Here is a 111002-nt window from a genome sequence, read left to right on the forward strand (position 1 = left end):
CGGTGCGCACCCCCTTTTAGCCCGGAAACAAAAAATTCGGGTGGGGGGGGGCGCCACCCCCCCCCCCCCCCCCCCCCCGCCCCCGCGGCCCCCCCCCCGGGGGGGGGGCCCCCCCCCCCCACGTCCGGACCGGGCGGCCCGACGCCTAGCGGCTGCGGGCCGAGGTCACGCGGTAGACGTCGTAGACGCCCTCGACTCCCCGTACGGCCTTCAGGACGTGCCCCAGGTGCTTGGGGTCGCCCATCTCGAAGGTGAACCGCGAGGTGGCCACGCGGTCGCGGGAGGTCTGCACGGCGGCCGAGAGGATGTTCACGTGCTGGTCCGACAGGACCCGGGTGACGTCCGAGAGCAGCCGGGACCGGTCCAACGCCTCGACCTGTATGGCGACCAGGAAGACGGAGGACTGGGTGGGCGCCCACTCGACCTCCAGCATCCGCTCGGGCTGCTGGGAGAGGGAGTCGATGTTGACGCAGTCCGCACGGTGGACCGATACGCCCGAGCCCCGGGTGACGAAGCCGATGATCGGGTCACCGGGCACCGGGGTGCAGCAGCGGGCCAGCTTCACCCACACGTCGTCGACGCCCTTGACGACCACGCCCGGGTCGGCGTTCCCGCGCCGCTTGGCGCGACCGCGGGCCGGCGGGATCGAGTCCTCGATGTCCTCGTTGGCCGCCTCCTCGCCGCCGAGGGCCTGCACCAGCTTCTGCACGACGCTCTGCGCGGTCACGTGGCCCTCGCCGATGGCCGCGTAGAGGGAGGAGATGTCGGGGTAGCGCATCTCGTGCGCGAGGGTGACGAGGGAGTCGCCCGTCAGGATCCGCTGGATCGGCAGGTTCTGCTTGCGCATGGCCCGCGCGATGGCGTCCTTGCCGTGCTCGATGGCCTCGTCGCGGCGCTCCTTGGAGAACCAGCCGCGGATCTTGTTGCGGGCCCGCGGGGACTTGACGAAGCCGAGCCAGTCGCGGGACGGGCCCGCGCCCTCGGCCTTGGAGGTGAACACCTCGACGAGGTCGCCGTTGTCGAGGGTGGATTCGAGCGGTACGAGGCGCCCGTTGACCCGGGCCCCTATGGTGCGGTGGCCGACCTCGGTGTGGACCGCGTACGCGAAGTCCACGGAAGTGGCTCCGGCGGGCAGGGCGATGACGTCGCCCTTGGGCGTGAAGACGAAGACCTCGTTGCGCGAGAGGTCGAAGCGCAGCGAGTCCAGGAACTCGCCCGGGTCCTCCGTCTCCTTCTGCCAGTCGAGCAGTTGGCGCAGCCAGGCCATGTCGTTGACGGTGTCGTGGCCGGCGCTGCCCTTGGCGGCCTGCGGGACGTCGGTGCGGACCTTGGAGGTGCCGGCGACGGTCTGCTGCTTGTACTTCCAGTGCGCGGCGATGCCGTACTCGGCGCGGCGGTGCATGTCGAAGGTGCGGATCTGGAGTTCGACCGGCTTGCCGCTGGGCCCGATGACCGTCGTGTGCAGCGACTGGTACATGTTGAACTTGGGCATCGCGATGTAGTCCTTGAACCGGCCGGGGACCGGGTTCCAGCGCGCGTGCACGGTGCCGAGGGCCGCGTAGCAGTCCCGGACGGTGTCGACGAGGACGCGGATGCCCACCAGGTCGTAGATCTCCGCGAAGTCACGGCCGCGGACGATCATCTTCTGGTAGACGCTGTAGTAGTGCTTCGGGCGGCCGGTGACGGTGGCCTTGATCCGGGCGGCTCTGAGGTCGGTCTGCACCTCGTCGGTGACGACGGTCAGGTACTCGTCGCGCTTGGGGGCGCGCTCGGCGACGAGGCGCACGATCTCGTCGTACATCTTGGGGTAGAGGATCGCGAAGGCGAGGTCCTCCAGCTCCCACTTGATGGTGTTCATGCCCAGGCGGTGGGCCAGCGGAGCGTAGATCTCCAGCGTTTCGCGGGCCTTCTTCTCCTGCTTCTCCCGCTTGAGGTAACGCATCGTGCGCATGTTGTGCAGGCGGTCGGCGAGCTTGATGACGAGGACCCGGGGGTCCTTGGCCATCGCGACGACCATCTTGCGGACGGTCTCGGCCTGCGCGGCCTCGCCGAACTTGACCCGGTCGAGCTTGGTGACCCCGTCGACCAGCAGGGCCACGGCGTCGCCGAAGTCGCGGCGCAGCTGTTCGAGGCCGTACTCGGTGTCCTCGACGGTGTCGTGCAGCAGGCCCGCCATCAGGGTGGCGGGGTCCATGCCCAGCTCGGCGAGGATGGTGGTCACCGCGAGCGGGTGGGTGATGTACGGGTCGCCGCTCTTGCGCTTCTGGCCGCGGTGCCAGCGTTCGGCGACCTGGTAGGCCTGCTCGATCTGGCGCAGGGTCTCCGTCGAGATCTTCGGGTCGTTGCTGCGGACTATCCGGAGCAGGGGTTCCAGTACCGGGTTGTACGGATTGGAACGCTGCACGCCGAGACGGGCCAGGCGGGCGCGCACGCGGTTGGAGGACCCGGCCGACTTCGCGGGAGCGGGCTTGACCGGCGGGGGCGCGGCGGCGGGAGCCGCGGCCGGCGGCGGCGTGGCGGCGGCAGCCGCGGCCGGCTCGGCCGGCTCGGCCTGCGGGTCGGGCTGCGCGGCGGAGAGTGGCTGGACCTCGTCTGGCAAGAGCGCTCCTCACGGGGGTCCCCCCGGACGGGGTCTGGGGGAGGATCCGGGTCCCCGGTCAGGTCCGGATAACCCATGGTAGCGAGGGTTGCCCCGCCCCGTTCTCCGCGGTCGCCCCCCGGGACGCGGCTCGGGCCCACCCCGGGGGCCGCCCCGGCGGGTCGCGGCGTACGCGAAAGCGGCGGGCCTCCGGGGCTTCCCGGGGGCCCGCCGCTTCGGCGGACGTGTCGCGGACGGTGCTCAGACCACGATGAGGGCGTCCAGCGGGGCGCCCGCGAGGGCGTCGGCCAGCCTGGCCCGGCCCGGCAGGAACGACAGCTCCATCAGGACCGCCACACCGGCGACCTCGGCCCCGGCCCGCCGGATCAGCTCCAGCGAGGCCCCGGCGGTGCCGCCGGTGGCCAGGACGTCGTCGATGACCATGACCTTGTCACCGGCGTTCAGGTCCTCGGCGTGGACCTCGATCTCCGCGGTGCCGTACTCCAGCTCGTAGGACTGCGCGAGCGTGGCGCCCGGCAGCTTGCCGGCCTTGCGTACGGGGACGAAGCCGATGCCCGCCTGGACGGCGACCGGGGCGGCCAGGATGAACCCGCGCGCCTCCAGGCCGACGATCTTCGTGGCCCCGTACCGGCCGGCCAGGTCCACCAGGGCCTGCGTGAGGGCAGCGAAGGCCTTCGGGTCGGCCAGCAGCGGGGTGATGTCCTTGAACATCACGCCCGGCTTCGGGTAGTCGGCGACGTCCTTGATCCGGGCGAGCAGCTGCTCGCGGACCTCGGGGGAACAGGGCGCGGTCACCGGCGCCGCCTTCCCTGGCCGCCGTGGGAGACGACCTCGCCGTCGTCGCCGGACTGCTCGTCGGCGTCGATGGGCTCGCCCTTGGCCGCGGCGGCCGCGCGCTTGGCGAGGACCCGCTTCTTGAGGGCCTGCATCGCGGGCTCGCGCTCCTTGAGGTCCACGACCAGCGGGGTCGCGATGAAGATCGAGGAGTACGCGCCGGCCGCGAGGCCGACGAACAGCGACAGCGAGATGTCGTTCAGCATGCCCGCGCCCAGGAAGCCGCCACCGATGAACAGCAGGGCCGCCACCGGGAGCAGCGCCACGACCGTGGTGTTGATCGAGCGGACCAGGGTGCCGTTGATGCTGCGGTTGGCGATCTCGCTGTACGTGTAGCGGGTCTGCTTGGTGATGTCCTTCGAGCCCTCCTTGAGACCGTCGAAGACGACGACGGTGTCGTAGAGGGAGTAACCGAGGATGGTCAGCAGACCGATCACGGTGCCCGGGGTGACCTCGAAGCCGACGAGCGCGTAGACGCCGACGGTGATCGTGAGGTCGTGGATCAGCGCGATCAGCGCGGCGACCGCCATCCGCCACTCGAAGGCGATGGCCAGGTAGATCACCACGAGGACCATGAAGATGGCCAGGCCCGTCCAGGCCTTGTTGGCGATCTGCTCGCCCCAGCTCGGGCCGACCAGGTCGGCGTTGATCTGGGCCTCGGTCACCTTGAGTTCGGTGGCCAGCTGCTTCTTGACGGGGGCGGCGGAGTTGGTGTCCAGACCGGAGATCTGGATGCGCAGGGTGCCGTTGCCGAGCTCCTGCACGATCGCGTCGTGACCGGAGGCCTTCTCGGCGAGTTCCGTGGCCTTGGCGACGGAGACGGCCGTCTTCGGGGTGGTGAAGACGGCACCGCCCTTGAACTCGATGCCCATGTTGAGGCCCTGTACGGCCAGGGCCACGATCGCCGTGATGGTGATCAGGATGGAAACGCCGTACCAGAGGAAGCGCTTGCCGATGAAGTCGTAACCGACCTCACCGCGGTACAGCCTGGCGCCGAGATCTCCCAGCTTCGACATCTCTCACGCCTCCTTTGCGTCGACGGGGGCGGGGACGGGACCCGTACGGCGGGACCGGCGCAGCGGGGGCTTGGCCCCGAGCCGCTTGGGGTCCAGCCCGGACCACGGGTGGCCGCTGGAGAAGAACTTCGTACGCGCCAACAGGGTCATGACGGGCTTGGTGAAGAGGAACACCACGACCACGTCGAGCAGGGTGGTCAGACCCAGTGTGAAGGCGAAGCCCTGGACCTTGCCGACCGTGACGATGAAGAGCACGGCGGCGGCGAGGAAGGACACGAAGTCGGAGACCAGGATCGTGCGGCGGGCACGCGGCCAGGCGCGCTCGACGGCGGGGCGCAGGGTGCGGCCCTCGCGGATCTCGTCCCTGATGCGTTCGAAGTACACGATGAACGAGTCCGCCGTGATGCCGATCGCGACGATCGCGCCACAGACGGCCGGCAGGTTCAGCGCGAACCCGATGCCCTTTCCGAGCAGCGCCATGATCGTGTAGGTGAGGATCGCGGACACCAGGAGGCTGATGATCGCGATGAAGGCCAGTCCGCGGTAGTAGACCAGCAGGTAGATCACCACGAGGGCGAGGCCGATGGCGCCGGCGATGAGGCCGGCCTTCAGCTGCTCGCCGCCGAGGGCGGCGGTGACGGTGGTGACGCTGTCCTCCTGGAAGGACAGCGGCAGGGCGCCGTAGGAGAGCATGTTGCCCAGGTCCTGGGCGCTCTGCTGGGTGAAGCCGCCGGTGATCTGGGCGTTGCCGCCGGTCAGGGCCTGGCTGACGGAGGGGTCGGAGATGACCTTGCCGTCGAGGACGATCGCGAACTGGTTCATCGGGGACTGCTGCGTCGCGAGCTCACCGGTGATCTTCGCGAACTTGTCCGCGCCCTTGTCGGTGAACTGCATCGTGACGATCCACTCGCCGGTCTGCGGTTCGATGGCGCCCTTGGCGTCCTTGACGTCCTGACCGTTGACCTGGGCCGGGCCGAGGACCCACTTGCCCCAGGTCGTACCGCGCTGACCACAGGCCAGCATCGGCTCCTCGGGCTTGACGCCCTGGCCGGCGGCGGCGCGCTGGGCCTCGTTGGTGCAGTCGAGGGCCGCGAACCGGGTCTGGAGGTCGGCGATCGCGGGGTCCACCGGCGGCGTGCTCGCGGCGGGGGTCCCGGACGGGCTCGCGGCGGGGGTGGCCTTGTCGTCTGCCTTCTTCGACTCGCTCGCCGAAGGCGAGGGAGTGGGGGTGCCCGGGGCCTTGAGGGCCTCGCTGAGCACACGGCCCTGGGAAGTGGCGCTGGACGACGGGGTGGCACCGGTGGAGGGCTTCGAGCTGCCCTCGGCCTTCGGGGCGCCGGAACCGCTCGCGGACGGGGCCGGCGATGCGCTCGGCTTCGTCTGGGGGGTGACCGGGGCGCCGTCGGCGAAGGCCAGGACCGGGCGGAAGTAGAGCTGGGCGGTGGTGCCGACCTGCTCGCGGGCCTGCTGCTCGTTCATCCCCTTGGGGATGTTCACGATGATGTGGTCGGTGCCCTGGATCTGGACCTCGGCCTCCGACACACCGAGACCGTTGACACGGCGCTCGATGATGCCGACCGCGGTGTCCATGTTGGTCTTGTTGACCGCGTTCGGCTTGCCGGGCTCGCTCTTGGCCTTGAGCGTGATGCTCGTACCGCCCGCGAGGTCGATGCCCAGGCGGGGGGTCGTCTGCTTCGTGAGGAACATCCCCGCGGTGAGCGCCACCATCGCGATCAGGATGAGGGCCAGAGCGCGCTCCGGCCTCCCCTGAGCCCCCGTGGGCCGCCGGCCCTTCTTCGGTGCTGCCACCTTGTCGTTTCTCCCTGTCCAACCGTCCCGCGCCGGGTCAGCGCGCGGACGGCCACGAAATGTGTGGTGGGGACCCCTGCCCCCCGCAGAAGTTCACTGCGGGCACCGCGGCGGCCGCCGGTCCGGCACCGCCGCGATCCCCTGCCCGGGCGCTACTTCGCGCCGGGCTCGCCGTCCGTCTTGCCGTCCTTGGGCTCGTCGCCCTTGGGCTCCTCTTCCTTGCCCAGGTCGATCTTGGGGGCCTCGCCTGCGGACGTGTCCTTGGACAGGTCCGCCTTCGGGGCTTCGCCCTCGGTGAGGGAGGAGGCGTCGTCCGGGACGACCGGCGTGTCGTGGGTCGGCTCCTCGGTGACGCCGTGGACGATGCGGTTGTACTCCTCGTCGTCCAGGACGGCACCGATGGAGTTCTTCGCGAAGATCGCGTGGACGCCGGGAGCCACCTCCAGGGTGACCGTGTCGTCACCGATCTCCTTCACCGTGGCGTACATGCCGCCAATGGTGCGGACCCCGGTGCCGGGCGTCATGTCGTTGCGCATCTGCGCGGCCGCCGACTGCTTCTTCTTGGCGGAGCGGGTCATCAGGAACATCGCCCCGATGAGCACGATGAACGGGAGGAATGTCACGAGATTCACGGGACGGAGATCCTTCGCACGACCGTACGGGAGACGGCCTTTTTCTACGGGGGTGGGCACACCGACCCGAAGGGTCGGCATCGGCGGAGTCTAGGCGAGTCCGCACCGATGGAACAACGCCCAGCATGGCACCGCAGTTCCTGACCGGGGAAACGCCCGCGCCGTCAGGACCCGAACAAGCCCGGTTGTCCGCTTGATCCGTTCCTGGCCTGCGCCGGCGGAACGAGCCCCAGGTGAGCCCATGCGGCGGGGGTCGCGACCCGGCCGCGCGGAGTGCGCGCCAGGAGGCCCTCGCGGACCAGGAAGGGCTCCGCCACCTCCTCCACGGTCTCCCGTTCCTCGCCGACGGCCACGGCCAGGGTGGACAACCCGACCGGACCACCCCCGAAGAGCTTGATCAGGGCTTCCAGCACGCCCCGGTCCAACCGGTCGAGGCCGCGCGCGTCCACCTCGTAGACCTGGAGGGCGGTTCCGGCCACTTCCCGGGTGATCACCCCGTCGGCCCGCACCTGGGCGTAGTCGCGGACGCGGCGCAGGAGCCGGTTGGCGATGCGCGGGGTGCCGCGGGAGCGGCCGGCGATCTCGGCGGCGCCGGCGGTGTCGATCTCCACGTCGAGGAGGCGGGCGGAGCGGTGGACGACCCGTTCCAGCTCCTCGGGGGTGTAGAACTCCATGTGCCCGGTGAAGCCGAAGCGGTCGCGCAGGGGCGGGGGCAGCAGGCCGGCCCGGGTGGTGGCGCCGACCAGGGTGAAGGGCGGCAGTTCGAGGGGGATCGCGGTGGCGCCGGGGCCCTTGCCGACGATCACGTCGACGCGGAAGTCCTCCATGGCCATGTAGAGCATCTCCTCGGCGGGCCGGGACATGCGGTGGATCTCGTCGAGGAAGAGCACCTCGCCCTCCTGGAGGGAGGAGAGGATCGCGGCGAGGTCGCCGGCGTGCTGGATGGCGGGACCGGAGGTGATCCGGATGGGGGCGCCCATCTCGGCCGCGATGATCATCGAGAGGGTGGTCTTGCCGAGGCCGGGCGCTCCGGACAGCAGGACGTGGTCCGCGGTGGCGCCGCGCTGACGGGCCGCTTTGAGGACGAGGTCCAACTGTTGGCGGACCTTCTCCTGGCCGACGAACTCGCCGAGGTCCTTGGGGCGCAGGGCCGCCTCGACGGCGGTGTCCTCGCCGTCCGCGGCCTGCGCGACGAGCCGGTCCGGCTCGGAGGTCTCGGTCTCGTCGTCCCAGTTCACGGTGTCAGTCTGCCTTCTCGGTCGGTGCGGTCTTCGCGTCGGGGCCCGGGTACGGGGGCGCGGGCGCGCGACCCTGGGGGCCCGGGGCCGGCCGCGCGGGGCGGCCGGGGGCCCGGGTGGGTCAGCGGGCCCGGTTGAGGGACTGCAGTGCGGCGCGCAGCAGCTGCGGGACCGGGGCCGATCCGCCGGCGGCGATGGCCTCCTCTGCCTGCGGGGTCACCGAGGCGACGGCTTCCTCCGCGTCCCGGGAGGCGTAGCCGAGACCGATCAGGGCGGCGGCGAGCTGTTCCGTCCAGGGGGCGGGTCCCGCGGCGGCGGCCCGCTGGGCGCCGACCAGGGCGCCGGTGCCGAGCGGTTGGCCCAGCTTGTCCTTCAGGTCCAGGAGCAGCTTCTGGGCGCCCTTCTTGCCGATGCCGGGCACCGCCGTCAGGGCCTTCTCGTCGCCCGTGGAGACGGCCAGGCGGAGCGCGTCGGGACTGTGCACGCCGAGCATGGCCTGGGCGAGGCGGGGGCCGACCCCGCTGGCGGTCTGGAGCAGCTCGAAGACCTGGCGTTCGTCGTCGTCGGCGAAGCCGTAGAGGGTGAGCGAGTCCTCGCGCACGACGAGGGAGGTCGCGAGCTTGGCCTCCTGGCCGAGGCGCAGGCCGGCGAGGGTGTTCGGGCCGCACTGCACGGCCATGCCCACTCCCCCGACCTCGATCACGGCGACGGTGGGGGCGAGCGCGGCGACCGGGCCGCTGACGAAGGCGATCATCGGGTACGGCCTTTCGAGGCGTGCGGGAGCCGGTTGCTCCGGAGCGGGTCGTTCCGGAGCCGGTTCTTCTGGAGCTCGTGTTGGGCGACCGCCTGCTGGAGGCGGTTCTGTGCGGGGGCCCGCCAGATGTGGCAGATGGCGAGGGCCAGGGCGTCGGCGGCGTCGGCCGGCTTCGGGGGCGCGTCGAGCCGCAGCAGACGGGTCACCATGGCGCCGACCTGCGCCTTGTCGGCCCGGCCGCTGCCGGTGACGGCGGCCTTGACCTCGGAGGGCGTGTGCAGGGCGACCGGTAGGCCGCGACGCGCGGCGCAGAGCATGGCGACGGCGCTGGCCTGGGCGGTCCCCATGACCGTACTGACGTTGTGCTGGCTGAACACCCGCTCCACGGCGACCACTTCGGGCCGGTGCTCGTCGAGCCACCACTCGATGCCCTGCTCGATGGCGACGAGCCGGTCCCCCAACTCGGCGTCCGCCGGGGTCCGTACGACGCCCACACCGACCATGGTCAGCGGCCGGCCGGCGATCCCCTCGACCACGCCGACACCGCACCGCGTCAGCCCGGGGTCCACACCGAGAACTCGCACCACGGCGCCCCTCCCTCTTCACGGCCGAACCGCCGCCGCTCTTTCACGGCCGAACCGCCGCCGCTCTCCCGCGGAGGTGGTCGCTCGCCGTCGTGGCTGCTCGATCGACGGTCGCGCTCGCCAGACTAACCGCTGCCACTGACAGAGCCACGGGCCGACGGGGTGTGTCCCCGTCGGCCCGTGGCCACGCTCTGAAGGAAGGCTCGGCGGCCTCAGGCGTCGATCTTCTCCATGACCTCGTCCGAGACGTCGAAGTTGGCGAAGACGTTCTGCACGTCGTCGCTGTCCTCCAGCGCGTCGATCAGCTTGAAGATCTTGCGCGCGCCCTCTTCGTCCAGCTCGACCTGCATGGTCGGCAGGAAGTTGGAGTCGGCCGAGTCGTAGTCGATGCCGGCCTCCTGGAGCGCCGTGCGGACGGCGACCATGTCGGTGGCCTCGCTGACGATCTCGAAGCTCTCGCCGAGGTCGTTGACCTCTTCGGCGCCCGCCTCCAGCACCGTCTCCAGGACGTCGTCCTCGGAGAGTTCGGCCTTGGGCAGGAGCACGACGCCCTTGCGGTTGAACAGGTACGAGACCGAGCCCGGGTCGGCCATGGATCCGCCGTTGCGGGTCATGGCGACGCGGACGTCGGATGCGGCGCGGTTGCGGTTGTCGGTGAGGCACTCGATGAGCACCGCGACACCGTTGGGACCGTAGCCCTCGTACATGATCGTCTCGTAGTCGGCGCCGCCGGCCTCCAGGCCGCCGCCGCGCTTGACCGCGGAGTCGATGTTCTTGTTCGGGACCGAGCTCTTCTTCGCCTTCTGGATGGCGTCGAAGAGGGTCGGGTTGCCATCGATGTCGGCGCCGCCCATACGGGCCGCGACCTCGATGTTCTTGATCAGCTTCGCGAAGAGCTTGCCGCGCTTGGCGTCAACCACGGCCTTCTTGTGCTTCGTCGTAGCCCATTTAGAGTGGCCGGACATCTGCCTGTCTCCTTCGCGTCACCAACAATGTTCGCCTCGGATCCTACCGGGACCCGGTCACAGCCCCGCGCGCACCATGTCGACGAAGTACGCGTGAACGCGGTCGTCGCCGGTCAGCTCGGGGTGGAACGAGGTCGCCAGCACGTTGCCCTGGCGCACGGCGACGGTGTGGCCGTCGTACGTGGCGAGGACCTCGGCGGACGCTCCGACGGACTCGACCCACGGGGCGCGGATGAAGACGCCCTCCACGGGGCCGCCCTCGATGCCGGTGAAGTCGACCTTCGCCTCGAAGGACTCGTTCTGCCGACCGAAGGCGTTGCGGCGCACGATCATGTCGACGCCGCCCAGGGTCTCCTGGTCCTCGCGGCCGTCGAGCAGCTTGTCGGCGAGCATGATCATGCCGGCGCAGGTGCCGTACACGGGCATGCCGGCCCGGACGCGCTCGCGCAGCGGCTCCAGCATGCCGAACAGCACGGCGAGCTTCGACATGGTCGTGGACTCGCCGCCGGGGATCACCAGGGCGTCGACCTCGGCGAGCTCCTCGGGGCGCCGGACCGGCCTGGCCACGGCGTCCGCCGCGGCCAGGGCGATCAGGTGCTCCCGTACGTCGCCCTGGAGGGCCAGGACACCAATGACGGGGGTGGTCATGTCAGGGACTACCAGCCGCGGTTGGCGTAGCGCTCGGCCTCGGGCAGGGTGTCGCAGTTGATGCCGACCATGGCCTCGCCCAGGTTGCGGGAGGCGTCCGCGATGATCTTCGGGTCGTCGTAGAAGGTGGTGGCCTTCACGATGGCGGCGGCGCGCTTGGCCGGGTCGCCGGACTTGAAGATGCCGGAGCCGACGAAGACGCCCTCGGCACCGAGCTGGCGCATCAGCGCGGCGTCGGCCGGGGTGGCGACGCCGCCGGCGGAGAACAGCACGACCGGGAGCTTGCCGAGCTCGGCAACCTCCTTGACCAGCTCGTACGGGGCGCGCAGGTCCTTGGCGGCGGCGTACAGCTCGTTGTTGTCGTAGCCGCGCAGCCGGGCGATCTCGTTCTTGATCTGGCGCAGGTGACGGACGGCCTCGACGACGTTGCCGGTGCCGGCCTCGCCCTTCGAGCGGATCATGGCCGCGCCCTCGGCGATGCGGCGCAGGGCCTCGCCCAGGTTGGTGGCGCCACACACGAACGGGGTGGTGAAGGCGAACTTGTCGCTGTGGTTGACCTCGTCGGCCGGGGTCAGGACCTCGGACTCGTCGATGTAGTCGACGCCGAGGGACTGGAGGACCTGGGCCTCGACGAAGTGGCCGATGCGGGACTTGGCCATGACCGGGATGGAGACGGCCTCGATGATCTCTTCGATCATGTTCGGGTCGGACATCCGGGCCACGCCGCCGTCCTTGCGGATGTCGGCGGGGACCCGTTCCAGGGCCATGACGGCCACGGCGCCGGCGTCTTCGGCGATCTTCGCCTGCTCGGCGTTGACCACGTCCATGATCACGCCGCCCTTGAGCTGCTCGGCCATGCCGCGCTTGACGCGGGACGTGCCGATGGCCGACTCAGCGGACTGGGAAGAGGTGGAAAGCGTGCTCACGGGCTGACCTCACTCGAACGGAACTCGAAAGGAAGACGTCTCTACCTGGCTGAGGAAACCGCACCGACCAGTCCACTACAAGGGCCAATGTGGAGCCGGTGGCCCCTCGACTTGTCCGCTGCGGCCCTGGGCAGGACCAGGCCGGATCTTGCCGGGCCCGCCAAGATCCGAAAGGGACGCCTTAGGTGGGACGGTCGGCAAGATCCACCGGAGGCTCGTCGTCCATTTCGAAGGCGAGCGGGAACGGCGCGTGCCCGGCCAGTCTGAACCAGCGGACCTTGCGGTGCCTGCGCAGCGCGCGGGCGGCCCGTACCGCGTCGTTGAGGAAGCGCCGCGCCATCGGCACCCGGCGTACGGCCGCCGCCAGCTCCTCCGCCGCGTCCACGCCGCCGGGGGCCTCCTTGAGCACCTCCACCTGGTCGGCGTCGGCGAAGACCGCGCGCAGCGCCTGGCTCAGCTCGCTCTCGGCGACCTCGCGGTGCTCCTCCTCGGCCTGCCGGGCGCCGTGGGCGGCCTCGTACAGCACGAGGGAGGAGGCGGGGTCGAGCACCCCGGAGGTGGCCACCTCCAGCACCACGGAGGCCCGCCGCACGAGTTGGGCGTCGAGCGCGGCCCGGGCGGCGTCCATCCGCGTGTGCAGCCGGTCGAGACGCCCGGCGGTCCAACTGAGGTAGACCCCGATGACGCCGAGCGCCACCGCGATCCAGACAAGGTTTTCGATCACGGGCGGCGACACTACCCGCTACGGCGAGCCGGCCGCTCAGCCCTCGCGCGAGAAGCCGAGGCGGCTGCGCAGGGAGACGCGCTCGTCGGTGGCCACGGCGGTGGCGCCGTCCGTGACGGTCTCGTAGACGGCCAGGATGTCCGCGCCCACCGTCGACCAGTCGAAGCGGCGCACGTGCGCCGAGCCCCGGGCGCTCAGCGCCTCGCGGCGGGCCGGGTCGCGCAGCAGGGCCACGGCCGCGGCGGCCAGGGAGTCGGCGTCCTCGTTGGCGAACAGCTCCCCCGCCGCGCCCTGGTCGAGGACCTGGGCGAAGGCGTCGAGGTCCGAGGCGAGGACGGCCGCGCCCGCGGAGAGCGCCTCGACCAGGATGATGCCGAAGCTCTCGCCGCCCGTGTTGGGGGCGACGTAGAGGTCCACGCTGCGCAGCAGGCGGGCCTTGTCCTCGTCGGAGACCATGCCGAGGAACTCCACCCGGGAGCGCAGCTCCGCCGGCAGGGAGGCCACGGCCTCCTCCTCGTCGCCCCGGCCCGCCACCAGCAGGCGGACGTCCGGGCAGGCCTCGACGATCTTCGGGAAGGCCGCCATCAGCACCGGGAGCCCCTTGCGCGGCTCGTCGATGCGGCCGATGAAGCCGAGGGTCTGTCCGCCCCACTCGGGCTTGGGTTCGGCCTTGGCGAAGAAGTCCACGTCCACGCCGTTGGGGATGACCACGGCGTCCCCGCCGAGGTGTTCCACCAGCGTGCGCCGGGCGTACTCGCTCACCGCGATCCGGGCGCTGATTTTCTCCAGCGCCGGCTGCAGGATCGGGTAGGCGGCGATCATGGCCCGCGAACGCGGGTTCGAGGTGTGGAAGGTCGCCACGATCGGGCCCTGGGCGGCCCAGCAGGACAGCAGCCCCAGCGAGGGCGAGGCCGGCTCGTGGATGTGGATCACGTCGAAGACCCCGTCGTGCAGCCAGCGGCGCACGCGGGCGGCGGAGAGGAAGCCGAAGTTCAGGCGGGCGACCGACCCGTTGTACGGCACCGGCACGGCCCGTCCCGCCGAGACCACGTAGGGCGGCAGGGGGGTCTCGTCGTCGGCCGGGGCCAGGACCGACACCTCGTGGCCGAGGCGGATCAGGTGTTCCGCCAGGTCACGGATGTGGAACTGGACGCCGCCCGGCACGTCCCACGAGTACGGGCACACGATGCCGATCTTCACTACGGGCGCTCCCCCTGGTCGGTCAGATCGTCGAGCCACAGCCGCTGCAACATGTGCCAGTCCTCAGGGTGTTCGGCGATCCCCCACGCGAAGGCGTCCGCCACCGCCTGGGTCATCACCGAGGTCTTCTCCACCCGTGTGCCCGCGCCGGGCACTTCCACCTCGGGGTGGATCCGGCCGTACATCACCGGGGTCTCCCCGTAGTGCAGGGTGGCCGGGAGCAGCACGGCGCCGGTCTGCTGGGCCAGCAGCGCCGGCCCGGCCGGCATCCGCGCGGTGGCGCCGAAGAAGTCCACCTCGACCCCGGAGGACGAGAGGTCCCGGTCCGCGACCAGGCAGACCAGGCCGCCGGAGCGCAGCCGGCGGGCCAGGGTGCCGAAGGCGGCGCCGCCGTTGTGCGGCAGGACCTCCATGCCCAGGCTCTCGCGGTAGGCGACGAAGCGGTCGTAGAGCGTCTCGGGCTTGAGCCGCTCGGCGACGGTGGTGAAGGGGACTCCGATGTGGCCGATGGCCCAGGCCCCGGCGAGGTCCCAGTTGGCCAGGTGCGGCAGGGCCACGATCACCCCGCGGCCGGTGGCGAGGGCCTCGCGCAGGAGGTGCTCGTCCTGGAAGCGGACCTCGGTGCCGAAGCGCTCCGGGGCCATGGTCGGCAGCCGGAAGGACTCCATCCAGTAGCGCATGTACGAGCGCATGCCCGCGTGGGACAGCTCCCGCAGCCGCTCGGGGCTCGCGTCGGGCACGACCCGGGCCAGATTGGACTCCAGCCGCAGCACGCTCTTGCCGCGCCGCTTCCACACCACGTCGGCGATCTTGCGGCCGAGGGCCACGGCCGCCGGTTCGGGGAGCTTCTTGACTCCCGCCCAGCCGAGTCCGTAGAGGCCGTCGACCAGCTTGTCCTGTGTCCTGCCCATCAGGCGGCGCCCCCCTCGGCGGTCGCGGCGGCGGCGTCGGCCTCGGCGGCCTCACGGCGTACGGTGACCACCCGCTGGACCAGCGTGACGAGGGAGCCCACCGCCACCACCCATAGCGCGATCGGCAGCAGCACGCCGATCCACGAGGGAACCCCGAAGGTCTGGAGGCCGGACAGACCGGCCGCGACCAGCGAGATCACGAGGCGCTCGGCGCGCTCGATGAGCCCGTTCACGGCGACCGGCAGGCCGATCGACTCGCCCCGCGCCTTGGTGTACGAGACCACCTGGCCGCTGGCCAGGCAGAAGATGGCGACCGCGCACAGGGCGTTGTCGTGCCCGGAACCCGCGTACCAGAGCGCGAGGCCGCCGAAGATCGCCGCGTCGGCCACCCGGTCGAGGGTCGAGTCGAGGAACGCTCCCCACCGGCTGGACGTCCCGGCCTGGCGGGCCATGTTGCCGTCCACCAGGTCGGAGAAGACGAACAGGGTGATGGTGATCGTGCCCCAGAAGAACTCGCCCCGGGGGAAGAAGACCAGCGCTCCGGCCACCACTCCGGCGGTGCCGATGAGGGTGACCGCGTCCGGGCTCACCCCCCGACGGAGGAGAAACGCGGCGAACGGCGTGAGGACACGCGTGAAGAATGCACGCGCGTACTTGTTCAGCATGGCCTTCCCGGAGGGTCGCTGGGCCGCGCGGCCCTTGCGGCCACCGGCTGGCCCATCGTAGCCGGCGCCCCGGGTCCGAAGTGCCGCACACCCTCCGGTTCGCCCCGTGCGATCCCCGTACCGGCTCCGCTTCACCCGCCGGGCCCCCGCGCGCACGGTGGCCGGTACGACGTATGGACGCAGTGTGACGGCGGTGCAAAGCTCGAAGGACCCCGATCATCCTCCTCCACCGCGACACCGGGAGGCACGAGCGTCATGGGAGCCACATCACACCAAGCCGGGGCCGCCGGCAGGGCACCGACGGCCGATCGGCCGTCTTCCGTACGGAACGTCGTCCTGGTCGGCCACAGCGGCGCCGGCAAGACCACCCTCGCCGAGGCCCTCGCCCTGACCGCGGGGGCCCTGAACAGGGCCGGCCGGGTCGAGGACGGGGCCACGGTCTCGGACTACGACGAGATCGAGCACCGCCGCCACCGCTCGGTCCAGCTCTCCCTGGTCCCCGTCGAATGGGCCGGGATCAAGGTCAACCTCCTCGACACCCCCGGGTACGCCGACTTCGTCGGAGAACTCCGGGCCGGTCTGCGCGCGGCCGACGCGGCCCTCTTCGTCGTCTCGGCCTCCGACGGGATCGACGGGGCCACCCGCGCGGTCTGGGACGAGTGCCGGGACGTCGGCATGCCCCGGGCGATCGTCGTCACCCATTTGGAGGCGGCCCGCGCCGACTACTCCCAGATGACCTCCATCTGCGGGGAGGCCTTCGGCGCCGACGACCCGGACGCCGTCCTGCCGCTCTACCTGCCCCTCACGGGCCCCGCCGGGCCCGACGGCCACGCCCCGGTCACCGGGCTCCTGGGACTGCTCTCCCGGCGCGTCCACGACTACTCCGGCGGCGAGCGGGCCGAGCGCGACCCGGACCCCGCCGAGCTGGCCCTCATCGACGACGCCCGGTCCCGCCTGATCGAGGGGATCATCGCCGAGAGCGAGGACGAGACCCTCATGGACCGCTACCTCGGCGGGGAGGAGATCGACCTCAAGACCCTGATCGACGACTTGGAGCGGGCCGTCGCGCGCGGCACCTTCCACCCCGTCCTGATGGCCGCGCCCGCCGCCGACGGCGCCCGTCAGGGCCTGGGCACCGTGGAACTCCTCGAACTCGTCACCGGGGCCTTCCCCACGCCCCTGGAGCGGGCCCCCGTCGCCGTCACGACCCCGGACGGCGAGGCCCGCCCCGCCGTCACCTGCGACCCCGAGGGCCCGCTGGTCGCCGAGGTCGTCAAGACCTCGTCCGACCCGTACGTGGGCCGCGTCTCCCTCGTCCGCGTCTTCTCCGGCACCCTGCGGCCCGAGGAGACCGTGCACGTCAGCGGCCACGGGCTGGTCGAACGGAGCCGCGAGGAGCGGGACCTGCACGAGGCGGACGAGCGCGTCGGCGCCCTCACCTCGCCCTTCGGCAAGCAGCAGCGGCCCCTGACCCGGTGCGTCGCGGGCGACCTCGCCTGCGTGGCCAAGCTCACCCGTGCCGAGACCGGCGACACCCTCTCCTCGAAGGACGACCCGCTCCTGATGGAGCCCTGGTCGATGCCCGACCCCCTGCTCCCCCTCGCCGTCGAGGCCCACAGCAAGGCCGACGACGACAAACTGTCCCAGGGCCTGGCCCGGCTCGTCGCCGAGGATCCCACCCTGCGGGTGGAGCAGAACCCGCACACCCACCAGCTCGTCCTGTGGTCCCTCGGCGAGGCCCACCAGGACCTGGCCCTGGAGCGGCTGCGGACCCGCTACGGGGTCCAGGTCGACCCGGTCCCCCACAAGGTCAGCCTGCGCGAGACCTTCGGCTCCCGGGCCACCGGCCGGGGCCGGCACGTCAAACAGTCCGGCGGCCACGGCCAGTTCGCCATCTGCGAGATCGACGTGGAGCCGCTGCCGCCCGGCAGCGGCATCGAGTTCGTGGACAAGGTGGTCGGCGGCGCCGTCCCGCGGTCCTTCATCCCGTCCGTGGAGAAGGGCGTACGGGCCCAGGCCGCCCGGGGCCTCGCGGCCGGCCACCCGCTGGTCGACGTACGGATCACCCTGTGCGACGGCAAGGCGCACTCGGTGGACTCCTCCGACGCCGCCTTCCAGACCGCCGGCGCCCTCGCCCTGCGCGAGGCGGCCGGCCAGGCCCCGATCCACCTCCTCGAACCCGTGGCCGAGCTGGACGTCATGGTCCCCGACGAGTACGTGGGCCCGGTGATGAGCGACCTCGCGGGCCGGCGGGGCCGGGTGATCGGCACCGAGCAGGCCGGACCGGGCCGGACCCGGGTACGGGCGGAGGTCCCGGAGATCGAGATCGGCCGGTACGCCGTCGAACTGCGCTCCGTGACCCACGGCACGGGCCGCTTCACTCGGGCGTACGCCCGGCACGAACCGATGCCGGCCCACCTGGCGGACAAGGTGCGCGAACAGCCCTAGAAGGGAAGTCATCTGACATAACGTCCGCTGCCGCCCACCCAACACGCTTGCGGTGGGCGGTATTTCCCTGTCCCATGACCATGGGGCGGCGTCCGCGGATAGGCTTTTCGGCGCGACGGACCACAGCACGGCGGCACGGCGAAGCGCACGACGGCAGCACAGCAGCACGGTACGACGGCAGCACGGCAGCACGGCAGCACGGCACGACAAAGAGCACAGTGGCACGGCGATGGGGGCAGCGGTGGCGGACGACGGTTTCGACTTCAGGCCCGGGGCACAGATCCCGCTCCAGGGCGGCGGCGGCCAGACGGCCGCCACCAACGCGCTCGCCTCCGCCGCGTACCGCGACGGGGGCGCGGACACGAAGCTGTCCGTGATCCTCGGGGCCAACAGCGAGAACCACCCGGCCTCGGTCAAGGACCCGAAGATCTCCCTCCTCGAACCGAACCTCGGCGAGGCCTTCTGCCGGGCCGTCGAGGCCCGCACCCTCGGCTCCGGCCGCAAGCCCCTGATCCAGTCCTTCGGCGCGGACCCGCAGACCGTCGTGGAGCACTGCCTGGCCGCCAGCCGCATCCGCAAGGAGCGCGACCGCAAGCTCCGCCTCGTCATGCTCGTCTGCGGCCTGCTGTTCCTTCCGGGGCTGCTGCTGTGGCTCGGCCTCTTCCAGCTGCGCAAGACCCTCGGCGGGGACGGCGGCAAGAAGAGCTCCTGGGTCGGCACCACGCTGGTGGTCGCCGTCGTCGCCCTGGCGGGGCTGCTGCTGTACCGGGTGCTCCACCGCGAGTCCGGGGGCGGACTGCTGGAGCTGTACCTCCTCGCGGCGATCGGCGCCCCCGTGCTGGGCTGGTACCTGGCCCGCCGGATCTGCGAGCGGACGGCCGCCGACCTGCGCTCGCGCTGGGACGGCCTGCTCGGCGGCGGCGGGGTCGCCGCCAAGATCCCGGACGCCGTCCCCGGGAACCCCGACGAGAAGGCCCGCGAGGACCTGCGCCACCAGCTGGCCAAGCTCACCGCGGAGGACCGCAGCAACTCGGTCTTCTACGCCGGCCCCAAGGGCATCCTGGGCATGGGCACCCGCTGGGGCAGCTGGCAGATGGCGGAGGAGCTGACCCCGAAGACCGAGGGCCACGAGATCCACCCCTTCCGCAGCTGGGACGTCATACGCGCGGTCGACACCGAGCTGCGCAAGCTGGAGCGCGGTCCCCTGCACACCGGCGGCTTCCCGGCCGCCTCGATCCAGCACTGGATCGTCACCCCGGTCGGCGAGGGCGCCGCGGAGGTGGCCCGGCCCACCGGGGACTCCGTGGACACCTTCCTGGTGAAGTCCCACGAGATCACCCGGATCTGCAACGAACAGCAGTTCAGCGCCGGCAACCGGCACTACCTCGGCATCCAGTACCCGCTCTGGGACGGCCAGTTGGTGATCACCATGCTGGTCACGGTCACCGTGCTGTACAAGACCCTGCGCGTGGACGTCACCGCCCACGCCCTGGGTCCGGTGGCGGGCCTGTTCACCACCAAGTCCAAGGCCCCGGTGGTGGAGGTCCCCAAGTCGATCCGGTTCTGGGAGACCGTCGAGCGGCCACTGCCCCTGGTGGACGCGAGCGAGGTCGTACGCCTGGCCGTGCGCGCGCCCCTCACCTGGTACCCGCCGCTGCTGGAGTACTTCGGCGGCAAGCTGGTGCTGCCCGAGCCCTTCGGCCTGCGGCACGTGTGGGCGGGCTCCATGTGGCGCCACCGCTTCATGGCGGACGACGCCCTGCGCACGGTGGCCCCGGTCCTGCGGGCCGTGCACGCGGCGGCCTTCCGGGTGCTGGAGGAGAACGGCGTCGACACCGACCGCTTCACCAACCGCTCCTCGATCATGAGCGGCCTCATCCAGGAACCGTCCCCGCGCAAGGCGGACGTCTACGACGCCTGATGGGTAGCCTGAAAGGCCAGCCCAGCCGGAGGAGGCACCGACCGTGACCGAGCGCAAGCCACCGGGAGTCAGCTTCGAGACCTTCGTGGACCGGCAGATCAGGGAGGCCGCCGACCGGGGCGATTTCGCGAGCCTGCCCGGCTGGGGCAAGCCCCTGGAGTCCCTGGACGCGCCCTACGACGAGCTGTGGTGGATCAAGGGGAAGATGCACCGCGAGGGCTTCTTCGCCCTGCCCCCGGCGCTCGCGCTGCGCAAGGAGGCCGAGGACGCCCGGGAGGCGGTCCGGGAGGCCCGCACCGAGCGGCGGGCGCGGGCGATCCTCACGGAGGTCAACGAGAAGATCGTGGCGGCCCTGCGGATGCCCCCGCCGGGGCCGCCCCTGGGCATCACCGCGTTCGACGTGGAGGCCGTCCTCGCCGAATGGCGGGCCGACCGCGCCGACCGGGCCTGAGCCCGGTCCGCGACGCGGGTCCGTACGGCCGTCCGGCCCGTCAGTCGACCGGCCAGGCGTCCGCGAGCATCTGACGGGTGTCCGCGAGGAGTTGCGGCAGCACCTTGGTGTGTCCGACGACGGGCATGAAGTTCGTGTCCCCGCCCCAGCGGGGCACGATGTGCTGGTGGAGGTGCGCGGCGATCCCGGCGCCGGCTGCGGCGCCCTGGTTCATGCCGATGTTGAAGCCGTGCGCCCCCGAGGCCTTGCGCAGCGCGGCCATGGCCCGCTTCGTCAGCTCGGCCAGCTCGGCCGTCTCGGGACCGTTCAGCTCGGTGTAGTCGGCGACGTGCCGGTACGGGACGACCATCAGGTGGCCGCCGTTGTACGGGTACAGGTTCAGCACCGCGTAGACGTGTTCGCCGCGCGCGACGATCAGGCCGTCCTGGTCCGACATCTCCGGAATCCCGCAGAAGGGACAGCCGTCCCCGGCCTCCGGGCCGGTCGGCTTGTTCTCCCCCTGGATGTAGGCCATCCGGTGGGGCGTCCACAGACGCTGGAACGCGTCCTGCGTGCCCACACCGATCTGCTGCTCCGGCTCAATCGTCATGGGATGCAGCATATGACCTCGCCCGCACGTACGAGGAAGGCCCCCGGAAAGTGATCACTTCCGGGGGCCCCGCCCCTTGGGGAACGCGGTCGATCAGACCTGGACGCGGTCCGCGACGACCTTGGCCAGCTTGGCCAGCGCCTCGTCCTTGGCGATGCCGTTCTCCTGCGAACCGTCGCGGTAGCGGAAGGAGACGGTGCCCGCGGCCATGTCCTCGTCACCGACGATGACCATGAACGGCACCTTGAGCTTCTGGTGGTTGCGGATCTTCTTCTGCATGCGGTCGGAGGAGGCGTCCACCTCGACCCGCAGGCCCTGCTTCTTCGCCTCGGCGGCGAACTCCTGCAGGTACTCCACGTGCCCCTCGCCGATCGGGATGCCGACGGCCTGGACGGGGGCGAGCCACGGCGGCATGGCGCCCGCGTAGTGCTCCAGCAGGACGGCGAAGAACCGCTCGATGGAACCGAAGAGCGCACGGTGGATCATGACCGGCCGCTGCTTGGTGCCGTCGGGGCCGGTGTACTCCAGGTCGAAGCGCTCCGGCAGGTTGAAGTCGAGCTGGACGGTCGACATCTGCCAGGTGCGGCCGATCGCGTCCCGGCACTGGACCGAGATCTTCGGGCCGTAGAACGCGGCGCCGCCCGGGTCCGGAACCAGGGGCAGGCCCTGCTTCTCGGCGACCTGCTGGAGGGTCGCGGTGGCCTCTTCCCAGATCTCGTCGCTGCCGACGAACTTCTCCGGGTCCTTGGTCGACAGCTCCAGGTAGAAGTCGGTCAGACCGTAGTCGCGGAGCAGGTTCAGCACGAAGGTCAGCGTGCGGTCGAGCTCCTCCGCCATCTGCTCCTTGGTGCAGTAGATGTGCGCGTCGTCCTGGGTGAAACCGCGCGAGCGGGTCAGGCCGTGCACGACGCCGGACTTCTCGTACCGGTACACGGTGCCGAACTCGAAGAGGCGCAGCGGCAGTTCACGGTAGGAGCGGCCGCGCGCGTCGAAGATCAGGTTGTGCATCGGGCAGTTCATGGGCTTGAGGTAGTAGTCGGTACCACCGTCGAGCTGCATGGGGGGGTACATGCCCTCCGCGTACCAGTCCAGGTGGCCGCTCTTCTCGAAGAGGGTGCCCTTGGTGGCGTGCGGGGTGTAGACGAACTCGTAGCCCTCTTCCTCGTGCCGCTTGCGCGAGTAGTCCTCCATGGTGCGGCGGATGACGCCGCCGCGCGGGTGGAAGACGGCGAGGCCGGAGCCGATCTCGTCCTGTACGGAGAACAGGTCCAGCTCGGTGCCGAGCTTGCGGTGGTCGCGCTTCTCGGCCTCGGCGAGGAAGTCGAGGTGGGCCTTCAGCTCCTCCTTCGACGGCCACGCGGTGCCGTAGATGCGCTGGAGCATCGGGTTCTTCTCGCTGCCGCGCCAGTAGGCGGCGGCGTTGCGCATGAGCTTGAAGGCCGGGATGTTGCGGGTGGTGGGCAGGTGGGGGCCTCGGCAGAGGTCCTTCCAGCACAGGTCGCCGGTCTTGGCGTCGAAGTTGTCGTAGATGGTCAGCTCGCCGCCGCCCACCTCGACGTTCGCGCCGTCGTCGGTCGACGCCGCACCCTTGATGCCGATGAGTTCCAGCTTGTACGGCTCGTCCGCGAGCTCCTCGCGGGCCGCCTCGTCGGTGACGACGCGGCGGGCGAAGCGCTGGCCTCGCTTCTGGATCTCCTGCATCTTCTTCTCGATGACCTTGAGGTCCTCGGGGGTGAAGGGCTTGGCGACGTCGAAGTCGTAGTAGAAGCCGTCACGGACCGGCGGGCCGATGCCCAGCTTGGCCTCGGGGAACAGCTCCTGCACGGCCTGGGCCATGACGTGCGCGGTCGAGTGGCGCAGGATGTTCAGGCCGTCCTCGGAGGAGATCTCCACCGGCTCGACGGTCTCGCCGTCCTTCACCTCGTACGCGAGGTCCTTCAGCTCACCGGCGACGCGAGCGGCGACGATGGTGCGCTCGCCGGCGAAGAGCTCCGCCGCCGTAGTGCCCGTGGCCACCACGCGCTCGTCCCGCTCGGAATCGCGTTGGATGAACACACGGACGTCTGACACCGGTCTCTCCTGACTCAGGGGTGCGCGAGCGATCACTGCGCGCCTGAATCGTACCGAGCCGAGGGCCCGCGCCGTTAAACGGTTGTCCGGGGGTGCCCGCCGGGCCCGGGTAGCGTGACGCCCGACCGCCCCGCGCCCCGGAGGGAACCGCCCCGCATGCCCAGCCGCCCGAGCCCGTACGTCCGCCCGCTCGACCTCTGCGACGACGCCGCGGCCGGGGCGGTGCACCGGATCGGTCGGGCCGCCTACGCGGTGGAGGCAGCTCTGATCGGCTTCGACGGCATCCCCGCGCTCGGCGAGAGCCTGGCCGCGATGCGGGCCCGGCCGCTGCGCTGGCTCGGCGCGGTGACGGGGACCGGGGCGGGAAGCGGTGCGGGGACCGGGGCCGGGGCCGGGGCCGGGGCCGGGGCCGGGGCCGGGGCCGGGGCCGGGGCCGGGGAGATCGCCGGGTTCCTCGCCTGGGAGGAGGGACCCGAGGGGGTCGTCAGCCTGGACCGGTTGTGCGTGGACCCGGCCTGGTTCCGCCGGGGCGTTGCCTCCCTGCTGCTGGAGCACGCCCTGACGGAAGTCTTCCCGGACCGGCCCGTCGAGGTCACCACCGGAGCCGCCAATTCCCCCGCCGTGGCCCTGTACGAGCGCCTCGGCTTCGTCCGCGGGGCGGACTTCTCCCCGGTCCCGGGCCTGCGCATGGCCTCCTTCACCCGGGCGGCCACCGGGTCGTAGCGCCGCCCGCCGGGGCCCGTGGGATGGTGGGTGAGGGGACCCCCGGCGGTCGCGAGAGGAGACCCCCATGAGAGCCACGAGGTGCACGAGGTCCACGAAGAAGGCGGCTCTGGCCGTGGCGGCGACCGGTCTGCTGCTGGCCGGAGTGCCCGCGGGCTCCTTCGCCGCGACGGCGCGACCGGCCGTGACACCGGCCTCGACACCGGCCTCGACGCCCGCCGCCGCCCCGGCCGCCGCGTGCAAGGGCTCCCAGCTCACCTCGGCCGGCGCGCAGCGGACGCCCTCCGGTCAGGTGCGGTTCACGGTGGTCAACAAGGGCGGGCCGTGCGAGTTGCGGGGCTTCCCGACGGTCGCCCTCGCGGGCCAGGGCTCACCGGACAGGAACAAGCCGCTGAGTGTCAGCCCCCAGGGTCGGGCCGCCCCGGTCAAGCTGGCCGCGGGAGGCAAGGCCGTGACGGTGCTCTCCTTCACCCCGGTCCTCGGCGAGGCGGACGGCTACTGCGCCTCGGGCGCCGACCCGACCGTGGCCCCGTCCCTCGTGGTGGGTGTCGCCGGCGCGCGCTTCCAGGTCGGCCCGTCCGACGGCGGGGAGTTCGCCCTGTGCGGCGGCTCGGTCCGCGCGAGCGCCTTCCGCTGACCGAGCGGCCCCCGGGCGGGCTCAGTCGTCCGACGGGAGGACGTCCTCCGGGTCGAAGGAGGCGTCCAGGGCCTTCATCAGGCGGTCGCGTTCCACCTCGTCCAGCGGGACCGGGGTCAGGTCGGCCGCGTCGGTGAGCCGGCGGAAGCCGCCCCGGCGCTGGAGCCGGCCGCTGACCCGGACCGGGAGGCCGACGAGGTGGGCGTGGCCCGCGATCCGGTACGCCTCCTCGTCGAGCGCGACCCGTACGTAGGGGACCTCCGCCCCCGCGAGCACGCGGAGCCGGACGGTACCGCCTCCCCCGGCCGCCTTGCGCCGCATCCGCACCACGGCCCCCGCGATGCGGACGGGGACGGCGGGCTCGGCCCGGGTGTAGCGGGCGGCGGCCTCCCGCAGCACCGGCAGGTCGCCGGGCGAGAACTCCACCGGCTCGGGCCGCGCGGCGCAGCCCGCCGGGACCCCGGCGGCGGGGGCCCAGGCCAGGGTGACGCTGGCTCCCTCCGAACCCCGCACCAGGGCGATGAGGGCGTCGGCCAGCTCGCGGCTGACCCCGGCTTCGACCGCCGCGTCGAAGGCCTCCATGCCGCCGGTGGCCCGCCGGTAGTCCACCGCCTCGCGGGCCGCGTGCAGGGCGTGGTGGAGCCGGGTCACGGGCCCGCGTCCGCCGTCCACGGGGACGTAGGCGGACAGCCGGCGCCCGCCCGGGGAGGGCCCCACCAGGACCCCGTCCAGGGTGCGTTCGGCCTGGGCCTGGTGGCGGGCGCCGTGGTAGCCGGCGCGGGCGCGGTCGGCGAGGGCCCCGGCCAGCAGCAACCGCCTCGCGGCGGTGCGCAGTTGCTCCTGTACGGGCCAGGCGGCCTCGCTCTGGAACCCGTAGGCCCCCTGCGGGACCTCCCGCTCCCAGCGCACCTCGTCGCTGGGCACGCTCAACCCGAAGAGGACCTCCCGCGCCGAGGGCAGCCCGCTGAGCGTGAGGGCGGTCAGCGCCTCCTCCAGCAGGTCGGCGCAGTCGGGGAAGGCCCGGCTCTCGGGCACGAGCAGGCTGGTGCCCGAACGCCCCGGCGGGGTCCAGCGCCCGTATCGCCCGGCCGCGCCACCGCGCCGCAGCCAGCCGTGCCGGCGCAGCAGGGCGCCCAGCACCTTGGGGTCGACCTGGGCGGGATCGGGGCCGTCCGGTGGGTACTCGGGGGACGGGAGCGGTTCCAGGTGGGGTGAGTGCCAGTTCATCAGGGTGTCCCTCCCGACCCGACCCGGGTCATGATCTCGCACAGCGCACGGTCGTCGAAGATCCGCGTGGTGGGGATCCGTACGGTGGTGCGGCGCCGGCCGGTCACGGGGTGTCCGGCGAGGTTGGTCCAGTAGCAGCAGTGCCGCAGGTCGAGCCGGTCGTGTCCGGCGCTGAGCCACTGCTCGCGTTCCCTCGGTACGAGCATCACGACGAGGATCTTGTGGACGGCGACCGGCGTGCGGGCCAGCTTCACCAGGTGCTCGTTGTCGAGGGTGAAGCCGAAGGTGGCCCCGGCCGGTCGCGCGGGTATCTGGTAGGTCGCCTTGAGCTGCACCTTGATGGTGACCTCGTCGTCGACGACGTGTTCGGGCGCCCCGTGGGAGACGTGCCAGTCGATGCCGTTGTCGGGAAAGGGCGAGGACAGTGCGCAGCCGGCGGCGGCCGCGACGGCGTGCAGGTAGCCCACCTGGAGGGTCTCCATGCAGGCGGTGGTGGCGAGCGAGCCGCGCAGGGGTCCGGTCCGCGGACCGGTCCCCTCGTGCAGCACCCCGCCCGGTTCGGGCTGTGCGAGTGCCATGGCCGGCTCCCCATGCCTTCCGGGCCCTGCCGTGAGAGGTGTGGGGTGACGACCGGTCATGCGTGCGACCCCCCAGGGAAGTTGTCTCCGCACCCGGGTGCCCGCAAACGGCGTACGGGGCAAACAGCCCGGGTATCACCGTTGCGGCGGGAGTGGCGTGTACAGGAAGCCCCCACCCGCCGCTCGGGGACGAGGAGTTCGCCATGACGCGCTGGTACGAGGGCCCGCTGGCCGCATTCGACACGGAGACCACCGGGGTGGACGTCGAGCAGGACCGGATCGTGTCCGCCGCGCTCGTCGTGCAGGAGTGTGCGGGCGGCCGGGTCCGCACGACCCGGTGGCTGGTCAATCCCGGGGTTCCGGTGCCCCCGGGCGCCACCGAGGTGCACGGCCTGACCGACGACCACCTCCAGCGCAACGGCCGTTGGCCCGCGCCGGTGATGGAGGAGATAGCCCGCGCGCTCGGGGAGCAGCAGGTGGCGGGCCGGCCGGTGGTGGTGATGAACGCGCCGTTCGACCTGACGCTGCTGGACCGGGAGTTGCGCAGGCACCGGGCCTCGACGCTGGCCCGGTACCTGGACAACAGGCCGTTGACGGTGCTGGATCCGCGGGTGCTCGACAAGCACCTGGACCGCTACCGCAAGGGCCGCCGCACGTTGACGGACCTGTGCGCGCACTACGGGATAGAGCTGGAGGGGGCGCACGAGGCCTCGGCGGACGCGCTGGCCTCGCTGGAGGTCGTACGGGCGGTCGGGCGCAGGTTCGCGGCGCGGCTGGAGCGGCTGACGCCGGCGGAGTTGCACACGCTCCAGGCGGTGTGGCACGCGGCCCAGGCGCGGGGCCTGCAGGCGTGGTTCAGTCGGCAGGGCACTCCGGAGTCGGTGGACCCGCACTGGCCGCTGCGTCCGGACCTGTCGGCGGCGGCGTAGGTTCATCGGCTCGCAGCGGGCCCCCGCGGGAGGCCCCTGACATGCGGAAGGCCGGTCCGTCTTTCGACGGACCGGCCTGTCCCGGTGGGCGATACTGGGATCGAACCAGTGACCCCTTCGGTGTGAACGAAGTGCTCTCCCGCTGAGCTAATCGCCCGGGAACGCACTGAACAATACAAGAGCCTCGGGGTCTGTTCAAACCGCTTCCCCGGACACCTCCAGCCGGGCCGCCAGGGCGCGCTGTCCGGCGCGCATCATCAGTGCGTGGTTGAGGCGGAACACGGGCCGTCCGACGAGGGAGAACCGGCGCAGCGGCGCGGTCCTCACCTCCACCTCCTGCTCGTAGAGCGCCCGTGCGCGGACGGCGCGGCCGGGCCCGGTGCGCGGGCGGACGGTCCAGCGCGCCCAGCCGTCGAGGTCCCCGCGCAGGGCCACCTCCAACACGCCCCGCGCGGGATCGCGCACGAGCCGGGTGAGCGTGACGTGTATCCCGTACGGGAGGACGGAGCGGATCAGGGCGGCGCCGCTGTCGCGGCCGGCGGACTCTACGCGACGGACCTGGGGCCACCAGAGGGGATAGTGGCCGGGGTCCTCCAGTACGGAGAAGACGAGCGCGGGCGGGGCGTCGAGGTCCCACACGCTGCGGAAGCGGTAGTGCGTCCAGCGCTGCATGGCCCCAGTCTGGCCCGGTGGGGGTGACGGCGTCCCGGATACCGGAGCACGCCCCCGGTACGGGGAGGTACTCAGCGCCGATCTGAGTACGCACGCCCATGCCCTGAGGGGGTGACGGCCGCCACACTCCGACCATGAACACCCCGCTTCAGCCCGCCGAAGAGCTGGCGCTCATCGACCGCGAGTTGGTCCAACTCGACGCCCGACGGGCCTACTTGCTGGGCCGTCGGGACTGGCTGCTGCACCTGCTCCGGATGCCCGCGCCCGCGCCGCCGGTCGCCGGCGCCGTCCCCGGGACGGCCCCGAAGGCCCCGGCCCCGAGCGCGCAGACCGTCCTGTTGACCCTGGGCGCCGTGCTGTTGGCGGTGGCGGCGCTGGCCTTCACGCTGGTCGGCTGGGGCTCCCTGGGCATCGTCGGACGCTCGGCGGTGCTGGCCCTGCTGACGACGGCCGCGGCGGCCGTGCCCACCCTCCTGCTGCGGCGGGGGCTGCGCTCCACGGCCGAGTCGGTCGTCGCGGTGGCGCTGCTGCTGACCCTGCTCGACGCGTACGCCCTGCACGTGGTGGCCCTCCCGGACACCGATCCGGTGGCGTACGCGGCGTGGGCTGCGGCGGCCCTGGCGGCGCTGTGGGCCGGCTACGCGGTGGCGCCGGGCCGGCTGCGCCTGCCTCCCGTCGCGGCGATCTGCGCGGCGCAGCTGCCGTTGCCGTTGGCGGCGGCCGCCGCCGGGGCGGACGTGGCGGAGGGGGGCTGGGCCCTGCTGGCGACGGCGGCGCTGGACGCGACCCTCGCGGTGCTCGTGGTGCGGCGCGCGGTACGGATCCCGGCGGCGTCGGCGGCCGGGCTGCTCGGCGCCGGAGCGCTGACCGCAGCCCTGGCGGCCGCGGTGGACTCCCCCGGGTCGGTCGGCCCGGCGGCACTCCTGGCGGCGGCCGCCCTGCTCGGCGTCGCGGTGGCCTGGCGGGCACCGAAGGCCTGGGCGGCGGCCGTGGTGGGCGGCCTGGCGGGGGTCTCGGCCGTCGGGGCGCTGCTCCCGGCCGGGACGGGGGCCGGCTGGGCGGTGGCGGCGCGGGTGGCCGTGGCCTGCGCGCTGGCGGCGGCGGTCGTACGGGCGCCCGCGCTCCCGGAGCCGGTGCGGCGCGGTCTGCTGCGGGCCGGGGTGTGGACGGCCGCCCTCGCCGGCCTGTGGGCGGCGCCCGCGGCGGCGGTCCTCCTGGTGTCGCGGCTCGGGGTGCTGACCGAGGTGTGGGCCGCGACGACCCCGCACGCGGAGGGGATCACCCGAGGGGTGGCGCTCCCGGTGATCCTGCTGCTCGTGGCGGCGGCCCTGGCCCGCCCGGCCGGGGCGCTGCCGGCCCGGGAGTCGCGGGTGGCGGCGGTGGTGTGCGGCTGGGCCGCGCTGTTCACGGCCCCGATGCTCACCGCGCTCCCGGTGGCGGGGGTGCTCGGCGCGCAGCTGGCGGTGACGGCGGCGGCCGGGGCGGTGGCCCTGCGGGTTCCCGCGCGGGCCGTCGCGGGGGCCGCCGGGGTGTGCGCGGTGGTGGGCGCCCTGAACCTGTCGGTGGCGGCGCTGGACGGCCGGGCGGCGACCTTCGCGGTGCTCGGACTGCTGGGTGTCGGTGGGGCCTCGGCGGCGGCGTACGGGCCCGCCGCGCGCCCTCTGCGGGCCGGGGGCGCGGTGGCGGCCGTCTCGTACGCGGCGGCGCTGCTCGGGGCTCTGGGCGCGCTCACGGGGCTCTCCCCGGCCTGGATCGGGGTGGGCCTCCTCGCGCTGCCGGCGGTGGTGGCGGCCGTCGGTCCGCGGCTGGGCCCGGTGCGCGGGGCGGCGGAGGCCGCCTCGGTGGGGGTCGGGGTGGCGGCGGTGGCTCTCGGCGCCGGCGACCCCACGCTCCTGGCGTTGGTCCTCGCGCTGGGCGGGGTGATCTGCGCGGGAGCGGCCCTGCGCCCGGAACGGCGTGCGGCGCTCTGGGCCGCGGGAGCGCTGGGTGTCCTGGCCACCTGGGTCCGGCTCGGCGCGTCGGGGGTGACGGTCCCCGAGGCGTACACCCTGCCGGTCACCGTGCTCGCGCTGGCGGTGGGCGTGCTGCGCCGCCGCCGGGAGCCGGCGACCGCGTCCTGGCCGGCGTACGGGCCGGGGCTGGCCGCGACGCTGCTGCCGAGCCTGTGGGCGCTCTGGGCGGACCCGCACTGGCTCCGCCCGCTGCTGCTGGGGCTCGGCGCCCTGGCGGTGACCCTGGTGGGCGCCCGGCGCGGGCTCCGGGCCCCGCTGCTGCTGGGCGGCGCCGCGCTGGCGGCGGTGGCCCTGCACGAGTTGGCCCCGTACGTGGTCCAGGTGGTCGGGGCACTGCCGCGCTGGCTCCCGCCGGCCCTGGTGGGGGCGCTGCTGCTGGCGGTGGGTGCGACGTACGAGAAGCGCCTGCGCGATGCCCGCCGACTGCGCGGGGCGCTGGGCCGGCTCCGCTGATCCGGCGGGAAACGACAGCGGCCCGGAGACTCTTTCGAGTCTCCGGGCCGCTGCTCCGGGTGGGCGATACTGGGTTCGAACCAGTGACCCCTTCGGTGTGAACGAAGTGCTCTCCCACTGAGCTAATCGCCCGGACGCACCGCAAACATTACCGCATGTCAGCGGTGCTCCATGACCAGGTCACACGGCCTGGTCACGCGGTCTACTGGTCCTTGATGTTCCACGGCATCACGATGCCGTACTTCCACAGGTAGAAGCCGATCAGCGCGCCCGCGATCACCAGGCCGACGCTGGTGAGGATGATGTTGCGGCGGCGCACCTTCGGGTCGAGCGCCTTCTGCGCGGCCTCGCTGACCTTGCGCTTGGTCCAGCGCAGGGCGAGGTGGGCCCAGGCGAACTCGGTGGCCCAGATCGCCAGGCCCGCGAAGATCGCGACCCATCCGGGGCCGGGCAGGACGAGCATCGCGATGCCCGCGCCGATGACGGCGAGGCCGACGACGAAGACGCCGACCTGCCAGCTCAGGTGCAGGCTGCGGTTGGCTTTGATGAAGGCGGGCGCCTTCGACACGTGCGGCGCCTCTTCGGCGGACGCCTGGCTGGTTGCGGACTCGTCGGTCCGGCGGTCACTCCCCGTATCCATGCCGACGAATCTACCGGAGCCGGAAGCACACGTGAATGCCGGTTTCGATCCGCCGTTCGAGGGACCCAGAGGTCCGCAAAACGGTCAGAGGGGTTTACAACGGCACCGTAGGTGGCATGTCGATTTCGCCGACGTGCGAATCCCCGAGCGCACACTGAGCGAAAGGCCCTGGCGCTTATGAACACCACGGTCAGCTGCGAGCTGCACCTGCGCCTCGTTGTGTCGAGCGAGTCCTCACTGCCTGTTCCCGCGGGCCTGCGGTATGACACGGCCGACCCCTACGCCGTGCACGCCACCTTCCACACCGGCGCCGAGGAGACGGTCGAATGGGTATTCGCCCGTGACCTCCTCGCGGAGGGCCTCCACCGGCCCACCGGTACCGGCGACGTCCGCGTCTGGCCGTCCCGCAGTCACGGTCAGGGTGTCGTCTGCATCGCCCTGAGCTCACCGGAGGGAGAAGCACTGCTCGAAGCACCAGCACGAGCACTCGAGTCGTTCCTCAAGCGGACGGACGCCGCGGTCCCACCCGGGACCGAACACCGGCACTTCGACCTCGACAAGGAGCTCTCCCACATCCTGGCCGAAAGCTGAGCCGGCTCCGACAAGTGCACGACCGCTCGACACCGTCCGACTCGGGGCGACGGTGCGTGGCGGACAACCACATACGGACGTGCCGGCGCCGTTCCCGCGGAATCCACCCGCGGGAGCGGCGCCGGTGCGCTTGGGCGCCCCGCCGACGGCAGGCGCTAGAGTCGGCCCCCAGCGGCGGCGGCAGTCCGCTGCCGCCAGGCCGGCCCCCAGGGAGCGACTTTCGTGCAGATCCCCCACGACACCCGGCGCGCGCTCGACGTCGTCGTCGCGCTGGTGAACACCGCGGCCGAACCGGACCAGCCCGACGGGCTCTCCGACGTGGGATCGCTGCGCGGTTTCGTGCAGGAGTACGCGATCAGCGACGTCGGCGAACTCGGTGCCCGTGACCTCGCCGGGGTGCGGGCCGTGCGCGGCAAGTTCGCCCAGGTCTTCGCGGCGCCGAACTCCCGCGCCGCCTCCGTACTGATCAACGAGCTGGTCGCGACGGCCGGCACCACCCCGCAGCTGACCGACCACGACGGCTACGACTGGCACGTGCACTACTTCGCGCCGGGCGCCTCGGTGGGCGACCACCTGGCGGCCGACGGCGGCATGGCCCTGGCCTACATCGTGGTCTCCGCCGAACAGGAGCGGCTGCGCCGCTGCGAGGCCCCGGACTGCCGACGGGCCTTCGTGGACCTCTCCCGCAACCGGTCGCGCCGCTACTGCGACAGCCGGACCTGCGGAAACCGGCTGCACGTGGCGGCGTACCGGGCCCGCCGCAAGGAGGCGGACGCGCACCCGGGGGGCTCAGATCAGGTGGAGGTCGTGCACGGCGGCCAGCAGCAGCAGGGTTCCGATCACTCCTAGGAAGATCATCAGGGGCGGTTGGGAGAGGGCGAAGAGACAGCCGCGCCCTTCCGGGGCGAAGGCGACTTCGGCAACGGGAGCGGGAGCCGTCGGCTCACCCGGCGGGGTGTCGAACATGTCGGGGCGATGATCGCGCAGCACATGCCGAATCTGCCCCCAACACGCCTGTGGCGGGGCGGTGGTTCGCCCGGTTCTCGTCAGTTCAGGTGGTTCGCGGGGGCTTCTCCCCCGGCGGGCGTCGACGTCCGGTATGCGCGCGCCTGCTCCCGTGCCGGAGCGGGCCGGAACGCCGGACGTCGGTACGCGCTAGATGCCGTGCTTCTTGAGGATCGCCTCGATGTCGGAGAAGTCGTCCGCCGGAGCCGTAGGGGCGCCCTGTCGGGTCGGGCCGGATCCCTTGCCGAGGGACGGGGCAGAGGCGGTGGGGGCGACGGCGTCCCGGGTCGGGGCTCCCCCGGTCGCCTTCGGGGCCCGCGCCGCCTTCGGCTCCCGGCCCAGGCGCCGGCGCTCCACCGCGCGCGTCGTCACGAGCAGCAGGCAGGCCAGCGCGAGCAGTCCGAACCCGATCCAGACGGTGGGCTCGAAGACGATCCCGGACAGCCACTGCACCACGCCCGTCATCACGAGGGCGACCGGCACCAGCGCGTAGGCGGCGATCCGCGTCGCGGCCAGGAACCGCTTGCGGTAGGCGGTCAGCGCGGCGATGCCCAGGCCGGCCGCGGACACCGCGGAACATATGGTCTCGGCGAGCATGCGGTCCTCCGGGGATGGGCGGCGGGTGGGCGATCTGTCCCCATCCATCCTGCACCGGCCACCCCCGCCGGGGCCACGCCCGCGGCCCCCTCGGCGACGATCTCCGGGTCATCTCGGGGTCGCGCCTCCTCCCCAGGTCCCGGTGGGTGGCGGGGAGCGGGGGCTGGGAGACTGTGCGCATGACCGATTCCGTGATCCTCGACGTCTGGTGCGAACTCCAGTGCCCGGACTGCCACAGCGCTCTGGACGACGTACGCGCCCTGCGGGCCCGCTACGGCGACCGGCTGGACATCCGGCTGCGCCACTTCCCGCTGGAGAAGCACAAGCACGCCTTCGCCGCCGCGCAGGCCGCCGAGGAGGCCGTGGAGCAGGGCCGGGGCTGGCCGTACGTGGAGGCGCTGCTGGAGCGCACGGCCGAGCTCGGGGAGCGCGGCGAGCCGGTCCTGCTGGACGTGGCGCGTGAACTGGGCCTGGACGTCGAGGAGTTCGACACCGCCCTGATCGACGGCCGGCACATCCTGATCGTCGACGCCGACCAGGCCGAGGGCAAGGCCATCGGCGTGAGCGGAACCCCCACCTACGTGATCGACGGCGAGCGTCTCGACGGCGGCAAGAGCCAGGAGGGCCTGCGCGCCCGCATCGAGGAGATCGCGGACCGGCTGCTCGCGGGCTGAACCACCGGCCGGGGCGCGGGCCCGCTCAGAGCAGGTCCTTGGCGTAGTGGAAGCGGGTCGGCCGGTAGCCGAGGGATGCGTAGAGGCCCAGCGCCGGGACGTTGCCGGCGAAGACGTGGAGCCCGAGTCGGCGGTGGCCCGCGGCGAGGGCGGCGTGTTCCGCGAGGAGCATCAGGTCGCGGCCGTAACCGTGGCCCCGGTGTTCCTCGGCGACCGCGACGTCGTAGACGTACGAGCCCTCCTCGTTCGGGGCGACCCAGACCCGGCCGACGGGGACGCCGGCCGCCTCCAGGACGGTGAAGACCACCCCGGGGGTGTCCAGACCGCGCGGGAGCTGCGTGTCGTGGTCGGCCCGCGACTTGGCCCGGGCGGCCTCGGGGTCCATGCCCCGGGCGGTCCAGTCGGCTGCGTAGGAGGCCCGGGCCCGCCCGTCCCATTCCTCGTACTCGACGCCCGTCATGGGGCGGCCCCGCACCCCGGCGGAGAGCGCGGGCGGCTCGGCCGGGAGTTCCTTGACGAGGTTGCGGCCCTGCTCCGTGTAGCCGAGGGCGGCGGCGAGCCGCAGCCCGCCCGGGGAGTCGGCCGGGACCGAGGTCCGCACCCTGCGGCAGTCCCAGCCGCGCAGGACCTCCTCGGCGGCGAGCGCCGCGACGGTGGCCCGGCCCCGGCGGCGGTCGCGTTCGTCGACGACCAGGTCGCGGACCTCCCCGACGGTCGGCCCGAAGGGCGTGTCGGAGGCGATCAGCAGCGACCCGACGCGCCGACTGTTGACGCGGATCTCGTACGGGCGCGAGCGGGCGCCGCCCGCGTTCTGCCGGAGCGGCCCGGACGGCCGCAGGGTGGTGGTCATCCGTCGAGTTCTACCCGCCCCACGGCCGCCTGACTACAGGGTTACGGGGGTTCTCACGGGTCGATGTCGGAGGCGGCGCGCTCGTCGAAGACCCGCATCGCCTTGGCGGTGACGGGCCCGGGGGCGGCGGCGAGCCCGCGTCCGTCGATCCGGTGGGCGGCCTGTACGTCGCGCAGCGTGGAGGTCAGGAAGACCTCCTCGGCCCGCTCCAGCACGTCGAAGGGCAGCTCGGTCTCCTTGGCGCCGGTCCACTCCACGACCAGGGCGCGCGTGATGCCCGCGAGGCAGCCCGAGGCGACGGGCGGGGTGTGCAGTTCCCCGTCGAGGACGACGAAGACGTTGGAACCGGTGCCCTCGCAGAGGTGGCCGACGGTGTTGGCGAAGAGGGCCTCGGAGGCGCCGGCCGCGTGCGCGCGGGCCAGGGCGACCACGTTCTCCGCGTAGGAGGTGGTCTTGAGGCCGGTGAGCGCGGAGCGCTCGTTGCGGACCCAGGGGACGGTGATCGCCGCGGTGGTGTCCGGGCGGCGGGTGGTCCCGCCGAGGGCCACGACCAGGGTGGGCCCGGTCTCGCCGCGGTCGGAGCCGAGCGGGGAGAGGCCTCCCGTGTAGGTGATCCGCAGCCGGCCGAGCGGCACCGGGTTGGCCTCCAGCACGGCGGCGCAGGCGCGGCGGACCTCGTCGAGGTCCGGGTCGGGCAGCCCGAGGCCCCGGGCCGAGCGGGTCAGTCGGTCCAGGTGCCGGGTGAGGGCGAAGAGGGTGCCCTCCCGGGCCTTGAGGGTCTCGAAGACCCCGTCGCCCACCGTCAGCCCGTGGTCGAGCACCGACACCTTCGCGTCGTCGGCGTCCCGCAGCGTTCCGTCGAGCCAGATCCTCAACGTACGGTCCCTCCACTCAGGTCGCGCGCCTCGTACGGGCCCGACTCTTGTTCCCCCGACGCTAGCGCGACCAGCCGCGACGCCTTCAGTTCGGTCTCCGCCCACTCGCGCGCCGGGTCGGAGCCCCAGGTGATCCCGGCTCCGGTGCCGAAGCTCAGGCGGGGGCCGCCCGGGGCCGCGCGGTCGATCCAGAACGTGCGGATGCCCACGGCCAGCGCGGCGGTGCCCCGGTCGGCGTCGACCCAGCCGACGCCCCCGCAGTACGGGCCGCGGGGGGCCGTCTCCAGCTCCTCGATGATCCGCAGGGCGGAGGACTTGGGCGCGCCGGTGACGGAGCCGGGCGGGAAGGTGGCCTCGAACAGCTCGGGCCAGCCGGCGTGCTCGGCGAGTTCCCCGCTGACGGTGGACACGAGGTGGACCAGGCCCGGGTGCTCCTCCAGGGCGCACAGCTCGGGGACGGTGACGGAACCGGTGGCGCAGACCCGGCCCAGGTCGTTGCGTACGAGGTCCACGATCATCACGTTCTCGGCGTGGTCCTTGGGCAGCAGGTCGGCGGCGGTGCGGCCGGTGCCCTTGATGGGGCCGGACTCGATGCGGCGGCCCGCGCGGCCGAGGTAGAGCTCCGGGGAGGCGGTGGCGATCTCCACGCCGTGGGCCGGGAGGCGAATCGTTCCTGCGTAGGGGGCCGGATTGCCGCGCGCGAGCAGGGCGGTCAGGGCGTCCACGTCGGCGGTGTCCGGATCCGGCAGGGGCGCGGACATCACGCGGCAGAGATTGGCCTGATAGACCTCCCCCGCCGCGATGTACGCGCGGATCCGGCGCACGCCCGCGAGGTACGCGGAGCGGTCGAGCGAGGAGGACCACCGGTCGGCGGCCGGTCCGCGCCAGGCTCCGGGAACGGGCGCCGGCACGGGGTCGGTGCGTATGTCCCCGAAGCGGGCGCAGACCAGCCGGCCTTCGAAGTCGGCGGTCACGGCCCAGAACCCGGTGGAGTCGAGGGCGGAGGGGTCGCTGGTGACGTCTCGGAGGTCGGTCGCGAGCAGGCCGCCGAAGCGGGCCAGGGGAGGCAGGTCGTGCACGGCTGCGAGTCTATGACCGGTGACGCGATGGCGCCGGTGAGGTGACGGTGGGGTGACCGGTGGTGATCGGAGCGCAGCACGCTGCGGAAACGCGTTTTTGAGCTGGCCCGGGAATCCGCTAGAGTTCAACTCGTCGCCAGGGAGCGAAGGGGGCAACCCCGGAGCGAACACGGTGACCTGCGGACGTAGCTCAGTTGGTAGAGCACCACCTTGCCAAGGTGGATGTCGCGAGTTCGAGTCTCGTCGTCCGCTCGTAGTGGGGGATTTCTTCCCGAGAACCCCTGCGGCTCCATGGTGGAGTGGCCGAGAGGCGAGGCAACGGCCTGCAAAGCCGTCTACACGGGTTCAAATCCCGTCTCCACCTCCAAGGACGATTAGCTCAGCGGGAGAGCGCTTCCCTGACACGGAAGAGGTCACTGGTTCAATCCCAGTATCGTCCACTGGTCCGCAAGGATCCCCGCGCGATTAGCTCAGCGGGAGAGCGCTTCCCTGACACGGAAGAGGTCACTGGTTCAATCCCAGTATCGCGCACGCAGTACACTCACCACCTACGGTCGATGACCGTGGTCCCGCGCGATTAGCTCAGCGGGAGAGCGCTTCCCTGACACGGAAGAGGTCACTGGTTCAATCCCAGTATCGCGCACCACCCTCCGCAAGCCCCGGCCGATTCGGCCGGGGCTTGCGGCGTTCGGGCCGGTGGGTCAGGACGAGAAGAGCATCCGGCCGAAGCCGCCCTTGTGGTGGCCGTGACCGTGACCGTGGCCGCCGTGGTGCTGGGGGGCTCCCCAGGCGGGGGCGGGTGCCGCGTGCTGGACCGGGTACGGGGCCGGCGGCGCGGCGGGCGGCGGGACCTGGCCGTACTGCTGGGTGTACTGGGACTCCAGGCGGGTCAGCGCCTCCAGCTCGCCGTAGTCCAGGAAGATGCCCCGACAGCCGCTGCACTGCTCTATCTGAACGCCGTTGCGGTTGTAGGTGTGCATCATCGCGTGACACTTCGGACACTGCATGACCGGATCAACTCCTCGCCGTCGCGTCGACACCGGATGTCTGCCCGGTGTCGTGGCGCTCACCCTACGACGCGGGCTCGGACTCCAACTCGGGCGGGAGCGAGACCATTCGGCCACAGGCCTCCACCACGAGCCGCTCCGCCTCGTCGAGCCGGCGACCGGCCCGCGCCGACTTGGCCAGCGCGAGCGCGGCGGTCTGTACGGTCAGCGCCCGCGCGGCGAGGTCGAGTTCCGGCCACGGGTCGCTGCCGGGCGGGCCGGCCGCCGGGCCGCCCGCGGCGCGGTAGGCGTCCAGGAAGCGCAGCCACTGGGGCGCGGGGAGGATCCCGGCCGCGTACCAGGCGGCGGGGCGGGCCAGGTCCCAGGTCGGGGTGCCGAGGCCGAGGTCGTCCACGTCGATCAGCCGCCAGGGGCCGCCCGGAGCGGGGTGGCGTACGAGCTGGCCCAGGTGGAAGTCGCCGTGGCACAGGGTCCCGCCGGGCGGAGGGTCGCCCTGGCCGCGGACCCAGCCCGGCAGGGCGCGGGCCGCCGCGCGCACGGCCCCGGCACCTTCCGGCTCGGGGTGCGGGGTCCGCTCCAGGCGGTCCAGGGCGCGGGCGACCTTGGCCGGGCCGCGCATGGGGGGCACCGGGCCGGGGAGGGCCTCGGGCGGGACGCGGTGCAGGGCCGCCAGCAACCGGGCCGCCGCCTCCCAGGGCGCGCCCTCGGGACGCCCCGGGTCGACGGGGGTCCCGTAGGGCCACAGGGAGACGGGCCGGGCATGGAGGGACCCGGTGCGCAGCGGGCGCAGCAGGATCCCGGCGAGCGGGGCGGACCCGGCGAGGCGCAGGCGGGCGGCGAGGGCCCGCGGGTCGCTGTCCGGGGCGTGCGCCTTGGCCACGGTTTCCCCGCAGCGCACGACGGTCCCGTCCGGGCGGTCGGCGAGGAGGGCGTACGGGGCGGGTTGCCCGTCCGAGCCCCAGTCGGCGAGCACGTCCGGGGTCACCGGTCGGGTGCGCGCCCGTACCCGTACGGGGTCGCCCTCGCCGTCGTCGTCGGTCATCGTGCCTCCCCTGGTGTCCCGGGGCAGGTTACGGGGAGGAGCCCGGACATGAGGAAGGGTGCCGCACGTCCGGCTCCCCAGCCGGACGTGCGGCACCCTTCACCTGCCGTCCGTTCTCGCGCCCCCGTCCCCACGGGGTTCGACGGGCCGATGTCCCGGTCCGGGCCGCTCTCCCGGACCCGGGGCGCCGCTCAGCGCCCCAGCACCACGCCCACGGACGACGCCTGTGCCACCACCTGGTCGAAGCCTCCGAAGAGGAAGAGCAGGAGGGCGGCCAGGGGAAGCACCATGGCCGCGGCCACCAGTGGGTGGCGCGTGCCGGACTCGTGGCCGTTGAACGCGAAAGCCTTGCGTCCTTGCCGTGCGGTGTCCGCCATGGTCCTCTCCCTGTCGTCTGACAGCGGCGGGCTTGTGACCTCGGGGGACGAGTGCTCCACCCGCCGCTTGTCTTCAACACTAGGCCGCGGAAAGGCTCCTGGCCTCATGCCCTCGTACCCTTGGCGGGCCTCCATGAGGATGACGAGGGGACCACGCGCGTACTCCCCTGGGTGGAGATCGCGGTCGCGGTGTGGGGGTCTTCCCGGAGGGGATGACCGGAGCGTGGTGACTTCTCTCACTTCCGTCACTCCCCGCACACGTGTGTCCTCGTACGGGGTACGGCCGCGCTCCCCCGGTCGGGTCGCGCGCTCCGCCGGGCGGCTGACGGCCGTACGGGAGCGCCCGGAGCCCAATCTCCTTGTCCCGCAGGGTGTTTGGGGCAGCCCTGCCGGACGGGGTCACAGGGTCTCCCACCGGCGGCGGAACCCTCAAGTGGCCTGCTGCGTACTGACGATCGAATCCCCTGACGAGGGCGCGGCCTCTGAGCACGCATGCCGGATGGTCCGTAAGCTGTGCCAGGTCAACAGGACGACCGGTCAGCGGGGTGGACATGGCGATGATGCGGCTCCGGCGCGAGGACCCGCGTGTCGTCGGCTCGTTCAGACTGCACCGGCGGCTCGGCGCCGGCGGGATGGGCGTGGTCTACCTGGGATCGGACCGGCGCGGACAGCGCGTGGCGCTCAAGGTGATCCGGCCCGATCTGGCCGAGGACCAGGAGTTCCGTTCGCGGTTCGCCCGTGAGGTGTCCGCCGCGCGGCGGATCCGGGGCGGCTGCACGGCGCGGCTGGTCGCCGCCGACCTCGAAGCCGAGCGGCCCTGGTTCGCGACCCAGTACGTGCCCGGTCCCTCGCTGCACGACAAGGTGGCCGAGGAGGGCGCCCTGACGGCCTCGCAGATCGCGGCCATCGGGGCGGCGCTCTCCGAGGGCCTGGTCGCCGTCCACGAGGCGGGGGTGGTCCACCGGGACCTCAAGCCCTCCAACATCCTGCTCTCCCCCAAGGGCCCGCGGATCATCGACTTCGGGATCGCCTGGGCCACGGGCGCGAGCACCCTCACCCACGTGGGCACCGCGGTGGGCTCCCCCGGTTTCCTCGCGCCCGAACAGGTGCGCGGGGCCGCCGTGACCCCGGCGACGGACGTCTTCGCGCTCGGCGCCACCCTCGCCTACGCGGCCACCGCCGACTCCCCCTTCGGCCACGGCAGTTCCGAGGTCATGCTGTACCGGGTGGTGCACGAGGAACCGCACCTGGTCGGGGTGCCGGACGCGCTCGCGCCGCTGGTGCGGGCCTGCCTGGCCAAGGACCCGGAGGAACGGCCGACCACCCTCCAGCTGTCGATGCGGCTCAAGGAGATCGCGGCGCGCGAGGCGCAGGGGCTCGGCGACGGGCGTCCGCCGGTCCAGCGGGCCCGGGTCGCCGACCGGCCCACGGACCGGCTTCCCGAGGGGGCCTACGCCGACCAGAGCACGCAGCGTCGTACGACGGGCGGTTCTCCCGCTCCCCGGGGGCAGGGGCCGCACAGCGGACCGCACTCGCGACCCTCGTCCTCCCGCAACCCCGGCTCCACGGCCGGCCGTACGGGCGGTCGCCCGGCGCCCCGGACCACCGGGACGGGCCGGCGCCCCGCGCGGCCGGACCCGAGGCTGCTGCGGCAGCGCCTGATCGTGTTCGTGGTGGTCACCCTGCTGGTGGCCCTGGGCATCGCGCTGGCGCAGAAACTCTGAGGGGGGCGTCCCGCCGCCGGCGGAGCACCCCCCTCGATCACGGTCCTCAGTCCTGGTGGGCGCCGGCCACAGCGTAGAAGGCGACGGCGGCGGCCGCGCCCACGTTGAGCGAGTCCACTCCGTGCGCCATCGGGATCCGCACCCATTCGTCGGCGGCCACCAGGGCCTGGGTGGACAGGCCGTCGCCCTCCGCGCCGAGCATCAGGGCGACCCGGTCCTGGGAGCGCGGCACGGCCCGCTCGATCGGCGTGGCCTTCTCGTGCGGGGTGAGGGCGAGGAGCTTGAAGCCCGCCTCGCGCACGGCGTCGAGGCTCTTGGGCCAGGCTTCCAGCCGGGCGTAGGGCACGGAGAAGACCGCGCCCATGGAGACCTTCACCGAACGCCGGTAGAGCGGGTCCGCGCAGTCCGGCGAGAGCAGGACCGCGTCCATGCCGAGGGCCGCCGCGCTGCGGAAGATGGCCCCGATGTTGGTGTGGTCGTTGACGGCTTCCATGACGGCCACCCGGCGGGCCGTGGACAGCAGTTCCTCGGCCGTGGGCAGCGGCTTGCGCTGCATGGAGGCGAGGGCGCCCCGGTGCACGTGGTAACCGGTGACGCGTTCGGCGAGCTCCGGGCTGACGGCGTAGACGGGGGCGGGGAGCTCGTCGATCACGTCGCGCATGACGTCGACCCACTTGGCCGAGAGCAGCATCGAGCGCATCTCGTACCCGGCGTCCTTGGCCCGTCTGATCACCTTCTCGCCCTCGGCGATGAACAGGCCTTCGGCCGGCTCGCGCCTGCGCCGCAGTTCGACGTCGGTCAGGCCCGTGTAGTCGCGCAGGCGGGGATCGTCCGGATCTTCGACGGTGATGAGATCAGCCACAGGGTGATACTGCCTTGTCCTGGGTGTGGTGCCAACGGCCTGTCAGGCGCTGGTGCTGGGGAGGGCGTCGGGGCCGGCGCCGGGGCTGTTCACCCGGACGACCTCGCCGATGACGATGACGGCCGGCGGGCGCACCTCTTCGGCGCGGACCCGCTCGCCGACGGTGGCCAGGGTGGCGTCCACCCGGCGCTGCGCGGCGGTGGTGCCCTCCTGGACGACGGCGACGGGGGTGTCGGAGGGGCGGCCGTGGCGGACCAGGGCCTCGGCGATCAGGCCGATCTTGTCCACGCCCATCAGGACGACCAGGGTCCCGGTCAGCTTGGCGAGGGAGGCCCAGTCCACCAGCGAGCGCGGGTCGTCGGGGCCGACGTGGCCGCTGACCACGGTGAACTCGTGCGCCACTCCGCGGTGGGTGACCGGGATGCCGGCGGCGCCGGGCACCGAGATGGAGCTGGAGATGCCGGGGACGACCGTGCAGGCGATGCCGGCCTCGGCGAGGGCCTGGAGCTCCTCCATGCCGCGGCCGAAGACGTACGGGTCGCCGCCCTTGAGCCGGACGACGTTCTTGCCGGCCTTGGCGTGCTCGATCAGGGCGTTGTTGATGGCCTCCTGGGCCATGAAACGGCCGTACGGGATCTTCGCGGCGTCGATGACCTCGACGTGCGGGGGCAGCTCGTCGAGCAGGTCGCGGGGGCCGAGCCGGTCGGCGATGACCACGTCGGCCTCGGCGAGGAGGCGGCGCCCGCGCACGGTGATCAGGTCCGGGTCGCCGGGGCCGCCGCCGACGAGGGAGACGCCCGGGGCGCCCTTGTGCCGGTGGGCGGGGGCGGTGAGGGTGCCGTCGCGCAGGCCCTCCACCACGGCGTCGCGGACGGCCGCCGAGCGGCGGGGGTCGTTGCCCGTCAGCACGGCGACGGTGACGCCCTCGACGCGGCCGGTGGCGGGGGTCCAGGCGGTGGCGGCGGAGGCGTCGTCGGCGCGGACGCACCAGACGCGCTCGCGCTCGGCCTCGGCGGAGATCCGCTCGTTGTCCTCGCGGTTCTGGGTGGCGATCAGGGCGTACCAGGCACCGGCGAGGTCGCCGTCCCGGTAGCGGCGGCGCTCCCAGCGGATCTCGCCGGTCTCCGCCATCGCGTCCACGGAGGGGGTCGCGGACGGGGAGATCAGCAGGACGTCGGCGCCGGCCGCGATCAGGGCGGGCAGACGGCGCTGGGCGACCTGACCACCGCCGATGACGACGACGCGGCGCCCGGCCAGGCGGAGTCCTACGGGGTAGGCGGGGTATGCCGGGTTTGCCATGACGGTTACGGCTCCTGATGCGGCGGTGGGATCTGCGGGGCCGCTGCTGCGTCGGAGCGGCGTGGTGGCGGGCGTGGTGGGTGCGGGGCCCGTCCGGGACCACGATACGACCCATCCGCTCCGCGGGTGCCTGCGGGGCCGGTGGTCGGCGTGCGCCTGGCCAGGCCTTTCCCCGTGTCGTAGGGCCGTCGGGGCCCTGGTTCGGGCGGTGCTGGGGTCCGGCCCGGGGCCGGGGTGTGCATGTCGGTCGGGATCGGCCGGGTGGGGGCCGCTCGCGCGGGACGCGCCCGGCCCCGGGCGGGGCGCGGGACGCGCCCGGCCCCGGGCGCCGGCCCGTTCCCCGGTCGGACAGTGGCGTCCGACCGCGCCGGGGCCGGGGCCCGGCCCGCCGGCCGGGGCGCCCGGTCGGGGGACGAGGGCGCCGGCCCGGGGCGGGGCGGGCCGCTCTTCGGGGGCTACTTCTCGGTGACGCCGGCCGAGTCGAAGGTGGCCACCTCGTGCATCGCGCGGGCCGCGCTCTGGACCAGCGGGAGGGCCAGGAGGGCGCCCGTGCCCTCGCCGAGGCGGAGGTCCAGGTCGACCAGCGGGCGCAGGCCGAGCTTGTTCAGGGCCGCCACGTGGCCCGGCTCGGCGCTGCGGTGGCCGGCGATGCAGGCCGACAGGGACTCGGGGGCGATGGCGCGGGCCACGAGGGCGGCAGCGCCGGCGCTCACGCCGTCCAGGATGACCGGCGTACGGAGCGAGGCTCCACCGAGGAGGAGTCCGACGATCGCCGCGTGCTCCAGGCCGCCGATGGCCGCCAGGACGCCGATCGGGTCCGCCGGGTCGGGCTGGTGGAGTTCCAGGGCGCGCCGTACGACCTCGACCTTGCGGGCGTGGGTCTCGTCGTTGATGCCGGTGCCCCGGCCGGTGACCTCCGCCGGGTCGACCCCGGTGAAGACCGAGATCAGCGCGGCCGAGACCGTGGTGTTCGCGATCCCCATCTCGCCCGTGAGCAGCGCCTTGTTGCCGGCCGCGACGAGGTCGCGGGCGGTCTCGATGCCGACCTCGATGGCCGCGATGGCTTCCTCGCGGGTCATCGCCGGGCCGGTGGACATGTCCGCCGTGCCCGGGCGGACCTTGCGCGGGAGGAGGCCCGGGGTGGCCGGGAGGTCGCCCGCGACGCCCACGTCGATCACGCAGACCTCGGCGCCGACCTGGTTGGCGAAGGCGTTGCAGACCGCTCCGCCGCCCAGGAAGTTGGCCACCATCTGCATGGTGACCTCCTGGGGCCAGGGGGTGACGCCCTGCGCGTGCACCCCGTGGTCACCGGCGAAGATCGCCACGGCGGCCGGCTCGGGGATCGGCGGCGGGCAGACCCGGGAGAGCCCGGCCAGCTGCGCGGAGATGATCTCCAGCATGCCGAGGGCTCCGGCGGGCTTGGTCATGCGCTTCTGCCGCTCCCAGGCCTCGCCGAGCGCCTTCGCGTCGAGCGGGCGGATGCCGGCGACCGTCTCGGAGAGCAGGTCGTGCGGCGCCTCGCCGGGCAGCGCGCGGCGCCCGTACGTCTCCTCGTGCACGACCCACGCCAGCGGGCGGCGCTGGGACCAGCCGGCCTGGGCCAGCTCGGGCTCGTCGGGGAACTCGTCCACGTAGCCGACGCACAGGTACGCGACGACCTCCAGGTGCTCGGGGAGGCCGAGGGAGCGGACCATCTCGCGCTCGTCGAAGAAGCTGACCCAGCCGACGCCGAGGCCTTCGGCGCGGGCGGCGAGCCAGAGGTTCTCGACCGCCAGCGCGGAGGAGTAGGGGGCCATCTGCGGCTGGGTGTGCCGGCCGAGGGTGTGGCGGCCGCCCCGGGTGGGGTCGGCGGTGACCACGATGTTCACCGGGGTGTCGAGGATGGCCTCGATCTTGAGTTCCTTGAACTGCTTGGCCCGGCCCTTGGGCAGCGACTTCGCGTAGGCCTCGCGCTGGCGCTCGGCGAGCTGGTGCATCGTGCGGCGGGTCTCCGCCGACTTGATGACGACGAAGTCCCAGGGCTGGGAGTGGCCGACGCTGGGCGCCGTGTGGGCCGCCTCCAGGACGCGGAGCAGCACCTCGTGCGGGATGGGGTCGCTGCGGAAGCCCTTGCGGATGTCGCGGCGCTCGCGCATGACGCGCAGGACGGCCTCGCGCTCGGCGTCGGCGTAGCCGGGGGCGGCCTCGCCGGCGGAGACCGGGGCGGGCTCGGGGAGTTCCGCGCTCTCGACGACCTCGGCGGCCGGGGCTTCGGGGGCGACCTCGGGGGCCTCCTCGGGGGCGGCGGCGGGCTCCTGCGCGGCCTCGGGCGCCTCGATGAGGTCCGGCACCAGGACGAGGAGGGGCTCGGGCACGATCACGGGCTCGGGCTGCGGCTCGGGCCGCTCTTCGGGGGCCACCGCCTCGACGGGGGCCTGGACCACCGTTTCTGCGGGGGCCGGGACCACGGCCTGCGGGGCCTCGGGAAGCGGCTCGGGGTCGGACTGCGCCTCGGGCTCGGGCTGCGGCTCGGCCGGGGGCTCCTCGGCGGCCGGGGGCGTCTCGGCGACGGGGACCTGCGGGGCCTCGACCGCGGGGGCCTGCGGGGCCTCTTCCGGGGCGGCGACGGATTCCTGCGCGGCCTCGGGCGCCTCGGGCACGACGGCGGGCACGACGGCGGGCTCGGGCTGCGGCTCGGGTTGCGGCTCCGGCTGCGCTGCGGGGGCCACCGCCTCGACGGGGGCCTGCGGCGTGAAGGCATCGGGGGCGGCCGCGGCGAGCACGACGGCGTCGGGGGCCGACACGGGCTCCGGCACGGCCACCGGCTCCGGCGCCTCGACGGTCCACGGGGCGCCGCCCTGCGGCGGGACCTCGGCGAGCTGCGGGGCGGCCGGGGCCACCGCCTCGGGAGCCACGGCCTGCGGGGCGTCCAGGTATTCGGGGCCGGCGGCGAGCGGGGCGGGCGGGCCGGGGGCCACGGGGGCGGGAGCCTGCTGGGCCTGCTCCGCCTGCGGCTGCTCCGGCGCGGCGACGGCGAGGACCACGACGGGCTCGGGCTGCGGCTGTGCCTCGGGGGCCGCGACCGGGGCGAGCGGCGCGGCGTGGTTCAGGGGCGCGACGGGCGCGACCGGCGCCGTCGGCGCGGCGGCCGGACCCCGGTCGGCGAGGGAACGTACGACTCCGCCGGTGGCGTCGGGCACGGGCGGGCCCATGTGCAGCGGCCGGCGCGAGGGGGTCACGGGCGCGGCGGGGGCCTGCGGGGCGACCGGGGCGGGGGCGGAGAGGAGACCGCCGAGGTCGAGCGCGCCGGTGTCACGGCCGCCGGCCTCGTGGGCGCCGGCGCTGTAGGCGGCGGGTTCGGCGTAGCCGAGGGGGGCTGCGGCGGCCGACGGGTCGGCGTAGGAGCCCTCGGGGTGAACGGCCTCGGGGAAGCCGGGCGCGGCCTGCGCGGGCACGGAGTAACCGGTCTCGGGGTATCCGGCCTCGGGGAAACCTGCCTCGGGGAAGCCGACCCGGCCGGGGGCCGGGTAGCCGACGCCGGGGGCCGGGGCCGCCTGCGAGTAGTCCGTGTAGACCGGTTCTGCGGGGAACTCCGACGCGAAGACGGGGGCCTGCGGGACGACCTGGGGGTCGCTCCAGGAGCCCTGACCGCTCGGCATCAGCAGGAGTTCCTCGTCCTCCGCCTCGACCGGGTCGTCGACGAGGTCCTGGAAGGCGTAGCCCACCGGGGGCTGCGGGGGCATCGGCGGGAGGGGCGGAAGAGGAGCGGGGATGCCCTGCTGATCCACCATGCCCCCGTTGTCCGGGTGACCCTCGCCCGGAACCTGGCCGGTGTCAGTCATGCGTACCCCTCGCCCATCGGTGTTGCCTCTTCGCTCGCCCGGTCGCCCACAGGGCCCGCCGTGCGGCGTTTGCCGTGCGGTGTCGCCGTACGGTGGCGCGTCTCGCGCGCCGCACAACAACTCCTGAGCATTGTCGCGCTCGTCGGTCGTCGTGTCGGCCAGAAACCGGCACGGTCCGCTGTGGACTGCGCCACGTCGCGCGTCCACCGGGCGGTACGACGATCGGCCAGCCTACCCCGGCCCGCTCAGCGGCGGTTCACGGGGCGTTCGGCTGCCAGGAGGAACACGACGGAACGGTCCTGTTCCTCCCAGGTCCGGGTGTCGAGGCCCACGGACTGGAGCAGGGCGCACTCGACGGCGTACCCGTGTTCGGTGAGCGCGCGTCCGATGGCCTCGGCCTCGTCGCGGGTGGAGGCGTGGCTGACGATCCGTTCGGGGCGTCGGTCGGCCACCGCCTCGACCACCTCGGCGCCCCCGCCGCCGACGCGTACGACGTCGGGCTCGGGCAGGCTCTCCAGGACGTGGGGCGCGCGGCCGTGGACGACCTGGAGCCGGACACCGCGTTCGCGGGCGGCGGCGGTCGCGCGGGCGCAGGAGCGCGGGTCGGCGTCCACGGCGATGACGGCGGCGCCGAGGGCGGCGGCGTCCACGGCGAGGGCTCCGGAGCCGGTGCCGATGTCCCAGACGAGGTCTCCGGGACGAGGCCCGAGGCGGGCGAGCTGGGCCGCGCGCAGGTGTACGAACTCCCCTTCACCGGCGCCCTCCCCCACTCCGGCGGCCGGCCGGGCCCACCCCCGGACGGGGGCGAGCCCCTGCGTCTGGCCCTGGAGCCAGCCGGGTTCGGCGGTCGCGGACGTCTGTCCGGCGCCACCGATCACGATGACCACGTTGGGGTCGCGCCAGGTGTGGTCGGCCACCTTGTCGGAGGTGAGGACGGTGACGCGTTCGTTGGCGGTGCCCAACTCCTCGCAGATGACGAAGGTGCGGTGGACCCCTTCGAGCAGCAGGGCGAGTTCGGCGGGGCCGGCGCCGGGCGAGGTGAGGACGGCGACCTTGCCGTGGGCCCGGCAGACGTTGACGGCCCGGCGCAGGGTGCGTCGGTGGGCGACGACCACCTGGGCGTCGTCCCAGGGCATGCCGGCGCGGGCGAAGGCCGCCGCGACGGCGGAGACGGCGGGGACGACCTCGACCTCCAGGCCGTGCTCCGGGGCGCGCAGGGCGCGTACGACGCCGAAGAAGCCGGGGTCCCCGTCGGCGAAGACGACGGCCGTGCCGCGGTGGCCGGCGATCCGGCGGGCGGCGAGGTCGAGGCTGCCGAGGCGGACGCGTTCGGCGCCGGGCGGCACCTCGGGCAGTGCGAGGTGGTGGGCGGCGCCGGCCACGAGGGTGGCGGCGGAGAGTGCGGAGCGGGCGGCCGCCGTCAGGGGTGAGCCGTCGAAGCCGATCACCGTGACCCGGTCGGCCATCGTCGTCAGTCTCCTGGGGTGGGGGCGGGCGCGGAGGGGGCGGGCACGGTGAGACTACCTGTTCACGGGTCGGTTCCAGTCGGCGCCGATGGCGTATCCGTTGGCATCGACGCGCTGTCCGAAGGCGTATCCGCCGCCGTGTCCGGCGAAGTCCTCCTCCTCGTCGAGGTCTTCGGGGAGCAGGCTCCAGACGATGAGGTCGGTGCGGGTCTCGACCCAGCTCCCGTCGCCGGCCTGGGTACGCACTATCCAGGCGTTGCGCAGGACGCCCTCGCTGATGCAGCCGACCTTCTGGGCGACCTGCTGGGAGGCGGTGTTGTCGGCCGCGGTGCGCAGTTCGAGGCGTTCGAAGCGCTGCTCCCCGAAGAGCCACTGGGCGAGGGCGAGTACGGATTCGCTCGCATAGCCCTCGCCCCGGGCCCAGGGCGCGGTGACGTAGCCGACCTCGGTGGTGCGGGTGCGCCAGTCGGTGTGGTGCAGGTGCACGATGCCGACGAGGCGGTGGGTGAGGAACTCGGTGACGGCGAGGACGATGCCGCGGCCCTCGGTGCGCTCCGCGTGGGACCGGCGGGTGGCCCAGTGGCGCGCGTCGGCGAGGGTGTAGGGGTGCGGGGCGGAGGTCCAGGCGGTGATCTGCTCGTCGTTCATCATCTCGGCGAGCGCCATGACGTCCTCTTCCTCGAAGGGGCGCAGTACCAACCGGTCCGTGCTGATGGTGACGTCCGGGAAGGTGGTAGTCATGCGCAGCTCCATGCCTGAGACCGTGGTGCGACCGTGGTGCGGGACCGTTTCGTGCGGGTCGTAGGCCTCAGCATGCAGCATCGGCCGGGGGATGTGCAGGGCCGGGCTGCCCGGAAGCGGGCAGAGCGCGGCCCCGCGCACCACGAGGGGTGCGCGGGGCCGGGAATCCGTGTCCACCAGGCAGTTCTCAGCGGGCAGGCCGCGCCCGCGGCCCGGGGTGGGAGTCCGGGGTCAGGAGGCGGCCGGGGCGCCGAAGGCGGGGATGACCGAGCCCTGGTACTTCTCCTCGATGAACTTCTTGACCTCGTCGGAGTTCAGCAGCTTGGCGAGCTTCTGGACGCGCGGGTCGTTCTGGTTGCCGTCCTTGACCGCCAGGAAGTTGGCGTAGGGGTTGCCCTCGGCCTTCTCCAGGATCAGGGCGTCCTTGGCCGGCGAGAGGTTGGCCTCGATGGCGTAGTTGCCGTTGATGATCGCGGCGTCGACGTCGTTCAGGGCGCGCGGGACGGTGGCGGCCTCCAGCTCCTTGAACTCCAGGCCCTTCTTGTCGGTGATGTCGGACAGCTTGGCGCCGGTGCCGACCCCCTCCTTGAGGGTGATGAGCTTGTTCGCGGCGAGCAGCTGGAGCGCGCGGCCCTCGTTGGTGGTGTCGTTGGGGACGGCGATGGTCTGGCCGGCCTTGATGTCCGAGAGGGCCTTGACCTTCTTGGAGTAGAGGCCGAGGGGCTCCAGGTGCACGTTCACGACGGGCACGATGTGGGTGCCGTTCTTCTTGTTGAAGTCGTCGAGGTACGGCTTGTGCTGGAAGTAGTTGCCGTCGACCTGGCCCTGCTCGGTGGCGGTGTTGGGCAGGACGTAGTCCGTGAACTCCTTCACCTCCAGCTTGAGGCCGGCCTTGGCCGCGAGCTTGCCCTTGACGAAGTTCAGGATGTCGGCGTGCGGGCTCGGGGAGGCCGCGATGACCAGCGCCTTGCTCTCGTCGGTCTTGCCGCCGTCCGCCTTGGTGGAGGAGGACGGGTCCGAGGAGCTGCCGCAGGCGGTGAGGCCGAGCGCGAGCGCGGCGGAGGCGGCGGCGAAGGCGGTGAGCTTGATGTTCTTACGCACGAAGAGTGCCTTTCTGACGGTGCGGGTCCGGTCGGGACCCGCGGGTGGTGGCCCAGGCACGACAAGTGCGGGCTCTCTCGGGGTGGGGAGTTCGGGTGCGGCCGGGCCTGTTTCAGGCTGTCCGGCCGCGGCGGGCGAGGACGCGTACCACGCCGTCGCCGATGAGCTGGATCACCGTGACGAGCGCGATCAGGACGACGACCGTCGCGACCATGAAGCCGGTCTCGAAGCGCTGGAATCCGTAGGTGATGGCCTTGGAGCCGAGTCCTTCGCCGCCGACCGCGCCGGCCATGGCGGAGTAGCCGATCAGGGTGATGACGGTGGTGGTGACGGCGGCGACCAGGGAGGGCAGGGCCTGCGGGAGCAGAACCTTGCCGACGAGGGTCGGGACGCCGCCGCCCATGGACTCGACGGCCTCGACGAGCCCGTGGTCGACCTCGCGGACGGCGGTCTCGACGAGGCGGGCGAAGAAGGGGATGGCGCCGATGGCCAGCGGGACGATCATGGCGGTGGGGCCGATGAAGGTGCCGACGACGGCCGTGGTGACCGGGATCAGGAAGATCAGCAGGATGATGAACGGCAGCGAGCGGCCCATGTTCACGATCACGCCGAGGACCTTGTTGACCGGCCGGTTCCGCAGGAGGCCGCCCTTGTCCGTGAGGACGAGGAGGATGCCGATGGGCAGTCCGCCGAGGACGGTCACCAGGGTGGACCACAGGACCATGTAGAGGGTGTCGTACGTGCCCTGGGTGAGCAGGGGCTGCATTTCGGACCAGGTCACTTGGCACCATCCTCGACCAGTGCGGGCAGTACGGGGGCCTCGTCGGCCAGGAGGCCCGCGTCGGCATCGGCGAGTTCGACCACGTCGACCTGGAGGCCCTGCTCGCGCAGGAAGCCGACGGGCACGACGTTGTCCTCGTAGCGGCCGGGCAGCTGGATGCGCATCCGGCCGATCTGGCGGCCGGCGACGGTGTCCATCGCGGCGCCGAGGATCGAGATGTCGATGTTGTACGTCCGCGCCAGTTGGGAGATGACCGGCTGGGTGGCGGCCTCGCCGTGGAAGGTGACGTCCACGACCGTGTGGTCGGGGCCGGTGGCGGCGCCGCTGACGGGGAAGAGTTCGCCGGCCAGCTCGGAGCCGGGGGTGGCGAGCAGTTCGGCGACGGTGCCGGACTCGACGATCCGGCCGTTCCTCATGAGGGCGGCGGAGTCGCAGACGGTCTTGACGACGTCCATCTCGTGGGTGATGAGGAGGACGGTCAGGCCGAGCTGCTGGTTGAGGTCGCGCAGCAGCCGCAGGATGGAGCGGGTGGTCTCGGGGTCCAGGGCGCTGGTGGCCTCGTCGGAGAGGAGCACCTTGGGGTCGCCGGCCAGGGCGCGGGCGATGCCGACGCGCTGCTTCTGGCCGCCGGAGAGCTGGGCGGGGTAGGCCTTGGCCTTGTCGGTGAGGCCGACGAGGTCGAGGAGTTCGAGGGCCTTGCGGGAGCGCTCGCGGCCGGAGACGCCGAGGATCTCCAGGGGCAGCTCGACGTTGGACTGCACGGTGCGCGACGACAGCAGGTTGAAGTGCTGGAAGACCATGCCGATGCGGCTGCGGGCCTCGCGCAGTTCCTTGCCGGCGCGGCGACCGCGACCGGCGAGGGCGGTGAGGTCGAGGCCGTCGACGGTGACCGTGCCGGTGGTGGGGCGCTCCAGCAGGTTCACGCAGCGGATCAGGGAGGACTTGCCGGCGCCGCTCTGTCCGATGACGCCGTAGACCTCGCCCTCGCGGACGTGCAGGTCGACGCCGTCCAGGGCGGTGACCTCACGGCCACGGGACTGGTAGACCTTCGTGAGGCCCGATGTGGTGATCACAGGAATTCCGTCGCTGTCGAGTGCACGGCGCTGCGGGTGCCGGGCACGGGGCATTCGTCTGGGGACGCGGTACGGGTTGAAACCGGGATGTATCGACGGTCTCAGCGCGTGCGCGGGGCAGGAGCGGTCCGGTTGCGCGGACGGGCTCGGCCGGGCTCGCTTCGGGGCGCGAGACGTACGGGAGGGGCCCTCAGAAGGCGCGCATTCGACACATACAACGAGCACCGGGCGTCATCGTCGCCTCGGTCGCAAGGGTGCGGCTGCTCGTCGTGGTCATGACCCCAGTAAACCAGACGTGTCACTTGACCGATCAACGCTGTCCGATATACGGACGAAAAGTGGCCGCATAGCGGACAGGGTCGATCGATTTCAGCCGAGCGTCCCGATGGTCAGACCGGCCTCGGTGACCTGCACGGACACGGCCGAGAGGTCGCGCACGACCAGGTCGGCGTGGAGCTCCGCAGCGGGGTGCGTTGTGGTCAAGGCCACGGTCCGCATGCCGGCCGCGCGGCCGGCCGTCAGTCCGGCGGGGGCGTCCTCGAACACCACGCAGCGGGCCGGGTCCACGCCCAGGCGGCGGGCGGCGAGCAGGAAGGGCTCCGGGTCGGGCTTGCCCCGGGTGATGTCGTCGGCGGCCACCAGCTCGGGTGCCTCGATGCCCGCCTCGCGCAGCCGGGCCTCGGCCAGCGGGCGGGTGGCGGAGGTGACCACGGCCCAGCGGTGGGCGGGCAGGGCGCCCAGCAGGTCCTTGGTGCCGGGGAGGACGACGACCCCGCCGGCCACGTCCTGGACCTCCAGGACCTCGATGCGGGCGAGCGCGGCGGCCCGTACGGGTTCGGGCAGCAGCTCGGCGATGATCTCGGCGGCGGGACGGCCGTGCAGCTCGACCCGCGCGAAGTCCTCGTCGGAGATGCCGTACTCCCGGGCCCAGCGGGTCCAGCAGCGGTGGACGGAGTCCATGGAGGAGACGAGCGTTCCGTCGTTGTCGAACAGGAGGGCTTCGGCGTACAGGTTCATGCCTTCCAGGAAAGCCCGGGCCCAGGGGTGAGCGCATCGGGTCTTAAGGCCCGTAATACCCTCGCAGCATGCTCGACGCCCTGACGGTCGCCATCGGTGTGACCGCCCTCGCCCTCGCCGCCTGGTGCGGCCACGCCGCCTGGCGGGACCAGCCGACCAAGGACTGGCACTTCATCGGCATGGCCGTGGTGACCCTCCTGGTCCTGGCCCAGCTGGTGGTCGGCCTGGTCCAGCTCGCCCGCGGGCAGGAGGCCGCGCAGGGCACGGTGCTCTTCGTGGCCTACCTGCTGGGCGCCTTCGCGGCCGTGCCGGCCGCGGGAATGCTCTCGCTGACCGAGCGGACGAAGTGGGGTCCGGTGACGGTGGCCGCGGGCGCGGTCGTCCTCGCCGTCCTCGAAGTCCGGCTCTACGACATCTGGGGATCCGCCAGTGCCTGACACGACGCCGGTGCCTGACACGACGACCGACACGGGCGCGCACGGGCCCGCGAGCCGGGAGCCCGCCGCCCGCAAGCGACTGGTCTCCGGACCGGGCCTGCTGCTGGTCTGGCTGTACGGGGTGATGGTGGTCGGCGCGGTCTCGCGGTCGGCCTTCCAGATCTCCACCGAGTTCCACCGGGCCCCGCTGGCCTACTCCCTGTCCGCGGCCGCCGCCCTGGCCTACGCCTTCATCACGTACTCGCTGGTGCGCGGCGGCGAGCGCTCCCGCAAGGCCGCGCTGGTCTGCTGCGGCGTGGAGCTGGCGGGTGTGCTGGCCGTGGGCACCTGGACCCTGGTCCGGCCCGAGTCCTTCCCCGACGCGACCGTGTGGTCGAGCTTCGGGATGGACTACCTCTTCATCCCGATCGTCCTGCCGATCACCGGCATGCTCTGGCTCCGCGCGAAGCGGTAGCAGTAGCGGTAGTGGGGTCGGGGTCGGGGCGAACGACGGGAGTCCACCGGAAACGTCGGGAGGGCGGGCCGTGGCGGCCCGCCCTCCCGGTCGATCGGGACCGTCCTACGCGCTGACGGCGTACTCCGTCGGGTCCTTGGCCTCCTTCTCCAGGATCACCAGGTGCACCCCGTCGGAGGCGGTGCGGTTGCCCACGGCCAGGTAGCCGGCCTTGCGGTACAGCCGCAGGTTCGACTCGCTCTTGTGGCCGGTGTGCAGCCGGAAGCGGGTGGGGGCGCCGAGGCCGGCGAGGGCCTCCTCGACCCCGCGCAGCAGGCGCGCGCCGAGGCCGTGACCCTGGAGGCGCGGGTGCACGCAGAGCTTGGTGATGCTCGCGGTGCCGTCCTCGCCCACGCGACCGCGTACCGCGCCGACGACCTCGTCGCCGAGCCGAGCCACCAGGACGGTGTCCGAGGCCAGCTCCGCCTTCAGGGAGTCCAGGGACTGGGTGAGCGGCTGGATCAGGTAGTTGCCGTACAGCTCGGCCTCCCGCTGGAACGCCAGATACTGCAGTTTGATGATCTGCTCGGCGTCTTCGGCGGCCGCCGCCGAAATGATCACGCTCATGCCCATGTGCGCATGCCTCCCGCTCACCTGGTGGCCCGTCGGTCTACCGCTCCTTTCCCCACAGGCCAGGAGCCGCAACCTCTGCAGCCAGCATTCTGCGCAGACATCCCAGGCAACGGGAACGGACGGGCCCCAAACTTCCTTGTGAGATACCCAACTCTCCTGCGATTTCACGGTAGGTGAGGTCCCGTGGCGAAAGAAGTGCCCCCATGAGCTGCGGACACCGTCCGGGCAACCGGGCGACCGCCGACCGCAGGACCCGGTTCTCCTCCCCGTGGAGCAGGGCCGTCTCGGGCGCGCCGGCCGCGTCCGCGGGGGTGGCTCCGTACGTCACCTCGCGCCGGCTCCGCCTCCGGGCGAGCCGGGCTTCCGTCCGTACGGCCCGGCGCAGCCAGCGGGCGCGGCCGGTGGGATCGGGGTCACGGGGGCCGTGCTCCAGCAACCGCACCCAGACGGCTTGTTCCAGGTCGGCGGCTTCCATCCCGGCGGCCGGGGCCTCCGCCGCCGCCTCGGCGGAGAGCAGCGGGCCGAGTTCCGCGAGGAGGTCGGGTTCCTTCAGCTGGTCCATGCCGGGCGGGACGCGGGCGCCGGGTCCGGCGGTTTCGACGCCGGACCCGGAACACCCGTACGAGTAAAGGTGTCTAGCGGTTGACGCCGCGGCCCGGGCGGAAGTCCTGCGCCGCGAGGAGTCCGGTGTCCGGGTTGTCGGTGAAGATTCCGTCGATCCCCAGTTCGAAGTACCGCTTGAAGGCGCCGAAGGCGTCGCCGTAGCCGGCCGGATCGGCGCCCTTGCGGTATTCGGCGGGCAGGAAGGTGTTCTCGTTGCGCGCGGTGTAGGGGTGCAGGACCAGGCCGCGCGCGTGGGCGTCGCGGACCAGGGTGGTGGGCGTGCCCAGTCGGCCCTGGGCGTCACGCGGGACGATCAGGTCGAGGGTGGGGCCGATGCCCTGGGCGAAGCCGGCGATCCACGCGAGGCCCTCGGGCTTGACCAGGTCGGCGACCGTACGGGGGTCCTTGGCGACCTCGAAGTCCCAGGGCCGGGTGTTGGCCGCGGACAGCAGGACCACGCGCGGGGCCGACACCAGGCGCGCGAGGCGCTGGATGCTGGAGGGCTCGAAGGACTGGAGGAAGGTGGCGGAGTCGCGGCCGTCGCGCCCGTAGCGGCGCAGCAGCTTCGACAGGGGCTCCTCCAGACCGAGGCCGAGGCCCCGGCAGTAGGTGGGGTGCTTGGTCTCCACGTGGAGCCAGACGCGCCGGCCCCGCTCGCGGCCGGCCCGGTCGGCCCAGCGCAGCACCTCTTCGAAGGTGGGGACGGCCCAGCGGCCGTCGTAGAGGGTGTTGCGCTGGCGAACGGCCGGAATGCGCTCCTTCGCGCGCAGGGTCCGCAGTTCGGCGAGGGTGAAGTCCTCGGTGAACCAGCCCGTCACCGCGACCCCGTCGACCGTCTTGGTGGTGCGGCGGCCGGCGAAGGCGGGGTGGTCGGCGACGTCGGTGGTGGTACCGATCTCGTTCTCGTGGCGGCACACCAGGTGGCCGTCCTTGGTGGGGACGAGGTCCTGCTCGATCACGTCGGCGCCCAGGTCGAGGGCCAGTTGGTAGGAGCCGAGGGTGTGCTCCGGCCGGTGGCCGCTGGCGCCCCGGTGGCCGATGACGGTGGGCACGGGGAGGTCGCGGTAGCCACCCTCGCCGTGCCCGCCCGGGGCCGCGGCGGCGCTGCCCGCGGCCGTGGCGGTGATCGCGGTGCCGGCCGCCAGGACGGCCGCCCCCAGTACCGTGCGCCGTGCTGCCCCACCCTGTGTCATGAGTGCCACCCCTCGTCACGAGACGGGTCCGTCGGCCCGGGATCTCCGGGTCGTACGGCCCGTCGTCGGCGTGGCGATCGTAGGCAAGCGGGGATGGCGGCAGGATGGGATCCGGAGGAACACGGCCGGAACGCGCGTCAACGTTGTGTATCCGACGCGTGAACCCGATGTGCGATCAGCGGCGAGCCGCGAGTATCGTCCTCACCTGCACTACCGCCGTGTGGTGCGAGATCCGCTTTCGATGCCGGAGGGCTCACGTTGTTCCGTACCGCGCTCATCAAAGCCACTGTCGGACCGGTCATCCGCCTGATGTTCCGTACCCGGGTGGAGGGCGTCGAGAACATCCCCGGCACCGGGCCGGTGATCCTGGCGGGCAACCACCTGACCTTCATCGACTCGATGATCCTGCCGCTGGTGTGTGACCGTACGGTCCACTTCATCGGCAAGGACGAGTACGTGACGGGCAAGGGCTTCAAGGGCCGGCTGATGGCGTGGTTCTTCACCGGCTCCGGCATGATCCCGGTGGACCGGGACGGGGCGAACGGCGGGGTCGCGGCGCTGATGACGGGCCGCCGGATCCTCGACGAGGGCAAGGTCTTCGGCATCTACCCGGAGGGCACCCGCTCCCCCGACGGCCGGCTCTACCGCGGTCGCACCGGCATCGCCCGCCTGACCCTGATGACGGGTGCCCCCGTGGTCCCCTTCGCGATGATCGGCACCGACAAGCTCCAGCCGGGCGGCGCCGGCATGCCGCGCCCGGGCCGGGTCACCGTCCGCTTCGGCGAGCCGATGGAGTTCTCCCGCTACGAGGGCATGGACCGCGACCGCTACGTGCTGCGGGCCGTCACCGACTCGGTGATGGCCGAGGTCATGCGCCTGTCGGGCCAGGAGTACGTGGACATGTACGCCACCAAGGCGAAGGCCGCCTAGGTCGTCCCCGGGCCCGCCAAGATCCGGAAGAGACGGCCCGGGTCGTCCCTTTCGGAGCATGGCGCCCGCCCGGTCTACTGCCGGTTCAGTGACCGGCTGACGCCCGCCGCTGTCGTGGTGGCGAGGATCCAGCCGGTCACGATCAGCAGGTACGACAGCCACTGGTACCAACCGGTCGGCGCGTAGGCCGCCTCCTGGCCGAAGCCGACGATGGGCAACAGCAGGTCGATCGTGTAGAAGAGCGCGTTGAACTCGGGCGCCTCCCCGGCCTTGAGGGCGCGCGGCGGGGCGATCGTATACGCGACGAACCCCGTCACCAGGAGGGCCAGCAGCCAGCCTGCCGCGCGCAGCGGCCGGTAGCCGTAGCCGACGGTGACGTCCTGGAGGAGCCCCCAGAAGCGCGAGTGGCGGGGCTGGGTGCGCCGGTGGCGGCGGAGCTTGGCGAGCTGGACCGTCCGGGCGCCGGCGTCGTCCCCCGCCGTGCGGTAGGCCGCGGCGAGCTGTTCGTAGGCGTACGGGAGGTAGCCCGCCTCCTCGCGTTCCAGGGCGGGCAGCCGCTGTTCGGCGGGCAGCTGTGGGGCGAGGACGCGGTAGGTCAGGCCGTCGAGGCGCAGCCGCGCCGGCCAGGTGGCGGGCGGGACGTGCAGCATGTCGAACTGGGAGCGGCGCAGGTTCACGCTGCCCTGGACGGTGGGGCAGTCGCGCAGCCACACCTCGCCGATGACGCAGCTGGAGGCGCGCAGGGCGACGTCGCCGGAGTTGACGAGGCGGGCGCGGGCCAGGTTGAGCTGACCCGGTACGCGGGAGCCGCTGAGGTTGACGCGGCCGCGCAGCTCGGCGCGCATGGCCCGCAGGTCGCTGCCGACGGTGAGGTTCTCGGCGTGCAGGGCGACGCCGCCGGGGTCGAGGAGCCGGGCGTCGTCGAGGTGGATCTGGCCGCCGACGGTGGTCCCGTTGATCCGGGTCCGCCCGTGGACGGTGAGTTCCATGGCGATGATGTCGGTGCCGATGTCCGCGTGGTTGATCTGGAGCGGGACCTCCGTCGCCTCCTCCGGGTCCGTTCCGGCGGCCTGCGGGGTGCCGATGACCGCCCGGCGCAGGAAGAGTCCGCCGGCTATCCGGGCCCCCGAGAGGCGGACGGGGCCGGTGATCCGGCAGCAGGACAGCCGCAGTGCCACGTCGACGCGGACCGCGTCGGCGGTCAGGCCGGGCAGGGTGGAGTCGTTGGCGACGAAGGTCCGCAGCTGGGCCCCGTACAACACGGGTTTGCGCTCGAACCAGCAGGCCCGCAGCCGTATGGGGTGCTCGATGACGGCGTACTTGAGGTTGAGCTTGCCGGTGATCCGGGCGCCCCGGACGTTGAGGCCGGCGACCTGGCCGGCCTCGGTGGGGCCGCTCAGGAGGAGGGCGGTGAGCACCTCGGCGCGCAGGGTCCGTTCCTCGCCCCAGTCGGCGCCGCCGGCTCCGGTCTCGTCCGGGGTCGCCAGGAAGTCGACGCCGTCACCGCGCGGGAAGGCTTCGCACACGCGGCGTTCGGCGGGGGTCAGATCGGTGATCTCCATCGCCGGGATGGTGTCCCGGGGTCCGGCGTACTGTCAACACCGTTCGGGACACCACCCTCTGGCGGGACGTCAGTGCTGGACGCCCTCCTGGAGCTGCTGCCCCTTGAGCAGGTACCAGGCGGCGACGGCCGTGGCGAGCAGGACGGCCGCGCCGACGCCGGAGGCGAGCCTGAGGCCGTCCACGAAGGCCTCCTGGGCCGCGTTCACCATGTGCGTGGCGGTCTGCGGATCCAGGGAGCGGGCGGCCTCGACGGCCCCGCCGAGTGATTCGTGGGCCGCGTCCGCCACCGGGGCGGGCACGGAGGCCGGCGCGGTGAAGGACTGGTAGACCCCGGTCACGACGGAGCCGAGCAGGGCGATGCCGAGGGCGGCGCCGAGTTCGTACGCCGTCTCGGAGACGGCCGACGCGGAGCCCGCCTGCTCCTTGGGCACGCTGGAGAGGATCACGTCGGCGGTGACGGTGAAGGAGAAGCCCGCGCCCAGGCCGACGACGAGCAGGGCGGCGCCCAGCAGCGGGTAGCCGGTCTCCTTGTGGATGACGGTCAGGGCGGCCAGGGCCACGCCGATCGCGACGAGCCCGCCGGTCACCATGACCCGTACCGAGTACTTGCGGGCGTACCTGCCGGCGACGAGGCCGGTGGCGACGGCGCCGATGGCGGCGGGCAGCTCCGCCAGGCCGGCTTCCAGCGGGTCCCGGCCCTGGACGAGCTGGAGGAACTGGGACAGGAAGAAGACCAGGCCCGAGAGGCCGAAGACGGTCAGGAGGTCGGCCAGGACGGCCCCGGAGAAGCCGCGGTGCTTGAACAGGCGCATGTCGAGCAGCGGGGACGGCAGGCTGAACTGACGACGGACGAAGGCGTACAGGCATCCGGCGCCGAGGACGGCGCTGGCCCAGACGCCCCAGGTCAGGCCGTGGGTGGCCACTTCCTTGACGGCGTAGACGACGCCGATGATCCCGACCAGGGACAGGCCGACGCTGACCAGGTCCCAGGGCCCGGCGACCGGGTTCTTGGACTCGGGCAGGAGCTTGATCCCGACGAGGACCAGGGCGATCATGACGGGCAGGTTGATCAGGAATACCGAGCCCCACCAGAAGTGCTGGAGCAGGACGCCGCCGACGACGGGTCCGACGGCCGCGCCGGCCGAGGCGGTGGCGCCCCAGATGCCGATGGCGAGGCTGCGCTCCTTGGGGTCGTGGAAGATGTTGCGGATCAGCGCGAGGGTGGACGGCATCAGGGTCGCGCCGGCCACGCCGAGCAGCGCACGGGCCGCGATCATCATTTCGGGGCTGGAGGCGTAGGCGTTCAGGACGGACACCGCGCCGAAGGCGGTGGCGCCGACGAGCAGCAGCTTCTTGCGTCCTATGCGGTCGCCGAGGGAGCCCATGGAGACGAGCAGGCCGGCGATGACGAAGGAGTAGATGTCGCCGATCCACAGCAGTTGGGTGCCGGTCGGCTTGAGGTCCTCGCTGAGGGCGGGGGTGGCGAGACCGAGTACGGTGGCGTCCACCGCGACGAGCAGCACGGCCAGGACGAGCACGCAGAGCGCGAGCCAGCGCCCTCGACTCCTCTCCTCCGCTTCCGTCCGCCGGTTCAGCTGTTCGATGCGGCTCATTTCTCCACACTCCGTCGTGCGCCACCGAGCAGCAACTCGGTGATCATGTACTGGAAGTCCTTGGCCGCGACCCGGCCGTCCATGACGGCCCAGGCGCAGGTGCCGATGAGCCCGTAGAGGGCCTCGGTGAGCCAGGCGGGGCTCAGATCGATCCGGATGTCGCCCTCCTGCTGGCCGCGCCGGAAGAGCGCGCCCACGCGGGCGTCGAGGCGGGCCCAGCCCTCGTTGACCTGGTCGCCCTCGAAGAGCTGGTTCTCGGTGACGAGGAAGGCCAGCAGCTGTGCGTTGGGCTCCGCCTGGGCGATGAGCCGCCGCAGCGCCTCCACCGCCGTCCCGTCGTCGAGGCGGGCGTTGTCGAAGGCCACCTCGAACTCGCGGATGCCGAGTTCCTCCAGGGCCCGTACGAGGGCGTCGCGGCCGGCGAAGTGCCGGTGGAGGGTCGCGCGGCCGATGCCGGCGGCGCGCGCCACCTCGTCCATCGTCGCGGTCGATTTGCGGGAGAGCAGGGCCGCCGCGTCGCGGAGCACCTGGTCACGATCCATGGCCATGAGACAACCATAACCCGAATGAGACGTCTACGTCTCATTCGATCAGATCCTCGATCCGATTTTCCGCTCGGATCAGCCGCTCGGATCGTCCGATCGGGAGCGAACCGAAAATGAGCTGCCCCCGGGCACGCCGAGAGGAATCCTGCCGACATGAGACCACTGCTGTTGATCGACGTCGACGGACCGCTGAACCCCTACGCCGCCAAGCCGCAGCGCCGCCCTGCGGGCTACACCACCCACCGGATGCGCCCCACGGGCTGGCGGCAGAACGAGAGCGCCAAGCCCCTGCGGGTCTGGCTCAACCACGACCACGGGGCGGCGCTGCTCGCGCTGGCGGAGCTGTACGACCTGGTCTGGGCCACCACCTGGAAGGACGAGGCCAACGACTGGATAGGCCCGCACCTGGGGCTGCCGAGGCTGCCCTTCGTCGACTGGCCCGTGATGCACGGTCGGGCCCCGCGCGGAACCTTCTGGAAGACCCAGTACCTCCTCCCCTACGCGGGCGGGCGCCCCTTCGCCTGGATCGACGACGACATCACCGACATGGACCGCGCGTACGTGGAGGCGAACCACCCGGCGCACGCGCTGCTGATGCGCGTCGACGAGCGGATCGGGTTGACCGGGGAGGACTTCGACGCGCTGGCCGCCTGGGCCGGGCGGTGATTCCCCGGACACGCCGAAGGGGCGGCGCGCGCCGTCGGGCACGCACCGCCCCTTCGGGCGCGGGGACTACCGCTGCTTGTGCTCGGCCCAGGCGTGCTGGATGACCAGGTCGGCCTTCAGCTCGGTGAGCTGGACCGCGACCGCCGAGGGGGCGGTGCCGCCCCGGCCGTCACGGGAGGCGAGGGCGCCCTTGACGTTGAGGACCGTGCGGACCTCGGGGGTCAGGTGCTCCGAGATCTTCACGAACTGATCGTCGGTGAGCTGGTCCAGCTCGATGCCCTCGGCCTCGCAGACCTTGACGCACTCGCCGGCCACCTCGTGCGCCACCCGGAAGGGGACGCCCTGCTTGACCAGCCATTCGGCGATGTCGGTGGCCAGGGAGAAGCCGGCCGGGGCCAGCTCCTCCATGCGCTCCCGGTTGATCGTGAGGGTGGCCATCATGCCGGTGAAGGCGGGCAGCAGGACTTCCAGGGTGTCGCAGGAGTCGAAGACCGGCTCCTTGTCCTCCTGGAGGTCCCGGTTGTAGGCCAGGGGCAGCGCCTTGAGGGTGGCGAGCAGGCCGGTCAGGTTGCCGATGAGACGGCCCGACTTGCCGCGCGCCAGCTCCGCGATGTCCGGGTTCTTCTTCTGCGGCATGATCGAGGAGCCGGTGGAGAAGGCGTCGTGGAGGGTGACGAAGGAGAACTCCTTCGTGTTCCAGATGATGATCTCCTCCGCGATCCGGGACAGGTTGATCCCGATCATCGCGGTGATGAAGGCGAACTCGGCCACGAAGTCGCGCGAGGCCGTGCCGTCGATGGAGTTGCCGACCGAACCCCGCTCGAAGCCCAGGTCGGCCGCGACCTGCTCCGGGTCCAGGCCCAGCGAGGAACCGGCCAGGGCGCCCGAGCCGTACGGGGAGACGGCGGTCCGGGTGTCCCACTGCCGCAGCCGCTCGGCGTCCCGGGACAGGGACTGCACGTGGGCCAGTACGTGGTGGGCGAAGAGGACGGGCTGCGCGTGCTGGAGGTGGGTCCGGCCGGGCATGGCCACGTCGGAGTGCGCCTCGGCGAGGCCGACCAGCGCGTCCTGGAGGTCGGCGATCAGGCCGCCGACGATCCGGGCGTGGTCGCGCAGGTACATCCGGAAGAGGGTCGCGACCTGGTCGTTGCGGGACCGGCCGGCGCGCAGCTTGCCGCCGAGATCGGCGCCGAGCTGCTCCAGCAGTCCGCGCTCCAGGGCGGTGTGGACGTCCTCGTCGGCGATGGTGCCGGTGAAGGAACCGTCCGCCACGGCCGCTTCGAGCCGGTTCAGGCCCGCGGTCATGCGGTCCAGCTCCTCGGCCGTGAGCAGCCCCGCCTTCGCGAGCACGCGGGCGTGGGCGCGGGAGCCCGCGATGTCGTACGGCGCGAGGCGCCAGTCGAAGTGGACCGAAGCGGACAGTTTCGCGAGGGCCTCGGACGGCCCGTCGGCGAACCGGCCGCCCCAGAGCCGGACGTCACCGTTGTTGCTGCTCACAGCTACTGCTCCTCATGAGGGTGGTGGTACGACGGCCTCCGCGCCGCGGAGGGTGCGGGGAGGCCGTCGGGGTACATCGGGTCGCGACCGCCCGACGACGTGGGCGCAGTGCCCAACGACGTGGGGTCAGGCGAGGTCGCGGCGTGCGGCGATCTTCGAGGAGAGACCGAAGATCTCGATGAAGCCCTGGGCCTTGGACTGGTCGAAGGTGTCGCCCGAGTCGTAGGTCGCCAGGTTGAAGTCGTAGAGCGACTCGTCCGACTTGCGGCCGGTGACGACGGCGCGGCCGGCGTGCAGGGTCATCCGGATGTCACCGGTGACGTGCTGGTTGGCCTCGTTGATGAAGCCGTCCAGGGCGCGCTTGAGCGGGGAGAACCACAGGCCGTCGTAGACCATCTCGCCCCAGCGCTGCTCGACCTGCCGCTTGTAGCGGGCCAGTTCGCGCTCGACGGTGACGTTCTCCAGCTCCTGGTGGGCGGTGATCAGCGCGATCGCGCCCGGGGCCTCGTACACCTCGCGGGACTTGATGCCGACGAGGCGGTCCTCGACGATGTCGATCCGGCCGATGCCCTGCGCTCCGGCGCGCTCGTTGAGCTGTTGGATGGCCTGGAGGACGCTGACGGGCTTGCCGTCGATGGCGACGGGGACGCCGGCCTTGAAGGAGATGACGACCTCGTCGGCCTCGCGGGGCAGGGCCGGGTCGGCGGTGTACTCGTAGATGTCCTCGATCGGGGCGTTCCAGATGTCCTCCAGGAAGCCCGTCTCGACCGCGCGCCCGAAGACGTTCTGGTCGATGGAGTACGGGGACTTCTTGGTGGTCGCGATCGGCAGCTCGGCCTTCTCGGCGAAGGCGATGGCCTTGTCGCGGGTCATCGCGTAGTCGCGGACCGGGGCGATGCACTTGAGGTCGGGGCCGAGGGCGGCGATGCCGGCCTCGAAGCGGACCTGGTCGTTGCCCTTGCCGGTGCAGCCGTGGGCCACGATCGAGGCGCCGTGCTTCTGCGCGGCGGCGACGAGGTGCTTGACGATCGTCGGCCGGGAGAGGGCGGAGACCAGCGGGTACCGGTCCATGTAGAGGGCGTTCGCCTTGATCGCCGGGAGGCAGTACTCCTCGGCGAACTCGTCCTTGGCGTCGGCGACCTCGGCCTCCACGGCACCGCAGGCGAGCGCGCGCTTGCGGATGACGTCCAGGTCCTCGCCACCCTGGCCGACGTCCACGGCTACGGCGATGACCTCGGCGCCCGTCTCCTCGGCGATCCAGCCGATGGCGACGGAGGTGTCCAGGCCGCCCGAATAGGCGAGTACGACGCGCTCGGTCACTGGTTTCTCCTCACGGTGCAATCAACAACAGGCATAACTATGCACTACTCCGTATGTTTCGTCAATGGACGCCGGCGCCGCCCGCTCTGCCCGTCGCTGAGCTGCGGAAATAACCGGAGGCGCCTCCCGGGCGCGGTTGCATACGATCTCCGGACGACGAGGGAAGGGCGCCCCCATGACGGCCGAGGACCACGGCGCGAAGGTCGCCGCCGCACTGCTGGACGGCGACCCGGCCGCCTTCGCGGACGGGCTCGGACTCACCGACCCGGCGCACTGGACCGGCTTCGACCAGGCCGTGCGCCGACTGACCACATGGGCTTGCCTCCGCCCTTCCGACCCTCGCTCCGAGGCCCGGCTCTGCCACGCCAACGGCCGGGTCCGCGAGGCGGCCCTGTCCGGGGCCGACGTCCCGCTGCCCCTCGTCGCGATCCGGAGCGCCGACTGGGTGCCGGTCGTGCGGGAGCGCGCCCGGACCCTGCTCGCCCGGGCCCTGGACACCGATCCGGCGGGCACCCTGACCGCGCTGACCCCGCTCGTGCTCCGACTGGGTCGGCGCGAGCAGGGCGCCTGGGCGCGGGAGCGGTTCGACGCGGCCCTGCGGACGGCGGATCCCGCGCTGCTCGCCCGACTCCGGGCCGGGACGGACCTGGCGACCCGGCGGCACGTCGCCCGGATCGAGATCGCCTCCGGCCGGTTCTCCGTGCGGGAACTCGCGGCCGAGGCCGCCGCCGAGCGGGACTCCGCCACGGCCTCGGTCTGGGCCGACGCCGCCCTGGCGGCCCTGGCCTGCGACGGCCCCGACGACACCGCCGTCGACCTCCTCCTCGGCGGCCGCGTGCCGATGGTCCGGGCCTCGGGGGTGACCGCCCTGCGCGGGGCCGGCCGCACGGGGGAAGCCGTACGGCACCTCACCGACCGGTCCTCCCTCGTACGGGCCTGCGCCCGGTGGCTCGCCCGGCAGGACGGGACCGACCCCTACGCCGTGCTGCGCCCGCTGGTCGGCGACCCGGCGCGGGTCACCCCGAGGGTCGTGACCGCCTTCTCCGAGTCCGCCGCGCGCTCCGACGCCCCGTTGCTGCGGCCCCTCCTCGCCCACCCCGAGGGCCGGGTACGGGCCGCGGGCGCCGCCGCGCTCTCCCGCCTGGAGGTCTCCGACGTCGACCTGATGCGCCCGTTGATCGACGATCCCGTCCCCGCGGTGGCCCGCGAGGCCACCAAGGGGCTGGAGTCCGCCGCGCGACGACTGGACCCCGACTGGCTGAGCGCCCGCACCGGCCCCGACCGGCCGGCGCACACCCGCCGGGCCGCCTTCCGGCTGCTGCGCGCCCGCGGCGGGATCCCGGCCGCGCGGGCCGCCGTCGAGCTGGCGCGGGACCCCGACCCGGGGATCCGGGAGCAGGCCCGGGCCTTCCTGCGGGCCTGGGACCCGCGGGCCGAGCTGTTCGCGAGCGGGGCGGGCATGGCGGGCGGAGCGCGAGGGGCGGGCGGAGCGGGAGCGCATCCCGCGGACGTCACCGACGCCGAGGAGCTGGGCCGGCTGCTGCGGCGGGCCGGTGACCTCTTCGACCCCTATCGGCTGGGGCGGCACCTGAGCCGATTGGGCCTCGCCCACTGAGATTCCCGGCGCGGCGGCCCGCCCGCGCCGTCACCGCCCCCGCCTGCCCGTACGGTCTGACGTGTGCTGCGTACCGCCGCCCTCGTCACGGGCTCGCTGATCCTCGCCGGACTCCTCCCCCAGGGCCCCTCGGCCCCTTCGTCAGCCTCGGCCCCCTCGGCCGCCGCCGAACCGCTGGCGGCCCGCCTGGCCGACACCGGCGGCGGCAGCCAGCTGATCACCGCCGTCGCGCCCGGGCCCGGCTCCACGACGGGGCGTCTGACCTGGTGGGATCGCCGGGCGGGGCGCTGGTACGAGGCGGGGAGCACGCCCGCCCGCTTCGGCGCGAAGGGTCTGTCCGAGGGCGCGAGCCGGGTCCAGGGCACGAACACCACCCCGACGGGCCTGTACGACCTGCCGTACGCCTTCGGGATCGCCCCCGCCCCGGCCGGAACGGCCCACTCCTACCGGCGGGTGACGGACCGTTCGTGGTGGTGCCAGGACAACGCCTCGGCCTCCTACAACCGCTGGACGGAACCGCTGGCCGCCGACTGCGCGCCGGGCGAGGCGGAGCACCTGGTCACCTACGCGACGCAGTACGCCCACGCGCTGGTCATCGGCTTCAACTACGACCGGCCCGTGCGCGGCCGGGGCGCGGGCATCTTCCTGCACGTCAACGGAAAGGGCGCGACGGCCGGTTGCGTATCCGTACCGCGACCCGCCATGCGCGCCCTGCTCCGCTGGGCCGACCCGGACCGCGGCCCGCACATCGCGATCGGCACGGAGTCCGGCCCCCTGGACGTGACCCGGTACTAAGGGCTGTGCCCCTGGGGCGCGTCCGTACGGGCCCTCAGCTCTCCTTCTGGGCGAGGCGCAGCAGGTGGTCGGCGAGGGCCTGACCGCCGGCCGGGTCGCGGCTGATGAGCATCAGCGTGTCGTCGCCGGCGATGGTGCCGAGGATCGCCTGGAGCTCGGCCTGGTCGATCGCCGAGGCGAGGAACTGGGCCGCACCGGGCGGGGTGCGCAGGACCACGAGGTTCGCCGAGGCCTCCGCGGAGATCAGCAGCTCGCCGGAGAGGCGCCGCATGCGCTCCTCCTTGGCCGACTCGCCGAGCGGGGCCTGCGGGGTGCGGAAGCCGCCCTCGCTGGGGACCGCGTAGATCAGTTCGCCGCCGGTGTTGCGGATCTTGACGGCGCCCAGCTCGTCGAGGTCGCGCGAGAGCGTCGCCTGGGTGACGCTCAGCCCGTCGTCGGCCAGCAGCTTGGCCAGCTGGCTCTGGGAGCGGACCGGCTGCCGGTTGAGGATGTCGACGATCCTGCGGTGGCGGGCCGTGCGGGTCTGCGGGACGGACGGGCCGCTCGGCTCGTGTTCCTGGGCGTGGCTCATCGTCGGCTCATTCTCCGGATCGTCCCGCTTCGTCGAGGATGCCGGGCAGGGCCCGGACCAACGCGTCCACCTCGGCCTCCGTGACGACGAACGGCGGCATGAGCCGTACGACGTCGGGGGCGGGCGCGTTGACCAGGAAGCCGGCCTTCTGGGCCGCCAGTTGCACCCGGGGAGCGAGGGGCTCCGTCAGCACGATACCCAGCAGGAGGCCCGCGCCGCGTACGTGGGAGACCAGCGCATGCCCGGAACCTTCGATTCCGGCCCGCAGCCGCTCGCCCCGCTCCTTGACCCGGTCGAGCAGTCCGTCGGCGGCGATGGTGTCGATCACGGCGAGGCCTGCGGCGCAGGCCACCGGGTTCCCGCCGAAGGTGGTGCCGTGCTGGCCGGGCTGGAGCAGCTCCGCGGCCGGGCCGAAGGCGGCCACGGCGCCGATCGGGAGGCCGCCGCCGAGGCCCTTGGCGAGGGTGACGAGGTCGGGCTCGACCCCCTCGTGGGCCTGGTGCTCGAACCACTGGCCGCAGCGGCCGATGCCGGTCTGCACCTCGTCGAGGGCCAACAGGGTGCCGGTGGCCCGGGTGATCTCGCGGGCGGCCGTCAGGTAGCCGGCGGGCGGGACGACCACGCCGTTCTCGCCCTGGATCGGCTCGATCAGGACGAGGGCGGTCTCCTCGGTGACGGCGGCCCGCAGGGCCTCGACGTCCCCGTACGGCACGTGGGTGACGTCGCCGGGCAGCGGGAGGAAGGGGGTCTGCTTGGCCGGCTGGCCGGTCAGGGCCAGCGCGCCCATGGTCCGGCCGTGGAAGCCGCCGGTGGTGGCGACCATGTGGGTGCGCCCGGTGAGCCGGCCGATCTTGAAGACGGCCTCGACGGCCTCGGCGCCGGAGTTGCAGAAGAACACCCGGCCGTCGCGCCCGAAGAGCTGGAGCAGCCGCTCGCCCAGGGCCACGACGGGCTCGGAGACGTAGAGGTTCGACACGTGCCCCAGGGTGGCGACCTGGTGCGTGACGGCGTCGATGATCGCCGGGTGGGCGTGGCCCAGGGCGTTGACCGCGATCCCGCCGACGAAGTCGGTGTACTGCTTGCCGTCCGCGTCCCAGACCTGGGCGCCCGCGCCCCGTACGAGGGCCAGCGCGGGGGTGCCGTAGTTGTTGGTCAGCGCACCCTGCCAGCGCCGGCCGTACTCCTGGTTGCCGGTCACGTCCGTTGCCCTCCCTGTCCGTCGGGCACGACCATCGTGCCGATTCCCTCGTCGGTGAAGATTTCCAACAGGATCGAGTGCTGGACCCGCCCGTCGATGACACGGGCCGTGCCGACACCGCCGCGGACGGCGTGCAGGCAGCCCTGCATCTTGGGCACCATGCCGCTGGACAGGTCGGGCAGCAGCTTCTCCAGCTCGCTGACCGTGAGCCGGCTGATGACCTCGTCGCTGTCGGGCCAGTCCGCATAGAGGCCCTCGACGTCGGTGAGGACCATCAGCGTCTCGGCCCCCAGCGCCGCCGCCAGGGCCGCTGCCGCCGTGTCGGCGTTCACGTTGTAGACGTGGCCGTCGTCGGCGCTGCGCGCGATGGAGGAGATGACCGGGATCCGGCCGTCGGCGAGGAGCGCCTCGATCGCGCCCGTCTCGATGACGGTGATCTCACCGACCCGGCCGATGTCGACGAGCTCCCCGTCGATCTGCGGGGTGTGCTTGATCGCGGTGATGGTGTGGGCGTCCTCGCCGGTCATGCCGACCGCCAGCGGGCCGTGCCGGTTGATCAGCCCGACCAGCTCGCGCTGGACCTGTCCCGCCAGGACCATCCGTACGACGTCCATCGCCTCGGGGGTGGTCACGCGCAGCCCCGCCTTGAACTCGCTGACCAGGCCGTGCCGGTCGAGCTGAGCGTTGATCTGCGGGCCGCCGCCGTGCACCACGACGGGACGCAGGCCCGCCTGGCGCAGGAAGGCCACGTCCTGGGCGAAGGCCGCCTTCAGTTCCTCGTCGATCATGGCGTTGCCGCCGAACTTGATGACGATGATCTTGCCGTTGTGCCGGGTGAGCCAGGGCAGCGCCTCGATGAGGATCTCGGCCTTGGGCAGCGCGGTGTGCTTCCTCGCCGTACTCATGAGGCGTACGCGCTGTTCTCGTGGACGTACTCGGCCGTCAGGTCGTTGGCCCAGATGACCGCCGACTCGGAGCCGGCGCGCAGGTCCGCGGTGATGCGCACCTCGCGGTCCTTCATCGAGACCAGGTCGCGGTCCTCGCCGACGGAGCCGTTGCGGCAGACCCAGATCCCGTTGATGGCCACGTCGAGGCGGTCCGGGTCGAAGGCCGCCTTGGTGGTGCCGATGGCGGAGAGCACGCGGCCCCAGTTCGGGTCCTCGCCGTGGATGGCGCACTTGAGGAGGTTGTTGCGGGCGATGGACCGGCCGACCTCGACCGCGTCCTCCTCGCTGGCCGCGCCGACGACCTCGATGCGGATCTCCTTGCTCGCGCCTTCGGCGTCGCCGATGAGCTGACGGGCGAGGTCGCCGCAGACGGTCCGTACGGCCTGTGCGAAGTCCTCGAACTCCGGCACGAGGCCACTGGCGCCGGAGGCGAGCAGCAGCACGGTGTCGTTGGTGGACATGCAGCCGTCGGAGTCGACCCGGTCGAAGGTGGTGCGCGTGGCGTCGCGCAGCGCCTTGTCGAGGGTGCCGGCGTCCAGGTCGGCGTCCGTGGTCAGGACCACGAGCATGGTGGCCAGGCCCGGGGCGAGCATGCCCGCGCCCTTGGCCATGCCGCCGACGGTCCAGCCGTCCCGGGTGACGGTGGCCGTCTTGTGCACGGTGTCGGTGGTCTTGATGGCGATGGCCGCGGCCTCGCCGCCCTCGGCGGACAGGGCGGCGGCGGCCGTCTCGATGCCGGGCAGCAGCTTGTCCATGGGGAGCAGGACGCCGATCAGACCGGTCGAGGCGACCGCGATCTCCCCGGCGTTGTGCTCGGTGCCGAGCTCCAGCCCGTTCAGCACGGCGGCCGCCCTCTCGGCGGTCGCGTGGGTGTCCTGGAAGCCCCGGGGGCCGGTGCAGGCGTTGGCCCCGCCGGAGTTCAGGACGACGGCTCCGACGTTGCCGCCCCGCATGACCTGCTCGGACCAGTGGACGGGGGCGGCCTTGACCCGGTTGGAGGTGAAGACGCCCGCGGCGGCCAGACGCGGCCCGTTGTTGACCACGAGGGCCAGGTCCGGATTGCCGTTGGCCTTGATTCCGGCGGCGATGCCGGCCGCCGTGAACCCCTGTGCTGCCGTGACGCTCACGGTGCTACTCCGATCGTGGAAAGGCCCGTCGCCTCGGGCAGGCCGAGGGCGATGTTCATGCTCTGCACCGCGCCGCCGGCGGTGCCCTTGGTGAGGTTGTCGATCGCGCTGACAACGATGATCCGGCCGGCGGACTCGTCGTGGGCGACCTGGACGTGGACGGCGTTGGATCCGTACACCGACTTGGTGGTCGGCCACTGCCCCTCGGGGAGCAGGTGGACGAAGGGCTCGTCCGCGTACGCCTTCTCGTAGGCCTCGCGCAGGGACCGGGCGGTGGTCCCGGGCAGGGCCTTGGCCGAGCAGGTGGCGAGGATGCCGCGCGGCATGGGCACCAGGGTCGGGGTGAAGGAGACGGAGACCCGCTCCCCGGCGAGGGGGGAGAGGTTCTGCACCATCTCGGGGGTGTGCCGGTGACCGCCGCCGACGCCGTACGGGGTCGCGGTGCCCATCACCTCGGAACCGAGCAGGTTCGTCTTGAGGGCCTTGCCCGCGCCGGAGGTACCGGTGGCGGCGACGATCACGGCCTCCGGCTCGGCGAGGCGGGCCTGGTAGGCCGGGTAGAGGGCGAGGGACACCGCGGTCGGGAAGCAGCCGGGGACGGCGATGCGCCGGGACCCCGCGAGGGCGGCGCGGGCGCCGGGCAGCTCGGGCAGGCCGTAGGGCCAGGTACCGGCGTGCGGGGCCCCGTAGAACTTGTCCCAGTCGGCGGAATCCTTGAGCCGGTGGTCGGCACCCATGTCGACGACGAGCACCTCCTCGCCCAGTCGGGCGGCCACGGCGGCGGACTGGCCGTGCGGAAGCGCGAGAAACACGACATCATGGCCCGCGAGGACCTCGGGCGTGGTCGCTTCCAGGGTGCGCCCGGCGAGCGGGACGAGGTGCGGCTGCAGGGAGCCGAGGAGTTGCCCGGCGTTGGAGTTCCCGGTCAGCGCGCCGATCTCCACCTCGGGGTGCGAGAGCAACAGGCGCAGGACTTCACCGCCCGCGTATCCACTCGCTCCGGCCACCGCTACACGTACCACCATCGGACCCTCCTCCTAGATGGCATGACTATACGTACGTCCGCAGTGTTATGCAAAGCCCCTTCCGACGCCCCGCCCCTCGGGTGCGGGCGCGGTCGACGGGGCGCCGAACCAGCGGGGCAGCGCGGCGAGCAGTTCGCGGCGGTCTTCGCCGGCCCAGGCCACGTGGCCGTCCGGGCGCAGCAGCACGGCGGGGGCGTCGAGTTCCGCGGCGGCGTCGACCAGGTGGTCGACGCGGTCCTCCCAGCCCCGCGCCGAGAGCGTGCCGGTCCGGTCGAGCAGCAGGCCGCGCCCCGTGCGCATCAGCTCGTAGAGCCGCCCCCGCTCCAGCCGGACGTCCCGCATCCGCAGGCCGAGCAGCTCGTGGCCCTCGCCGAGGTCGTAGCGGACCCCGACCGCGGTGATCATGCCGGTCACGTACCGGTTCACCTCCTCGAAGTCCATCAGCTTCGAGAACAGCGCCCGCAGCGCGGTCGGGCCGGGCCCGGTCCCCAGCAGGGTCATCTGTGCGCGGGTGTTGTCCAGTACGGCGGCGCCCACCGGGTGCCGCTCGCGGTGGTAAGTGTCCAGCAGGCCCTCCGGTGCCCAGCCGGCCACCTCGGCGGCCAGCTTCCAGCCCAGGTTGAACGCGTCCTGGGCGCCGAGGTTGAGCCCCTGGCCGCCGGTCGGGGGGTGGACGTGCGCCGCGTCGCCGGCCAGCAGCACCCTGCCGACCCGGTAGCGCTCGGCCTGCCGGGTGGCGTCGCCGAAGCGGGAGAGCCGCCGCGGTGAGTGCGCGCCGAAGTCGGTGCCCGCGGTGGCCACCAACCGCTCCCTGAACTCCTCCATGGTCGGTGCGCCCGCGCGGTCCTCGGCCACCGCGCCGCCGGGGACGACGACCCGGTAGCCCCCGACGGCCTGCGGGATCGCGCCGAACCGCAGGTGTGTCCTGTTGACCTCCGCGACGACGGCGGCGATCGTCGCCGGGCCCTCGGTCAGCTCCATGTCGCCCAGCAGCGTCTCCACCGTGGCGGGCTCGCCGGGGAAGCCGACGCCGAGCAGCTTGCGCACCCGGCTGCGGCCGCCGTCACAGCCGACGAGGTAGCGCGAGCGCAGCCGCGTACCGTCGGCCAGTTCGACGTCGACCCCGTCCTCGTCCTGGCTCAGTCCGACCACCTCGCGGCCGCGCCGGATCTCCGTACCGAGTTCGAGGGCCCGCTCCTCCAGCAGCCGCTCGGTGACCGGTTGCGGGACGGCGAGACCGTACGGGTGCGCCGTGTCCAGCCGGTCCGGCCACGGTGTTCGGATGCCTCCGAAGGGGCCGCCGACCTGGAACTTCTCGCCGACCGCGAGGAAGCGGTCCAGCAGGCCGCGTTGGTCCATCATCTCGACGCTGCGCGTGTGCAGGCCCTGTCCGCGGGATTCTCCGGTCGGCTCGGTCAGCTTCTCCAGCACGACCACGCCCACGCCGTGCAGCCGCAGCTCGCCGGCCAGCATCAAACCGGTCGGGCCGCCGCCGACCACGATCACGTCCGTCATGAGGATCCCCGCTCGAAGAATGCGATGCCGCAAGAGGTGCGATGCCGTCCGGCCGCCGCGCACCCGTCGCGGCCCGGAGATTCTGCGGCACGACGGGGGCCTTGCCGCAAGGCCCCCCGGCCGCTATATGTTGAGAGTGGCAAGGAGTGAGTGACCTCCTTGCCCTTTCTCTTTTGGGCCGCCGCCGAGCGGGCCGTCGAGCGGGTTCAGGCCACCGCACCGTCGCACAGGAGAGCGATTCCGGGGCGACGTTGTGCCCGCCGATCAGACCTGCATATAGTCGCCACGCAACCAACGTGTTACTCAGGGTCACATTCATGCCTGGAGGCAGTTGTGTTACGTATGGGCAGCATCCGCGGAGTACTCGCCGCCACGGCCTCGGGAGCCCTTCTCGCGCTGGGGATCGCCGCCACCCCCGCCGTCGCGGCCACCGGCTGCGGACCCGACGCCCGGCTCCCCCGGCCGCAGGACCACCGCTTCTACGTGCAGTGCACCGCCGGGATCACCACCGTGCTCCCCTGCCCCGCCGGCCAGGTCTTCGCCGCGGTCCCGCAGATCTGCGACGCCCCCGAGCGGGTCCGGCCGTCGGCGACCACCGTCGCCACCGCCACCCCGGCCCGCCTGAACGGGCTGCTGTTCGGGGTCAAGGGCCTCGGCACCACCGTCCGGATCGCGGACGCGCCCGCCGGACTGGACGGCGTACCGGTCACCTTCACCACCGTCGGCGGCAGGCTCCTGTGCACCGCCGTCACCGACCAGTTCGGCGAGGCCCACTGCGACACCCCCGCTCGGCTCTCGATCCCGCTCGACGAGATCCTGCGCGGGTACCGGGCGAACTACCTGGGCATCTCCGGGATCTACAACGCCTCCTCGGCCACCGCCCCCGTCTCGCTGTTCTGAGCCGGGGCGACGGCCGGACCCGGCCGGGCCGGGGTCGCCGGCGCCGCCTCAGGCCAGGGTCCCCCGCAGGCGTCGGACCGCCTCCACCAGGTCCCCCGGCCCCGGGACGCCGGAGAAGCTCAGCCGTACGTGCGCCGCGGGCGGCTCCGCGCAGAAGTAGGGCCTGCCGGGGGCGACCGCGACCCCGGCGCGCAGGGCCGCGGCCACGAAGGCGGCGTCGTCGCCCTCCCCGCCCAGGCGCACCCACAACTGGTATCCCCCCAAGGGGAGATGGGGCAGCTCCGCCCCGGGCAGTTCGCGCCGCAGGGCGCCCACGAGCACGTCCCGGCGGTGGCGCAGCTCGGCGGCGACGGTCCGCAGGTGGCGCGGCCAGGCGGGCGCGCCGACCAGTTCGAGGGCGGCCTCCTGGAGGGGCCGCGCCACGAAGAAGCTGTCCACCACCTGGATGGCGCGCAGCCGGTCCATCACGGGGCCCCGGGCCGCGATCGCCCCGACCCGCAGGCTGGGCGAGGTGATCTTGGTCAGGGACCGTACGTGGACGACGATCCCGTCGGCGTCCTCCGCGGCCAGGGTCGCGGGCAGCGGGCCGGCGTCCTCGTGGGCCATGTGGCGGGCGTAGTCGTCCTCCACCACGAAGGCCCCCGCGGCGCGCGCGATCCGGAGCACCTCGGGGCGGCGCGCGGCCGAGAGCACGGAGCCGGTCGGGTTCTGGAAGAGCGGCTGGCAGACGAAGACCCGCGCGCCGGTGGCCTCGAAAGCGGCGGCGAGCAGCTCCGGCCGGACCCCTTCGGCATCCGCGGGGACGGGGACGGGCCGACAGCCGGAGGCGCGGGCGATGGCCAGCAGGCCGGGGTAGGTGGGCGACTCGACCAGGACCGGCGCCCCGGGCGGGGCCAACGCCCGCAGCGCGGTGGTGAGGGCGCTCTGCCCGCCGGCGGTGACCAGGACGTCCGCGGCCCCCACCCCGCCCCCGATCTCCCGCGCGAACCAGTCCCGCAGCTCGGGCAGGCCCTCCACGGGCGGCCGACCCCAGGCCCCGGGGCGGCGACCGGCCCGCGCCAGGGCCGCCGCCATGGCCCGCTCGGGCTGGAGCGAGGAGTGCATGTAGCCGCTGTTCAGCTCGATGACGCCGGTCGGCGGCGCGGCCAGCGAGGCCAGCACACCGGAGGCGTCCACGGAACGGGGCACCACGTCCCCGGCCCCCTCCGCGCTGAGCGCGACCTCCTGCCAGGAGGTGTCCCCGGTCAGGGGGTCGGCCGTGCGCGGCCTGGAGCGGAACGCGCCCGCGCCGGGCCGGGTGACGACGAGCCCCTCGGCGGCGAGCTGGGCGAGGGCCCGCGAGACGGTGACGGGGCTGACCCGGTAGCGCTCGACGAGAGCGCGACTCGAAGGCAGCTTTCCACCTATTGGATAGCGGTCGAGCTCCGACCGGAGGAATTCCGCCAGTTCGGCCACACTGCTACGCTCGTACATGACAGCACAGAATAGCGCTACTCGCCCCGCAGCGATAGCAGTTCAGTCCGGCCGCGCAAGCGGAACCAGTAGCAGAAGCGGCAGCGCGAGCACCACGGGCGACGCCGGCGCGAGCACCACGGACGGCGTCATCCCGCTCACGGCCCCGGCCGCCACCGCCCCCGCCGGTCACGGCACCGCGCGCGGCGGCACCGCCCTCGCCCTCCTCGGCGTCGTGGCCTTCTCGTTGACCTTCCCCGCCACCGCCTGGGGGCTGGAGAGCTTCGGCCCCTGGTCGCTCGTCTGCCTGCGGAGCGTCCTGGGCGCCCTCATCGCGGGCGGGTTCCTGCTGGCCGCCCGGGTGCCGCTGCCGGCCCGCGCGCACTGGTCCGGACTCGCGGTCGTGGCCGGCGGGGTGGTGGTGGGCTTCCCGCTGTTGACCACCCTGGCCCTGCGGACCTCCAGCACCTCGCACGCCGCCGTCGTGGTCGGTCTGCTGCCGCTCACCACCGCCGTCGTCTCCGCGCTGCGCACCGGTGCCCGCCCCTCGGGCCGGTTCTGGGCGGCGGCCGTCGCGGGGGCCGCGGTGGTGCTCGGCTTCACCCTCGCCCAGAGCGGTGGCGCCCTCTCGACGGGCGACTGGTTCCTCCTGGCCTCCCTGCTCGTGTGCGCGGCCGGGTACACCGAGGGCGGGCGGCTGACCCGCCTGCTGCCGGGGTGGCAGGTGATCGGCTGGGCGCTGGTGCTGTGCCTGCCGCTCGCGCTGGTCGGCTCCGCGCTCGCCCTCGCGTACGAACCGGTCCACCCGACCTGGCACGGAGCGGCCGGCCTGGTGTGGCTGGCGGCCGGCTCCGCCTTCTTCGGCCTGTACGTCTGGTACCGCGGGATGGCCGTGATCGGGGCCCCGCGCGCCAGCCAGCTCCAGCTCGCCCAACCCTTGCTGACCCTGGTCTGGTCGGTGGCGCTGCTGGGCGAGCACCTGTCGGCGGCCACCCCCCTCGCCGCCTGCGCGGTCCTCGTCTGCATCACCCTGACCCAACGGGTCAAATAGTGGCAAAACGACCTAAACTTCTAACACCGGATCGGATCGGACCGCCATCGAGGAGGTCGGACATGCACGCGACCGAGGGCGACCAGCTGGTGCAGCACGGCAGGATCGTCGGGCAGAACGACAAGGTGGGCGAGATCACCCAGGTGCTGGGCGAGAACGGAACCCCCCCGTACCGGGTGCGCTTCCAGGACGGTCACGAGGCCCTGATGGCCCCCGGACCGGACTGCGTGATCAATCACCCGGACGAGCCCGCCCACTGAACGGACGACCGACGGGACCCGCCCCCTCAACGCGGGGCGGCCGCCGACCCGTAGTGGTCGGCCACCACCCTGGCCATCGCTCCGTTGGGATCCGCGGCCACCTGCTTCGCCGAGAAGTAGACGTGGCCGCGGACTTCCGGGTGGCGCTTCGTGAAGTCCAGGTGCCGCGACAGCTCCGCCGGATCGCGCCAGGCTTCCGTGGGGCTGTCGGCGTCGCAGCGGTAGAGGGCCTCCCCCACGTACAGGTCGACCCCGGTCCCGCGGACCGTCCCGGCCCACCAGGGCACGATCGCGGCGTAGTCGGCGCTCGGATGCCCCAGGTGCCAGTACGCCTGCGGGGCGATGTAGTCCAACCAGCCCTCGACGACCCACTTGCGGGTGTCCGCGTAGAGGTCGTCGTACGTCGCCACGCCCGCCCGCGTCGGCGAGCCCAACGGGTCCACGTCGTCCCCCCGCCACACGGCGAACGGACTCACCCCGAAGCGGGCCGACGGCCGGACGCGGCGCACCGCCTGCGACATCTCGCGCACCAGGGTGTCGATGTTGTGGCGGCGCCAGGCGGCGCGGGAGGTGAAGCCGGCCCCGTGGTCGGCGAAGGCCACGTCGTCGTCGAAGTACTGCCCGCTCACCGGGTACGGGTAGAAGTAGTCGTCCCAGTGCACCCCGTCGATCGGATAGCGCGAGACCGCGTCGAGCATCGCCTCCTGCACGAAGCGGCGCACCTCGGGCAGGCCGGGGTTGTAGTAGAGCTTGCCTCCGTACGGGACGGTCCAGCCCGGGTTCAGGCGGGCCGGGTGGGAGGACACCAGCCGGTCCGGGTCGGTGTGGTTGGCCACCCGGTACGGGTTGAACCAGGCGTGCAGTTCCAGCCCCCGCGCGTGCGCCTCCGTGACGGCGGTCCCCAGCGGGTCCCAGCCCGGGTCACGACCCTGCTCCCCGGTCAGCCACTGCGACCAGGGCTCCCGCGTCGAGGGCCAGAGGGCGTCGGCCGTCGGCCGGACCTGGAGGACCACCGCGTTCAACCGGCGCCGCACCGCGGTGTCCAGCAGGGCTGTCAGCTCGGCCCGCTGCTCGCGCGCGGACAGCCCGGCGGCCGACGGCCAGTCCACGTTCCCCACCGAGGCGATCCACATCCCCCGGAACTCCACGGCCGCCTCGGCCCGGCCTCCCGCCGGCCGCTGCTCGGCCCGCGCCTCCCCCGCCAGGCCCGCCGCGGCCGTCACCGCCAGCGCCCCCGCCGCTCCGGCCGCTCCCGCCAGTACTCCCCGCCGTCCGATGTGCGTCATGTGACGACTCCACTCCGTTCCGTTACATTGCCCCGCGTGCGCCCAGCATGCCCGCCCCGGGCCGCCGGGTACGCCAACGACGGGGGTAACGTCGGGGGGCGTGGCGGGCGCCGAGGGGCAGTTACCACTGCCGAACACGGGGGACCCGCGATGAATGAGCAGCGAAAGGCACGATGTGACGGACCTCTCTACCCTCCCGACCGACATCACCCGCGTCGGCGTGGTGGGCTGCGGGCAGATGGGCGCGGGCATCGCCGAGGTGTGCGCCCGCAGCGGCCTTGAGGTGAAGGTCGCCGAGACCACCGGCGAGGCCCTCGAAATCGGGCGCACCCGGCTGCACAACTCGCTGACCAAGGCCGCCGAACGCGGAAAGATCAGCGAGGAGGAGCGCGACGCCACCCTGGCCCGCCTCTCCTTCACCACCGACCTCGGAGAGTTCGCCGACCGCGACCTCGTCATCGAGGCGGTCGTGGAGAACGAGCAGGTCAAGACGGAGATCTTCCAGGTCCTCGACCAGGTGATCACCCGCCCGGACGCGATCCTCGCCTCCAACACCTCCTCGATCCCCCTGGTGAAGCTGGCCGTCGCCACCTCGCGGCCCGACCAGGTCATCGGAATCCACTTCTTCAACCCGGCCCCGGTGCAGCAGCTCGTGGAGCTGATCCCGGCGCTGACCACGGGCGAGGAGACCGTCAAGCGGACCGAGGCCCTGGTGCGGGACGTGCTGGGCAAGCACGCGATCCGCGCCCAGGACCGTTCCGGCTTCGTGGTCAACGCCCTGCTGATCCCGTACCTGCTCTCCGCGATCCGGATGTTCGAGTCCGGGATCGCGAGCCGCGAGGACATCGACAACGGCATGGAGCTGGGCTGCGCCCACCCGATGGGCCCGCTGAAGCTGGCGGACCTGATCGGGCTGGACACCGTGGCCTCGGTGGCCGACTCGATGTACGCGGAGTTCAAGGAGCCGCTCTACGCCGCTCCCCCGCTGCTCCAGCGCATGGTCGATGCCGGCCGCCTGGGCCGCAAGACGGGCTCGGGCTTCTACCCGTACGGCTGACCGCCCGGGCCCCGGTCCCCTCCCCGGGGGTGCTCAGCCGAGCCGGAGGTGGCGCAGCAGGAGCAGCCCGGCCGCCATGTTGGCGGCCGGGACCTGGCCCCGCGCGATCATGTCCGGGACGAGTTTCAGCGGGACCCACTCGCGGCGCGAGGACTCGAAGGCGTCCTCGGGATCGCCCATGTACGTGGCCCCGTCGGCCCAGTAGAGGTGGTGGCGGGCGTCGGTGAGCCCGTTGGAGGGCTCGACGGTCATCAGGTGGCGGAGCGGGCCGGGCCGCCAGCCCGACTCCTCCTCCATCTCCCGGGCGGCGGCCGCCTCGACGGACTCGCCGTCCTCGACCACCCCTGCGGGCAGTTCCCAGCCCCAGCTGTCGGTGATGAACCGGTGCCGCCACAACAGCAGCACCTCGTCGGCCTCGTTGACGGCCGTGGCCACGGCGACCGCCCGCAGGCGGATCACGAAGTGGTCCAGGTGCCGGCCGTCGGGGAGTTCCACGTCCGCCAGGTTCACGTCGAACCAGCGGTTCTTGTACACGGTCTGCTCACTCAGGTTCGTCCACTGCACGGTAGTGCCACCTTCCGCATCCGTTGGTGACAACATGGCAGCAGCTCGGGCCGTCACAGGGGAACGCGCAGCGCCCCGTCGATGAGCCTCGCGGTCTCCTCGGCGCCCGCGAAACCGCTGGTCAACAGCTGTTCGCGGACCGCTCGCAGCCGGTCTCGAAGTCTCAGGGACTCCATCCCCTTGGCCCGTTCGGCCATCTCGGCGGCGGAGGCCACCGCCCGGTCCGCCTCGCCCTGACGCAGTTGGATCTCGCAGAGCATCGCGAGGCGGTGCACCCGCCCCCGGTCGTGCGCGGGCACCGAGGCGGCCTCGGCCGCCTGCGCGTGGGCGGCCCCGAGGTCACCGAGGCTGAGCAGCGCCTCCGCCACCTGTACGTTGACCAGGCCGGGCTGGACGTAGCCGGTCTCGTCCGGCTCGGTCCCCGGGCGGATCCGCCCGGCCGCCTCCTCCGCCTTGCCGATGCAGCCCAACGCGGCCGCCGTGTCGCCGAGTCGCGCGTAGGCCTTGGCCTGCATCGCGTACAGGTCGGCGGCCAGGGCCGGGGTGGTGTGGCGTCCGGCGGCGCGCAGCGCGGCCTCCGCGAAGGCGACGGCCTGGCGGTGGTCGCGCAGGTGCAGCGACTGGTTGACGAGGAGCGCGATCACGTACGCGCCCAACCCCCGGTCCCCGCTGGCCTTGGCGAGCCGCAGCGCCTGGTGGAAGTAGCGCTGGGCGAGCCCGTGCGCGTCGGAGTCGTACGCGCAGATCCCCGCGACCGCCACGAGGGAGCCGGTGGCCCGGTGCAGGAGCCGGCCGAGGTCGTCGGAGTAGCTCCCGCGCAGCATCGGGGCTGTCTGGCTGCCGAGGAAACGGACGATCCGGGCCCGGGTGGCCACCCCGCCGGCCCTCCGGTACATCAGCTCGTAATGCACCCTGGCGGCCCGCAGGACCTCGATGTGCTCGGGGCCGATGCGGTGCGGGCCGGAGCGGGACACGTCGGCGTCCTCGGGCGGGTTCTCCCACTCCCACACCGGGATGACCGCCGGGGTCCCGGTCACCGCGCCGACGGCGAGCAGTGCGGGCCGGTCCAGTTCGTCCGAGCGCCACAGGGCGGTGGCCCGGTCGACGAACCCACCGATCGGGGTGGCGTGCGGGCCGGGTTGGCCGGGGATCCCGAGGCCGACGTCGTCCAGCGCCACGGGTCGGTGCAGCCGGCCGCCGAGCACCTCGCAGATCAGGTCGGGCACCTGGCCGCGGGGGCGCTGGCCCTTGAGCCAGCGGGAGACGGCGGTGTGTTCGTAGCGCAGGGCGAGTCCACGGGTCCGGCCCGCCTGATTGACGTGCGCGGCGAGTCCGGCGTGGGACATGCCCGCCTCGGCGAGGAGGGCGTCGAGCAGGGCGTTGGGCTGCATGGGCCCCTCCAAGGACTCTTCCGACTCAGGCTAGCGGGTGGGCGGTTCACACGGGGTGTGAACCAATAACGCGCATAAATGCGATACGCACCCTCCCGCCGGGGGCCCCTCGGGCGCTTCACTGAAGAGCCTCGCCAATGAGGCCGCTCGGGTCGTCGGCTCCCCCTCGTACAGTGCGACGACCCGGCACCGCGCCGCCCGCCTTGCTGTCTGCCCGACACTCCATGGCAGGCGGGCGGCGCGCCGAGGTTCCGCCGGTGCCCGGTTGGTCGCCGGGTCCGGTGGAACCGGGCCGAATCCGCACCGGGCCCGTCCACCGGCCCGGTGCGGAACGACCCGAACCGCCCGGCGCGGGTACTCCCGCGCGCACCTCACCGCCGCCGACCCGGCCCCCCTTCGGGCCGGCGGCGGGAGCGGTCCCGCGGGGCGGGGGTCGGACCGGATCAGGGCCGGTCCGGCCCCGTGAGCCCGGCGGGGCCGGCGGTCGGGGCCCGGTCGTTGCGCAGCACCAGCAGGGCCACGTCGTCGGAGAGCCGCCCGCCGGTGTGCCGCAGGAGGGCGGCGTGCACGCCCACGACCAGCCGCGCGGGCGTGAGCGCCGGCTCCCGCGTCCGCTCCCCCGCCAGGATCCGGGGCAGCGGGAAGAAGCGGCCCTGCCGGTCCCGGGCGTCCTCGGCGCCGTCGGTGTGCAGGACGAGGAGGTTGCCGGGCGCCAACTCCCCGCAGGAGTAAGGGCGTACGTCGGCGGGGACGGGCAGCACCCCGAGCGGGGGCAGCGGCTCCCCGCCGGGCAGCGGTCGCACGTACGGGGCCGGGCCGGGGCCCAGCAGGTAGGGCCAGGGGTGGCCGCAGTTGAGGCCCAGGAGGGAGCCGTCGGGGGCGATCTCCAGGAGCAGCACGGTGACGAACTCCTCCGCCGCCGGGGAGCCCGGCTCCGCCGCGCAGGTGGCGGGGTGTTCCGCACGGGACCGTTCGCGCAGGTGGCGCCGCAGGGAGCGCTCCATCCGCAGCAGGACCCCGCCGAGCGAGGGCTCGTCGTACGCCGCCTCGCGGAAGGAGCCGAGCACGGCGGCGGCCGCCGCCAGGGCGGGGAGCCCGTGGCCCCGTACGTCCCCGATCACCACCCGGACCCCGTACGCCGTGGCCACGGCCTCGTAGAGGTCACCGCCGACGGCCGCACCCTTGCTGGCCGACAGCTGGGCGGCGGACACCGCGAGGCCGTCGATCCTTCCGGGCGGGGGCCGCAGAAGCACCCGTTGGGTGGCCCGGGCGATCTCCCTGGAGCGGCGCAGTTCGCCCAGCAGGCCCCGGCGGACGTGCAGGGTCCAGCCGCCGGCCAGGAGCAGGAAGGCCGCGCAGGTCGTCAGGCTCGGGCCGAGCCGGCCCGGGGAGGACAGTTCCCAGAACACCGCGGCGCCGCCCCAGGCGAGCACGCACACCCGGCGCACCTGGGGCATCTCCCCGCGCGTGGTCATCCGTCGGTCGCTCCCCTTCCGCCCCCTGTGGCCGGAACGATTGTGTCGACCTCACGACGTATCGGACACGGCCGCCCCGGGTTCTCACCCGAACGAGTGAGGGGCCCCTCCGGTGGTCCGGAGGGGCCCCTCACCTGCTCGCGGTGGCTACCGCACGGCGCGTCACGCGCCGCGCAGCACCGCCCCGGTGCGCTCGCCGGCCAGGGCCACCGCCGCGTCGCGGGCGGCCGTGGACTCCTCGGCCGTCAGCGTGCGGTCGGGGGCGCGGAAGCGCAGCGCGTACGCCAGGGACTTCTTGCCCGCGCCGACCTGCTCGCCGGTGAACACGTCGAACAGCCGCAGGGATTCGAGCAGTTCGCCCGCTCCCTCGCGCAGCGCGCCCTCGACGGAGGCCGCCGGGACGGAGGCGTCCACGATCAGCGCCACGTCCTGGGTCGCCACCGGGAAGGAGGAGATCCGGGGCGCCCGCAGAGCCTCGCCACCGGCCGCCGCGAGGCGGTCGAGGTCGAGCTCCATGGCGCTGGTGCGGGCGGGCAGGCCCATCGCCTTGACCACGCGGGGGTGCAGTTCACCGGCGTGGCCGATGACCGTCTCCGCGCCGTCCAGGGTGACGACCAGCTCGGCGCAGCGGCCGGGGTGCCAGGGGCCGTAGCGGCCCTGGCGCACGACCAGCTCGGCGCCGGCCTCGACGGCCAGGGCGCGGGCGGCCTGGACCGCGTCGGCCCAGTCGGCCGGGCGGCCCTTGCCCCACCAGCCGGCCTGCTCGCGGGCTCCGGCCAGCACGACCGCGGCGTACCGCGGCTGCGCGGGCAGGGCCGCGTCCAGGGTGGCGACCTCCTCGTCCGTGGGACGCCGGTCGACGGGCAGCCGTACGGCGACACCCGGCCGTTCGGCGGCCAGGAAGACCGAGCCGGTCTCGAAGAGCGCGAGGTCGTGGCTGCCCCGGCTGTCGTTGCGGCGCAGCGCGCCGAGCAGACCCGGCAGCAGCGTGGTGCGCAGCGCCGGCTCCTCGTCGGAGATCGGGTTGACCAGCTTGACCACCCGGCGGGCGGCGTCGTCGGCGGCCAGCTGGAGCTGGTCGAGGACGGCCTCGCCGATGAAGGGGTAGCTCAGCGCCTCGACGTAGCCGGCGCCGGCCAGCGCCCGGCCGACGCGGCGGTGCAGCTGCTGGCGGGGGGTGAGACCGCGGCCGGAGGGGACCTGCGGGAGGGTGGACGGGAGGTTCCCGTAGCCCTCCAGCCGGATGACCTCTTCGGCCAGGTCGTTGGGCGCGGCGAGGTCGGGCCGCCACGAGGGGACGGTGACGACGAGCTCGTCCTGCCCGTAGACGTCGCAGCCGATCTCCTGGAGGCGGCGTACGACGGTCTCGCGACCGTAGTCCATGCCCGCGACCCGGTCCGGGTGGTCGGCGCTCATCGCGATGGTGCGCGGGGCACCGGGGGCGATCAGCTCGGTGACGCCGACCTCGGCGGTGCCGCCGGCGAGCAGCACGAGGAGGTCGACGGTCCGCTGGGCGGCCGCGGCGGCGGCCTGCGGGTCGACGCCCCGCTCGAAGCGCTTGGACGCCTCGGAGGAGAGCTTCATGCGGCGGGCGGTGCGCGAGATCGACACGGCGTCGAAGTGCGCGGCCTCGACGACCACGTCGGTGGTGCCGGTGACGGCGCCCGTCTCCGGGTCGGTGACGGAGTCGGCGATCTCGGTGTTGGCGCCGCCCATGACACCGGCGAGCCCGATCGGGCCGCTGTTGTCGGTGATCACCAGGTCCTCGGCGTCGAGGGTGCGCTTGACGCCGTCGAGGGTGGTGAACTTCTCGCCCTGCTCGGCACGGCGGACGCCGATGGCGCCGTCGAGGCGCGAGCGGTCGTAGGCGTGCAGGGGCTGGCCGAGCTCCAGCATCACGTAGTTGGTGATGTCCACGGCCAGCGAGATCGGGCGCATGCCCGCCTTCTGGAGGCGGCGCGTGAGCCAGATCGGGGAACGGGCCTCGGGGTCGAGACCGGTCACGGTGCGGGCGGTGAAGCGGTCGCAGCCGGCCGGGTCGTCGATCTTGACGAGGTAGCCGTAGGCGTTGGGCGCCGGGACGTCGAGCAGCGCCGGGTCGCGCAGCGGCAGGCCGTACGCGGTGGCGGCCTCGCGGGCCACACCGCGCATCGACATGCAGTAGCCGCGGTCCGGGGTGATGTCGATGTCGAGGACCTCGTCGATGAGCTGGAGCAGCTCGATCGCGTCGGTGCCGACCTCGTACTCCGGCGGCAGCACGATGATGCCGTGCGTGCCGTCGTCGCCCATGCCCAGCTCGTCGCCGGAACAGATCATTCCGTGCGAGGTGCGGCCGTAGGTCTTGCGCGAGGCGATCGCGAAGTCCCCGGGCAGGACGGCGCCGGGCAGGACCACGACGACCTTGTCGCCGACGGCGAAGTTCCGGGCGCCGCAGACGATCTCCTGCGGCTCGCCGGTGCCGTTGGCGCCGCCGACGTCGACCGTGCAGAAGCGGATCGGCTTGCGGAAGCCCTCCAGCTCCTCGATGGTCAGCACCCGACCGACGACGAGCGGGCCCTTGAGCCCGCCGCCGAGCTGCTCGACGGTCTCGACCTCAAGGCCGGCGTCGACGAGCTTGGCGGCCACGTCGCGGCCGGTCTCACCTGCGGGGAGGTCTACGTACTCCCGCAGCCAGGAAAGCGGGACGCGCATCAGATCTCACTCCCGAACGGCCGGGTGAAGCGGACGTCACCCTCGACCATGTCTCGCATGTCTTCTACGTTGTGGCGGAACATCAGCATCCGTTCGATGCCGAAGCCGAAGGCGAACCCGCTGTACCTGTCGGGGTCCACGCCGCAGGCGACGAGCACCTTCGGGTTGACCATGCCGCAGCCGCCGAGCTCGATCCAGCCCTCGCTGGAGCAGGTGCGGCAGGGGCGGTCGGGGTTGCCCACCGATTCGCCGCGACACACGTAGCACTGCATGTCCATCTCGGCGGACGGCTCGGTGAAGGGGAAGAAGTGCGGGCGCAGGCGGGTGGTGGTGCCCTCGCCGAACAGCTCCTGGACCATGTGGTCCATGGTGCCCTTGAGGTCCGCCATGGTCAGGCCCTCGTCCACGGCGAGCAGCTCGACCTGGTGGAAGACGGGCGTGTGCGTCGCGTCGAGCTCGTCGGTGCGGTACACCCGGCCCGGGCAGACGACGTAGACGGGGGGCTTGCGCTCCAGCAGCGAGCGCGCCTGCACCGGGGAGGTGTGGGTGCGCAGCACGACACCGGACTCGTCGCCCTCGGTGCCCTCGGGGCCCCGGACGAAGAAGGTGTCCTGCATCTGGCGCGCCGGGTGGTCCGGCGTGAAGTTGAGGGCGTCGAAGTTGAACCACTCCGCCTCGACCTCGGGACCTTCCGCGACCTCGTACCCCATGGCCGTGAAGATGTCCGCGATGCGGTCCATCAGCGTGGTCAGGGGGTGCCGGGCGCCGGCGGGGACGCGGTCGTGGAGCAGCGTGACGTCCACGGCCTCCTCGACCAGCACCCGCTCGTCGCGCTCGGCCTCCAGCTCGACCGTGCGGGCCCCGAAGGCCTTGTTCACGGCGCCGCGGGCCTGTCCGACGCGCTTGCCGGCCTCGGCCTTGGCCTGGGGCGGCAGGGCGCCGATCTCGCGGTTGGCGAGCGCCAGGGGCGAGCGATCGCCCATGTGCGCGGTCTTGGCCTCGCGGAGCTCGTCGAGGTCACCGGCGGAGGCGAAGGCGGCGAGCGCCTCGTCCCGCATGCGCTCGATCTCTTCCGGTTTCAGTGCCTCGACCTCGACAGGGTCGTAGGACTTGTTCGGTGCCGACATCTCTTCCCGTACTTCCGATGGCTGGCTGGTGGTCCCCGCGCGACAGGATCGACTCGATCGACGCGGTCGGCACAAGGACACAAAGGTGCCAAAGGACGAGTCTAAAGGTCGCGGGAGGTTGAGGAGCCCGTGGGCCGCCCGGCGGGACGCTCCGCAGGGCTACTGCGTGAGGTACGCCGGGGCGCTCACGGGCAGGACGAATCGGAACTCCGCGCCGCCGCCGGGGCCCCGGCCGACGGTGATGGTGCCGCCGTGGGCCTCCACGATGCCCTTGACGATGTACAGGCCCAAGCCGGTGCCGCCGCGCTTGCTCCCCCGCCAGAAGCGGGTGAAGACGCGGCCCATCGATTCCTCGGGGATCCCGGGTCCTTCGTCGGTCACGGTGACGGCGGTTCCCTTCTCGTGCGGCGCTACGTCGATGGTGACCGTTCCGTCTCCGTGGCGCACCGCATTTTCCAGGAGGTTCCCCAGGATCTGGTCGATCTTGTCCGGGTCCGCCCAGCAGTCGGGCAACGGCCTGCTGACGCGTACGAGGAACCGCTCGGGCGCCTGTCCGTTCGCCGTGAGCGCCTGGACGTGGCGGCCCACGGCCGCGGCGAGGTCGACGGGCTGGCGGCGCACCTCCAGGCGGCCGGAGTCGATGCGGGAGATGTCGAGGAGTTCGGCGATGAGCCGGGTGACGCGGTTGGCGTCGGCGTCGACGGTCTCCAACATGAGGCGCTTCTGGGCATCGGTGAAGCGCTCCCACTTGGCCAGCAGGGTGGCGGTGAACCCCTTGACGGAGGTCAGCGGGGAGCGCAGCTCGTGCGCGACGGTCGCGATCAGTTCGGCGTGGCTGCGCTCGGTGCGGCGCCGGGCCTCGGTGCCGCGCAGGGTGACCACGAGGCGGCGCACGGGACCGGTGGGGTGGGTGCGCACGTAGTGGGCGGAGACGAGGACCTCGCGGCCGCCGGGCAGCAGCAGGTTGCGCTCGGGCTGGCCGCGCCGGGTGGCGAGGCCGCCGTAGGGGTCCGTCAGGGCCCACCAGCGGCGGCCTTCGAGGTCTTCCAGCGGGAGCGCGGCGTCGATGCGGACGCCTATGGCCTTGCCGGGGTCCGTCGCGGTCATCCGGCCCGCGGCGCGGTTGAAGCAGATGACCCGTCCGGCGTGGTCGGCGACGACCAGCCCGTCGGGCAGTTCGTCGGGGTCGATCCACGACTCGGAGACGGTCTGACGGAACTCCCGGGGGGAGGGCAGGGCGGGCAGCGCGAGGTCCGCGGAGGGGACCGGGGCGTCCCGCGAGCGCCGCTCGGCCGCGTCCGCGGCTTCCGGCGAGCTGTTCGTACCGACGGCCATGTCCCCGTACCCCACATCTCCGAGTGGCACCGTGGGCCCCCGGGCAGCCAGATTACTCGCTGGGGGTCACGGAGCGGCACCCTCCGGGCGCCCGCTGTGCACGTGCGGAGGCGTAGAGGCACACGGCCGCGGCGGTGGCGAGGTTCAGGCTCTCCGCCTTGCCGTGGATCGGGACCCGTACGACGGCGTCCGCGAGCGCCCGGGTCTCCTCGGGCAGGCCCCAGGCCTCGTTGCCGAAGACCCAGGCCGACGGTCCGCCCATGGTGCCCGCGTCCAGCTCGGCGTCGAGGTCGTCCTCGCCCGCCCCGTCGGCCGCGAGGATCCGTACGCCCGCCGCCCGCAGCCCCTCCACGGCCTGCTCGACGGGCACGCCGACGGCCACGGGGAGGTGGAAGAGGGAGCCCACGGAGGCCCGTACGGACTTGGGGTTGTACAGGTCCACCGAGGCGTCGGTCAGCACCACGGCGTCGGCCCCGGCGGCGTCCGCGCAGCGCAGCACCGTGCCGGCGTTCCCGGGGTCGCGGACGTGCGCGAGGACGGCGACCAGCTTGGGGCCGGCCTTGAGGATCTCCTCGAACGGCGAGTCCAGGAAGTGGCAGACGCCGACCAGACCCTGGGGGGTCACGGTCTGCGAGACCTCGGCGAGCACCTCGTCGGAGGCGAAGTGCACCCGGGCCCCGCCCAGCACGGCCGCCTCGACGATGTCGGCGTGGCGCTCGGCCGCCTCGACGGTGGCGAACAGCTCGATCAGGGTCGCGCCCTGGGGCCCCCGGTGCTCGACGGCCTCGCGGACCGCCTGCGGTCCCTCGGCGATGAACCGGCGTTCCTTGGTGCGGAAGTTGCGCCGCGCCAGCCGTCTGGCGGCGGCCACCCGCGGGGATCGGGGGGAGATCAGCTCGTCGGGGTGACCCATGGTGTCTGCGGTTCTCTCTCGGGGTTCCGGGGCGGGCGGTACGGCCGGGCCGGCGGTACGGCCGGGCTGTCGGTACGGCCGGGCCAAAGCACACGGACCCGCAGGCGAATCGCCTGCGGGTCCGTGGGGGCCGGCCGTGTGAAGCGGGCCGGCTAGCCCTTAGGCAGCGGCCTTGGGGGCGTTGACGTCGGCCGGGAGGGCCTTCTGCGCGACCTCGACGAGGGCGGCGAACGCGTTGGCGTCGTTGACGGCCAGCTCCGCGAGGATCTTGCGGTCCACCTCGATGTTGGCGGCCTTCAGACCCTGGATGAGGCGGTTGTACGTCATGCCGTTCTGGCGGGCAGCGGCGTTGATGCGCTGGATCCACAGCTGACGGAAGTCGCCCTTGCGCTTCTTGCGGTCGTTGAAGTTGTAGACCAGCGAGTGGGTGACCTGCTCCTTGGCCTTGCGGTACAGGCGCGAACGCTGACCGCGGTAGCCGGAGGCCGCCTCGAGGATCGCCCGGCGCTTCTTGTGGGCGTTTACTGCCCGCTTGACGCGTGCCACTTTTTAACTCCTTGTAGCGGGGCCGCGGTTGTCTTCACACGGCCCGAATTCGATGGGGTCCCGGTCTTGAACCGTCCGCTTCCGCAAGGAAGCGGAAGCGGATCAGATGCCGAGAAGCTTCTTGATCTTCGCGGCGTCGCCGGGGGCCATCGTCGCGGTGCCGGAAAGGCGGCGCGTGACACGGGACGACTTGTGCTCGAGCAGGTGGCGCTTGCCGGCGCGCTCGCGGAGCACCTTGCCGGAGCCGGTGACCTTGAAGCGCTTCTTGCTACCGCTGTGCGTCTTGTTCTTCGGCATGGCGCCGTTATCTCCTCGTCGGTGGCGCTCCCACCGGTCCGCACGGGACCGGCTGGTGGGAGCGTCATGTTGTGTCGGTGATCCGAGACGGGCTGCCCCGGAATCAGGCCTCGGTCTTCGCCTCGTCCGAGGGAGCCTCGTCCGAGACGACCTCGGCGGCCTCCGCCTCATCGGCGACGACCTCGGTGTCATCCGCATCGACGTCGACGATCTCCTCGGAAGGAGCCTCGTCCTCGTCGGCGCCGGTGAGACCCTGGCGCTCCGCCTTGCGGGCGGCCTGCGCCTCGCGGGCTTCGGCCATCGCCTCGGTCTTCTTCTTGTGCGGACCGAGAACCATGATCATGTTTCGGCCGTCCTGCTTCGGGTTCGACTCGATGAACCCGAGGTCCTCGACGTCCGAGGCCAGACGCTGGAGCAGGCGGTAGCCGAGCTCCGGACGGGACTGCTCACGACCACGGAACATGATCGTGATCTTGACCTTGTCGCCCTGCTTGAGGAACCGAACGACGTGACCCTTCTTGGTGTCATAGTCGTGCGGGTCGATCTTCGGCCGGAGCTTCATTTCCTTGATGACCGTGTGCGCCTGGTTCTTGCGCGCCTCACGGGCCTTCATGGCCGACTCGTACTTGAACTTGCCGTAGTCCATGAGCTTGCAGACCGGCGGGCGTGCGGACGCCGCGACCTCGACCAGGTCGAGGTCGTACTCCTGCGCCAGCTCAAGGGCCTTCGCAAGCGGCACGATGCCGACCTGCTCGCCGCTCGGGCCGACGAGTCGTACCTCGGGAACGCGAATCCGGTCGTTGATGCGGGGCTCGGTGCTGATGGATCCTCCTCGGTAGCACCACACGACTGTCTGGCAGACAGCCGCTGACGTCTATGTGTCGTCAGACCTACCGCGGCGGAGAATAAAAAAAGCCCCGCCGGGCACAGGCAGGGGCTCCAATACAACCGGAGCACCGCCGCGTGCGAACCGCGGGGCGCAGACTCGGGCAGCTTTCCATCGTCCGTACGGAACGATGGATACCACCAGACCGGGTGACCCGCCTCCCCGGAGGGCGGTCGGGTGGGAGAAAGGAGCCTCCACTTGTGGGCCGGGCACGCGAGTGTCCGGCCGGTCGATGTACATACTAGCACCCCCATTGCAAGGCCGCCGCACGGCATATCGTGGGGCGCATGACTGAAGCGACGCCCTCCGGTACCCCCACGGACTCCCCCGACACCGCGCCCGACTACGACGACATGACCCGCGACATCGCGGACGTGCCCGCGGTCGAGGTCATCACCACGGTGGCCGTCCACCTGCTGAGCGCCGCGGCCGTCAACCTGGGCCTGGACAAGCCCGACTCCGAGCACAAGGACCTCGACGAGGCCCGCAAGCTGATCAACGCCCTCGCCGGCCTGGTCACCGCGAGCGCCACCGAGATCAGCTCCTTCCACGCGGCCCCGCTGCGCGACGGCCTGAAGTCCCTGCAGCTCGCCTTCCGCGAGGCCTCGATCGTCCCGGACGAGCCGGGCCAGGGCCCGGGCGAGAAGTTCACGGGCCCGGTCTACGGCTGATTGCCCCTCCCCGACCGTGCCGAAGGGGCGCCCACCGGATCCCGGTGGGCGCCCCTTCGGCGTGTGCGCGGGTGCGCGTGGTCGTACGGGTCCGTCGTGCGGGATCAGGTCGTACGAGGTCCTCAGCGTGTGAAGAGTGCCTCGCCCGGGGCGGCCGGGGCGTCGGCGGGGAGCAGTGCGAGGTCCAGCCCGCGCACCAGTCGGCCGCGCAGGATCTCGTCGGCCGCGAGGGCCTCCGCGACGCGGCGGGCGGCCGGGGCGGCCTCGGCGTCGGCCGCCAGGACCACCGCGAGGGTGCCGTCGGCGTCGGAGTCGCTCCGGACCAGGTGGGCGCGGAGCACGGCGGGCTCGGCGGCCACGGCGGCGCGCACCGCCTCGCGCACGGCGGGGTCGGCCAGCGGGTCGGCGTCGGTGCGGCCCTCGGCCAGCGCGCGGAGCGCGGAGCCGGCCAGCTGGTAGGGGACGGGGCCGGCGAGGTCGAGGACGATCGTGTCGGCCTTCTCGTGGGCGGCGGCGGCCAGGGCCTGGTGCAGCGGGACGGCCACGGGTCGGGCGGCCGGGTCCCAGAGGGCCAGCGAGGCGATCGAGGTGAAGGCGGGCAGGGCCCGTCGGTTGCCGGCGGTGAGGGTGGGCACCGCCATGTCGCTGGTCTTCTCGCGCCTCAGGCCGGTCTCGGGGTCCGTCTCGACCTCGCCGAGCACCGCCACGACGGGGACGAGCAGCCGGGCCTCCTTGAGGGCCTCCAGCAGTCTCGGTTCGGTCGCGCGGTCCTCGGCCCACGCGGCGAGGGCCGCGCTCAACCGGGGATCGGCGGTGCCGTCGTCGTCGGAGAAACCGGGGTCGGGGATGTTCTTGTTCGCCACAGTTACCCGACCCTATCCCGCCGGCCGGCGCTCGGGCGCCGGGCCAGCGCCGCGGCCAGTACGAGCAGGGCCGCTCCCCCGGCGGCGGCGGCCGGGGCGCCGAGCCGGGACGGGCGCTCGACCGCGTCGACCGGGTCGGGGCCGGGGCCGAAGTACCGCCGCCCGGCCGGGACGGGCGCGGGGACGGCCGCCTCGGGGCGCAGCGCGTCGGCGGCCTGGAGGGCGGCGACGGGGTCCACGGTGCCGTGGCCCCGGGCGTCGTCGCGGCCCCCGGTGGGGCTCTCGCCGGCGGTGTCCTCCAGCAGCTTCTTGACCTGGGCCGGGGAGAGCCCCGGGTGGGCGGCCTTGACCAGGGCCACCGCGCCGGAGACGAAGGCGGCGGCCGCGCTCGTGCCCCAGCCCTCGTAGTAGGAGCGGTCCGGGTCGGCGATGACCACGTCGACGCCGGGGGCGCTGACGGTGGCGTACCAGTGGCGGGTGGAGAAGGCGGCCTTGCGGCCCTGCCGGTCGACGGCGGCGACGGCGATGACCCCGGGGTAGGCGGCCGGGTAGGAGGTGTGGTCCCCGCGTTCGCCGCCGTTGCCGGCGGAGGCGACGACCACCACGCCCTTGCCGAGGGCGTACCGGACGGCCGCGTCCTCGCCGGCTTCGTGGTGGGCGGAGTCGCTGTCGTCGCCGAGGGACAGGTTGATCACGTCGGCGCCGTGGTCGGCGGCCCAGCGGATGCCCTCGGCGAGGGCGCCGGACTTGCTGTCCCGGGCCTTGTCGCGGCCCGGGTCCCCCTCTTCCAGGATGACCCGGACCGGCAGGATCTTGGCGTGCGGAGCGATGCCGAGGACGCCCTGGGAGCGGTTGGGACCGTGGCCGCGGCCCGCGATGACGCTCGCCATCGCCGTGCCGTGGCGGGCCCAGGCGCGGTCGCCCCGGGAGGCTCCCATGCCGATGAGGTCGTTGCCTTCGAGGACCTGGCCGGCCAGGTCGGGGTGGGTGGGGTCGACCCCGGTGTCCAGGACGGCGACGGTGATCCCGTCGCCCTGGGTGGTGCCCCAGGCCTCCTCGGCGCGCAGGGCGAGCAGCCCCCACTGGCGGTCGCGGATGGTGTCGGCGGCGGCGGGGGACGCGGTGGCGGCGACCGTGACGGAGGCGAGGAGCGCCGCCAGGGTCAGGGCGCCCGCGGTGGTCGCGGGGCGGGTGCGGCTCATCGGCGGGGCTCCGGGGTGGTGGCGCCCGTCGCGGGGTCGGGGGTGGCGGCGCCGGGGCTCCCGGGTGGGGCCGCGAGGACCGCGAGGGCGCGTTCGACGGCGAGGGAGGCGCCTTGGGCGTCGTGGCCGAGGCCCGCTTCGGCGGCGGTTCCGGTGGCGCCCTGCCGGGTGGCCTCCTCGGCCGGGACGGGGGCGTCGGTGGTGCGGCCGTCCGCGAAGGCGGAGACGGCGTAGACCACGACCGGGGCCTCGGGGACGACGCCGGTGGTCCAGGCGGCCCGGCGGGCGTCGGCGAACTCGTAGGCCCGCGGGGCGGGGAGGCGGCCCCGCAGTCCGGCCATGGCGGCGGCGTCGGCGGGGGTGAACACCAGCCCGACGGTGACCAGGGAGCTGCGGGTGGCGTCGGTGTAGGTGGCGCGGAGCACGCGGGTGCAGCCGGTGGCGGCGAGCGCGGTACGCCACTCGGGGGCGAGGGCGGCGGCGCAGTCGGCGTCGGGGGCGAGCGCGGTCCGGATCCAGCTGCGGTCCGCCCGGCCGGGGCCGGCTCCGTGGCCTTCCAGCACGGGCGGCAGGAGGCGGTCGACGGGGGCCGAGTGCCAGAGCGCGGCGGCCGCGCGGTAGGCGGCGTCCGGGGGCGGCGGGCGGTGCGCGTCGCGGTGTTCGCTCCAGGCGGTGGCGCCGGCCCCGGCGAGGAGGCCCGCTCCGAGGAGGCCGCACAGGGCGGCGGCGAGGACCCGGCCGGGCGCGCGGCGCGGGGGCTGGGGAGGGCCGGGTTCGTCCAGGATCCCGGCCTGCGGTGTCGACGTCGTCATCCGGCGGTCCGCCCCCCGTTCGTACCCTGCGGCCTCCCCGTACTCTACGGGCCCGCGCGGGGCCGGCCCCCGGCGCTGCCCCCGCCCCCGTGGACGCCGGGGCCTACCCACGGGTAGAGGGGTCTGGCAAGCTGCCGCCCATGACTTCCGACCGGGCCCGGTACGACCGGGCGACGGCGCACCTCGACGCGCCCCTGGCCATCGTGGACCTCGACGCCTTCGACGCCAACGCCGACGATCTGGTGCGCCGCGCGGGCGGCAAGCCCGTACGGGTGGCGAGCAAGTCCGTACGCTGTCGGGCGCTGCTGGAACGGGTCCTGGCCCGGCCCGGGTTCGCCGGGATCATGTCGTACACCCTCGCGGAGTCCCTGTGGTTGGCCCGCTCGGGCTTCGAGGACGTGCTGCTCGCCTATCCGTCGGCGGACCGGGCGGCCTTCCGGGAGTTGGCGCACGACCCGAAGCTCGCGGGCGCGGTGACGGTGATGGTCGACGACGTCGCCCAGCTGGACCTGATCGACCGCTCGCGCGAGGGCGGGGCCGAGGAGGTCCGGGTCTGCCTGGAACTGGACACCGCCCTGCACCTGTTCGGCGGGCGGGTACGGGTGGGCGCTCGCCGCTCCCCGCTGCGTGAGCCGGAGCAGCTCGCGGAGTTGGCGCGCGGGGTGGCCGAGCGGCCCGGCTTCCGCGTGGTGGGGCTGATGGCCTACGAGGGCCACATCGCCGGGGTCGGCGACTCGCTGGCCGGGCGACCGGTGCGGTCGCGGGCGATCCGGCTGATGCAGGGCGCGGCGCGGCGGGAGCTGTCCGCCCGGCGGGCCGAGGTGGTGCGGGCGGTCCGGGCGGTGGCGCCGGAGCTGGAGTTCGTCAACGGCGGTGGCACGGGCAGCGTGGCGGAGACCGCCGCGGAGGACGCGGTGACGGAGATCGCCGCCGGTTCGGGGCTGTACGTGCCGAGGTTGTTCGACAACTACACCTCGTTCCGGGGCCGGCCGGCGGCACTGTTCGCCCAGCCGGTGGTGCGCAGGCCCGGAGTGGGCGTGGTGACGGTGCTGGGCGGTGGTTATCCGGCCTCGGGCGCGGCGGGCGCCGACCGGCTGCCGGTTCCGTACCTCCCGGCGGGGTTGCGCTACGACCCCCAGGAGGGTGCGGGCGAGGTGCAGACCCCGCTGCTGGGGAGCGCGGCCGACGACCTGTTGATCGGCGACCGGGTGTGGTTCCGGCACGCGAAGGCCGGTGAACTGTGCGAGCGCTTCGAGGAGTTGCACCTGATCGAGGGCGACCGGGTGACGGCCGTCGCCCCGACGTACCGGGGCGAGGGCCGCACGTTCCTGTAGCGCGTGAGCGTCGTGCGTCCGTACGTCGCGCGTGTGCGCGCGCCGGATCACCGGACTAGAAGACGCTGTCCGTCTGGTCGGGGATGACGCTGGTATCGCCCCGGCGGACGGGCCCGGTGGCGCCGTCGTGGTCGACGTAGCCCGTGGTGGAGCACGGGTAGGTGCCGGTCTTCTGCTTCTTGGGCTCGATGAACATCGGGTTCACGATCCACTTGCCGTCGCTGTTGTCGTAGGCGCGGCACATCAGCTCGTTCTTGTTGCGGTTGACGACGAGCCGCAGGGCGGTCGCGTCGCGCAGGAACGAGATGTCGGTGTCGGAGTCTCCGGCGGCGAAGACCTGGCGGCGGGCGGCGGGCTGGACCTTCTCGGCGGCCGGGCCGCGGACCCCGAAGACCTCCTTGTTGATCCAGCAGCGCTTGCCGTCCACGTAGGTGATCATCGTGTCGGCGCCGTCCTCGACGGATCCGCACCCCTGGAGGTGGGCGGTGAACTTCCCGCCGTACGTGGTGGTGTTGCGGATGCCGATGACGTGGTCTGCCTTGATGCCGACGCCCTGGGCCCAGACCTCGACGACGGGCTGCGGGGAGGCGGAGCTGATCCACACGTCGAAGCCGGCCTTCCGCAGGCCGTCGATCAGGTCCTTCTGCTGGTCGTAGTAGCGGACCCAACCGGTGGCGCTGGCGGTGCCGACCTGCTGCTTGGCGCCGACGGGGGCGGCCAGGTTCTCGGAGCGGGCGGCGGCGGCGAAGCCGCGGACCTGGCTCGCGGTCCAGCCCTGGGTGAGCTGCGGCAGCCAGGCGTACGCGGGCTCGGTGGTGCGGCGGTCCCAGCCGGCGAAGGCGGCGGCGCCGGCGCGGGTGGCGGCGGTTCCGTAGACGGCGTTGATCTCGTCGGCGCAGGCGGCTCCCGCGGGGGTGCCGGTGGGCAGGGGCGCGCCGGGGCGGGCGAGGGGGCCGCAGGCCGCGGCGAGGGCGCCGGTCGCGGCCGGGGTGAGGTAGCGGCTGGTGGTGGCCCAGTTCCCGCCGGCGGGCTGGCGTATCTTCCCGTTGCGCAGCAGCCAGAACATGGTGGCGTCGCCGACGTCGTTTTTGACGACGGTGTTGTCCCAGTCGAAGACGGCGACGGGCTTCGCGCGGTCGTGGCGGTACGGGTCGCAGCCGCCGTACCGGTCGATCAGCTGCTGGAGCCGGGCCTGGTTGTCGCCGTACCAACCGGCCGCGAGCTTCGGGGTGGCGCAGTGCGCGCCGGGCCACGCGGCCTGGGCCGTGGGCGCGACGGCGACGAGGGCGCCCGCGGTGATCGCGGTGGCCAGGGCGGCCCGGAGCCGGCGCGTGGTGCTGAGTCGGGTCACTGAGGTGGTCACTCCTGATTCTGATGAAGATCGTCGCGGACGCCGGGTCCTGTCGTCGAAGCGGCGCCGGTGGACCCCACGGGCCGGGCGGGACTTCGGCGGCAACGGCCGGAGCACGACAGCCGGGCGTCGTGCGACGCCCGGCTGTCCGGTGGGTGGTGTGGAGAGGGGCTTAAAGAGGGGTGACGTACGCGCCGGAGATCCCGCCGTCGACGAGGAAGTCGGTGGCGTTGACGAAGGAGGAGTCGTCGCTGGCGAGGAAGGCCACGGCGGCGGCGATCTCCGTGGGCTCGGCGAAGCGGCCGAGCGGGATGTGCACGAGGCGGCGCGCGGCGCGCTCGGGGTCCTTGGCGAACAGCTCTTGCAGGAGCGGGGTGTTGACGGGCCCCGGGCACAGGGCGTTGACGCGGATGCCCTCGCGGGCGAACTGGACGCCCAGCTCGCGGGTCATGGCGAGGACGCCGCCCTTGGAGGCGGTGTAGGAGATCTGCGAGGTGGCGGCGCCCATGATGGCCACGAAGGAGGCGGTGTTGATGATGGAGCCCCGGCCCTGGCTGCGCATGTAGGGGAGCGCGGCCTTGCAGCAGAGGTAGACGGAGGTGAGGTTGACGTCCTGGACGCGGCGCCAGGCGTCGAGCTCGGTGGTGAGGATGGAGTCGTCGTCCGGCGGGGAGATGCCCGCGTTGTTGAAGGCGATGTCGACGGAGCCGTAGGTGTCGTGGGCCGCCTTGAAGAGGGCGTCGACCTGCTCCTTGTCGGTGACGTCCACCTTCACGAACAGGCCCCCGACCTCCTCGGCGGCGGCCTTGCCGGCGGTCTCGTCGATGTCGGCGCAGACGACGTTGGCGCCTTCGGAGGCCAGTCGGCGGGCGGCGGCGAGGCCGATGCCGCTGCCGGCTCCGGTGATGACGGCGGTGCGACCGACGAGGCGGCGGCAGATGATCTCTTCGTTCGACATGTGGGTCAGGCCTCCGTGCTGATGAAGACGTTCTTGGTCTCGGTGAAAGCGGTGAGGGCGTCGGGTCCGAGTTCGCGGCCGAGCCCGGACTGCTTGTAGCCGCCGAAGGGGGTCGAGTAGCGGACGCTGCTGTGGGAGTTGACGGAGAGGTTGCCGGCGGCGACGGCGCGCGAGACGCGCAGGGCGCGGCCGACGTCGCGGGTCCAGAGGGAGCCGGAGAGGCCGTAGTCGGTCGCGTTGGCCAGGCGTACGGCGTCCTCCTCGTCCTCGAAGGGCAGGACGACGGCGACCGGGCCGAAGACCTCCTCGGTCGCCACGGGCGCGGTGGGGTCCACGTCGGTGACGAGGGTCGGCGGGTACCAGAAGCCGGGGCCCTCGGGGGCGGTGCCCCGGATCACGGTGAGGTCGTCGGTGACGTGGGCGCGCACGCGCTCCCGCTGGGCGCGCGAGATGAGCGGGCCCATCTGGGTCTTCTCGTCGAGGGGGTCGCCGACGCGGACGGACCGGACGCCGGGGACGAGGAGTTCGAGGAAGCGGTCGTAGACGGAGCGCTGGACGAGGATGCGGGTGCGGGCGCAGCAGTCCTGGCCGGTGTTGTCGAGGAAGGACATCGGGGCGGCGGCCGCCGCGGCCTCGATGTCGGCGTCGGCGAAGACGACGTTGGGGCTCTTGCCGCCGAGTTCGAGGGTGACCCGCTTCACCCGGTCGGCGCACTTGGACATGATCTGCTTGCCGACCCGGGTGGAACCGGTGAAGACGATCTTCGCTACGCCGGGGTGCTCGACCAGCGCGTCCCCGGCGACCGCTCCGTGGCCGGGGAGCACCTGGAAGAGGTGCTCGGGGATCCCGGCTTCGAGGGCGAGTTCGGCGAGGCGCAGGGCGGTGAGCGGGGTGGTCTCGGCGGGCTTCAGGACGACGGCGTTGCCGGCGGCGAGGGCGGGGGCCAGGCCCCAGGCGGCGATCGGCATGGGGAAGTTCCAGGGCGCGATCACGCCGATGACGCCGAGGGGTTCGAGGAAGGTGATGTCGATGCCGCCCGTGACCGGGATCTGCCGTCCCGAGAGGCGTTCCACTCCCCCGGCGGCGAAGTCGAGCAGGTCGCGTACGTTGCCCGCTTCCCAGCGGGCGTTGCCGATGGTGTGGCCGGCCTCCCGGACCTCCAGGCGGGCCAGTTCGTCGAGGTGCCCGTCGACGACCGCGGCGAAACGGCGCAGGAGTCTGGCCCGGTCGGCGGGGGGCAGGGCCGCCCAGCCGCGCTGGGCGGCGGCGGCTCGTACGACGGCGGCGTCGACATCGTCCCGTGTGGCGGCCGGGACGGTGGCGACGACTTCCTCGGTGGCCGGATTCAGCACTGTCAACTCGGCCGGGGCCGGCACATCGGACACGTGGTGCCTCTCTGGTCTGCTCTGATCTGCTCGTTGCTCGGTGGCTGGGTGGTGCGGGGGCGCGCTCGCGGCGACGGGACTCAGAGGCGCTCGAAGGAGCGGCGGAGCTCCCAGTCGGTGACGGCGGAGTCGTAGGCGTCGAGTTCGACGCGGGCCATGTTGCTGTAGTGCGCCACGACCTCGGGGCCGAAGGCAGCCTTGGCGATCTCGCTGTTGTCCCAGAGTTCCGCGGCCTCGCGCAGGGTGGCGGGGACGTGGGCGTAGTCGGCGGTGTAGGCGTTGCCCGCGCAGGGTTCGGGCAGTTCCAGGCGGTTCTCGACGCCGTGGAGTCCGGCCGCGATCAGGCCCGCGACGGCGAGGTGCGGGTTGACGTCCCCGCCGGGGAGGCGGTTCTCGAAGCGGGTGGAGCGGCCGTGGCCGACCACGCGCAGGGCGCAGGTGCGGTTGTCGACGCCCCAGGCGACGGCGGTCGGCGCGAAGGATCCCGGCCGGAAACGCTTGTACGAGTTGATGTTGGGGGCGTAGAGAAGGGAGAAGTCGCGCAGGGCGGCCAACTGACCGGCCAGGAAGTGCCGCATCACGGGTGACATGCCGTGGTCGGAGTCGGCGCCTTCGCCGGCCATGGCGTTACGACCGTCGGCGTCGGCGAGGGAGAGGTGGATGTGACAGGAGTTGCCCTCGCGCTCGTCGTACTTGGCCATGAAGGTGAGCGAGACGCCTTCCTGGGCCGCGATCTCCTTGGCGCCCGTCTTGTAGAGGGCGTGTTGGTCGCAGGTGGTGAGCGCCTCGTCGTAGCGGAACACGATCTCGTGCTGCCCGAGGTTGCACTCGCCCTTGGCGGACTCGACGACCAGGCCGGCGGCCTGCATCTCGTTGCGGATGCGGCGCAGCAGGGGCTCGACGCGGCCGGTGCCGAGGACCGAGTAGTCGATGTTGTACTGATTGGCGGGGGTCAGGCCGCGGTAGTCGGCGTTCCAGGCCTCCTCGTAGGAGTCCCGGAAGACCATGAACTCCAGCTCGGTGCCGACCATGGCGGTGTAGCCGTGCTCGGCGAGGCGCTCCAGCTGGCGGCGCAGGATCTGCCGGGGGGCCGCGACCACTGGCGAGCCGTCGTTCCAGGCGAGGTCGGCCAGGACGAAGGCGCTGCCCGGGTTCCAGGGGATGCGGCGCAGGGTGGCGAGGTCGGCGTGCATGGCGAAGTCGCCGTAGCCGCGGTCCCAGGAGGACATCTCGTACCCGTCGACGGTGTTCATGTCCGTGTCGACGGCGAGGAGGTAGTTGCAGCCCTCGGTGCCGTTGTCGAGGACCTCGTCGAGGAAGAACTGTGCGGCGAACCGCTTGCCCTGAAGGCGTCCCTGCATGTCGGGGAAGGCGAGGACGACGGTGTCGATCTCACCGCTGGCGACGAGGACGCGGAGGTCCTCGGGCGCGAGCGGCGGCTTGCGGTCTACCACTGGAATCTCTCCTTCGGTGAGCCGAGTGCGCCTAAGGTATTGAATAAAACCATTGCTTGGGAAGGGGAGGGGCCGAGATGACCGACACGGCGGGTGAGGGTGGCCCGATCGCGCGGCTGAATCCCGTGCTGCGACAGGTACGGGCGGGCAACGGTTTCGAGGAGGCCCTGGAGCAGATCCTCCAGGTGGTCCGACTGGGTCTGGTGCCGGGCGGGGAACGGCTACCGCCCGAGCGGGAGTTGGCGGAGCGGATGGGGATCAGCCGGGTCACCCTGCGCGAGGTGCTCAAGGTGCTCCAGGAGCAGGGCCTGGTCGAGGCGCGGCGCGGGCGGTACGGAGGAACGTTCGTGCTCGCCCGCCCCGACACCCCGGCCATGGCCGCCGAGCAGGAGCTGCGGCGACGGGTGGCGGGGGTGGACATCGAGGACGCGCTGCGCTTCCGGGAGGTCCTGGAGGTGGGCGCCGCCGGGCTGTGCGCCGCCCAGGGGCTGTCCGAGGAGGGGACGGAGCGGCTGCTGCGGGCGCTGACCGCCACGCACGACGCCCCGCTCACCGAGTACCGGCGCCAGGACACCCTCTTCCACCTCACGCTGTGCGAACTCGCGGGGTCCCCCACCCTCACGGCCCAGTACGCCGCCGTCCGGGCCACCGTGAACGACCTCCTCGACTGCATCCCGCTGCTGGTGCGCAACCTGGAGCACTCCCAGCAGCAGCACAGCACCCTGGTGGAGGCGGTGCTGGAACGGGACGCCGCGGGGGCGAGACGGGTGATGCGCGAGCACTGCTGCGGAACGGCGGCACTGCTGCGCGGGTTCCTGGCGTAGGGGCCGGGGCACCTGAGGCGGAGGCTCGGGTGCCCGACGTAGCGGCCGGGGAGGTTTCCGGCCGGCCGCGGAGGTTTTCGTAACCCCTGTTTAACGCACGGGTCTTGCGCCCTCCACCCCACTGACGCAAAGGTACGCCTCACAACCTTTGCCCTAGGCAGGAGCGCACATGGCCGACGACACCGCACCCGTGCCCGTATCCGCACCGCCCGGGTCCGGCGGCGCCCCCTCACCGGACGCCGCCTACCTGGAGAAGCGCACCCTGCGCCGGGGCAGCGCCGGCTGGCTGCTGCTGACGGGGCTCGGCGTCGCGTACGTGGTCTCCGGGGACTTCTCCGGCTGGAACGTGGGCCTCGACAAGGGCGGCTTCGGCGGTCTCGCCATCGCCACCGTCCTGATGGGGGCGATGTACGCCTGCCTGGTCTTCTCCCTCGCCGAACTGTCCACGATCCTGCCGACCGCCGGCGGCGGCTACGGCTTCGCCCGCCGCGCGCTCGGCCCGTGGGGCGGCTTCCTCACCGGCACGGCCATCCTCATCGAGTACATCCTCGCCCCGGCGGCGATCGTCATCTTCATCGGCGACTACGTCGAATCCCTCGGCCTGTTCGGACTCACCTCCAGCTGGCCCGTCTACCTGGGCTGCTTCGTCGTCTTCATCGGCGTCCACCTGTGGGGCGTGGGAGAGGCCCTGCGCTTCAGCCTGGTCGTGACCGCCATAGCCGTGGCCGCGCTGCTGATCTTCGCCTTCGGTGCCCTCACCGAGTTCGACGCGGGCTCCCTCGACGACATCGCCGTGGACCCGACCGCGTTCGGCTCCAATTCCTGGCTGCCCTTCGGCGTCCTCGGCATCTGGGCCGCCTTCCCCTTCGGCATGTGGTTCTTCCTGGGCGTCGAGGGCGTGCCGCTGGCCGCCGAGGAGGCCAAGGACCCGGTCCGTTCCATGCCGAGGGCGCTCGCCATCTCCATGGGCGTCCTCGCCCTGCTCGCGCTGATCACCTTCTTCGCCGCCACCGGCGCCCAGGGCTCCGACGCCGTGCGGGCCGCCGGCAACCCCCTCGTCGTCGCCCTGGAGGGGGACGGCGGGCCGACCGCGCTGAGCCGGTTCGTCAACTACGCGGGGCTGGCCGGTCTGGTCGCCTCCTTCTTCTCCCTGATCTACGCGGGCTCGCGCCAACTGTTCGCCCTGTCCCGGGCCGGCTACCTGCCGCGGTTCCTCTCCCTCACCTCGAAGCGCAAGGCCCCCTACCTCGGCCTGGTGATCCCCGGCGCCATCGGCTTCGCCCTGGCGGCGGCGACCGGCAACGGGGCGCGGATGCTGAACATCGCCGTGTTCGGCGCGACGATCTCGTACGCGCTGATGGCCCTCTCGCACATCGTGCTGCGGCGCCGCGAGCCGGGCCTGGAGCGCCCGTACCGCACGCCCGGAGGGGTCGTGACCTCGTCCGTCGCCTTCGTCCTGGCCCTGTCGGCGCTGGTCGCCACCTTCCTGGTGGACAAGGACGCGGCCTTCATCGCCCTCGCCGTGTACGCCGTCGCCCTGGCCTACTTCGCCTTCTACAGCCGCCACCACCTGGTGGCGTCGGCGCCCGAGGAGGAGTTCGCCGCGTTGGCGGAAGCCGAGGCGGAACTGGCCCGCGACTGAAATCCTGAACCCGTCGTCCGCCGAGCCCCACCCGTCCCGGAGGTAAGACCGTGCCCAGGCCGCTCATCGGCATCACCACCTACGTGGAGGCGTCCACCCGCTACGGCGTGTGGGACCTGCCCACGGCCCTCCTCCCCGTCGGGTACCACGAACTCGTCCAGGCGGCGGGCGGCACGGCCGTGCTGCTGCCCCCGGACGAGGTGGGGCGCGCGGCCGAGGTCCTCGGCCGGCTCGACGGCCTGGTCGTCGCGGGCGGCCCGGACGTGGACCCGGTCCGGTACGGCGCCCCGCGCGACCCCCGCACCGGCCCCGCGGCGGCCGTCCGCGACGAGTGGGAACTGGCCCTGATCGGGGCGGCCCTGGACTCCGGCGCCCCCCTCCTCGGGGTCTGCCGCGGCATGCAGGCGCTGAACGTGGCGCTCGGCGGCACCCTGGTCCAGCACATCGACGGCCACGTGGACACCCCCGGCGCCATGTCCTGGCACCCGGTCCGCCCCGTCGCGGGCACCCGCTACGCGGAGTTGGTCCCGGAGGAGGCCGAGGTCCCGACCTACCACCACCAGGCGGTGGAACGCCTCGGAGCGGGCCTGGTCGTCTCGGCGTACGCCTCGGACGGGACGGTCGAGGCGATCGAACTCCCGGACCGCGACCGGTGGGTCGTCGGCGTCCAATGGCACCCGGAACGCGACAAGGACACCCGCGTGACGTCCTCCTTCGTCGACGCCGCCACCGAACACGCCAACCGCCCCCACCCCTGACCCGGCCCCGCACCCACTCCCCACCCACCTCGACATCCTCCCTGTGATCACGTGTAGAGGGGTGTACGGGTGGGATTCGACGAGGAGTGGGCCCAACTGCGGGACGCGGCCATCGAGCGCGGGACGGCGCGGCCCAACGGGCCGACCGTCCCCCAAGTCGCTGTCGATCCGACCGAATCGGCTCGAACCGCGGCGCGGGAACGGCTCGCGGAGTTCCGCAACCGGGTGGTGTTGGTGCCGTTGGACGAGCGCGACGGCCTGTGGACGAGCGAGCTGGGCGGGTTGGGCTGGATCTGCGCCTTCTCCGGCGAGGAACAGCTCGCGCGGTTCGCCGAAGCGCGCGGGGAGACCGACCGGGAGTGGCACTACCGGCGCGTGTCGGGTGCGCGGCTGCTGGACGAGGTCGTCCCGACGCTGGGCTTCCCCTGCGGCGTGGCCTTGGACGCGGCCGGCCCCGACGGCACGGTGTTCCCGCCCCTGCGCGGGTTCGTGCCGGACGAGGCCGCCCTCGATCCGGAGGGGGCGCGGTGAGCAGCGACGGCGCCGACCTGGACATCTCGAAGCAGGCGTTGGGCCAGATCGCCAAGGGCATCACGGAGACCCTCGGCGAGCTGAGGGAACTGGGCGCGATCGGCTCGGCCGGCATGGGCCGGGGGTTCGCGGACCTTTCCATGTCGGGGATGGAGACCGGGCACGAGGGTCTCGCCTCCTCCTTCGAGACGTTCTGCGAACGCTGGGAGTGGGGCGTGCGCTCCCTGGTCCAACAGGGCAACTCGTTCGCGGCGAAGGTGGGCCTGTCGGCGGGTTTGATGCACGAGGAGGAGCAGTACATCCAAGGCAGCTTCAAGGTGTTGACGAACTCGGCGATGGGCAATCCGTACGCCTCCGAAAAGGACATCGTCGACAAGAGCTGGGGTGATGTCCTCTCCGACAACACGTATACCCAGATCCGTGACGCGGACTACAGCCAGGAGTCGGTCGACAGGGCCACCGAGACGACAAAGGAGGCGTGGAAGGGCGCCGTCCGGGACGTGAACAGCTCGGACATCTTCCTGCCCAACCAGATCATCGACCAGGCCGGACTGCGCGACGAGGTGGACGCCAAGGTGAACGACATGGTCGGTCCTGCCCCGCAGCCGGCGGTCGAGCGCTGATGCCGGACTGGGGCGGGCTCCTCGACAAGGGTCTGGGGAAGCTGGAGGACGGCTGGGACGCGACGAAGAAGGTCGTCGGCGAGGGTGTCGACAAAGCGACCGACGGGGTCGGCGATGCCTTGGACCACGTCGGGGCGCACGACTGGGCGGACAAGGTCGAGGACTGGGGCGACGACGTCGCCTCCGATCTCGGCGCGTCGATCGGCGAACAGCAGCTCGGTCAGACGGAGCAGGCGAACGAGCTGGTCCACGGAAAACCTTCGGTGATCCGGGAGCAGGCCAAGCACCTGAGCGACTTCAAGGGCGGCTTCGAGCGCGTCGGGCAGGGCATGAAGGCCCTGGACGTCGAGCACTGGAAGGGAGAGGCGGCCAACGCCTTCCGCGAGAAGTTCGCGATGCACCCAACCGACTGGCTGCACGCCTCGGACGCCTGCGAGAGCGCCGCCGGCGCCCTGGTCCAGTACGCGGAGACGGTGGAGTGGGCCCAGAAGCAGGCACAGCAGGCCGTCGACCTCTACAAAGCGGCGGTCAAGGCGGCTAAGGACGCGCACGGGGCCTACGTCACGAAGGTCGAGACGTACAACGCCACCGTCAAGGCCGGCGGGGATCCCGGCGCGGTTCCGACCGCGCCCGTCGACGTGGGCAAGGCCGACGGCACACGGGCCCACGAGATCCTGAACGAGGCCCGCAGACAGCGCGACGAGGCCGCGGGGAGCGCGCAGAAGGCCCTGTCGGCAGCGCTGGCCCACGCCCCGGCCGTGCCGCCGCCGTCCGAGCGGGCCCTCGCCGGGATCGCCGACTACGGCGCCGCCGAGCTGGTGGAGCTGAACCACTTCACGGGCGGGGTGGTCAAAGGCACGGCGGGGCTGCTGGACTTCGCGCGCGGCCTGAACCCGACGGACCCGTACAACCTGACGCACCCGGCGGAGTACCAGCAGAACCTCAACATGACACTGGCCGGCCTCGTCTCGACGGCCGCCCACCCTGAACGGATCCCGGGGGCGCTCCTGGACAGCTTCAAGGACGACCCCGCCGAGGGCCTGGGCCGCCTGGTGCCCGAGCTCATCGGCACCAAGGGTCTGGGCGGGGCCCGGACGGGCGTACGCGTCGCGGAGACGTTGGCCGCCAAGCCGTCGGCGTGGTCGCACCTGGCGCGTCCGACGAAGGGGGTGACGGAGCGTCGGGCGATCCACGCGGACTCCGTCGCCGTTGAGGACGCCGAGAAGTTCATTGACGACCAGTTCCCCTGGCTCAGGGACGTCAACAACACGGACATGCCCGGATATCAGTACAACTGCACGCACAATGTGCCCACGGTCGACAAGCGTCTCGACGGGATCGAGGTCTCGGCCGCGCCCAAGACAGGAACGGGTGACATCCCCTACGAGGAACTCGGGTCACTCCGGCTGCGAAGAAGGTCGTCAACAGCTACGACGACATCATCGAGGATCTGGAGAAACGGGGGCCCGACTCGCGCAGCGTGGTCGCCATTTCCCGCCACGGGATGCCCGGCCACGTGTTCAACGCCGTGAACACACCCCATGGGGTGGTCTTCCTGGACGGCCAGACCGGGACGCTGGCCAGACTGGAGACGTCGAACATCAGCGAGATCGCCCATGTCCCCTACCGATAGCTCTGTCAGGAACCGAACATGCTCACGTTGAACCAGGCCGTGGAAGCGGCGCGTCCCTACCTCCTCCAGGCTTACGCCTACGAGCCCTTGACGGTCGTCCTGCAGCCGCAGGCCAGCCGGGAGACCGACTTGGCCTGGATCGTCGGGTTCGACACTCAGGAGAGCATCGACACGAACGGCACGTCAGGGAACGTGCTGACGAGGGTGGTCCTCGTTCCCAAGGACGGCGCCGCGGTCCGTTTCCCTCCGAGTCACCTCCCGCTGGACGAGTACTTCGCCTTCGTACGGCACGGCGGATGGGAGGGGGCCGGGGCGGCAAGGACGGTGAAGGCCACGCCTTGGCAGAAGGCGTTGCAGTGGCTGCTCGACAACTATCACGGGCTGGTCGAGCTCGTGAGAATCGAGCCGGTCGCCGAGGACGCGGCCACCTGGCTGTTCGCCTGCCGCACTGTGAAGCAGCCGGGGTACCCGCGGACCCCGATGCTGACCGCGTCCGTGGTGGTTCCCAAGAAGCCTGGCACCCCCTTCCACCCGGCGGCCGACAATCCCTGGGGGGACGTCGCGGAATACACGCTGAACCCCGAGCGGCGCGACCCCGAGGCGCAGGCCCGCCGGCTCAATTCGCGGGGTTGCGTCGTCACCGTCGGCGCCGCCATCGCGGGTGCGCCTTCGTCGCCGCTGCCGTGGCAGCCGGCCCACGAGGCGCCGGGGTGGTGGCCGTTGCTCCTGCGGCGCTACTTCCCCACCGCCCGACAGCTGCGCTGCGCGAGCTGGGACGAGGTGATCGCGCGGGTCGAGGAGACCGGGCCGGGCACGCAGGGCGTGGTGTGGGTACGGCGCGCCATCGGCGGGGTCGAGGTCAGTGGCCACCTGCTCTACGCGCAGAACAACAACGGCGCCGCGGTCTTCCTGGACGGGATGACGGGCGGTCTGGCCCGGCTGGACGCCTTCGGACTGCTGGAGCTGATCTTCGCCCGGGTGGAGTCCGACGGCGGTACGCGGACCGCCGCCGACCTGCCCGCCGCCCGCGCCAAGGCCGGGGCCTGGCTGGGGCGCACCTACGCGGATCCCGTCGAGCTGGTCTCGCCCGACGGGGCCGACGAGACGGCCCGCGGCTGGCTGTTCGCCTGCCAGACCACGACGGCGCTGAGGAGCGGCGACTGGCGGCACTCGATGCTGGACGCGGCCTTGGTCGTGCCCAAGGGTCCCGAGGAGCCGTTCCTGCTGCCCAACTCCGACCCCTGGGGGTTCCTGGCCGCCTGGGACCGGGGCGACCCGGCCGGTCCGACGCCCCCGGCGGGGAACGCCGACTGGTTCGGCGCGACGATGGCCGAGCTGGGGCCGGTCATGGAGGTCGGCGAGTATCCGACCGTCACCGCCGCCGTCCAAGGGCTCGCTTCGCTGCCGGCAGGGGGCCGGGCCCTGGTGTGGGTGCGGCGCCTGGACGCGCGTGGGCGCGAGAGCACCGGGCTGCTCCTGACCGGGCTGCGCTCCGAGGCCGGGCACCTGGGGCTCGTGGACGGATCCGCCCGGGAGTTGCGCGACCTCGACGGGTTCGGCGAGTGCGGGGTCCGGGTGGTCCGCTACCGCTGACGGGGCGACGGTGCCCGGTCAGCGGGTCTCCTCAGCGTCCTCGGGTCAGGGACAGGAGGTCGCGGGCCGGGCCCGCCGGGCGGGCGCCCGTGGGCCAGACCGCGCGCAGGGCCCGGCCCAGCTCCGCCCCGGCGACGGGTACGGTCACCAGGCGGCGCCCGGCCAGCTCGTCCCCCAGGGCGAGTTCCGACAGCACGCACGGCCCCGCCCCGCTCACGGCGGCCGCCTTGACGGCGGTGGTCGAGGCCAGCTCCAGCAGGGGTTCGGCCAGGCCCCCGCACCCGGCCAGCGCCGCGTCGAGCACCTGGCGGGTCCCCGAGCCCCGTTCGCGCAGGATCAGCGGGGTCCGCGCCAGCTCCGGGGCCTCCACCGGGCGGGTGCGACGGGCCCACGGGTGCGAGGGGGCCACCGCCACCACCAGGCGGTCCTGGGCGATGACGACCGAGTCCAGCCCCTCCGCGACTGAGAGCCCCTCCACGAAGCCGAGGTCGGCCTCGTGCGCGAGCACCCGCTGGGCGACGTCCGCCGAGTTCCCGGCGTGCAGGGACACCGCCGTGCCCGGCCGGTCCCCGCGCAGCGCGATCAGCCACCCGGGCAGCAGGTACTCGGCGATGGTCATGCTGGCCGCCACCCGCAGCCGCGAGTCGCGTCGGCCCCGTAGCGCCTGCGCGCCCGCGTCGAGGGCTTCGGCCGCCTCCACCACCCGCCGGGCCCAGTCCGTGACGAGCGCGCCCTCCGCCGTCAGGGTGGACCCGCGCGGTGAGCGGTCCACCAGGGCCACCCCGAGCCGGGTCTCCATCGCCCTGATCCGACTGCTCGCCGCGGGCTGCGTGATGCCCAGTCGCCGTGCGGCCCCGCTCAGGCTGCCGACCCGCGCGACGGCGAGCAGCAGCTCCATCGCTCCCAGGTCGGGCACCCGGTGCGCCAGCGGTACCGGATTCGACTCGTCATTGGCCATAACATCAGTTTATGGCCTCATAGAGAGGTGCCCTCTGCCCCCGCCGCTCCCCGGGGACCAGGCTGAACACATGGCCACCACCCTCGCGGCACCCCGCACCACCCCCGCCGCCGTCCCCTCCGCCGCGCCCCGGACCCACAAGGTCCCCGCGCTGCGCCACCTCGGTCCCAACTGGTACGCCGCGGTCATGGGTACGGCCATCGTCGCCAACGCCGGCGCCGGCCTTCCCTACCAACTGCCGGGCCAGCGCGTGGCCTGCCAGGGCTTCTGGGCCCTCTCCGCCTTGGCCCTCGTCGTCTTGGTCGCCGCCCGCGCCGGACACTGGCTCCACCACCGCGACCAGGCCCGCGCCCATCTCCTCGACCCGGCCGTCGCCCCCTTCTACGGCTGCCTCTCGATGGCCCTGCTGGCCGTCGGCGCCGGCACCCTCATCGTCGGCAAGGACCTCCTCGGGGAGCCCGCGGCCATCGCCGTCGACGCCGTGCTCTTCACCGCGGGCACCGTGATCGGCCTGGTCATGGCCGTGGTGGTGCCGTATCTGATGGTCGTCCGCCACAAGGTCGAGGCCTCCCGGGCCACCCCCGTCTGGCTGCTGCCCGTAGTGGCCCCCATGGTCTCCGCCGCCGTGGGCCCCCTGCTGGTCCCCCACCTGCCTGCCGGCCAACCCCGCGAGGCGCTGCTGCTCGCCTGCTACGCCATGTTCGGCGTCAGCCTGCTCGCGACGCTGCTGCTGCTCCCCCTGGTCTTCGGCCGACTGATCGTGAGCGGCCCGCTGCCCCTCGTCCTGACCCCGACCCTGTTCCTGGTGCTGGGCCCCCTCGGCCAGTCCACCACCGCCGTGAACCAGCTCGCCGACGTGGCCCCCGGCGCCATATCCGCCCCGTACGCGGACGCGTTCGGCGCCTTCGCGGTCGTCTACGGGGTGCCCGTCATGGGGTTCGCCCTGCTGTGGCTGGCCCTGGCCTCGGCCATGCTGGTGAGGGCCGCCCGGGGCGGGATGCCCTTCGCGATGACCTGGTGGGCCCTGACCTTCCCCGTCGGCACCTGTGTCACCGGCGCCGCCGGACTGGCCCGCCACACCGGCCTGGACGCCTTCGCCTGGCTGGCCGCCGCCCTCTTCGTCGGGCTCGTCGTCGCCTGGGTCCTCGCCGCGGCCCACACCCTGCGCGGCCTGTTCAGCGGCCGCCTGCTCGCCGCGCCCCGCTGACCTCCAGGGCCCGGCCCAGTACCTCGGGCGCACGGGCCAGCGAGGGTCCGTACCAGGTCAGGTGCCGCCCGCTGACGAGGGCGGCGGGCAGTCCCGGGAAGGCCTCCGGGCCGTCCTCGGGGGTGAAGCGGTAGGGCTCGTCGGGCAGGACCACCAGATCGCAGCCGCTCGCCGTCAGTTCGGCGAGCGGCGCCCGCGGGTACCGCTCGGGGTGCGCGGCGTAGGCGTTGACCACCCCCAGGCGGGCCAGGAGGTCCCCGGCGAAGGTGTCCCGGCCCAGCACCATCCAGGGGCGCCGCCACACGGGCACGACGGCCGTGAGCGGGGCGAGCGGTTCCACGGCGGCCCAGGCCTCCTCGGCCCGGTCCAGCCACTGCGGGCGCTCCAGCCCCAGCGCTCCCACCAGCACCCGTTCCAGCTCGGTGAAGGCCTGCGGCAGGTCCCGGACCTCGGTGACGAGCACCTCCAGCCCGGCCGCGCGCAGCGCCGCCAGGTCCGGTGCCCGGTTCTCCTCCTCGTTGGCGATCACCAGGTCCGGGCGCAGCCGCACGACCGCCCGTACGTCGGGGTTCTTGGTCCCCCCGATCCGCGCCGCGCCCCCGAGGTCCGCCGGGTGGGTGCACCAGTCCGTCACGCCGACCAGCGCGCCGGGCGCGCTCACCGCCACCGCCTCGGTCAGGGAGGGCACGAGCGAGACCACCCGCACCGGACTCAGTGCTCCGGCGAGGGCGGTTCGGAGGTGGCGTGGATGTGCTCACCGACGGCGACGACCAGCAGCCGGGTGTCCTCGCCGGCGGCCCGCCAGCGGTGGCGCACCCCACCGGAGAGGAACAGGGCGTCCCCGGTCTCCAGCCGGTAGGCGCGGCCCTCGGCCTCGACCTGGCAGGAGCCCGAGACCACGTACATCAG

At 72.9% G+C, this 111002-nt stretch carries 106 protein-coding genes and 7 tRNA genes (1 of these 113 cut by a window edge); 37 read left to right on the forward strand and 76 right to left on the reverse strand.

The window, feature by feature from the left end; translation table 11 throughout:
• Positions 1–145: 145 nt before the first annotated feature.
• From ACIOD1_RS26940 to pgsA, 15 genes are all read right to left on the reverse strand, one after another.
• Entirely contained in the window at positions 146–2599 is a 2454-nt protein-coding gene (locus ACIOD1_RS26940; RefSeq protein ID WP_365626866.1) for a bifunctional (p)ppGpp synthetase/guanosine-3',5'-bis(diphosphate) 3'-pyrophosphohydrolase, read from the reverse strand.
• A gap of 240 nt (positions 2600–2839) precedes the next feature.
• Entirely contained in the window at positions 2840–3394 is a 555-nt protein-coding gene (locus tag ACIOD1_RS26945; RefSeq protein ID WP_401905130.1) for an adenine phosphoribosyltransferase, read from the reverse strand.
• Positions 3391–4449, reverse strand: coding sequence for a protein translocase subunit SecF (gene secF, locus ACIOD1_RS26950; protein WP_365626872.1), 1059 nt, complete (start codon positions 4447–4449; stop codon positions 3391–3393). Before secF ends, ACIOD1_RS26945 begins: the two co-directional genes overlap by 4 nt.
• A 3-nt stretch (positions 4450–4452) precedes the next feature.
• On the reverse strand, positions 4453–6258 hold the full coding sequence (gene secD / locus ACIOD1_RS26955; protein ID WP_365626875.1) for a protein translocase subunit SecD: 1806 nt from the start codon (positions 6256–6258) through the stop codon (positions 4453–4455).
• A gap of 152 nt (positions 6259–6410) precedes the next feature.
• Positions 6411–6890, reverse strand: a complete 480-nt coding sequence (gene yajC / locus ACIOD1_RS26960; RefSeq protein ID WP_401905132.1) for a preprotein translocase subunit YajC — start codon at positions 6888–6890, stop codon at positions 6411–6413.
• A 164-nt stretch (positions 6891–7054) separates the two neighbouring features.
• Positions 7055–8128, reverse strand: coding sequence for a Holliday junction branch migration DNA helicase RuvB (ruvB, locus tag ACIOD1_RS26965; protein ID WP_365626881.1), 1074 nt, complete (start codon positions 8126–8128; stop codon positions 7055–7057).
• A 121-nt stretch (positions 8129–8249) separates the two neighbouring features.
• The gene (gene ruvA, locus ACIOD1_RS26970) at positions 8250–8882 is read right to left on the reverse strand and encodes a Holliday junction branch migration protein RuvA (RefSeq protein WP_365626884.1); all 633 of its coding nucleotides are present in this window, start codon (positions 8880–8882) and stop codon (positions 8250–8252) included.
• On the reverse strand, positions 8879–9466 hold the full coding sequence (gene ruvC, locus ACIOD1_RS26975; protein ID WP_365627162.1) for a crossover junction endodeoxyribonuclease RuvC: 588 nt from the start codon (positions 9464–9466) through the stop codon (positions 8879–8881). Before ruvC ends, ruvA begins: the two co-directional genes overlap by 4 nt.
• A 212-nt stretch (positions 9467–9678) precedes the next feature.
• On the reverse strand, positions 9679–10431 hold the full coding sequence (locus ACIOD1_RS26980) for a YebC/PmpR family DNA-binding transcriptional regulator (protein WP_365626887.1): 753 nt from the start codon (positions 10429–10431) through the stop codon (positions 9679–9681).
• Between the two features lie 57 nt (positions 10432–10488).
• On the reverse strand, positions 10489–11079 hold the full coding sequence (gene pdxT / locus ACIOD1_RS26985) for a pyridoxal 5'-phosphate synthase glutaminase subunit PdxT (protein ID WP_365626890.1): 591 nt from the start codon (positions 11077–11079) through the stop codon (positions 10489–10491).
• Between the two features lie 8 nt (positions 11080–11087).
• The gene (gene pdxS, locus ACIOD1_RS26990) at positions 11088–12005 is read right to left on the reverse strand and encodes a pyridoxal 5'-phosphate synthase lyase subunit PdxS (protein WP_365626893.1); all 918 of its coding nucleotides are present in this window, start codon (positions 12003–12005) and stop codon (positions 11088–11090) included.
• Between the two features lie 181 nt (positions 12006–12186).
• Entirely contained in the window at positions 12187–12729 is a 543-nt protein-coding gene (locus ACIOD1_RS26995; protein ID WP_365626895.1) for a hypothetical protein, read from the reverse strand.
• A 36-nt stretch (positions 12730–12765) separates the two neighbouring features.
• Positions 12766–13929, reverse strand: a complete 1164-nt coding sequence (locus ACIOD1_RS27000; RefSeq protein WP_365626898.1) for a glycosyltransferase family 4 protein — start codon at positions 13927–13929, stop codon at positions 12766–12768.
• Positions 13929–14840 carry a phosphatidylinositol mannoside acyltransferase gene (locus ACIOD1_RS27005; RefSeq protein ID WP_365626901.1) on the reverse strand — a complete coding sequence of 304 codons (912 nt, stop codon included), beginning with the start codon at positions 14838–14840 and terminating at the stop codon, positions 13929–13931. The genes ACIOD1_RS27000 and ACIOD1_RS27005 overlap by 1 nt, the downstream gene beginning before the upstream one ends.
• Positions 14840–15505 carry a phosphatidylinositol phosphate synthase gene (gene pgsA / locus ACIOD1_RS27010; RefSeq protein ID WP_365626904.1) on the reverse strand — a complete coding sequence of 222 codons (666 nt, stop codon included), beginning with the start codon at positions 15503–15505 and terminating at the stop codon, positions 14840–14842. The genes ACIOD1_RS27005 and pgsA overlap by 1 nt, the downstream gene beginning before the upstream one ends.
• A 255-nt stretch (positions 15506–15760) precedes the next feature.
• On the opposite strand from pgsA, the gene ACIOD1_RS27015 reads away from it, so the two are divergent.
• From ACIOD1_RS27015 to ACIOD1_RS27025, 3 genes are all read left to right on the forward strand, one after another.
• Positions 15761–17953 carry an elongation factor G-like protein EF-G2 gene (locus ACIOD1_RS27015; protein ID WP_401905137.1) on the forward strand — a complete coding sequence of 731 codons (2193 nt, stop codon included), beginning with the start codon at positions 15761–15763 and terminating at the stop codon, positions 17951–17953.
• Positions 17954–18194: 241 nt separating this feature from the next.
• Complete coding sequence (locus ACIOD1_RS27020; RefSeq protein ID WP_365626910.1) at positions 18195–19874, forward strand: hypothetical protein; 1680 nt, start codon at positions 18195–18197, stop codon at positions 19872–19874.
• A 43-nt stretch (positions 19875–19917) separates the two neighbouring features.
• On the forward strand, positions 19918–20325 hold the full coding sequence (locus tag ACIOD1_RS27025; RefSeq protein ID WP_401905140.1) for a DUF1992 domain-containing protein: 408 nt from the start codon (positions 19918–19920) through the stop codon (positions 20323–20325).
• A 40-nt stretch (positions 20326–20365) separates the two neighbouring features.
• On the opposite strand, the gene ACIOD1_RS27030 is transcribed toward ACIOD1_RS27025, so the two are convergent.
• The gene (locus ACIOD1_RS27030) at positions 20366–20926 is read right to left on the reverse strand and encodes an HIT domain-containing protein (RefSeq protein ID WP_365626916.1); all 561 of its coding nucleotides are present in this window, start codon (positions 20924–20926) and stop codon (positions 20366–20368) included.
• A gap of 81 nt (positions 20927–21007) precedes the next feature.
• Entirely contained in the window at positions 21008–22984 is a 1977-nt protein-coding gene (gene thrS / locus ACIOD1_RS27035) for a threonine--tRNA ligase (RefSeq protein WP_401905142.1), read from the reverse strand.
• A 156-nt stretch (positions 22985–23140) separates the two neighbouring features.
• Between thrS and ACIOD1_RS27040 the strand changes: the two genes are divergently transcribed.
• Positions 23141–23707, forward strand: coding sequence for a GNAT family N-acetyltransferase (locus ACIOD1_RS27040; RefSeq protein ID WP_401905145.1), 567 nt, complete (start codon positions 23141–23143; stop codon positions 23705–23707).
• 67 nt (positions 23708–23774) lie between these two features.
• Positions 23775–24344 (forward strand): DUF4232 domain-containing protein, encoded by a 570-nt coding sequence (locus tag ACIOD1_RS27045; protein WP_401905148.1) that lies wholly within the window; start codon positions 23775–23777, stop codon positions 24342–24344.
• Between the two features lie 21 nt (positions 24345–24365).
• Here ACIOD1_RS27045 and ACIOD1_RS27050 read toward each other — a convergent pair whose 3' ends face one another.
• Both ACIOD1_RS27050 and ACIOD1_RS27055 read right to left on the reverse strand, forming a co-directional pair.
• Complete coding sequence (locus tag ACIOD1_RS27050; RefSeq protein WP_401905151.1) at positions 24366–25571, reverse strand: hypothetical protein; 1206 nt, start codon at positions 25569–25571, stop codon at positions 24366–24368.
• Positions 25571–26149 carry a DUF4365 domain-containing protein gene (locus tag ACIOD1_RS27055; RefSeq protein ID WP_365626931.1) on the reverse strand — a complete coding sequence of 193 codons (579 nt, stop codon included), beginning with the start codon at positions 26147–26149 and terminating at the stop codon, positions 25571–25573. The genes ACIOD1_RS27050 and ACIOD1_RS27055 overlap by 1 nt, the downstream gene beginning before the upstream one ends.
• A gap of 203 nt (positions 26150–26352) precedes the next feature.
• On the opposite strand from ACIOD1_RS27055, the gene ACIOD1_RS27060 reads away from it, so the two are divergent.
• Positions 26353–27078, forward strand: coding sequence for a 3'-5' exonuclease (locus ACIOD1_RS27060; RefSeq protein ID WP_365626934.1), 726 nt, complete (start codon positions 26353–26355; stop codon positions 27076–27078).
• Positions 27079–27163: 85 nt separating this feature from the next.
• Here the strand turns inward: ACIOD1_RS27060 and ACIOD1_RS27065 are convergent.
• A tRNA-Val gene (locus ACIOD1_RS27065) sits at positions 27164–27235 on the reverse strand.
• A gap of 38 nt (positions 27236–27273) precedes the next feature.
• The gene (locus tag ACIOD1_RS27070) at positions 27274–27750 is read right to left on the reverse strand and encodes an SRPBCC family protein (RefSeq protein WP_365626937.1); all 477 of its coding nucleotides are present in this window, start codon (positions 27748–27750) and stop codon (positions 27274–27276) included.
• A gap of 134 nt (positions 27751–27884) precedes the next feature.
• Here ACIOD1_RS27070 and ACIOD1_RS27075 point away from each other — a divergent pair, with 134 nt between their 5' ends.
• Positions 27885–30215, forward strand: a complete 2331-nt coding sequence (locus ACIOD1_RS27075) for an SCO7613 C-terminal domain-containing membrane protein (protein WP_401905155.1) — start codon at positions 27885–27887, stop codon at positions 30213–30215.
• Positions 30216–30275: 60 nt separating this feature from the next.
• Here ACIOD1_RS27075 and ACIOD1_RS27080 read toward each other — a convergent pair.
• Both ACIOD1_RS27080 and ACIOD1_RS27085 read right to left on the reverse strand, forming a co-directional pair.
• Positions 30276–30347, reverse strand: a tRNA-Val gene (locus tag ACIOD1_RS27080).
• Between the two features lie 70 nt (positions 30348–30417).
• On the reverse strand, positions 30418–30855 hold the full coding sequence (locus ACIOD1_RS27085; protein ID WP_365626943.1) for a TIGR02611 family protein: 438 nt from the start codon (positions 30853–30855) through the stop codon (positions 30418–30420).
• Between the two features lie 177 nt (positions 30856–31032).
• Between ACIOD1_RS27085 and ACIOD1_RS27090 the strand changes: the two genes are divergently transcribed.
• Positions 31033–31446, forward strand: coding sequence for an SsgA family sporulation/cell division regulator (locus tag ACIOD1_RS27090; protein WP_030011909.1), 414 nt, complete (start codon positions 31033–31035; stop codon positions 31444–31446).
• Positions 31447–31668: 222 nt separating this feature from the next.
• On the forward strand, positions 31669–32295 hold the full coding sequence (locus ACIOD1_RS27095) for a CGNR zinc finger domain-containing protein (protein ID WP_365626946.1): 627 nt from the start codon (positions 31669–31671) through the stop codon (positions 32293–32295).
• Here the strand turns inward: ACIOD1_RS27095 and ACIOD1_RS27100 are convergent.
• On the reverse strand, positions 32236–32436 hold the full coding sequence (locus tag ACIOD1_RS27100; RefSeq protein WP_365627177.1) for a hypothetical protein: 201 nt from the start codon (positions 32434–32436) through the stop codon (positions 32236–32238). The genes ACIOD1_RS27095 and ACIOD1_RS27100 overlap by 60 nt on opposite strands.
• A gap of 165 nt (positions 32437–32601) precedes the next feature.
• Positions 32602–33048, reverse strand: a complete 447-nt coding sequence (locus tag ACIOD1_RS27105) for a hypothetical protein (protein WP_401905158.1) — start codon at positions 33046–33048, stop codon at positions 32602–32604.
• Between the two features lie 179 nt (positions 33049–33227).
• Between ACIOD1_RS27105 and ACIOD1_RS27110 the strand changes: the two genes are divergently transcribed.
• Positions 33228–33722, forward strand: a complete 495-nt coding sequence (locus ACIOD1_RS27110) for a DsbA family protein (RefSeq protein ID WP_365626952.1) — start codon at positions 33228–33230, stop codon at positions 33720–33722.
• A gap of 25 nt (positions 33723–33747) precedes the next feature.
• Here ACIOD1_RS27110 and ACIOD1_RS27115 read toward each other — a convergent pair whose 3' ends face one another.
• From ACIOD1_RS27115 to ACIOD1_RS27125, 3 genes are read right to left on the reverse strand one after another with little or no spacing between them, the layout of a single operon-like run.
• Complete coding sequence (locus ACIOD1_RS27115; protein WP_401905160.1) at positions 33748–34572, reverse strand: GNAT family N-acetyltransferase; 825 nt, start codon at positions 34570–34572, stop codon at positions 33748–33750.
• Positions 34573–34625: 53 nt separating this feature from the next.
• Positions 34626–35447 carry an aminotransferase class IV gene (locus tag ACIOD1_RS27120; RefSeq protein ID WP_401905162.1) on the reverse strand — a complete coding sequence of 274 codons (822 nt, stop codon included), beginning with the start codon at positions 35445–35447 and terminating at the stop codon, positions 34626–34628.
• Positions 35444–36526, reverse strand: a complete 1083-nt coding sequence (locus ACIOD1_RS27125; protein WP_365626961.1) for a chorismate-binding protein — start codon at positions 36524–36526, stop codon at positions 35444–35446. Before ACIOD1_RS27125 ends, ACIOD1_RS27120 begins: the two co-directional genes overlap by 4 nt.
• A 179-nt stretch (positions 36527–36705) precedes the next feature.
• Between ACIOD1_RS27125 and ACIOD1_RS27130 the strand changes: the two genes are divergently transcribed.
• From ACIOD1_RS27130 to ACIOD1_RS27150, 5 genes are all read left to right on the forward strand, one after another.
• Positions 36706–36778: transfer RNA gene (locus ACIOD1_RS27130), tRNA-Gly, on the forward strand.
• Positions 36779–36819: 41 nt separating this feature from the next.
• Positions 36820–36893, forward strand: a tRNA-Cys gene (locus tag ACIOD1_RS27135).
• A 1-nt stretch (position 36894) separates the two neighbouring features.
• Positions 36895–36966 (forward strand) — tRNA-Val (locus tag ACIOD1_RS27140).
• Between the two features lie 19 nt (positions 36967–36985).
• Positions 36986–37057: transfer RNA gene (locus ACIOD1_RS27145), tRNA-Val, on the forward strand.
• A gap of 40 nt (positions 37058–37097) precedes the next feature.
• Positions 37098–37172: transfer RNA gene (locus tag ACIOD1_RS27150), tRNA-Val, on the forward strand.
• 55 nt (positions 37173–37227) lie between these two features.
• Here the strand turns inward: ACIOD1_RS27150 and ACIOD1_RS27155 are convergent.
• The 3 genes from ACIOD1_RS27155 to ACIOD1_RS27165 all read right to left on the reverse strand — a co-directional run bounded on the left by ACIOD1_RS27155 (position 37228) and on the right by ACIOD1_RS27165 (position 38952).
• Positions 37228–37533, reverse strand: a complete 306-nt coding sequence (locus ACIOD1_RS27155; protein ID WP_401905164.1) for a zf-TFIIB domain-containing protein — start codon at positions 37531–37533, stop codon at positions 37228–37230.
• Between the two features lie 64 nt (positions 37534–37597).
• Complete coding sequence (locus tag ACIOD1_RS27160) at positions 37598–38575, reverse strand: phosphotransferase family protein (RefSeq protein ID WP_401905167.1); 978 nt, start codon at positions 38573–38575, stop codon at positions 37598–37600.
• 191 nt (positions 38576–38766) lie between these two features.
• On the reverse strand, positions 38767–38952 hold the full coding sequence (locus tag ACIOD1_RS27165) for a hypothetical protein (protein ID WP_365626970.1): 186 nt from the start codon (positions 38950–38952) through the stop codon (positions 38767–38769).
• A 551-nt stretch (positions 38953–39503) separates the two neighbouring features.
• On the opposite strand from ACIOD1_RS27165, the gene ACIOD1_RS27170 reads away from it, so the two are divergent.
• Complete coding sequence (locus ACIOD1_RS27170; RefSeq protein ID WP_365626973.1) at positions 39504–40676, forward strand: protein kinase domain-containing protein; 1173 nt, start codon at positions 39504–39506, stop codon at positions 40674–40676.
• Positions 40677–40722: 46 nt separating this feature from the next.
• Here ACIOD1_RS27170 and ACIOD1_RS27175 read toward each other — a convergent pair whose 3' ends face one another.
• The 9 genes from ACIOD1_RS27175 to ACIOD1_RS27215 all read right to left on the reverse strand — a co-directional run bounded on the left by ACIOD1_RS27175 (position 40723) and on the right by ACIOD1_RS27215 (position 52837).
• Complete coding sequence (locus ACIOD1_RS27175; protein ID WP_365626976.1) at positions 40723–41538, reverse strand: RNA methyltransferase; 816 nt, start codon at positions 41536–41538, stop codon at positions 40723–40725.
• A gap of 42 nt (positions 41539–41580) precedes the next feature.
• The gene (cobA, locus tag ACIOD1_RS27180) at positions 41581–42837 is read right to left on the reverse strand and encodes a uroporphyrinogen-III C-methyltransferase (RefSeq protein ID WP_365626979.1); all 1257 of its coding nucleotides are present in this window, start codon (positions 42835–42837) and stop codon (positions 41581–41583) included.
• Between the two features lie 455 nt (positions 42838–43292).
• Positions 43293–46658: a nicotinate-nucleotide--dimethylbenzimidazole phosphoribosyltransferase gene (cobT, locus tag ACIOD1_RS27185; protein WP_401905170.1), complete on the reverse strand. Its 3366-nt coding sequence runs from the start codon at positions 46656–46658 to the stop codon at positions 43293–43295.
• A 245-nt stretch (positions 46659–46903) separates the two neighbouring features.
• Positions 46904–48124: a precorrin-6y C5,15-methyltransferase (decarboxylating) subunit CbiE gene (gene cbiE, locus ACIOD1_RS27190; protein ID WP_365626985.1), complete on the reverse strand. Its 1221-nt coding sequence runs from the start codon at positions 48122–48124 to the stop codon at positions 46904–46906.
• 54 nt (positions 48125–48178) lie between these two features.
• Positions 48179–48865 carry a GNAT family N-acetyltransferase gene (locus ACIOD1_RS27195; RefSeq protein WP_401905172.1) on the reverse strand — a complete coding sequence of 229 codons (687 nt, stop codon included), beginning with the start codon at positions 48863–48865 and terminating at the stop codon, positions 48179–48181.
• A 231-nt stretch (positions 48866–49096) separates the two neighbouring features.
• Positions 49097–49966 carry a MetQ/NlpA family ABC transporter substrate-binding protein gene (locus ACIOD1_RS27200; RefSeq protein WP_401905175.1) on the reverse strand — a complete coding sequence of 290 codons (870 nt, stop codon included), beginning with the start codon at positions 49964–49966 and terminating at the stop codon, positions 49097–49099.
• A gap of 112 nt (positions 49967–50078) precedes the next feature.
• Complete coding sequence (locus tag ACIOD1_RS27205; protein ID WP_401905177.1) at positions 50079–50747, reverse strand: methionine ABC transporter permease; 669 nt, start codon at positions 50745–50747, stop codon at positions 50079–50081.
• Positions 50744–51820 carry an ATP-binding cassette domain-containing protein gene (locus ACIOD1_RS27210; protein ID WP_365626997.1) on the reverse strand — a complete coding sequence of 359 codons (1077 nt, stop codon included), beginning with the start codon at positions 51818–51820 and terminating at the stop codon, positions 50744–50746. Before ACIOD1_RS27210 ends, ACIOD1_RS27205 begins: the two co-directional genes overlap by 4 nt.
• Positions 51821–52189: 369 nt before the next feature.
• A complete protein-coding gene (locus ACIOD1_RS27215; RefSeq protein WP_365626999.1) occupies positions 52190–52837 on the reverse strand; it encodes an HAD family hydrolase in 648 nt (215 codons plus the stop codon).
• 68 nt (positions 52838–52905) lie between these two features.
• Between ACIOD1_RS27215 and ACIOD1_RS27220 the strand changes: the two genes are divergently transcribed.
• Both ACIOD1_RS27220 and ACIOD1_RS27225 read left to right on the forward strand, forming a co-directional pair.
• On the forward strand, positions 52906–53274 hold the full coding sequence (locus ACIOD1_RS27220; RefSeq protein ID WP_365627002.1) for a hypothetical protein: 369 nt from the start codon (positions 52906–52908) through the stop codon (positions 53272–53274).
• Positions 53275–53284: 10 nt separating this feature from the next.
• Positions 53285–53728 (forward strand): hypothetical protein, encoded by a 444-nt coding sequence (locus ACIOD1_RS27225; RefSeq protein ID WP_365627005.1) that lies wholly within the window; start codon positions 53285–53287, stop codon positions 53726–53728.
• Between the two features lie 105 nt (positions 53729–53833).
• Here the strand turns inward: ACIOD1_RS27225 and ACIOD1_RS27230 are convergent, their stop codons facing one another.
• The 3 genes from ACIOD1_RS27230 to ACIOD1_RS27240 all read right to left on the reverse strand — a co-directional run bounded on the left by ACIOD1_RS27230 (position 53834) and on the right by ACIOD1_RS27240 (position 56136).
• Positions 53834–54340: a GNAT family N-acetyltransferase gene (locus ACIOD1_RS27230; RefSeq protein WP_365627008.1), complete on the reverse strand. Its 507-nt coding sequence runs from the start codon at positions 54338–54340 to the stop codon at positions 53834–53836.
• Between the two features lie 37 nt (positions 54341–54377).
• Positions 54378–54902: a sigma-70 family RNA polymerase sigma factor gene (locus tag ACIOD1_RS27235; RefSeq protein ID WP_401905182.1), complete on the reverse strand. Its 525-nt coding sequence runs from the start codon at positions 54900–54902 to the stop codon at positions 54378–54380.
• Positions 54903–54975: 73 nt separating this feature from the next.
• Entirely contained in the window at positions 54976–56136 is a 1161-nt protein-coding gene (locus ACIOD1_RS27240; protein ID WP_365627014.1) for a glycerophosphodiester phosphodiesterase, read from the reverse strand.
• A 309-nt stretch (positions 56137–56445) separates the two neighbouring features.
• Here ACIOD1_RS27240 and ACIOD1_RS27245 point away from each other — a divergent pair, with 309 nt between their 5' ends.
• Positions 56446–57066: a lysophospholipid acyltransferase family protein gene (locus ACIOD1_RS27245; RefSeq protein ID WP_365627017.1), complete on the forward strand. Its 621-nt coding sequence runs from the start codon at positions 56446–56448 to the stop codon at positions 57064–57066.
• A 74-nt stretch (positions 57067–57140) separates the two neighbouring features.
• On the opposite strand, the gene ACIOD1_RS27250 is transcribed toward ACIOD1_RS27245, so the two are convergent.
• From ACIOD1_RS27250 to ACIOD1_RS27260, 3 genes are all read right to left on the reverse strand, one after another.
• Positions 57141–58628: a membrane-associated oxidoreductase gene (locus ACIOD1_RS27250; RefSeq protein ID WP_365627020.1), complete on the reverse strand. Its 1488-nt coding sequence runs from the start codon at positions 58626–58628 to the stop codon at positions 57141–57143.
• A 69-nt stretch (positions 58629–58697) separates the two neighbouring features.
• Positions 58698–60242: an MFS transporter gene (locus ACIOD1_RS27255; RefSeq protein WP_365627023.1), complete on the reverse strand. Its 1545-nt coding sequence runs from the start codon at positions 60240–60242 to the stop codon at positions 58698–58700.
• Positions 60239–60790, reverse strand: a complete 552-nt coding sequence (locus tag ACIOD1_RS27260) for a TetR/AcrR family transcriptional regulator (RefSeq protein ID WP_401905186.1) — start codon at positions 60788–60790, stop codon at positions 60239–60241. Before ACIOD1_RS27260 ends, ACIOD1_RS27255 begins: the two co-directional genes overlap by 4 nt.
• Before the next feature lie 150 nt (positions 60791–60940).
• Between ACIOD1_RS27260 and ACIOD1_RS27265 the strand changes: the two genes are divergently transcribed.
• Positions 60941–61453, forward strand: a complete 513-nt coding sequence (locus ACIOD1_RS27265) for an HAD domain-containing protein (RefSeq protein ID WP_365627029.1) — start codon at positions 60941–60943, stop codon at positions 61451–61453.
• A gap of 66 nt (positions 61454–61519) precedes the next feature.
• Here the strand turns inward: ACIOD1_RS27265 and argH are convergent, their stop codons facing one another.
• Both argH and ACIOD1_RS27275 read right to left on the reverse strand, forming a co-directional pair.
• Entirely contained in the window at positions 61520–62950 is a 1431-nt protein-coding gene (gene argH, locus ACIOD1_RS27270) for an argininosuccinate lyase (protein WP_365627032.1), read from the reverse strand.
• Between the two features lie 126 nt (positions 62951–63076).
• Positions 63077–64270 carry an argininosuccinate synthase gene (locus ACIOD1_RS27275; RefSeq protein WP_365627035.1) on the reverse strand — a complete coding sequence of 398 codons (1194 nt, stop codon included), beginning with the start codon at positions 64268–64270 and terminating at the stop codon, positions 63077–63079.
• A 175-nt stretch (positions 64271–64445) separates the two neighbouring features.
• Here ACIOD1_RS27275 and ACIOD1_RS27280 point away from each other — a divergent pair, with 175 nt between their 5' ends.
• Entirely contained in the window at positions 64446–65885 is a 1440-nt protein-coding gene (locus ACIOD1_RS27280; protein ID WP_401905189.1) for a hypothetical protein, read from the forward strand.
• Between the two features lie 63 nt (positions 65886–65948).
• Entirely contained in the window at positions 65949–66680 is a 732-nt protein-coding gene (locus ACIOD1_RS27285) for a L,D-transpeptidase family protein (protein WP_365627040.1), read from the forward strand.
• Positions 66681–66714: 34 nt separating this feature from the next.
• Here ACIOD1_RS27285 and ACIOD1_RS27290 read toward each other — a convergent pair whose 3' ends face one another.
• Genes ACIOD1_RS27290 through rox form a run of 6 tightly spaced genes read right to left on the reverse strand, consistent with a single transcriptional unit; the run spans position 66715 to position 73063 of the window.
• Complete coding sequence (locus tag ACIOD1_RS27290) at positions 66715–67251, reverse strand: arginine repressor (protein WP_365627043.1); 537 nt, start codon at positions 67249–67251, stop codon at positions 66715–66717.
• A gap of 7 nt (positions 67252–67258) precedes the next feature.
• The gene (locus ACIOD1_RS27295) at positions 67259–68449 is read right to left on the reverse strand and encodes an acetylornithine transaminase (protein WP_365627046.1); all 1191 of its coding nucleotides are present in this window, start codon (positions 68447–68449) and stop codon (positions 67259–67261) included.
• Positions 68446–69354, reverse strand: coding sequence for an acetylglutamate kinase (argB, locus tag ACIOD1_RS27300; protein WP_365627049.1), 909 nt, complete (start codon positions 69352–69354; stop codon positions 68446–68448). The genes ACIOD1_RS27295 and argB overlap by 4 nt, the downstream gene beginning before the upstream one ends.
• Positions 69351–70523 carry a bifunctional glutamate N-acetyltransferase/amino-acid acetyltransferase ArgJ gene (argJ, locus tag ACIOD1_RS27305; RefSeq protein ID WP_401905192.1) on the reverse strand — a complete coding sequence of 391 codons (1173 nt, stop codon included), beginning with the start codon at positions 70521–70523 and terminating at the stop codon, positions 69351–69353. The genes argB and argJ overlap by 4 nt, the downstream gene beginning before the upstream one ends.
• The gene (gene argC, locus ACIOD1_RS27310) at positions 70520–71548 is read right to left on the reverse strand and encodes an N-acetyl-gamma-glutamyl-phosphate reductase (RefSeq protein WP_401905194.1); all 1029 of its coding nucleotides are present in this window, start codon (positions 71546–71548) and stop codon (positions 70520–70522) included. The genes argJ and argC overlap by 4 nt, the downstream gene beginning before the upstream one ends.
• A gap of 45 nt (positions 71549–71593) precedes the next feature.
• Positions 71594–73063, reverse strand: coding sequence for a rifampin monooxygenase (gene rox / locus ACIOD1_RS27315; protein ID WP_401905197.1), 1470 nt, complete (start codon positions 73061–73063; stop codon positions 71594–71596).
• Positions 73064–73405: 342 nt separating this feature from the next.
• Here rox and ACIOD1_RS27320 point away from each other — a divergent pair, with 342 nt between their 5' ends.
• Entirely contained in the window at positions 73406–73963 is a 558-nt protein-coding gene (locus ACIOD1_RS27320) for a carbohydrate-binding module family 14 protein (protein ID WP_401905199.1), read from the forward strand.
• Between the two features lie 48 nt (positions 73964–74011).
• Here the strand turns inward: ACIOD1_RS27320 and ACIOD1_RS27325 are convergent, their stop codons facing one another.
• Positions 74012–75436: a PLP-dependent aminotransferase family protein gene (locus ACIOD1_RS27325; protein ID WP_401905202.1), complete on the reverse strand. Its 1425-nt coding sequence runs from the start codon at positions 75434–75436 to the stop codon at positions 74012–74014.
• On the opposite strand from ACIOD1_RS27325, the gene ACIOD1_RS27330 reads away from it, so the two are divergent.
• Both ACIOD1_RS27330 and ACIOD1_RS27335 read left to right on the forward strand, forming a co-directional pair.
• Complete coding sequence (locus tag ACIOD1_RS27330) at positions 75435–76466, forward strand: DMT family transporter (RefSeq protein ID WP_401905205.1); 1032 nt, start codon at positions 75435–75437, stop codon at positions 76464–76466. The two genes, ACIOD1_RS27325 and ACIOD1_RS27330, sit on opposite strands and share 2 nt — an antisense overlap.
• 62 nt (positions 76467–76528) lie before the next feature.
• Positions 76529–76726: a DUF1918 domain-containing protein gene (locus tag ACIOD1_RS27335; protein WP_365627069.1), complete on the forward strand. Its 198-nt coding sequence runs from the start codon at positions 76529–76531 to the stop codon at positions 76724–76726.
• 26 nt (positions 76727–76752) lie between these two features.
• Here the strand turns inward: ACIOD1_RS27335 and ACIOD1_RS27340 are convergent, their stop codons facing one another.
• Entirely contained in the window at positions 76753–78012 is a 1260-nt protein-coding gene (locus tag ACIOD1_RS27340) for a glycoside hydrolase family 10 protein (RefSeq protein ID WP_401905208.1), read from the reverse strand.
• A gap of 154 nt (positions 78013–78166) precedes the next feature.
• Here ACIOD1_RS27340 and ACIOD1_RS27345 point away from each other — a divergent pair, with 154 nt between their 5' ends.
• A complete protein-coding gene (locus ACIOD1_RS27345) occupies positions 78167–79069 on the forward strand; it encodes a 3-hydroxybutyryl-CoA dehydrogenase (protein WP_401905210.1) in 903 nt (300 codons plus the stop codon).
• A 33-nt stretch (positions 79070–79102) separates the two neighbouring features.
• Here ACIOD1_RS27345 and ACIOD1_RS27350 read toward each other — a convergent pair whose 3' ends face one another.
• The 10 genes from ACIOD1_RS27350 to infC form a co-directional block, all read right to left on the reverse strand.
• Entirely contained in the window at positions 79103–79633 is a 531-nt protein-coding gene (locus tag ACIOD1_RS27350; protein ID WP_365627077.1) for an NUDIX domain-containing protein, read from the reverse strand.
• 53 nt (positions 79634–79686) lie between these two features.
• Positions 79687–81024, reverse strand: coding sequence for a transcriptional regulator (locus ACIOD1_RS27355; protein WP_365627080.1), 1338 nt, complete (start codon positions 81022–81024; stop codon positions 79687–79689).
• 443 nt (positions 81025–81467) lie between these two features.
• Positions 81468–82499, reverse strand: coding sequence for a PP2C family protein-serine/threonine phosphatase (locus tag ACIOD1_RS27360; RefSeq protein ID WP_401905213.1), 1032 nt, complete (start codon positions 82497–82499; stop codon positions 81468–81470).
• 162 nt (positions 82500–82661) lie between these two features.
• Positions 82662–85190: a phenylalanine--tRNA ligase subunit beta gene (gene pheT / locus ACIOD1_RS27365; RefSeq protein WP_401905215.1), complete on the reverse strand. Its 2529-nt coding sequence runs from the start codon at positions 85188–85190 to the stop codon at positions 82662–82664.
• Positions 85190–86317: a phenylalanine--tRNA ligase subunit alpha gene (gene pheS / locus ACIOD1_RS27370; protein ID WP_365627089.1), complete on the reverse strand. Its 1128-nt coding sequence runs from the start codon at positions 86315–86317 to the stop codon at positions 85190–85192. The genes pheT and pheS overlap by 1 nt, the downstream gene beginning before the upstream one ends.
• A gap of 159 nt (positions 86318–86476) precedes the next feature.
• Positions 86477–87652: an ATP-binding protein gene (locus ACIOD1_RS27375; RefSeq protein WP_365627092.1), complete on the reverse strand. Its 1176-nt coding sequence runs from the start codon at positions 87650–87652 to the stop codon at positions 86477–86479.
• A gap of 52 nt (positions 87653–87704) precedes the next feature.
• Positions 87705–88565 carry a TrmH family RNA methyltransferase gene (locus tag ACIOD1_RS27380; RefSeq protein ID WP_401905219.1) on the reverse strand — a complete coding sequence of 287 codons (861 nt, stop codon included), beginning with the start codon at positions 88563–88565 and terminating at the stop codon, positions 87705–87707.
• Positions 88566–88724: 159 nt separating this feature from the next.
• Positions 88725–89111, reverse strand: a complete 387-nt coding sequence (gene rplT, locus ACIOD1_RS27385) for a 50S ribosomal protein L20 (protein ID WP_007263143.1) — start codon at positions 89109–89111, stop codon at positions 88725–88727.
• Between the two features lie 102 nt (positions 89112–89213).
• A complete protein-coding gene (rpmI, locus tag ACIOD1_RS27390; protein WP_365627100.1) occupies positions 89214–89408 on the reverse strand; it encodes a 50S ribosomal protein L35 in 195 nt (64 codons plus the stop codon).
• Positions 89409–89511: 103 nt separating this feature from the next.
• Entirely contained in the window at positions 89512–90255 is a 744-nt protein-coding gene (infC, locus tag ACIOD1_RS27395; RefSeq protein ID WP_365627103.1) for a translation initiation factor IF-3, read from the reverse strand.
• A 326-nt stretch (positions 90256–90581) separates the two neighbouring features.
• Between infC and ACIOD1_RS27400 the strand changes: the two genes are divergently transcribed.
• Positions 90582–90965 carry a DUF1844 domain-containing protein gene (locus tag ACIOD1_RS27400; RefSeq protein WP_365627106.1) on the forward strand — a complete coding sequence of 128 codons (384 nt, stop codon included), beginning with the start codon at positions 90582–90584 and terminating at the stop codon, positions 90963–90965.
• 122 nt (positions 90966–91087) lie between these two features.
• Here the strand turns inward: ACIOD1_RS27400 and ACIOD1_RS27405 are convergent, their stop codons facing one another.
• Genes ACIOD1_RS27405 through ACIOD1_RS27415 form a run of 3 tightly spaced genes read right to left on the reverse strand, consistent with a single transcriptional unit; the run spans position 91088 to position 93842 of the window.
• Positions 91088–91828 (reverse strand): SseB family protein, encoded by a 741-nt coding sequence (locus ACIOD1_RS27405; RefSeq protein WP_365627109.1) that lies wholly within the window; start codon positions 91826–91828, stop codon positions 91088–91090.
• 2 nt (positions 91829–91830) lie between these two features.
• Positions 91831–93030, reverse strand: a complete 1200-nt coding sequence (gene mycP / locus ACIOD1_RS27410; RefSeq protein WP_401905223.1) for a type VII secretion-associated serine protease mycosin — start codon at positions 93028–93030, stop codon at positions 91831–91833.
• Entirely contained in the window at positions 93027–93842 is an 816-nt protein-coding gene (locus ACIOD1_RS27415) for a hypothetical protein (RefSeq protein WP_401905225.1), read from the reverse strand. The genes mycP and ACIOD1_RS27415 overlap by 4 nt, the downstream gene beginning before the upstream one ends.
• Positions 93843–93982: 140 nt before the next feature.
• Here ACIOD1_RS27415 and ACIOD1_RS27420 point away from each other — a divergent pair, with 140 nt between their 5' ends.
• Positions 93983–95176, forward strand: a complete 1194-nt coding sequence (locus ACIOD1_RS27420; RefSeq protein WP_365627118.1) for an amino acid deaminase/aldolase — start codon at positions 93983–93985, stop codon at positions 95174–95176.
• A 55-nt stretch (positions 95177–95231) separates the two neighbouring features.
• Here the strand turns inward: ACIOD1_RS27420 and ACIOD1_RS27425 are convergent, their stop codons facing one another.
• From ACIOD1_RS27425 to ACIOD1_RS27440, 4 genes are all read right to left on the reverse strand, one after another.
• A complete protein-coding gene (locus tag ACIOD1_RS27425; RefSeq protein ID WP_365627121.1) occupies positions 95232–96527 on the reverse strand; it encodes a haloacid dehalogenase-like hydrolase in 1296 nt (431 codons plus the stop codon).
• Positions 96528–96699: 172 nt separating this feature from the next.
• Complete coding sequence (locus ACIOD1_RS27430; protein ID WP_365627124.1) at positions 96700–97485, reverse strand: 3-oxoacyl-ACP reductase; 786 nt, start codon at positions 97483–97485, stop codon at positions 96700–96702.
• A gap of 5 nt (positions 97486–97490) precedes the next feature.
• Entirely contained in the window at positions 97491–98861 is a 1371-nt protein-coding gene (locus tag ACIOD1_RS27435; RefSeq protein WP_401905262.1) for an aldehyde dehydrogenase family protein, read from the reverse strand.
• A gap of 89 nt (positions 98862–98950) precedes the next feature.
• Positions 98951–100324 carry a glutamine synthetase family protein gene (locus tag ACIOD1_RS27440; protein WP_401905227.1) on the reverse strand — a complete coding sequence of 458 codons (1374 nt, stop codon included), beginning with the start codon at positions 100322–100324 and terminating at the stop codon, positions 98951–98953.
• A 77-nt stretch (positions 100325–100401) separates the two neighbouring features.
• On the opposite strand from ACIOD1_RS27440, the gene ACIOD1_RS27445 reads away from it, so the two are divergent.
• The 8 genes from ACIOD1_RS27445 to ACIOD1_RS27480 all read left to right on the forward strand — a co-directional run bounded on the left by ACIOD1_RS27445 (position 100402) and on the right by ACIOD1_RS27480 (position 107928).
• On the forward strand, positions 100402–101148 hold the full coding sequence (locus ACIOD1_RS27445) for an FCD domain-containing protein (protein ID WP_365627130.1): 747 nt from the start codon (positions 100402–100404) through the stop codon (positions 101146–101148).
• Positions 101149–101317: 169 nt separating this feature from the next.
• On the forward strand, positions 101318–102790 hold the full coding sequence (gene eat / locus ACIOD1_RS27450) for an ethanolamine permease (RefSeq protein ID WP_365627133.1): 1473 nt from the start codon (positions 101318–101320) through the stop codon (positions 102788–102790).
• Positions 102791–102840: 50 nt separating this feature from the next.
• Positions 102841–103548, forward strand: coding sequence for a gamma-glutamyl-gamma-aminobutyrate hydrolase family protein (locus tag ACIOD1_RS27455; protein WP_401905230.1), 708 nt, complete (start codon positions 102841–102843; stop codon positions 103546–103548).
• Positions 103549–103617: 69 nt separating this feature from the next.
• The gene (locus ACIOD1_RS27460; protein ID WP_365627139.1) at positions 103618–104079 is read left to right on the forward strand and encodes an SseB family protein; all 462 of its coding nucleotides are present in this window, start codon (positions 103618–103620) and stop codon (positions 104077–104079) included.
• Positions 104076–104702 (forward strand): hypothetical protein, encoded by a 627-nt coding sequence (locus tag ACIOD1_RS27465; protein ID WP_365627142.1) that lies wholly within the window; start codon positions 104076–104078, stop codon positions 104700–104702. Before ACIOD1_RS27460 ends, ACIOD1_RS27465 begins: the two co-directional genes overlap by 4 nt.
• Positions 104702–106234: a putative T7SS-secreted protein gene (locus ACIOD1_RS27470; RefSeq protein ID WP_401905231.1), complete on the forward strand. Its 1533-nt coding sequence runs from the start codon at positions 104702–104704 to the stop codon at positions 106232–106234. The genes ACIOD1_RS27465 and ACIOD1_RS27470 overlap by 1 nt, the downstream gene beginning before the upstream one ends.
• On the forward strand, positions 106153–106335 hold the full coding sequence (locus tag ACIOD1_RS27475; protein WP_365627168.1) for a toxin glutamine deamidase domain-containing protein: 183 nt from the start codon (positions 106153–106155) through the stop codon (positions 106333–106335). Before ACIOD1_RS27470 ends, ACIOD1_RS27475 begins: the two co-directional genes overlap by 82 nt.
• Positions 106336–106353: 18 nt before the next feature.
• A complete protein-coding gene (locus tag ACIOD1_RS27480) occupies positions 106354–107928 on the forward strand; it encodes a YrhB domain-containing protein (protein ID WP_401905235.1) in 1575 nt (524 codons plus the stop codon).
• 31 nt (positions 107929–107959) lie between these two features.
• Here ACIOD1_RS27480 and ACIOD1_RS27485 read toward each other — a convergent pair whose 3' ends face one another.
• Positions 107960–108886, reverse strand: coding sequence for a LysR family transcriptional regulator (locus ACIOD1_RS27485; RefSeq protein ID WP_365627150.1), 927 nt, complete (start codon positions 108884–108886; stop codon positions 107960–107962).
• A gap of 70 nt (positions 108887–108956) precedes the next feature.
• Here ACIOD1_RS27485 and ACIOD1_RS27490 point away from each other — a divergent pair, with 70 nt between their 5' ends.
• Complete coding sequence (locus ACIOD1_RS27490; protein WP_365627153.1) at positions 108957–110093, forward strand: TDT family transporter; 1137 nt, start codon at positions 108957–108959, stop codon at positions 110091–110093.
• Here ACIOD1_RS27490 and ACIOD1_RS27495 read toward each other — a convergent pair.
• Positions 110062–110799: a helical backbone metal receptor gene (locus tag ACIOD1_RS27495; protein WP_365627155.1), complete on the reverse strand. Its 738-nt coding sequence runs from the start codon at positions 110797–110799 to the stop codon at positions 110062–110064. The genes ACIOD1_RS27490 and ACIOD1_RS27495 overlap by 32 nt on opposite strands.
• 5 nt (positions 110800–110804) lie before the next feature.
• Positions 110805–111002 carry the end of an XRE family transcriptional regulator gene (locus ACIOD1_RS27500; protein ID WP_365627171.1) on the reverse strand. It continues 351 nt past the right edge of the window, so 198 of the gene's 549 nt are visible here — the last part of the coding sequence; the start codon falls outside the window, past its right edge; it ends in the stop codon at positions 110805–110807.

Origin of the sequence: Streptomyces sp. NPDC088097 (genome assembly GCF_044741845.1) — a bacterium.
In the GTDB taxonomy this organism is placed as follows: domain Bacteria; phylum Actinomycetota; class Actinomycetes; order Streptomycetales; family Streptomycetaceae; genus Streptomyces.

Excerpts from the sequence above, each read along its gene's own strand:
- argB (WP_365627049.1), bottom strand. The coding sequence starts at position 69,354 with ATGAGTACGGCGAGGAAGCACACCGCGCTGCCCAAGGCCGAGATCCTC.
- ACIOD1_RS27260 (WP_401905186.1), bottom strand. The coding sequence starts at position 60,790 with ATGGCCATGGATCGTGACCAGGTGCTCCGCGACGCGGCGGCCCTGCTC.
- ACIOD1_RS27255 (WP_365627023.1), bottom strand. The coding sequence starts at position 60,242 with ATGAGCCGCATCGAACAGCTGAACCGGCGGACGGAAGCGGAGGAGAGG.
- ACIOD1_RS27060 (WP_365626934.1), top strand. The coding sequence starts at position 26,353 with ATGACGCGCTGGTACGAGGGCCCGCTGGCCGCATTCGACACGGAGACC.
- ACIOD1_RS27265 (WP_365627029.1), top strand. The coding sequence starts at position 60,941 with ATGAGACCACTGCTGTTGATCGACGTCGACGGACCGCTGAACCCCTAC.
- ACIOD1_RS27155 (WP_401905164.1), bottom strand. The coding sequence starts at position 37,533 with ATGCAGTGTCCGAAGTGTCACGCGATGATGCACACCTACAACCGCAAC.
- ACIOD1_RS27165 (WP_365626970.1), bottom strand. The coding sequence starts at position 38,952 with ATGGCGGACACCGCACGGCAAGGACGCAAGGCTTTCGCGTTCAACGGC.
- ACIOD1_RS27420 (WP_365627118.1), top strand. The coding sequence starts at position 93,983 with ATGACTTCCGACCGGGCCCGGTACGACCGGGCGACGGCGCACCTCGAC.
- ACIOD1_RS27490 (WP_365627153.1), top strand. The coding sequence starts at position 108,957 with ATGGCCACCACCCTCGCGGCACCCCGCACCACCCCCGCCGCCGTCCCC.
- ACIOD1_RS27055 (WP_365626931.1), bottom strand. The coding sequence starts at position 26,149 with ATGGCACTCGCACAGCCCGAACCGGGCGGGGTGCTGCACGAGGGGACC.
- ACIOD1_RS27470 (WP_401905231.1), top strand. The coding sequence starts at position 104,702 with ATGCCGGACTGGGGCGGGCTCCTCGACAAGGGTCTGGGGAAGCTGGAG.
- rpmI (WP_365627100.1), bottom strand. The coding sequence starts at position 89,408 with ATGCCGAAGAACAAGACGCACAGCGGTAGCAAGAAGCGCTTCAAGGTC.
- ACIOD1_RS27480 (WP_401905235.1), top strand. The coding sequence starts at position 106,354 with ATGCTCACGTTGAACCAGGCCGTGGAAGCGGCGCGTCCCTACCTCCTC.
- ACIOD1_RS27110 (WP_365626952.1), top strand. The coding sequence starts at position 33,228 with ATGACCGATTCCGTGATCCTCGACGTCTGGTGCGAACTCCAGTGCCCG.
- ACIOD1_RS27170 (WP_365626973.1), top strand. The coding sequence starts at position 39,504 with ATGGCGATGATGCGGCTCCGGCGCGAGGACCCGCGTGTCGTCGGCTCG.
- ACIOD1_RS27240 (WP_365627014.1), bottom strand. The coding sequence starts at position 56,136 with ATGACACAGGGTGGGGCAGCACGGCGCACGGTACTGGGGGCGGCCGTC.
- mycP (WP_401905223.1), bottom strand. The coding sequence starts at position 93,030 with ATGAGCCGCACCCGCCCCGCGACCACCGCGGGCGCCCTGACCCTGGCG.
- ruvA (WP_365626884.1), bottom strand. The coding sequence starts at position 8,882 with ATGATCGCCTTCGTCAGCGGCCCGGTCGCCGCGCTCGCCCCCACCGTC.
- pheT (WP_401905215.1), bottom strand. The coding sequence starts at position 85,190 with ATGCGCGTCCCGCTTTCCTGGCTGCGGGAGTACGTAGACCTCCCCGCA.
- ACIOD1_RS27380 (WP_401905219.1), bottom strand. The coding sequence starts at position 88,565 with ATGGGTCACCCCGACGAGCTGATCTCCCCCCGATCCCCGCGGGTGGCC.
- ACIOD1_RS27325 (WP_401905202.1), bottom strand. The coding sequence starts at position 75,436 with ATGTACGAGCGTAGCAGTGTGGCCGAACTGGCGGAATTCCTCCGGTCG.
- pheS (WP_365627089.1), bottom strand. The coding sequence starts at position 86,317 with ATGTCGGCACCGAACAAGTCCTACGACCCTGTCGAGGTCGAGGCACTG.
- ACIOD1_RS27250 (WP_365627020.1), bottom strand. The coding sequence starts at position 58,628 with ATGGAGATCACCGATCTGACCCCCGCCGAACGCCGCGTGTGCGAAGCC.
- ACIOD1_RS27105 (WP_401905158.1), bottom strand. The coding sequence starts at position 33,048 with ATGCTCGCCGAGACCATATGTTCCGCGGTGTCCGCGGCCGGCCTGGGC.
- cobA (WP_365626979.1), bottom strand. The coding sequence starts at position 42,837 with ATGGCAAACCCGGCATACCCCGCCTACCCCGTAGGACTCCGCCTGGCC.
- ACIOD1_RS27360 (WP_401905213.1), bottom strand. The coding sequence starts at position 82,499 with ATGACCACGCGCGGGGAGATGCCCCAGGTGCGCCGGGTGTGCGTGCTC.
- ACIOD1_RS27215 (WP_365626999.1), bottom strand. The coding sequence starts at position 52,837 with ATGAACCTGTACGCCGAAGCCCTCCTGTTCGACAACGACGGAACGCTC.
- ACIOD1_RS27160 (WP_401905167.1), bottom strand. The coding sequence starts at position 38,575 with ATGACCGACGACGACGGCGAGGGCGACCCCGTACGGGTACGGGCGCGC.
- cobT (WP_401905170.1), bottom strand. The coding sequence starts at position 46,658 with ATGACTGACACCGGCCAGGTTCCGGGCGAGGGTCACCCGGACAACGGG.
- ACIOD1_RS27485 (WP_365627150.1), bottom strand. The coding sequence starts at position 108,886 with ATGGCCAATGACGAGTCGAATCCGGTACCGCTGGCGCACCGGGTGCCC.
- ACIOD1_RS27355 (WP_365627080.1), bottom strand. The coding sequence starts at position 81,024 with ATGCAGCCCAACGCCCTGCTCGACGCCCTCCTCGCCGAGGCGGGCATG.
- ACIOD1_RS27220 (WP_365627002.1), top strand. The coding sequence starts at position 52,906 with ATGCTCGACGCCCTGACGGTCGCCATCGGTGTGACCGCCCTCGCCCTC.
- ACIOD1_RS27045 (WP_401905148.1), top strand. The coding sequence starts at position 23,775 with ATGAGAGCCACGAGGTGCACGAGGTCCACGAAGAAGGCGGCTCTGGCC.
- ACIOD1_RS27085 (WP_365626943.1), bottom strand. The coding sequence starts at position 30,855 with ATGGATACGGGGAGTGACCGCCGGACCGACGAGTCCGCAACCAGCCAG.
- ACIOD1_RS27245 (WP_365627017.1), top strand. The coding sequence starts at position 56,446 with ATGTTCCGTACCCGGGTGGAGGGCGTCGAGAACATCCCCGGCACCGGG.
- ACIOD1_RS27345 (WP_401905210.1), top strand. The coding sequence starts at position 78,167 with ATGAGCAGCGAAAGGCACGATGTGACGGACCTCTCTACCCTCCCGACC.
- ACIOD1_RS27230 (WP_365627008.1), bottom strand. The coding sequence starts at position 54,340 with ATGGGCATGAGCGTGATCATTTCGGCGGCGGCCGCCGAAGACGCCGAG.
- ACIOD1_RS27235 (WP_401905182.1), bottom strand. The coding sequence starts at position 54,902 with ATGGACCAGCTGAAGGAACCCGACCTCCTCGCGGAACTCGGCCCGCTG.
- ACIOD1_RS27340 (WP_401905208.1), bottom strand. The coding sequence starts at position 78,012 with ATGACGCACATCGGACGGCGGGGAGTACTGGCGGGAGCGGCCGGAGCG.
- ACIOD1_RS27040 (WP_401905145.1), top strand. The coding sequence starts at position 23,141 with ATGCCCAGCCGCCCGAGCCCGTACGTCCGCCCGCTCGACCTCTGCGAC.
- ACIOD1_RS27030 (WP_365626916.1), bottom strand. The coding sequence starts at position 20,926 with ATGCTGCATCCCATGACGATTGAGCCGGAGCAGCAGATCGGTGTGGGC.
- pdxT (WP_365626890.1), bottom strand. The coding sequence starts at position 11,079 with ATGACCACCCCCGTCATTGGTGTCCTGGCCCTCCAGGGCGACGTACGG.
- ACIOD1_RS27070 (WP_365626937.1), bottom strand. The coding sequence starts at position 27,750 with ATGCAGCGCTGGACGCACTACCGCTTCCGCAGCGTGTGGGACCTCGAC.
- ACIOD1_RS27090 (WP_030011909.1), top strand. The coding sequence starts at position 31,033 with ATGAACACCACGGTCAGCTGCGAGCTGCACCTGCGCCTCGTTGTGTCG.
- ACIOD1_RS27445 (WP_365627130.1), top strand. The coding sequence starts at position 100,402 with ATGACCGACACGGCGGGTGAGGGTGGCCCGATCGCGCGGCTGAATCCC.
- ACIOD1_RS27290 (WP_365627043.1), bottom strand. The coding sequence starts at position 67,251 with ATGAGCCACGCCCAGGAACACGAGCCGAGCGGCCCGTCCGTCCCGCAG.
- ACIOD1_RS27320 (WP_401905199.1), top strand. The coding sequence starts at position 73,406 with ATGGGCAGCATCCGCGGAGTACTCGCCGCCACGGCCTCGGGAGCCCTT.
- cbiE (WP_365626985.1), bottom strand. The coding sequence starts at position 48,124 with ATGGCCGACCGGGTCACGGTGATCGGCTTCGACGGCTCACCCCTGACG.
- ACIOD1_RS27375 (WP_365627092.1), bottom strand. The coding sequence starts at position 87,652 with ATGGCCGTCGGTACGAACAGCTCGCCGGAAGCCGCGGACGCGGCCGAG.
- rox (WP_401905197.1), bottom strand. The coding sequence starts at position 73,063 with ATGACGGACGTGATCGTGGTCGGCGGCGGCCCGACCGGTTTGATGCTG.
- ACIOD1_RS27195 (WP_401905172.1), bottom strand. The coding sequence starts at position 48,865 with ATGACTACCACCTTCCCGGACGTCACCATCAGCACGGACCGGTTGGTA.
- pgsA (WP_365626904.1), bottom strand. The coding sequence starts at position 15,505 with ATGCTGAACAAGTACGCGCGTGCATTCTTCACGCGTGTCCTCACGCCG.
- ACIOD1_RS27050 (WP_401905151.1), bottom strand. The coding sequence starts at position 25,571 with ATGAACTGGCACTCACCCCACCTGGAACCGCTCCCGTCCCCCGAGTAC.
- ACIOD1_RS27280 (WP_401905189.1), top strand. The coding sequence starts at position 64,446 with ATGACGGCCGAGGACCACGGCGCGAAGGTCGCCGCCGCACTGCTGGAC.
- argC (WP_401905194.1), bottom strand. The coding sequence starts at position 71,548 with ATGGTGGTACGTGTAGCGGTGGCCGGAGCGAGTGGATACGCGGGCGGT.
- secF (WP_365626872.1), bottom strand. The coding sequence starts at position 4,449 with ATGTCGAAGCTGGGAGATCTCGGCGCCAGGCTGTACCGCGGTGAGGTC.
- eat (WP_365627133.1), top strand. The coding sequence starts at position 101,318 with ATGGCCGACGACACCGCACCCGTGCCCGTATCCGCACCGCCCGGGTCC.
- ACIOD1_RS27015 (WP_401905137.1), top strand. The coding sequence starts at position 15,761 with ATGGGAGCCACATCACACCAAGCCGGGGCCGCCGGCAGGGCACCGACG.
- ACIOD1_RS27415 (WP_401905225.1), bottom strand. The coding sequence starts at position 93,842 with ATGACGACGTCGACACCGCAGGCCGGGATCCTGGACGAACCCGGCCCT.
- ACIOD1_RS27335 (WP_365627069.1), top strand. The coding sequence starts at position 76,529 with ATGCACGCGACCGAGGGCGACCAGCTGGTGCAGCACGGCAGGATCGTC.
- ACIOD1_RS26980 (WP_365626887.1), bottom strand. The coding sequence starts at position 10,431 with ATGTCCGGCCACTCTAAATGGGCTACGACGAAGCACAAGAAGGCCGTG.
- ACIOD1_RS27075 (WP_401905155.1), top strand. The coding sequence starts at position 27,885 with ATGAACACCCCGCTTCAGCCCGCCGAAGAGCTGGCGCTCATCGACCGC.
- ACIOD1_RS27115 (WP_401905160.1), bottom strand. The coding sequence starts at position 34,572 with ATGACCACCACCCTGCGGCCGTCCGGGCCGCTCCGGCAGAACGCGGGC.
- ACIOD1_RS27430 (WP_365627124.1), bottom strand. The coding sequence starts at position 97,485 with ATGTCGAACGAAGAGATCATCTGCCGCCGCCTCGTCGGTCGCACCGCC.
- ACIOD1_RS27400 (WP_365627106.1), top strand. The coding sequence starts at position 90,582 with ATGACTGAAGCGACGCCCTCCGGTACCCCCACGGACTCCCCCGACACC.
- ACIOD1_RS27330 (WP_401905205.1), top strand. The coding sequence starts at position 75,435 with ATGACAGCACAGAATAGCGCTACTCGCCCCGCAGCGATAGCAGTTCAG.
- ACIOD1_RS27005 (WP_365626901.1), bottom strand. The coding sequence starts at position 14,840 with ATGGGCAGGACACAGGACAAGCTGGTCGACGGCCTCTACGGACTCGGC.